112 protein-coding genes, 2 tRNA genes, 1 pseudogene and 1 riboswitch (1 of these 116 running past the window's edge) are annotated in these 111,564 nt (G+C 72.6%); of the genes and pseudogenes, 65 read left to right on the forward strand and 50 right to left on the reverse strand.

Annotated features, from left to right (window positions below):
• Positions 1–63: 63 nt before the first annotated feature.
• Positions 64–137, reverse strand: a tRNA-Pro gene (locus tag Actkin_RS06665).
• Between the two features lie 68 nt (positions 138–205).
• Here Actkin_RS06665 and Actkin_RS06670 point away from each other — a divergent pair.
• Positions 206–279: transfer RNA gene (locus Actkin_RS06670), tRNA-Gly, on the forward strand.
• A 9-nt stretch (positions 280–288) separates the two neighbouring features.
• Here Actkin_RS06670 and Actkin_RS06675 read toward each other — a convergent pair.
• Positions 289–1,131, reverse strand: a complete 843-nt coding sequence (locus Actkin_RS06675) for an SDR family oxidoreductase (protein ID WP_258906390.1) — start codon at positions 1,129–1,131, stop codon at positions 289–291.
• 210 nt (positions 1,132–1,341) lie between these two features.
• Here Actkin_RS06675 and Actkin_RS06680 point away from each other — a divergent pair, with 210 nt between their 5' ends.
• Positions 1,342–1,710, forward strand: a complete 369-nt coding sequence (locus Actkin_RS06680) for an NUDIX hydrolase (protein WP_189212161.1) — start codon at positions 1,342–1,344, stop codon at positions 1,708–1,710.
• Positions 1,711–1,740: 30 nt separating this feature from the next.
• On the opposite strand, the gene Actkin_RS06685 is transcribed toward Actkin_RS06680, so the two are convergent.
• Positions 1,741–2,133, reverse strand: a complete 393-nt coding sequence (locus Actkin_RS06685; RefSeq protein ID WP_258906391.1) for an SCO5389 family protein — start codon at positions 2,131–2,133, stop codon at positions 1,741–1,743.
• 133 nt (positions 2,134–2,266) lie between these two features.
• On the opposite strand from Actkin_RS06685, the gene Actkin_RS06690 reads away from it, so the two are divergent.
• From Actkin_RS06690 to clpX, 5 genes are all read left to right on the forward strand, one after another.
• The gene (locus tag Actkin_RS06690; RefSeq protein ID WP_189212159.1) at positions 2,267–3,277 is read left to right on the forward strand and encodes an LLM class flavin-dependent oxidoreductase; all 1,011 of its coding nucleotides are present in this window, start codon (positions 2,267–2,269) and stop codon (positions 3,275–3,277) included.
• A 72-nt stretch (positions 3,278–3,349) separates the two neighbouring features.
• Positions 3,350–4,693 (forward strand): trigger factor, encoded by a 1,344-nt coding sequence (tig, locus tag Actkin_RS06695; RefSeq protein WP_189212158.1) that lies wholly within the window; start codon positions 3,350–3,352, stop codon positions 4,691–4,693.
• A gap of 142 nt (positions 4,694–4,835) precedes the next feature.
• Positions 4,836–5,438 carry an ATP-dependent Clp protease proteolytic subunit gene (locus tag Actkin_RS06700; protein WP_189212157.1) on the forward strand — a complete coding sequence of 201 codons (603 nt, stop codon included), beginning with the start codon at positions 4,836–4,838 and terminating at the stop codon, positions 5,436–5,438.
• Between the two features lie 22 nt (positions 5,439–5,460).
• Positions 5,461–6,078, forward strand: a complete 618-nt coding sequence (locus Actkin_RS06705; protein ID WP_189212156.1) for an ATP-dependent Clp protease proteolytic subunit — start codon at positions 5,461–5,463, stop codon at positions 6,076–6,078.
• 241 nt (positions 6,079–6,319) lie between these two features.
• A complete protein-coding gene (clpX, locus tag Actkin_RS06710) occupies positions 6,320–7,615 on the forward strand; it encodes an ATP-dependent Clp protease ATP-binding subunit ClpX (protein ID WP_189212155.1) in 1,296 nt (431 codons plus the stop codon).
• Positions 7,616–7,950: 335 nt separating this feature from the next.
• On the opposite strand, the gene Actkin_RS32580 is transcribed toward clpX, so the two are convergent.
• The 5 genes from Actkin_RS32580 to Actkin_RS06735 form a co-directional block, all read right to left on the reverse strand.
• On the reverse strand, positions 7,951–9,654 hold the full coding sequence (locus Actkin_RS32580) for an alpha/beta hydrolase-fold protein (protein ID WP_309569117.1): 1,704 nt from the start codon (positions 9,652–9,654) through the stop codon (positions 7,951–7,953).
• A 269-nt stretch (positions 9,655–9,923) separates the two neighbouring features.
• The gene (locus Actkin_RS06720) at positions 9,924–11,084 is read right to left on the reverse strand and encodes a CaiB/BaiF CoA transferase family protein (RefSeq protein ID WP_258906392.1); all 1,161 of its coding nucleotides are present in this window, start codon (positions 11,082–11,084) and stop codon (positions 9,924–9,926) included.
• Positions 11,081–11,902, reverse strand: a complete 822-nt coding sequence (fdhD, locus tag Actkin_RS06725; protein WP_258906393.1) for a formate dehydrogenase accessory sulfurtransferase FdhD — start codon at positions 11,900–11,902, stop codon at positions 11,081–11,083. Before fdhD ends, Actkin_RS06720 begins: the two co-directional genes overlap by 4 nt.
• Positions 11,903–11,958: 56 nt before the next feature.
• Complete coding sequence (locus Actkin_RS06730; RefSeq protein WP_258906394.1) at positions 11,959–13,284, reverse strand: alpha-lytic protease prodomain-containing protein; 1,326 nt, start codon at positions 13,282–13,284, stop codon at positions 11,959–11,961.
• A 168-nt stretch (positions 13,285–13,452) separates the two neighbouring features.
• Positions 13,453–14,775: an alpha-lytic protease prodomain-containing protein gene (locus Actkin_RS06735; protein WP_258906395.1), complete on the reverse strand. Its 1,323-nt coding sequence runs from the start codon at positions 14,773–14,775 to the stop codon at positions 13,453–13,455.
• A gap of 118 nt (positions 14,776–14,893) precedes the next feature.
• Between Actkin_RS06735 and Actkin_RS06740 the strand changes: the two genes are divergently transcribed.
• From Actkin_RS06740 to Actkin_RS06750, 3 genes are read left to right on the forward strand one after another with little or no spacing between them, the layout of a single operon-like run.
• On the forward strand, positions 14,894–15,670 hold the full coding sequence (locus Actkin_RS06740; RefSeq protein WP_258906396.1) for an SDR family NAD(P)-dependent oxidoreductase: 777 nt from the start codon (positions 14,894–14,896) through the stop codon (positions 15,668–15,670).
• A gap of 16 nt (positions 15,671–15,686) precedes the next feature.
• Positions 15,687–17,204, forward strand: coding sequence for a phytoene desaturase family protein (locus tag Actkin_RS06745; RefSeq protein WP_258906397.1), 1,518 nt, complete (start codon positions 15,687–15,689; stop codon positions 17,202–17,204).
• The gene (locus Actkin_RS06750) at positions 17,201–17,467 is read left to right on the forward strand and encodes an SCO4225 family membrane protein (RefSeq protein ID WP_189212148.1); all 267 of its coding nucleotides are present in this window, start codon (positions 17,201–17,203) and stop codon (positions 17,465–17,467) included. The genes Actkin_RS06745 and Actkin_RS06750 overlap by 4 nt, the downstream gene beginning before the upstream one ends.
• Before the next feature lie 35 nt (positions 17,468–17,502).
• Here Actkin_RS06750 and Actkin_RS06755 read toward each other — a convergent pair whose 3' ends face one another.
• Both Actkin_RS06755 and Actkin_RS06760 read right to left on the reverse strand, forming a co-directional pair.
• Positions 17,503–17,751: a mycoredoxin gene (locus tag Actkin_RS06755; protein WP_189212147.1), complete on the reverse strand. Its 249-nt coding sequence runs from the start codon at positions 17,749–17,751 to the stop codon at positions 17,503–17,505.
• Positions 17,752–17,863: 112 nt separating this feature from the next.
• Complete coding sequence (locus Actkin_RS06760; protein ID WP_258906398.1) at positions 17,864–20,155, reverse strand: FdhF/YdeP family oxidoreductase; 2,292 nt, start codon at positions 20,153–20,155, stop codon at positions 17,864–17,866.
• Positions 20,156–20,201: 46 nt separating this feature from the next.
• On the opposite strand from Actkin_RS06760, the gene Actkin_RS06765 reads away from it, so the two are divergent.
• Together Actkin_RS06765 and Actkin_RS06770 are read left to right on the forward strand one after the other, a co-directional pair.
• Complete coding sequence (locus Actkin_RS06765; protein ID WP_189212145.1) at positions 20,202–20,339, forward strand: hypothetical protein; 138 nt, start codon at positions 20,202–20,204, stop codon at positions 20,337–20,339.
• Complete coding sequence (locus tag Actkin_RS06770) at positions 20,336–21,592, forward strand: cysteine peptidase family C39 domain-containing protein (protein ID WP_258906399.1); 1,257 nt, start codon at positions 20,336–20,338, stop codon at positions 21,590–21,592. The genes Actkin_RS06765 and Actkin_RS06770 overlap by 4 nt, the downstream gene beginning before the upstream one ends.
• Here the strand turns inward: Actkin_RS06770 and Actkin_RS06775 are convergent.
• Complete coding sequence (locus Actkin_RS06775; protein ID WP_189212143.1) at positions 21,541–22,506, reverse strand: hypothetical protein; 966 nt, start codon at positions 22,504–22,506, stop codon at positions 21,541–21,543. The genes Actkin_RS06770 and Actkin_RS06775 overlap by 52 nt on opposite strands.
• Before the next feature lie 222 nt (positions 22,507–22,728).
• Positions 22,729–25,191 (reverse strand): valine--tRNA ligase, encoded by a 2,463-nt coding sequence (gene valS / locus Actkin_RS06780; RefSeq protein WP_258906400.1) that lies wholly within the window; start codon positions 25,189–25,191, stop codon positions 22,729–22,731.
• Between the two features lie 70 nt (positions 25,192–25,261).
• Between valS and Actkin_RS06785 the strand changes: the two genes are divergently transcribed.
• Positions 25,262–27,886: a valine--tRNA ligase gene (locus tag Actkin_RS06785; protein ID WP_258906401.1), complete on the forward strand. Its 2,625-nt coding sequence runs from the start codon at positions 25,262–25,264 to the stop codon at positions 27,884–27,886.
• Positions 27,887–27,989: 103 nt separating this feature from the next.
• Here Actkin_RS06785 and Actkin_RS06790 read toward each other — a convergent pair whose 3' ends face one another.
• Positions 27,990–28,442, reverse strand: coding sequence for a hypothetical protein (locus Actkin_RS06790; protein ID WP_258906402.1), 453 nt, complete (start codon positions 28,440–28,442; stop codon positions 27,990–27,992).
• A gap of 134 nt (positions 28,443–28,576) precedes the next feature.
• Here Actkin_RS06790 and Actkin_RS06795 point away from each other — a divergent pair, with 134 nt between their 5' ends.
• Positions 28,577–29,608 (forward strand): questin oxidase family protein, encoded by a 1,032-nt coding sequence (locus Actkin_RS06795; protein WP_258906403.1) that lies wholly within the window; start codon positions 28,577–28,579, stop codon positions 29,606–29,608.
• Here the strand turns inward: Actkin_RS06795 and Actkin_RS06800 are convergent.
• From Actkin_RS06800 to Actkin_RS06830, 7 genes are read right to left on the reverse strand one after another with little or no spacing between them, the layout of a single operon-like run.
• Positions 29,595–30,785 carry an MDR family MFS transporter gene (locus Actkin_RS06800; protein ID WP_258906404.1) on the reverse strand — a complete coding sequence of 397 codons (1,191 nt, stop codon included), beginning with the start codon at positions 30,783–30,785 and terminating at the stop codon, positions 29,595–29,597. The genes Actkin_RS06795 and Actkin_RS06800 overlap by 14 nt on opposite strands.
• Positions 30,782–32,077: an ATP-grasp domain-containing protein gene (locus Actkin_RS06805; protein WP_189212139.1), complete on the reverse strand. Its 1,296-nt coding sequence runs from the start codon at positions 32,075–32,077 to the stop codon at positions 30,782–30,784. Before Actkin_RS06805 ends, Actkin_RS06800 begins: the two co-directional genes overlap by 4 nt.
• A complete protein-coding gene (locus Actkin_RS06810) occupies positions 32,074–33,933 on the reverse strand; it encodes an FAD/NAD(P)-binding protein (protein WP_258906405.1) in 1,860 nt (619 codons plus the stop codon). Before Actkin_RS06810 ends, Actkin_RS06805 begins: the two co-directional genes overlap by 4 nt.
• Positions 33,934–33,936: 3 nt before the next feature.
• Complete coding sequence (locus Actkin_RS06815; protein ID WP_189212137.1) at positions 33,937–34,902, reverse strand: TauD/TfdA family dioxygenase; 966 nt, start codon at positions 34,900–34,902, stop codon at positions 33,937–33,939.
• Positions 34,899–36,446 carry a class I tRNA ligase family protein gene (locus tag Actkin_RS06820; RefSeq protein ID WP_258906406.1) on the reverse strand — a complete coding sequence of 516 codons (1,548 nt, stop codon included), beginning with the start codon at positions 36,444–36,446 and terminating at the stop codon, positions 34,899–34,901. Before Actkin_RS06820 ends, Actkin_RS06815 begins: the two co-directional genes overlap by 4 nt.
• Positions 36,447–36,450: 4 nt before the next feature.
• A complete protein-coding gene (locus Actkin_RS06825) occupies positions 36,451–36,810 on the reverse strand; it encodes a cupin domain-containing protein (RefSeq protein ID WP_189212135.1) in 360 nt (119 codons plus the stop codon).
• Positions 36,747–38,111: a SidA/IucD/PvdA family monooxygenase gene (locus Actkin_RS06830; protein ID WP_258906407.1), complete on the reverse strand. Its 1,365-nt coding sequence runs from the start codon at positions 38,109–38,111 to the stop codon at positions 36,747–36,749. Before Actkin_RS06830 ends, Actkin_RS06825 begins: the two co-directional genes overlap by 64 nt.
• Positions 38,112–38,282: 171 nt before the next feature.
• On the opposite strand from Actkin_RS06830, the gene Actkin_RS06835 reads away from it, so the two are divergent.
• From Actkin_RS06835 to Actkin_RS06890, 12 genes are all read left to right on the forward strand, one after another.
• A complete protein-coding gene (locus tag Actkin_RS06835; RefSeq protein ID WP_189212133.1) occupies positions 38,283–38,879 on the forward strand; it encodes a mycothiol-dependent nitroreductase Rv2466c family protein in 597 nt (198 codons plus the stop codon).
• Positions 38,876–39,274, forward strand: coding sequence for an acyl-CoA thioesterase (locus Actkin_RS06840; protein WP_189212132.1), 399 nt, complete (start codon positions 38,876–38,878; stop codon positions 39,272–39,274). Before Actkin_RS06835 ends, Actkin_RS06840 begins: the two co-directional genes overlap by 4 nt.
• Before the next feature lie 15 nt (positions 39,275–39,289).
• The gene (locus Actkin_RS06845; RefSeq protein WP_258907872.1) at positions 39,290–40,639 is read left to right on the forward strand and encodes a bifunctional tetrahydrofolate synthase/dihydrofolate synthase; all 1,350 of its coding nucleotides are present in this window, start codon (positions 39,290–39,292) and stop codon (positions 40,637–40,639) included.
• Positions 40,636–40,992, forward strand: a complete 357-nt coding sequence (locus tag Actkin_RS06850; RefSeq protein ID WP_229787095.1) for a DUF4233 domain-containing protein — start codon at positions 40,636–40,638, stop codon at positions 40,990–40,992. Before Actkin_RS06845 ends, Actkin_RS06850 begins: the two co-directional genes overlap by 4 nt.
• Positions 40,993–41,046: 54 nt before the next feature.
• Positions 41,047–41,421 carry a helix-turn-helix transcriptional regulator gene (locus Actkin_RS06855; protein WP_189212482.1) on the forward strand — a complete coding sequence of 125 codons (375 nt, stop codon included), beginning with the start codon at positions 41,047–41,049 and terminating at the stop codon, positions 41,419–41,421.
• A gap of 10 nt (positions 41,422–41,431) precedes the next feature.
• Complete coding sequence (locus Actkin_RS06860) at positions 41,432–41,848, forward strand: VOC family protein (protein ID WP_189212130.1); 417 nt, start codon at positions 41,432–41,434, stop codon at positions 41,846–41,848.
• 10 nt (positions 41,849–41,858) lie between these two features.
• A complete protein-coding gene (locus tag Actkin_RS06865) occupies positions 41,859–42,248 on the forward strand; it encodes a PaaI family thioesterase (RefSeq protein WP_258906410.1) in 390 nt (129 codons plus the stop codon).
• Between the two features lie 37 nt (positions 42,249–42,285).
• On the forward strand, positions 42,286–43,803 hold the full coding sequence (locus Actkin_RS06870) for an alkaline phosphatase D family protein (RefSeq protein ID WP_258906411.1): 1,518 nt from the start codon (positions 42,286–42,288) through the stop codon (positions 43,801–43,803).
• 80 nt (positions 43,804–43,883) lie between these two features.
• Positions 43,884–44,294, forward strand: a complete 411-nt coding sequence (ndk, locus tag Actkin_RS06875) for a nucleoside-diphosphate kinase (RefSeq protein WP_189212127.1) — start codon at positions 43,884–43,886, stop codon at positions 44,292–44,294.
• 79 nt (positions 44,295–44,373) lie between these two features.
• The gene (locus Actkin_RS06880; protein WP_189212126.1) at positions 44,374–45,309 is read left to right on the forward strand and encodes an ABC transporter ATP-binding protein; all 936 of its coding nucleotides are present in this window, start codon (positions 44,374–44,376) and stop codon (positions 45,307–45,309) included.
• Complete coding sequence (locus Actkin_RS06885) at positions 45,309–46,109, forward strand: ABC transporter permease (RefSeq protein ID WP_309569118.1); 801 nt, start codon at positions 45,309–45,311, stop codon at positions 46,107–46,109. Before Actkin_RS06880 ends, Actkin_RS06885 begins: the two co-directional genes overlap by 1 nt.
• Complete coding sequence (locus Actkin_RS06890; RefSeq protein WP_189212124.1) at positions 46,110–46,964, forward strand: ABC transporter permease; 855 nt, start codon at positions 46,110–46,112, stop codon at positions 46,962–46,964.
• Here Actkin_RS06890 and Actkin_RS06895 read toward each other — a convergent pair.
• Together Actkin_RS06895 and Actkin_RS06900 are read right to left on the reverse strand one after the other, a co-directional pair.
• The gene (locus Actkin_RS06895; protein WP_189212123.1) at positions 46,961–47,365 is read right to left on the reverse strand and encodes a type II toxin-antitoxin system VapC family toxin; all 405 of its coding nucleotides are present in this window, start codon (positions 47,363–47,365) and stop codon (positions 46,961–46,963) included. The genes Actkin_RS06890 and Actkin_RS06895 overlap by 4 nt on opposite strands.
• The gene (locus Actkin_RS06900; protein ID WP_189212122.1) at positions 47,355–47,639 is read right to left on the reverse strand and encodes a type II toxin-antitoxin system Phd/YefM family antitoxin; all 285 of its coding nucleotides are present in this window, start codon (positions 47,637–47,639) and stop codon (positions 47,355–47,357) included. Before Actkin_RS06900 ends, Actkin_RS06895 begins: the two co-directional genes overlap by 11 nt.
• A 78-nt stretch (positions 47,640–47,717) precedes the next feature.
• Between Actkin_RS06900 and Actkin_RS06905 the strand changes: the two genes are divergently transcribed.
• Positions 47,718–49,679 (forward strand): TIGR03960 family B12-binding radical SAM protein, encoded by a 1,962-nt coding sequence (locus Actkin_RS06905; RefSeq protein ID WP_258906412.1) that lies wholly within the window; start codon positions 47,718–47,720, stop codon positions 49,677–49,679.
• Here Actkin_RS06905 and Actkin_RS06910 read toward each other — a convergent pair whose 3' ends face one another.
• Entirely contained in the window at positions 49,680–51,044 is a 1,365-nt protein-coding gene (locus tag Actkin_RS06910) for a S8 family peptidase (protein WP_309569119.1), read from the reverse strand.
• 222 nt (positions 51,045–51,266) lie between these two features.
• Between Actkin_RS06910 and Actkin_RS06915 the strand changes: the two genes are divergently transcribed.
• The 6 genes from Actkin_RS06915 to proB all read left to right on the forward strand — a co-directional run bounded on the left by Actkin_RS06915 (position 51,267) and on the right by proB (position 58,186).
• Positions 51,267–52,010 carry a TIGR03936 family radical SAM-associated protein gene (locus Actkin_RS06915; protein ID WP_258906413.1) on the forward strand — a complete coding sequence of 248 codons (744 nt, stop codon included), beginning with the start codon at positions 51,267–51,269 and terminating at the stop codon, positions 52,008–52,010.
• Positions 52,011–52,193: 183 nt separating this feature from the next.
• Positions 52,194–54,812 carry an Rne/Rng family ribonuclease gene (locus tag Actkin_RS06920; RefSeq protein ID WP_258906414.1) on the forward strand — a complete coding sequence of 873 codons (2,619 nt, stop codon included), beginning with the start codon at positions 52,194–52,196 and terminating at the stop codon, positions 54,810–54,812.
• Positions 54,813–54,967: 155 nt separating this feature from the next.
• Positions 54,968–55,279 (forward strand): 50S ribosomal protein L21, encoded by a 312-nt coding sequence (gene rplU, locus Actkin_RS06925; protein ID WP_189212117.1) that lies wholly within the window; start codon positions 54,968–54,970, stop codon positions 55,277–55,279.
• A 14-nt stretch (positions 55,280–55,293) separates the two neighbouring features.
• A complete protein-coding gene (gene rpmA, locus Actkin_RS06930; protein ID WP_189212116.1) occupies positions 55,294–55,551 on the forward strand; it encodes a 50S ribosomal protein L27 in 258 nt (85 codons plus the stop codon).
• Between the two features lie 74 nt (positions 55,552–55,625).
• Positions 55,626–57,068, forward strand: coding sequence for a GTPase ObgE (obgE, locus tag Actkin_RS06935; protein ID WP_189212115.1), 1,443 nt, complete (start codon positions 55,626–55,628; stop codon positions 57,066–57,068).
• Positions 57,065–58,186 carry a glutamate 5-kinase gene (gene proB / locus Actkin_RS06940; RefSeq protein WP_258906416.1) on the forward strand — a complete coding sequence of 374 codons (1,122 nt, stop codon included), beginning with the start codon at positions 57,065–57,067 and terminating at the stop codon, positions 58,184–58,186. Before obgE ends, proB begins: the two co-directional genes overlap by 4 nt.
• Here the strand turns inward: proB and Actkin_RS06945 are convergent.
• Genes Actkin_RS06945 through Actkin_RS06960 form a run of 4 tightly spaced genes read right to left on the reverse strand, consistent with a single transcriptional unit; the run spans position 58,172 to position 62,594 of the window.
• A complete protein-coding gene (locus tag Actkin_RS06945; protein ID WP_258906417.1) occupies positions 58,172–58,882 on the reverse strand; it encodes a methyltransferase domain-containing protein in 711 nt (236 codons plus the stop codon). The two genes, proB and Actkin_RS06945, sit on opposite strands and share 15 nt — an antisense overlap.
• Positions 58,879–59,844 carry a DUF2891 domain-containing protein gene (locus Actkin_RS06950; protein ID WP_258906418.1) on the reverse strand — a complete coding sequence of 322 codons (966 nt, stop codon included), beginning with the start codon at positions 59,842–59,844 and terminating at the stop codon, positions 58,879–58,881. Before Actkin_RS06950 ends, Actkin_RS06945 begins: the two co-directional genes overlap by 4 nt.
• 11 nt (positions 59,845–59,855) lie before the next feature.
• Complete coding sequence (locus Actkin_RS06955) at positions 59,856–61,895, reverse strand: RecQ family ATP-dependent DNA helicase (protein WP_258906420.1); 2,040 nt, start codon at positions 61,893–61,895, stop codon at positions 59,856–59,858.
• A 15-nt stretch (positions 61,896–61,910) separates the two neighbouring features.
• Positions 61,911–62,594, reverse strand: coding sequence for a nitroreductase family protein (locus Actkin_RS06960; RefSeq protein ID WP_189212110.1), 684 nt, complete (start codon positions 62,592–62,594; stop codon positions 61,911–61,913).
• A gap of 97 nt (positions 62,595–62,691) precedes the next feature.
• Between Actkin_RS06960 and nadD the strand changes: the two genes are divergently transcribed.
• From nadD to Actkin_RS06995, 7 genes are all read left to right on the forward strand, one after another.
• The gene (gene nadD / locus Actkin_RS06965; protein ID WP_189212109.1) at positions 62,692–63,285 is read left to right on the forward strand and encodes a nicotinate-nucleotide adenylyltransferase; all 594 of its coding nucleotides are present in this window, start codon (positions 62,692–62,694) and stop codon (positions 63,283–63,285) included.
• A gap of 51 nt (positions 63,286–63,336) precedes the next feature.
• The gene (rsfS, locus tag Actkin_RS06970; RefSeq protein ID WP_189212108.1) at positions 63,337–63,723 is read left to right on the forward strand and encodes a ribosome silencing factor; all 387 of its coding nucleotides are present in this window, start codon (positions 63,337–63,339) and stop codon (positions 63,721–63,723) included.
• Positions 63,720–64,334 carry a histidine phosphatase family protein gene (locus Actkin_RS06975; protein ID WP_189212107.1) on the forward strand — a complete coding sequence of 205 codons (615 nt, stop codon included), beginning with the start codon at positions 63,720–63,722 and terminating at the stop codon, positions 64,332–64,334. Before rsfS ends, Actkin_RS06975 begins: the two co-directional genes overlap by 4 nt.
• Positions 64,331–65,035, forward strand: coding sequence for a diglucosylglycerate octanoyltransferase (gene octT / locus Actkin_RS06980; RefSeq protein WP_258906422.1), 705 nt, complete (start codon positions 64,331–64,333; stop codon positions 65,033–65,035). Before Actkin_RS06975 ends, octT begins: the two co-directional genes overlap by 4 nt.
• 25 nt (positions 65,036–65,060) lie before the next feature.
• A complete protein-coding gene (locus tag Actkin_RS06985) occupies positions 65,061–65,909 on the forward strand; it encodes a DegV family protein (protein WP_258906423.1) in 849 nt (282 codons plus the stop codon).
• Between the two features lie 63 nt (positions 65,910–65,972).
• The gene (locus Actkin_RS06990; RefSeq protein WP_258906424.1) at positions 65,973–67,157 is read left to right on the forward strand and encodes a ComEA family DNA-binding protein; all 1,185 of its coding nucleotides are present in this window, start codon (positions 65,973–65,975) and stop codon (positions 67,155–67,157) included.
• A 1,023-nt stretch (positions 67,158–68,180) separates the two neighbouring features.
• Complete coding sequence (locus Actkin_RS06995) at positions 68,181–70,496, forward strand: ComEC/Rec2 family competence protein (protein WP_258906425.1); 2,316 nt, start codon at positions 68,181–68,183, stop codon at positions 70,494–70,496.
• A gap of 338 nt (positions 70,497–70,834) precedes the next feature.
• On the opposite strand, the gene thrC is transcribed toward Actkin_RS06995, so the two are convergent.
• Positions 70,835–72,088: a threonine synthase gene (gene thrC, locus Actkin_RS07000; protein WP_258906426.1), complete on the reverse strand. Its 1,254-nt coding sequence runs from the start codon at positions 72,086–72,088 to the stop codon at positions 70,835–70,837.
• An 11-nt stretch (positions 72,089–72,099) separates the two neighbouring features.
• A riboswitch (SAM riboswitch) is annotated at positions 72,100–72,229 on the reverse strand.
• 139 nt (positions 72,230–72,368) lie between these two features.
• Between thrC and holA the strand changes: the two genes are divergently transcribed.
• Both holA and Actkin_RS07010 read left to right on the forward strand, forming a co-directional pair.
• Positions 72,369–73,343, forward strand: a complete 975-nt coding sequence (holA, locus tag Actkin_RS07005; RefSeq protein ID WP_189212102.1) for a DNA polymerase III subunit delta — start codon at positions 72,369–72,371, stop codon at positions 73,341–73,343.
• Between the two features lie 136 nt (positions 73,344–73,479).
• Positions 73,480–75,276 (forward strand): fibronectin type III domain-containing protein, encoded by a 1,797-nt coding sequence (locus Actkin_RS07010; protein ID WP_258906427.1) that lies wholly within the window; start codon positions 73,480–73,482, stop codon positions 75,274–75,276.
• Here Actkin_RS07010 and Actkin_RS07015 read toward each other — a convergent pair.
• The 7 genes from Actkin_RS07015 to Actkin_RS07045 all read right to left on the reverse strand — a co-directional run bounded on the left by Actkin_RS07015 (position 75,251) and on the right by Actkin_RS07045 (position 78,806).
• Complete coding sequence (locus Actkin_RS07015) at positions 75,251–75,682, reverse strand: hypothetical protein (RefSeq protein ID WP_258906428.1); 432 nt, start codon at positions 75,680–75,682, stop codon at positions 75,251–75,253. The two genes, Actkin_RS07010 and Actkin_RS07015, sit on opposite strands and share 26 nt — an antisense overlap.
• A gap of 36 nt (positions 75,683–75,718) precedes the next feature.
• Positions 75,719–76,219: an acyl-CoA thioesterase gene (locus tag Actkin_RS07020; protein ID WP_258906429.1), complete on the reverse strand. Its 501-nt coding sequence runs from the start codon at positions 76,217–76,219 to the stop codon at positions 75,719–75,721.
• An 18-nt stretch (positions 76,220–76,237) separates the two neighbouring features.
• Complete coding sequence (locus tag Actkin_RS07025) at positions 76,238–76,720, reverse strand: GNAT family N-acetyltransferase (protein ID WP_258906430.1); 483 nt, start codon at positions 76,718–76,720, stop codon at positions 76,238–76,240.
• A gap of 67 nt (positions 76,721–76,787) precedes the next feature.
• Entirely contained in the window at positions 76,788–77,051 is a 264-nt protein-coding gene (gene rpsT, locus Actkin_RS07030) for a 30S ribosomal protein S20 (protein WP_189212097.1), read from the reverse strand.
• A 117-nt stretch (positions 77,052–77,168) separates the two neighbouring features.
• Entirely contained in the window at positions 77,169–77,375 is a 207-nt protein-coding gene (locus Actkin_RS07035) for a type II toxin-antitoxin system antitoxin (RefSeq protein ID WP_189212096.1), read from the reverse strand.
• A complete protein-coding gene (locus Actkin_RS07040; protein ID WP_258906431.1) occupies positions 77,375–78,316 on the reverse strand; it encodes an SPFH domain-containing protein in 942 nt (313 codons plus the stop codon). The genes Actkin_RS07035 and Actkin_RS07040 overlap by 1 nt, the downstream gene beginning before the upstream one ends.
• A 55-nt stretch (positions 78,317–78,371) precedes the next feature.
• Positions 78,372–78,806, reverse strand: a complete 435-nt coding sequence (locus Actkin_RS07045) for a type II toxin-antitoxin system PemK/MazF family toxin (RefSeq protein WP_189212094.1) — start codon at positions 78,804–78,806, stop codon at positions 78,372–78,374.
• A 45-nt stretch (positions 78,807–78,851) separates the two neighbouring features.
• On the opposite strand from Actkin_RS07045, the gene Actkin_RS07050 reads away from it, so the two are divergent.
• From Actkin_RS07050 to Actkin_RS07085, 8 genes are all read left to right on the forward strand, one after another.
• A complete protein-coding gene (locus Actkin_RS07050) occupies positions 78,852–79,232 on the forward strand; it encodes a VOC family protein (RefSeq protein WP_189212093.1) in 381 nt (126 codons plus the stop codon).
• Positions 79,233–79,287: 55 nt separating this feature from the next.
• On the forward strand, positions 79,288–79,845 hold the full coding sequence (locus tag Actkin_RS07055) for a redoxin domain-containing protein (protein WP_258906432.1): 558 nt from the start codon (positions 79,288–79,290) through the stop codon (positions 79,843–79,845).
• On the forward strand, positions 79,842–80,672 hold the full coding sequence (locus tag Actkin_RS07060; protein WP_258906433.1) for a cytochrome c biogenesis CcdA family protein: 831 nt from the start codon (positions 79,842–79,844) through the stop codon (positions 80,670–80,672). The genes Actkin_RS07055 and Actkin_RS07060 overlap by 4 nt, the downstream gene beginning before the upstream one ends.
• A gap of 54 nt (positions 80,673–80,726) precedes the next feature.
• Positions 80,727–82,571 (forward strand): translation elongation factor 4, encoded by a 1,845-nt coding sequence (lepA, locus tag Actkin_RS07065; RefSeq protein WP_189212090.1) that lies wholly within the window; start codon positions 80,727–80,729, stop codon positions 82,569–82,571.
• A 43-nt stretch (positions 82,572–82,614) separates the two neighbouring features.
• The gene (locus Actkin_RS07070; RefSeq protein ID WP_189212089.1) at positions 82,615–82,995 is read left to right on the forward strand and encodes an MmcQ/YjbR family DNA-binding protein; all 381 of its coding nucleotides are present in this window, start codon (positions 82,615–82,617) and stop codon (positions 82,993–82,995) included.
• Between the two features lie 157 nt (positions 82,996–83,152).
• A complete protein-coding gene (locus tag Actkin_RS07075; protein WP_258906434.1) occupies positions 83,153–83,950 on the forward strand; it encodes a TIGR04222 domain-containing membrane protein in 798 nt (265 codons plus the stop codon).
• Positions 83,951–83,970: 20 nt separating this feature from the next.
• A complete protein-coding gene (locus tag Actkin_RS07080; protein ID WP_258906435.1) occupies positions 83,971–85,005 on the forward strand; it encodes an NAD(P)H-dependent flavin oxidoreductase in 1,035 nt (344 codons plus the stop codon).
• An 87-nt stretch (positions 85,006–85,092) separates the two neighbouring features.
• The gene (locus Actkin_RS07085) at positions 85,093–86,118 is read left to right on the forward strand and encodes a polyhydroxyalkanoate synthase family protein (RefSeq protein WP_258906436.1); all 1,026 of its coding nucleotides are present in this window, start codon (positions 85,093–85,095) and stop codon (positions 86,116–86,118) included.
• Here the strand turns inward: Actkin_RS07085 and Actkin_RS07090 are convergent.
• Entirely contained in the window at positions 86,108–87,073 is a 966-nt protein-coding gene (locus Actkin_RS07090) for a zinc-binding dehydrogenase (protein ID WP_258906437.1), read from the reverse strand. The genes Actkin_RS07085 and Actkin_RS07090 overlap by 11 nt on opposite strands.
• Before the next feature lie 68 nt (positions 87,074–87,141).
• Between Actkin_RS07090 and Actkin_RS07095 the strand changes: the two genes are divergently transcribed.
• From Actkin_RS07095 to Actkin_RS07110, 4 genes are read left to right on the forward strand one after another with little or no spacing between them, the layout of a single operon-like run.
• Entirely contained in the window at positions 87,142–87,336 is a 195-nt protein-coding gene (locus Actkin_RS07095; RefSeq protein ID WP_189212084.1) for a hypothetical protein, read from the forward strand.
• A gap of 3 nt (positions 87,337–87,339) precedes the next feature.
• The gene (locus Actkin_RS07100) at positions 87,340–87,741 is read left to right on the forward strand and encodes a guanyl-specific ribonuclease (protein WP_258906438.1); all 402 of its coding nucleotides are present in this window, start codon (positions 87,340–87,342) and stop codon (positions 87,739–87,741) included.
• The gene (locus Actkin_RS07105; RefSeq protein ID WP_189212082.1) at positions 87,738–88,037 is read left to right on the forward strand and encodes a barstar family protein; all 300 of its coding nucleotides are present in this window, start codon (positions 87,738–87,740) and stop codon (positions 88,035–88,037) included. Before Actkin_RS07100 ends, Actkin_RS07105 begins: the two co-directional genes overlap by 4 nt.
• 45 nt (positions 88,038–88,082) lie before the next feature.
• On the forward strand, positions 88,083–88,856 hold the full coding sequence (locus Actkin_RS07110; RefSeq protein ID WP_189212081.1) for an enoyl-CoA hydratase family protein: 774 nt from the start codon (positions 88,083–88,085) through the stop codon (positions 88,854–88,856).
• On the opposite strand, the gene Actkin_RS07115 is transcribed toward Actkin_RS07110, so the two are convergent.
• Complete coding sequence (locus Actkin_RS07115) at positions 88,807–89,319, reverse strand: MarR family winged helix-turn-helix transcriptional regulator (protein ID WP_229787093.1); 513 nt, start codon at positions 89,317–89,319, stop codon at positions 88,807–88,809. The genes Actkin_RS07110 and Actkin_RS07115 overlap by 50 nt on opposite strands.
• 40 nt (positions 89,320–89,359) lie before the next feature.
• On the opposite strand from Actkin_RS07115, the gene pip (Actkin_RS07120) reads away from it, so the two are divergent.
• Together pip (Actkin_RS07120) and pip (Actkin_RS07125) are read left to right on the forward strand one after the other, a co-directional pair.
• Complete coding sequence (pip, locus tag Actkin_RS07120) at positions 89,360–90,325, forward strand: prolyl aminopeptidase (protein WP_309569120.1); 966 nt, start codon at positions 89,360–89,362, stop codon at positions 90,323–90,325.
• Positions 90,325–91,254 (forward strand): prolyl aminopeptidase, encoded by a 930-nt coding sequence (gene pip / locus Actkin_RS07125; protein ID WP_258907876.1) that lies wholly within the window; start codon positions 90,325–90,327, stop codon positions 91,252–91,254. The genes pip (Actkin_RS07120) and pip (Actkin_RS07125) overlap by 1 nt, the downstream gene beginning before the upstream one ends.
• 204 nt (positions 91,255–91,458) lie before the next feature.
• Here the strand turns inward: pip (Actkin_RS07125) and Actkin_RS07130 are convergent, their stop codons facing one another.
• The 11 genes from Actkin_RS07130 to Actkin_RS32705 all read right to left on the reverse strand — a co-directional run bounded on the left by Actkin_RS07130 (position 91,459) and on the right by Actkin_RS32705 (position 100,776).
• A complete protein-coding gene (locus Actkin_RS07130; protein ID WP_189212079.1) occupies positions 91,459–92,082 on the reverse strand; it encodes a cyclase in 624 nt (207 codons plus the stop codon).
• Positions 92,083–92,371: 289 nt separating this feature from the next.
• On the reverse strand, positions 92,372–93,112 hold the full coding sequence (locus tag Actkin_RS07135; RefSeq protein WP_258906439.1) for a sirohydrochlorin chelatase: 741 nt from the start codon (positions 93,110–93,112) through the stop codon (positions 92,372–92,374).
• Positions 93,109–93,978, reverse strand: a complete 870-nt coding sequence (locus Actkin_RS07140) for an ABC transporter permease (RefSeq protein ID WP_189212078.1) — start codon at positions 93,976–93,978, stop codon at positions 93,109–93,111. Before Actkin_RS07140 ends, Actkin_RS07135 begins: the two co-directional genes overlap by 4 nt.
• On the reverse strand, positions 93,965–94,753 hold the full coding sequence (locus Actkin_RS07145; protein WP_189212077.1) for an ABC transporter ATP-binding protein: 789 nt from the start codon (positions 94,751–94,753) through the stop codon (positions 93,965–93,967). Before Actkin_RS07145 ends, Actkin_RS07140 begins: the two co-directional genes overlap by 14 nt.
• Before the next feature lie 29 nt (positions 94,754–94,782).
• Entirely contained in the window at positions 94,783–95,823 is a 1,041-nt protein-coding gene (locus tag Actkin_RS07150; RefSeq protein ID WP_258907877.1) for an ABC transporter substrate-binding protein, read from the reverse strand.
• Positions 95,823–97,127, reverse strand: a complete 1,305-nt coding sequence (locus Actkin_RS07155; protein ID WP_189212075.1) for a sulfate adenylyltransferase subunit CysN — start codon at positions 97,125–97,127, stop codon at positions 95,823–95,825. Before Actkin_RS07155 ends, Actkin_RS07150 begins: the two co-directional genes overlap by 1 nt.
• Before the next feature lies 1 nt (position 97,128).
• Positions 97,129–98,037, reverse strand: coding sequence for a sulfate adenylyltransferase subunit CysD (gene cysD / locus Actkin_RS07160; protein WP_258906440.1), 909 nt, complete (start codon positions 98,035–98,037; stop codon positions 97,129–97,131).
• 6 nt (positions 98,038–98,043) lie between these two features.
• Positions 98,044–98,727 (reverse strand): phosphoadenylyl-sulfate reductase, encoded by a 684-nt coding sequence (locus tag Actkin_RS07165; protein WP_258906441.1) that lies wholly within the window; start codon positions 98,725–98,727, stop codon positions 98,044–98,046.
• Positions 98,724–98,891 carry an Insertion element protein gene (locus Actkin_RS07170; protein ID WP_189212072.1) on the reverse strand — a complete coding sequence of 56 codons (168 nt, stop codon included), beginning with the start codon at positions 98,889–98,891 and terminating at the stop codon, positions 98,724–98,726. Before Actkin_RS07170 ends, Actkin_RS07165 begins: the two co-directional genes overlap by 4 nt.
• The gene (locus Actkin_RS07175; RefSeq protein ID WP_258906442.1) at positions 98,888–100,570 is read right to left on the reverse strand and encodes a nitrite/sulfite reductase; all 1,683 of its coding nucleotides are present in this window, start codon (positions 100,568–100,570) and stop codon (positions 98,888–98,890) included. The genes Actkin_RS07170 and Actkin_RS07175 overlap by 4 nt, the downstream gene beginning before the upstream one ends.
• 116 nt (positions 100,571–100,686) lie before the next feature.
• Positions 100,687–100,776, reverse strand: coding sequence for a putative leader peptide (locus tag Actkin_RS32705; protein WP_396122944.1), 90 nt, complete (start codon positions 100,774–100,776; stop codon positions 100,687–100,689).
• 181 nt (positions 100,777–100,957) lie between these two features.
• Between Actkin_RS32705 and hemW the strand changes: the two genes are divergently transcribed.
• The gene (gene hemW, locus Actkin_RS07180; RefSeq protein ID WP_258906444.1) at positions 100,958–102,172 is read left to right on the forward strand and encodes a radical SAM family heme chaperone HemW; all 1,215 of its coding nucleotides are present in this window, start codon (positions 100,958–100,960) and stop codon (positions 102,170–102,172) included.
• A gap of 74 nt (positions 102,173–102,246) precedes the next feature.
• On the opposite strand, the gene Actkin_RS07185 is transcribed toward hemW, so the two are convergent.
• Positions 102,247–102,855 (reverse strand): TetR family C-terminal domain-containing protein, encoded by a 609-nt coding sequence (locus Actkin_RS07185; RefSeq protein WP_258906445.1) that lies wholly within the window; start codon positions 102,853–102,855, stop codon positions 102,247–102,249.
• A 55-nt stretch (positions 102,856–102,910) separates the two neighbouring features.
• Here Actkin_RS07185 and Actkin_RS07190 point away from each other — a divergent pair, with 55 nt between their 5' ends.
• The 3 genes from Actkin_RS07190 to Actkin_RS07200 all read left to right on the forward strand — a co-directional run bounded on the left by Actkin_RS07190 (position 102,911) and on the right by Actkin_RS07200 (position 106,367).
• A complete protein-coding gene (locus tag Actkin_RS07190; protein WP_258906446.1) occupies positions 102,911–104,110 on the forward strand; it encodes a cytochrome P450 in 1,200 nt (399 codons plus the stop codon).
• Positions 104,111–104,215: 105 nt separating this feature from the next.
• Complete coding sequence (locus Actkin_RS07195; RefSeq protein WP_258906447.1) at positions 104,216–105,907, forward strand: FG-GAP repeat domain-containing protein; 1,692 nt, start codon at positions 104,216–104,218, stop codon at positions 105,905–105,907.
• A gap of 10 nt (positions 105,908–105,917) precedes the next feature.
• Entirely contained in the window at positions 105,918–106,367 is a 450-nt protein-coding gene (locus Actkin_RS07200) for a HEAT repeat domain-containing protein (RefSeq protein WP_258906448.1), read from the forward strand.
• Here Actkin_RS07200 and Actkin_RS07205 read toward each other — a convergent pair.
• The gene (locus Actkin_RS07205; protein ID WP_258906449.1) at positions 106,322–107,206 is read right to left on the reverse strand and encodes a bile acid:sodium symporter family protein; all 885 of its coding nucleotides are present in this window, start codon (positions 107,204–107,206) and stop codon (positions 106,322–106,324) included. The two genes, Actkin_RS07200 and Actkin_RS07205, sit on opposite strands and share 46 nt — an antisense overlap.
• Positions 107,207–107,375: 169 nt before the next feature.
• On the opposite strand from Actkin_RS07205, the gene hrcA reads away from it, so the two are divergent.
• The 5 genes and pseudogenes from hrcA to Actkin_RS07230 form a co-directional block, all read left to right on the forward strand.
• A complete protein-coding gene (hrcA, locus tag Actkin_RS07210) occupies positions 107,376–108,401 on the forward strand; it encodes a heat-inducible transcriptional repressor HrcA (protein WP_189212064.1) in 1,026 nt (341 codons plus the stop codon).
• A 52-nt stretch (positions 108,402–108,453) separates the two neighbouring features.
• Entirely contained in the window at positions 108,454–109,608 is a 1,155-nt protein-coding gene (gene dnaJ, locus Actkin_RS07215; protein WP_189212063.1) for a molecular chaperone DnaJ, read from the forward strand.
• On the forward strand, positions 109,605–110,336 hold the full coding sequence (locus Actkin_RS07220) for a 16S rRNA (uracil(1498)-N(3))-methyltransferase (protein ID WP_258906450.1): 732 nt from the start codon (positions 109,605–109,607) through the stop codon (positions 110,334–110,336). Before dnaJ ends, Actkin_RS07220 begins: the two co-directional genes overlap by 4 nt.
• A 230-nt stretch (positions 110,337–110,566) precedes the next feature.
• Complete coding sequence (locus Actkin_RS07225) at positions 110,567–110,911, forward strand: histidine triad nucleotide-binding protein (RefSeq protein ID WP_258906452.1); 345 nt, start codon at positions 110,567–110,569, stop codon at positions 110,909–110,911.
• Between the two features lie 98 nt (positions 110,912–111,009).
• Positions 111,010–111,564, forward strand: a pseudogene (locus tag Actkin_RS07230) (PhoH family protein); its annotated part runs 156 nt beyond the window's last position; the annotation flags it as partial.

A 111,564-nucleotide genomic window follows, 5' to 3' on the forward strand; every position in this document is an offset into this window, starting at 1 on the left:
GGTGCCGGGCACGCCACCGAATAAGTGAGCGGGCGGCGTGCTCGCGTCGAGCACGCCGCCCGGTCGGGCTGACAGGATTTGAACCTGCGACCCTTCGCTCCCAAAGCGAATGCGCTACCAAGCTGCGCCACAGCCCGGGGTCTGCCCGATCAGCCTACCGGCACACGCTAAGCTGTTTCCCGTGCCGGTCCGCGGACCGGCGCACGCGGGCGTAGCTCAATGGTAGAGCCCTAGTCTTCCAAACTAGCTACGCGGGTTCGATTCCCGTCGCCCGCTCCACCTGGTGGTTCACCGGAAGTCCCCGGCGTGGTCGACCGCCCACCGCTGGAACGTCCTGGCCGGGGCTCCGGTGATCCGCTCGACGGTCGTGGTGATCGGCTCGGGGTGCTCGACCATCGCCGCGTGGGCGTCGACGATGCCCCGCGCGATCTCCTCGTCGAAGCCGGGGAACAGCTCCCGCACCGCCACCTCCGGCGGCAGCTCCTCGAACCGCAGCTTCCGGCCCAGCGCCGCGCCGATCGCCTCGACCTGCTCCACCTGGGTGAGCCGGGCGGGCCCGGTCAGGTGGTACTTGCCGCCCGCGTGCCCGTCGTCGATCAGCGCCCGCACGGCGACGGCGGCGATGTCGTCCTCGTGGATCAGCGCCCGCGACGCCGCGCCGTGGAAGCCGCGGACGACGTCGCCCGCGCGGATCTGGTCGGCCCACATCAGCGTGTTCGCGGCGAACCCGCCCGCGCGCAGGAACGTCCACTCGGCCCCCGACCGCTCCAGGAGCGCCTCCACGCGCGCGTGCGAGGCGAGGATGCCGTCGGTGGCCTCCTCCACCCCCGCCGCGGAGAGGTAGACGATCCGGCGGCCCTGCTCGGCGAGCTTGGCGATCAGGGCGTCGGCGGCGTGGTCGGCCGCCAGGGTGGGGAAGACCAGCAGCACCGCGCCCACGCCGTCGAGCGCGGCGTCGAGGGAGTCCGGGTCGGCCAGGTCGCCGCCCACGACCTCGGCGGGCAGCCGGGCGGCGCCCGGGTTCCTGGTGAGGGCGCGGACGGCGGCGCCCGTGCCCGACAGCTGGGCCACCGCGGACCCGCCGACGCGGCCGGTCGCGCCGGTCACCAGGATCGTGTTCCGGTCAGCCATGGGGAATCCCTCGCTCTCGCCTTCGGATGACCCGACGGTAGGAGCTCGACATTGGTCGAGGTCAATGGCGCGAGGGGGGTGAGCTGAACCGGCCGTTAGGGTGCTCGTGAGTGTCGCTCACCACAGCCAGGCGGGTGAAACACTTTAAGAGTCGCCGTCTTGACAGTGAACGCCGTGGTGCGCGGCGGTCGGTTTCGGTAGACCGGTGCCATGTCGCGCAACGCAGTGCTGGATGTCATGCAGGCCGTGGTGCTGAGCGCCGTCGTGGTCGACGACGCCGGGCTGGTCCTGATGGTGCGCAGCGGGGACCGGCTGGAGCTGCCCTCCGGCCCGCTGCTCGTCGGCGAGGACGCCGCCGCCGGGGTGGCCAGGGTGGTGGCCGCGGCGACCGGGGTGGCCATCGAGGTCCGCGACCTGATCGGACTGACCGGCGGGCCCGGGTTCGGGGTGTGCTTCACGGCGCGGCCCGCCGCGGGCGACCTCAACGGGCACGCCGAGTGGGTGGAGCCGGAGGAGCTGCCCGTGCTGCCGGTCCGGCCGCAGACGCGGGAGCGGATCGAGCACGCGCTGGCCGGGTAGGCGCCCTCCCGGGGAGGGCGCCACGGCCCGTCAGCAGTCGCGCAGCTCCGGCGACTGGTTCAGCAGCTGGCCCCGGGGGCTGATGAACGCCCGGTAGCGGTCGCTGTCCACGGCCGAGGGCACGAACGCCGCCACCCGGTGGCAGTTCTGGAAGGCCAGCTTCACGCCGAAGTGGCGCTCGAGGCCGCCGCGGATCGCGTCGGAGGCCAGAGCGCGGAGCAGTTGGCCGCGCTCGGCCTCGCTCGGCGGGGGCACCTCGTGGTCGGCGAAGCCGTCCGGCCGGTCAGGGGCCGCGGTGGCAACCCGGGAGACGACCTCCCAGGCGTACGGCAGCGACGCGCGCACGCAGTCGACGAAGTCGGCGTCCTCCACCGGGCCGCGCTCGGCGCGGGCGAGCAGGTCGGCGGGCACATCGAGAGACATCGCAACCTCCAGTAGCTCGGTCGCCTCCCTGCCTACCGGGCGCGTTGAACGGTGATCAACCCTGACCACCGGAATGGTCGAAAACCATCCCGAACAGTTGCGCCGCGACCCCGTCCGCCGGTAGGTCGCCCTTGTGCCCCTCGGAGCCTTCCTGCTCGCCCCCCGCTTCCCCGGACAGACCGACCGCGACGCCCTGGACCGGGCCTGCGCTGCCCTCGACGCCGCCGAGCGGGCGGGGTTGGACGAGGCGTGGATCGCCGAGCACCACTTCATGCCCTACGGCGTGTGCCCGGACGCTGCCGCCTTCGCCGCCTACGCGCTGGGCCGCACCCGCCGCATCGCCGTCGGCACCGCGGTCAGCGTGCTCAGCACCACCCACCCCGTCGCCCTCGCCGAGCGCGCGCTGCTGCTGGACAACGTCTCCGGCGGCCGCTTCCACCTCGGCGTCGGCCGCGGCGGCCCGTGGGTCGACCTGGAGGTCTTCGGCACCGGCCTGGAGCGCTACCGCAGCGGCTTCCCCGACGCCCTCGACCTGCTGCTGCGCGCGCTGACCGGCCCGACCGTCACGGGCAGCGCCCGGTTCCCGTTCCGCGAGGTGCCGGTCGTTCCCGCCCCGGCGAGCCTGCCGCGCCCGCCGGTCGCGGTGGCCGCCACGTCCAAGGACACCGTCGCCCTGGCCGCCGCCCGCGGCCTGCCGCTGCTGCTCGGCATGCACGTCGACGACGACGACAAGCTCGCCATGGTCGCCCACTACCGGGCCGCGGGCGGCCCCGCCGACGCCCCGCACGTCTCCGCCGTCGTCGCGCACGTCGCCGACAGCCGGGCCGAGGCTGTGGCGCAGGTCATGGACACCGCCCCGGGCTGGCTGTGCGCGGGCCTGGCGGCCCACGTCCCGGTCGACGGGGGCCGCGGGCCCTCCCGCGACCCGTACGCCTACGCCCGGCTGCTCTGCGACCTGCATCCCGTGGGCGACCTGGACTACTGCGCCGCCCGACTGTCCCGGTCCGGCATCGGCCGGGTCATCGCCATGGTCGAGGCGACCGGCGACCCCGGGCACACCCAGCGCACCGTCGCCGCCCTCGGCGTGTTGCGCCGCTCCGGCGTCCTGCCACCCGCCGCGTCCGACCTGGGCAAGCTCGCCTAGACTCGGACGTCGATCCCCGGCGGCCCGCTGCGTCGCGGGGCAGTACCCCCAGTCAGTACCAAGGAGACCACGTTGAAGAGCACCGTCGAGCAGCTGAGCCCGACGCGGGTACGCATCAACGTCGAGGTGCCGTTCGACGAGCTCAAGCCGAACTTCGACCGCGCGTACCGCAAGCTCGCGGGCCAGATCCGCATCCCCGGCTTCCGCCCGGGCAAGGCCCCGGCGCGGGTCATCGAGTCGCGGGTCGGCCGCGCGCCGATCCTGGACGAGGTCGTCAACGAGGCCATCCCGGCCAAGTACATGGAGGCGCTGACCGCGGGCCAGATCAAGGCCCTCGGCCAGCCCGACATCGAGCTGACCAAGCTCGAGGACGGCGCCAGCCTGGAGTTCACCGCCGAGGTGGACGTGCGCCCCGAGATCACCGTCCCGGCCTACGACGGCTTCGCGGTGACCGTCGACGACGTCGAGGTCACCGACGCCGAGGTCGACGAGCAGCTCGACGAGCTGCGCGCCCGCTTCGGCACGCTGACCGGCGCTGACCGCCCGGTCGAGACCGGCGACTTCGTCTCCATCGACCTCGCGGCCACCGTCGACGGCGTCGAGGTCGATGACGCCAAGACCTCCGGCCTGAGCTACGAGGTCGGCTCCGGCCAGCTCATCGAGGGCATCGACGACGCGCTCGTCGGCCTGTCGGCAGGCGAGTCGGCGACCTTCACCACGAAGCTGGTCGCGGGCGAGCACGCGGGCAAGGACGCCGAGGTCACCGTGACCGTGCAGACGGTCAAGGTGCGCGAGCTGCCCGAGCCCGACGACGAGTTCGCCCAGCTCGCCAGCGAGTTCGACACCATCGACGAGCTGCGCGCCGACCTGCGCGAGCGGCTCGGCCGGGTCAAGAAGATGCAGCAGGGCGTGCAGGCGCGCGACAAGGTCCTGGAGGCCCTGCTCGAGTCGGTCGACGTGCCGCTGCCGGAGAAGGTCGTGCAGGCCGAGGTGGAGAACCGCCACCACGACGCCGTGCACTCCTTCGACCACGACGACGCCAAGCTGACCGAGTTCCTGGAGTCCCAGGGCCGCAGCCGCGAGGAGTTCGACACCGAGCTGCGCGGCGACGCGGAGAAGTCGGTCAAGACCCAGCTGGTGCTCGACGCGATCGCCGAGTCCGAGCAGGTCCAGGTCAACGACGCGGAGCTGACCGAGCGGATCATCTACCAGGCCCAGCGCTTCGGCGTGAGCCCGGACGAGTACGTCCAGCGCGCGCAGCAGTCCGGCCAGCTCGGCGCCATCTTCGCCGACGTGCGCCGGGGCAAGGCGCTGGCCGCCGTCGTCCGAGAGGCCAAGGTGACCACCGAGGACGGCACGGACGTCGACCTGTCGGAGCTTTTCGGCAAGCAGGCGGATGAGGCAGCGGCCGAGTGACTGGGAGCGTCTTCGACGCACTCGGGTTCTAACGCTGTGAGCGAAAGTGGGCGGTGTCGGGCAGTCGACGCCGCCCGCCTTCGTTAATGTCGAGCGAGAGATCTCTGGATCGACTTCAAGACTTGGGAGAAGGCAGGCAGACGTGACGCAGCACCCCACGCCCCACCTGCGGTCGGCGACCGCGGGGCTCAACCTCAACGACTCGGTCTACGAGCGGCTGCTCCGCGAGCGCATCGTCTTCCTCGGCTCCGAGGTCGATGACGACATCGCCAACCGGATCACCGCGCAGCTGCTGCTGCTGGCCGCCGAGGACCCCGAGAAGGACATCACCTTCTACATCAACTCCCCCGGCGGCTCGGTCACCGCGGGCATGGCCATCTACGACACGATGCAGCTCATCGAGCCGGACGTGGCCACGTGGGGCCTCGGCCTCGCCGCGTCCATGGGGCAGTTCCTGCTGGCCTCCGGCACGCCCGGCAAGCGCTACGCGCTGCCGCACACCCGCGTGATGATGCACCAGCCGTCGGCGGGCATCGGCGGCACGGCCTCGGACATCGCCATCCGCGCCGAGGTCTACGCCAAGTGGAAGCACGAGATGGCCGTCATCACCGCCGAGCAGACCGGGCAGACCGTGGAGAAGGTGACCGCCGACGCCGACCGCGACCGCTGGTTCACCGCCGAGGAGGCCAAGGAGTACGGCTTCATCGACCACGTGGTGTCCCGTGTCGGGCGCCAGGCCAGCTGACCGAGGAACAGGAGCCTCAGCCGTGAGCAACCTTCAGTCCCGCTACGTGCTCCCCTCGTTCGTGGAGCGGACCAGCTACGGGGTCAAGGAGTCGAACCCGTACAACAAGCTGTTCGAGGAGCGCATCATCTTCGTCGGCGTCCAGATCGACGACGCCTCCGCCAACGACGTGATGGCGCAGCTGATCTACCTGGAGTCGGCCGACCCCGACCGCGACATCACGATGTACATCAACTCCCCGGGTGGCTCGTTCACCTCGTTGATGGCCATCTACGACACGATGCAGTACGTCCGGCCCGACATCCAGACGTTCTGCCTCGGCCAGGCGGCCTCCGCCGCCGCGGTGCTGCTCTCCGCTGGCACCCCGGGCAAGCGCATGGCCCTGCCCAACGCGCGCGTGCTGATCCACCAGCCCGCTACCGAGGGCACCTACGGCCAGGTCTCCGACCTGGAGATCCAGGCTGCCGAGATCCAGCGGGTGCGCCGCCAGATGGAGACCATCCTGGCCAGGCACACCGGCCGCGGCGAGGAGCAGATCCGCAACGACATCGAGCGCGACAAGATCCTCACCGCCGCCGAGGCGGTGGAGTACGGCATCATCGACGAGGTGCTGCCGTACCGCAAGCTCTCGGCCCGGTAGACCACCGGCACCCGGCGCGGCCATACCGCACGAAAGCGACCGACACGCCCGGCGTGGAGGGCCTATCGTGTGGGGTCAGGACAATTCGGCCGCGTCGGGGTGCGGGTTCTCCCGCAACTCGGGGGTAGACAGGTACCGTCGAAGGCAACGGACGCGACCGGCCGGGTGCCACCGGGGCGGTGCGGACGGTCGGACAGCCAGGTGCGCTCCGGCGCACCGGAGGGGACAGAGGTCAGCGACCATGGCACGTATCGGTGATGGCGGAGACCTGCTCAAATGCTCTTTCTGCGGGAAGAGTCAGAAGCAGGTGAAGAAGCTCATCGCCGGGCCAGGCGTCTACATCTGCGATGAATGCATCGATCTCTGCAACGAGATCATCGAGGAGGAGCTGGCCGAGGCGGGCGACGTCAAGCTCGACGAGCTGCCCAAGCCGCTGGAGATCCACGAGTTCCTCGACCAGTACGTCATCGGGCAGAACGACGCCAAGCGCTCCCTGGCCGTCGCGGTCTACAACCACTACAAGCGCATCCAGGCCGGTGAGCGGGCCCGGCCCGAGGGCCGCGAGGGCCGTGGCGAGGAGACCGTCGAACTCGCCAAGTCCAACATCCTCATGCTCGGCCCCACGGGCTGCGGCAAGACCTACCTGGCCCAGACGCTGGCCAAGCTGCTCAACGTGCCCTTTGCCATCGCCGACGCCACGGCGCTGACCGAGGCCGGGTACGTCGGCGAGGACGTGGAGAACATCCTCCTCAAGCTGATCCAGGCCGCCGATTACGACGTCAAGCGCGCCGAGACCGGCATCATCTACATCGACGAGGTCGACAAGATCGCCCGCAAGAGCGAGAACCCGTCGATCACCCGCGACGTGTCCGGCGAGGGCGTGCAGCAGGCCCTGCTGAAGATCCTCGAGGGCACGACGGCGTCGGTGCCGCCGCAGGGCGGGCGCAAGCACCCGCACCAGGAGTTCATCCAGATCGACACGACGAACGTGCTGTTCATCGTGGCGGGCGCGTTCGCCGGGCTCGAGAAGATCATCCAGGACCGGGTGGGCAAGCGCGGCCTGGGCTTCGGCGCCGAGATCCGCTCCAAGGTCGAGACCGACGCCGCGGAGATCTTCGCCGAGACCATGCCGGAGGACCTGATCAAGTTCGGGCTCATCCCGGAGTTCATCGGGCGTCTGCCGGTCGTGGCCAGCGTGACGAACCTGGACAAGACCTCCCTGGTCCGCATCCTGACCGAACCGCGCAACGCGCTGGTCAAGCAGTACAAGAAGCTGTTCGAGATGGACGGCGTCGAACTGGAGTTCACCGACACCGCCATGGAGGCCGTCGCCGACCAGGCCATCCTCCGCGGCACCGGCGCGCGCGGCCTGCGCGCCATCATGGAGGAGGTCCTCCAGTCGGTGATGTACGACATCCCCTCCCGCACCGACGTGGCGAAGGTCGTCATCACCGAGCAGACGGTCCGGGAGAACGTGAACCCCACCATCGTCTCCCGCGCCCCCACCCGCCGCGAGCGCCGAGAGAAGTCGGCCTAGCCGACGTCGGGCCCTATCGGCGCACCCCCGCCCTGGTGCGCCGTGGGGCGGTCTCGGGGGTGCGCCGCTAGCCGCCTTCACGGCGAGTTGGCTCCTCGTCCGCGTGTCCCCTGCTGGCGTGTGCTCAACGTCACGGCCGCGCGCCACATGGTGGTGCGTTAGCCCTAACGGCGAACCGCGGGTGTGTCACTGACCGACCTTCACGGAGTGCGCAGCGTGGCCTGGGCGGTCACCGCTGGCCCAACACGGCGCGCTGGCTGAGGTGGGTGGTGGGCCGCTGGCTGGCCTTCGCGGAGTGCGGCTGGCGTGGATCGTGGGTGCGCTGTCCGGCGGTGTTAGCGGTGAGCGGCCAGGAAGGTGACCAGGTCGGGGACGACCCGGTCGTAGAAGCGGCCGTCGTGGCCGCCGGGGCCGAGGTAGCCCACCTCGGGGTCCGCCCGCTCGATGAACTCCCGTGTTCCCCGCGCGAACGAGTCCTGGGCGCCGCACCACACGGCGATCGGGGTGTCCCGGGGCACGTTGTGCCTCGGGTCCAGCGCGAGCCACTCCTCCTCGCTGCGGAAGGCGCCGCGCTTGCGCATCTCGTCCCAGGTGGTGATGAGGGCGGGCGAGATGGCCGCGGCCGCTCGCACCGGGGCCCCCGCCTCAGCCCGCCGCCGCGCGTAGAGCAGCGCCCCGAACCCGCCCATCGAGATGCCCGCGACCGCGAACACCCGCCCCAGCCTGCGCTCCGCCAGCCACCCGGGCACCTCCCTGAGCAGCATCCCCATCGGATCGTCCCCGCCCATCTCGTGCCAGTACCCATCACCCCCATCCACCGCGACGAAGGCGAAGGGCGGTGCCTTGTCATACGCCACCTGCCGAACAAGCCACCGAGCCAACCGCCCCGGAAACGCCGTCGCGGCGGTCCCGCCCCGCCCGTGGAGAAACAGACAAACCGGCAGATCCTGGACCAACAACTCCGTCGGCAACACGGACACCATCCCCACCACCCGCCCCCGCGCCGCCGAGTAGACCCACTCCCGCCGCACGATCGGCTCCGGCACCCGCTGCCCCGCCGCCCCCACGGTCCGCGCCAAGGGCCTCACGCCTGACGCCACCCCGGCAATACCTCCCACAGCCACCGCAACCCCACCGAGCAGAGCAGCCCGACGACTAAGCCCGTGGGATGGCCACCGTTGGGAAGGGCTCACGCCTGATCCCGGCTCGCTGTTCCACTGCGCAGCCCGGCTGCTCGGTGGGGCGGGCCAACCAGCCTGTTGCAGGGACGGACCTCCCGAGACGACGGGCAGCCCGCGCGGCTGGCCAATGGACGCGATCGGCGGATGCGTGCGGTGGGGTTCGGCTGTGGTGGGCGTGGTCGGTGGGTGTGTGTGGTGGGGTTCGGCTGTGGTGGGCGTGGTCGGTGGGTGTGTGTGGTGGGGTTCGGCTGTGGGCGTGGCTGGTGGGTGTGTGTGGTGGGGTTCGGCTGTGGGCGTGGCTGGTGGGTGTGTGTGGTGGGGTTCGGCTGTGGGCGTGGCTGGTGGGTGTGTGTGGTGGGGTTCGGCTGTGGGCGTGGCTGGTGGGTGTGTGTGGTGGGGTTCGGCTGTGGGCGTGGCTGGTGGGTGTGTGTGGTGGGGTTCGGCTGTGGGCGTGGCCGGTGGATGCGGGTAGTGGGGTTCCGTCGTGATGGACGTGGTGGCCGGCTGCGCGTAGTGGCGTTCGGTCGTGGTGGGCGGGGTGCGTGGGTGTGTGTGGCGCGGTTCGGCTGTGGTCGGCGCGGCCGGTGGATGCGGGTAGTGGGGTTCGGTCCTGCTGGGCGTGGTGGGCGGCTGCGCGGGGTGGGGTTGGGTCGTGGTGGGCGTGGTCGGAGGGTGCGTGCGGTGTGGTACGGCTGTGGTGGGCGTGGTCGGAGGGTGTGCGTGGTGAGGCTCGGCCGTGGTGGGCGGGGGTGGGGGTAGGGCTCGCTGGGGGAGCCCCTGGTCATCCACGTCCGCCGCCCTGGGTCGGGGACGGGGCGGTGGGGGTTTGGTGGGGTCGTGGGGTGTGGGGCTGTCCATCAAGCTGCTGGCTCATGGGGCCTCCCCGACATGTGTGTCTGTTTCCGGTGTACCTCAGGCCTGTGTGCTTTGCCTGGGTGTCCATGTCAGACGCATCGGGGTTGCGTGGTGGTTGTTTCAGATGGTCACGGCATTTGGGCAGATCTGGCCAGACCGCAGTGGGATGATGTGGGCATCTGAGCGCAAGTTCAGATGGTCGCATCATTCGGATGGCGTGATCATATGATCCCGCCATCTGAAATGGGGTGCGGGAAGAGGCAGGGGTGGGGCTAGGCGGGGGTTTGGGTGGGGGAGTGGGGGGAGTGGCCTAGCCAGGTGAGGATCGCCTCGGTGTGGGCGCCGGGGGCGGGGACGGGCTGGGGGGTCCAGTCCCAGGCGTCGGCGTCGACCGGAGGGCGGAGCATGGGGACCTCGCCGCCGGGGACCGGGATGGTCGTCCAGCGGGCGCGGGCCTGGAGTTGGGGGTGCTCAGGCAGGTCGGCGACGTCGCGGGTGCGGGCAGCCGGGACATCGGCGGCGTCCAGCGCCTCCAGCAGGGCGTCCGCGGACACCGTGTCGAAGTACGGTTGGAGTTCGGCGTGCAGGGACTCCCGGTGCGCCACCCGGTCGGCGACCGTGCGGTACGTCGGGTGGTCGGCAAGGTCCGAACGGCCTACCACCGCGCACAACCGGCGCCACTGGCCGTCGTTCTGGACCGCCAGATGGATCGACCCGTCGCGGCACGGGAAAGGGCCGTACGGGGCGATGGTGGGATGGTGCGCGCCCGCCCGCACGGGGGACCGCCCCATGCCCAGCGCGTACAGGACTGGCTGGTGCATCCACTCCGCCAAGGCTTCCATCAGGGTCAGCCGCAGCGTGGCGCCCTCGCCGGTGCGGCCGCGTCTGAGCAGGGCAGCCAGGATCGCCGCGTGCAGTTGCACCCCGGCGGCGATGTCGGCCACCGAGATCCCCGCCCGCGCCGTCTCCGGGCCCGTGCCGGTCGCCGCGATGAGGCCCGTCTCCGACTGGATCAGGGCGTCGAACGCCTTGCGGTCGCGGTAGGGACCACCCTCCCCATACGACGACAGCTCCGCCACCACGAGCCCCGGGTGCCGCGCGCGCAACGTCTCCGCGTCCAGCCCGAGCCTGCGGGCCGCGCCCGGGGACAGGTTGCACGTCACCACGTCCGCGCGCGCCACCAGGTCGGCGATCACCGCCTTGCCCGCCGGGTCCTTGAGGTCCAGCGCCAGCGACTCCTTGCCCACGTTCGTCCACGCGAAGTAGCTCGACACCTCGCCGCACGCGGGGTCGTAGTGGCGGGCGAAGTCGCCGCCGTCGGGACGCTCCACTTTGATCACCCGCGCGCCGAGGTCGGCCAGCAGCCGGGTCGCGTACGGCACGGCGACGGCCTGTTCGAGGCTCACCACCAGCACCCCGTCCAGCGGCCTCACGCTACCCGCTCCGGTCGCGTGTAGACGTTCATCGACGAGCCGCGCAGGAAGCCGATGAGCGTGATCCCCTGCTCCTCGGCCAACTCCACCGCCAGCGACGACGGCGCCGACACCGCCGCCAGCACCGGGACGCCCGCCATCGCCGCCTTCTGGACCAGCTCGAAGGACGCGCGCCCGGACATCATCAGCACCGTCCCCGCCAGCGGCACCAGGTCGCGCAGCAGCGCCCAGCCGAGCACTTTGTCGACGGCGTTGTGCCTGCCCACGTCCTCCCGCACGGCCAACGCCTCGCCGGTCGCGGTGAACAGGCCCGCGGCGTGCAGGCCGCCGGTCGCGGCGAACACCTTCTGGCCCGCCCGCAGCGCGTCCGGCAGGCCCGTCAGGACGGACACGGGCACGGCGGCCGGGTCGTCGGCGGGGGAGTGGCGGGTGCGCAGCCGCACCGCGTCGAGCGCGGCCTTCCCGCACACCCCGCAGGACGACGTCGTGTAGAAGTTGCGCTCGACCCCCGGGTCCGGCGGCGCGACGCCCGGAGCCAGGGCGATGTCCAGGACGTTGTAGGTGTTGCGGCCCTCGTCGTCGACGCCGTCGCAGTAGCGGGCCAGCGCGACGTCGCCCCGGTCGGCCACGACGCCCTCGGTGAGCAGGAACCCGTGCGCGAGCTCGACGTCCTGCCCCGGCGTGCGCATCGTGACCGCCAGCGGCCTGCCGCCCACGCGCAGCTCCAGCGGCTCCTCGGCGGCCAGCGCGTCCGGCACGCGGGTGCGCCCGGACGCGTCCACGCGCAGCACCGGCCTGCGCACCGTCACCCGTCCCATGCCGTCCAGCCTACGGACCGCCGCCCCCGGCGGACCGGGGGCGGCGGCGGGGAGCGCTAGATCTGCTCCCAGAGGGCGGGCGTGTTGGGCGGCTCCCAGCCGGGCATCGACGTGTGCGGCTGGATGACCCGGTAGGACGCGCCGCCGTAGGTGACCTGCGCGCCGCTGCCGTAGTAGGTGTACGGCGCCCACGTGCCGCCCGGCGGGACGGTCGTGGTGGTGCTGGTCGGCGGGCTGGTCGGGCGGGTGGTGGTCGTGGTGGGCGGGTTGTTGCCCGTCGTCACCAGGCGCAGGTTGTAGACCTGCAGGATCTCGGTGAGGGGCTGGAAGTAGATCGTGCCGCCGGTCTGGCAGTTGCCGGAGCCGCCGGAGGTGACGCCCTGGGCCTGGTCGCCGGTCAGCCACGAGCCGCCGGAGTCGCCGGGCTCGGCGCAGGCGTTCGTGCGGGTCAGACCGTAGATGGTGCCCTCGGGGTAGGTGACGGAGGCGTTCTTCTGCTGGATGGTGCCGCAGCGCCAGCCCGTGGTGGAGCCGGAGCGGCACACGGACGCGCCGACCGGTGCCTCCTGGGAACCGGCGACCGGGACGGTGCCGGGGTAGCGGTTGACCAGCGCGCGCGGGGTGTTGCCCGCGTCGACGCGCACCCAGGCGTAGTCGTTGCCCGGGAAGCTGGAGCCCTGCACCGACCCGTTCGGGCTGGTGGTGCGGGTGCCCGTCCGGCCGCAGTGGCCCGCGGTGACGAATCCGCCCTCGACGGAGAAGCCGACCGAGCAGCGGCCCTGGCCGAAGTAGTACGCGTTGCCGCCGATGACGTCGATCATCGGCTTCGGGTCCTCGGTGCTGGTCTCGAAGGCCAGGATCGAGCTGCCCAGACCCGCCTTGGCCGCCCACGCCTTGGCCGCGGCCTCACCGCCGGGGTTGGCGAGCACGACGACCCGGTTGGCCTTCACGTCGACGTACCAGCCGGGCACCTTGGCAGGCGCCTTCGCGGCGGCGACGTCGAGCTTGGTCTTCGCCGACTCCAAAGTGGACGCGCTGTGCCGGACGGTGGCGGGGACCGCGCCGTGCGCCCGGACCGCGTCGGCGAGCGCGGCGTCGGTGACCGCGACGGTGAGCGTGTGCCCGGTGCTGTCCAACCAGGATCCGGCGTAGGCCGAGCCCAGGCGCGCCTTGAGGGTGATGTCGGTCTGTCCGGCGACCTTCTCCGCGGCCATCCGGTCCACGGCTTGCTCCTCGGTGATGCCCAGGTCGCGCGCCATGGCGGTCACCATCGCCGGGTCGGTCGCGTCCGCCGCGTTCGCGCTGGAGCCGAGGGCGATCGCGGTGACGAGCCCCGATGCCGTTACCGCCGTTGTCACGGCGGCGATCAATCTGCGGTTCATGTCCGCTCTCCTCGTTGCAGGGTGAGGTGGCAACGACGGTAAGCGGGCATTCGGCCGGATTGGTACATACCAATAGGGCATAGCAAGGCCGCAGCCCCCGACGCCTGCGTCTCGTCGGGGGCTGCGGGGCCCGGGCACCCCTGCGCGGTGTCCGGACCGGATGGGCGGCTAGACGCGCTGCCAGAGCGCCGGGACGTTCGGCGGCTCCCAGCCGGGCAGCGAGGTGTGGGCCTGCAGGGCCCGGTACGAAGCGCCGCCGTAGGTCACCTGCGACCCGATCGAGTAGCTGGTGTACGGCGCCCAGGTCCCGCCGGGCGGGTTGTTGTCGCCGCTGGTCGTCGTCGTGGTGGTCGTCGGCGGGTTGTTGTCACCCGAGGTCAGCAACCGCAGGTTGTAGACGGACAGGATCTCCAGCAGCGGCTGGAAGTAGAACGTGCCGCCGGAGGTGCAGTTGCCCGAACCGCCGGAGGTGACGCCCTGGGCCTGGTCGCCCGCCAGCCACGAACCACCGGAGTCGCCGGGCTGCGCGCACGCGCTGGTGCGGGTCAGGCCGGACACCGAGCCCTGCGGGTAGTTCACCGTGGCGTTCTTCTGCTGGATGGTGCCGCAGCGCCAGCCCGTGGTCGCACCGGAACGGCAGACCGCAGCGCCGACCGGGGCCTCCTGCGAACCGGCCACCGGGACGGTGCCGGGGTAGCGGTTGACCAGCGGCCGCGGGGTGTTGCCCGCGTCGACGCGGACCCAGCCGTAGTCGTTGCCCGGGAAGCTGGAGCCCGCGACCACGCCGCTGGGGTTGGACGTGCGGGTGCCGGTGCCGCCGCAGTGGCCCGCGGTGACGAAGCCGCCCTGGACGGAGAAGCCGACCGAGCAGCGGCTGCCGCCGAAGCTGTAGCTGTTGCCGCCGATGACGTCGATGAACGGACGCGGGTTCTCGGCGCTGGTCCTGACCCGGGCCGCGCTGAGGCCGGCCTTGGCCGCCCACGCCTTGGCGGCGGCCTCGCCGCCCTTGTGGCTGAGCACGACGACCTCGTTGGTGGTGACGTCGACGTACCAGCCGGGAACGGTCTTCGGCGCGCTGGTCGCCTTGGCGTCCAGCTTGGCCTTGGCCGCGTCGAGCTGGGCGGCGCTGCGGGCGACGGTCTTGGGGACAGCGCCGAGGGCGCGCACCTTCTCGGCGTGCTTGCCGTCGGTGACCGCGACGGTCAGGGTCGAGCCGGTCGCGTCCATCCACGAGCCCGCGTAGCCCGAGCCCAGCAGGGTCTTGAGGGTGGCGTCGGTGGTGGCCGCCGCCTCCTCGGTGGCGAGCCTGCGCTTGGCCTGCTCCGGGCTGATCCTCAGGTCGCGGGACATGGCGGCCAGGATCGCGGACTGGGTGTCCTCGACCGTGGGGGCGGTCTGCCCCGCGGTCGCTGTCGGCGTCAGGGCGATGGCTGTGGCCAGCCCCGCCGCCGTGATGGCCGCCGTAGCGGCGGCGATGATCTTACGATTCATTATCCGCTCTCTCCTCGAGGGCGTGCAGGGTGGAATCGGCTCTGACGGTAGGAGGCGGATCCCCCATATTGGTACATACCAATCAGGTCATACCGCCGATCATGGCAAGGTGCTATGCATGGACAACACCCCCGCTCCCGGCGGCGTCGTTCCCCGCCGCCGCGTCCTGGTCACCGGCGCGTCCGGCGGCATCGGCGCGGCCATCGCGCACGCCTTCGCCGGGCTCGGCGACCGGGTCGCCGTGCACTACAACACCGCCCGCGACAAAGCACGAAAGGTCTACGACGAACTGCCCGGCGACGGCCACGCGCTCGTCGGCGCGGACCTGGCCGACCCCGACGTCATCGTCGAGGAGACGGTCGCCGCCCTCGGCGGCGTCGACGTGCTGGTCAACAACGCCGCCTTCCAGGGCGGGCCGCACCCGCCGTCGGTGTCCTTTGCGGACTGGCAGAGCGCGTGGCGGGAGACCTTCGAGGTCAACGTCTTCGGCGCGGCGAACCTGACGCACCGCGTCGCGGCCAGGATGATCGAGCAGGGCGCGGGCGGGCGGATCGTCAACGTCGGCTCGCGCGGCGCGTTCCGCGGCGAGCCCGACCACCCGGCCTACGGCGCGAGCAAGGCGGCGTTGCACGCGATGGGCCAGTCGCTGGCGGTCGCGCTGGCCCCGCACCGGATCGCGGTGACGACGGTCGCGCCCGGTTTCGTGCGCACCGACCGGGTGGAGCACCGGCTGCGCGGCGAGGCCGGGCTGGCCATCGCCGCGCAGAGCCCGTTCGAGCGGGTCGCCCAGCCCAGCGAGGTCGCCGCCGCGGTGGTCTACCTGGCATCGCGCGAGGCTATGTGGGCATCGGGCGCGATCCTGGACCTCAACGGGGCGTCGTACCTGCGGACATAGCACTAGGGTCTGATTTGTGCGCTATGACGTGATCGTGGTCGGCGGCGGCCACAACGGCCTGGTGGCCGCCGCGTACCTCGCCAGGGCCGGGCGGTCGGTGCTGGTGCTCGAACGGCTCCCGCATCCCGGCGGGGCCGCGGTCAGCGCGAGCCCCTTCCCCGGGGTCCGGCTGTCGCGGTACTCCTACCTGGTCAGCCTGCTGCCCGACCGGATCGTCGCCGACCTCGGCCTGCGCCTGGACCTGCGGTCCCGCCCAGTGGCGTCCTACACCCCCTACGAGCGCGACGGCCGTTTCGGCGGGCTGTTGGTCGAGCGCGAGCCCGGTCCCGCCACCGAGGCGTCGTTCCACGAGCTGACCGGCTCCCACGCGGAGTACACCCGGTGGTGTGACTTCTACGCTGAGGTCGACGGGCTGGCGAAAGCGCTTGCCCCCACGCTGCTGGGCCCGCTGCCCTCCCGGGCGCGGCTGCGCGACCGGGTCGGCGACCGGACCTGGACGCGGTTCTTCGAGCAGCCCCTCGGCGACATCGTCACCGAGGCGTTCACCGACGACCTCGTGCGCGGCGTGGTCGCCACCGACGGGCTCATCGGCACATTCACGTCATTGTTCGATGGCGGTCTGGCCGCCAACCGGTGTTTCCTGTACCACGTGATCGGAAACGGCACCGGCGAGTGGCGGGTCCCGGTCGGCGGCATGGGCGCGGTGACCGCCGAGCTGCTGCGCGCCGCGCGCGAGGCGGGCGCGGAGGTGCTGACCGACGCCGAGGTGGTGCGGGTGGACGCGGACGGCGTGCGCGCCGAGGTCGAGTACCGGCACGGGGACGCCGAGCACGTCGTCGGAGCCGGGCACGTGCTGGCCAACGTCGCGCCCGCGGTGCTCGACCGGCTGCGCGGCCGCGAGTCCGCCGCGCCGGTCGGCGCGCAGCTCAAGGTCAACGTCCTGCTCGACCGGCTGCCCCGGCTGCGCTCCGGCGCTGACCCCCGGGTGGCGTTCGCGGGCACGTTCCACCTGGACGAGTCGTTGGAAGAGCTGGAAAGCGCGTTCTGGACGGCGGCCGCGGGCGCGCTGCCCCGGCGGCCGCCGGGGGAGACGTACTGCCACACGTTGACCGATCCATCCATTGTGGACGGCGATCGGCACACGCTGACCCTGTTCGGACTGCACCTGCCGACGGCGCTTTTCACCGAGGACAACCGCGGGGTGTGCGGGGAACTGGTCGACCGCTTCGCCGAGGGCTTCGACCGGCACCTGGCCGAGCCGCTGCTGGACTGCGTGGCCCGCGACGCCGACGGCGCGCCCTGCGTCGAGGCCCGCACGCCGCTGGACATCGAGGCCGACCTGGCCATGCCCGGCGGCAACATCTTCCACGGCGACCTCTCCTGGCCCTACGGCGATGACTGGGGCGACGGCGCGGAATGGGGCGTGGAGACCGACACGGCGAACCTGCTCGTCTGCGGCAGCGGGGCGCGGCGCGGCGGCGGGGTGAGCGGCATCGGCGGCCACAACGCCGCGATGGCGGTGTTGGCCGGATGAGCGTCGCGGCCCGGATCGCCCTCGGCTACTTCGTGGTGGTGTGCGTGGTCGTGGCGGTCGTGGCCATCATCCACGCCACGCACAGCGGGCCCGACGCGTCGCTGGCGGCGGTGTGGGCGATCGCCGCGGCCCTGCCCGGGTCGCTGGTCGTGGGCGCGCTGCCGGACATCGGCGTGGTCGGCGAGTTCCTGCTGCTCGTCGTGGTCGCGCTGGTGCAGGCCGGGCTGCTGTACGCGGTGATCCGCGCGTTCGGCAGGAGATAGCGGCAGGCGCCGGGGCGCGGCGCCTGCCGTCCGGGTCACGCGGCGAGCGCGGCCTTGACGTCGGCCAGGCTCGGGTTGGTGAGCGCCTTGCCGTTGGGGAAGTGCAGCGTGGGAACGGTCTGGTTGCCGCCGTTCACGCTCATCACGAAGTCGGCCGCCGACGGGTCGCGCTCGATGTCGACCTCGACGTACTCGATGCCCTCGCGCTCCAGCAGCGTCTTGAGCCTGCGGCAGTAGCCGCACCAGGTGGTCGAGTACATGGTCAGCGTGGTGGGCGCGGTCATCGAGGGCTCCTCCAGTGGGGACGTGGTATCGCTATCAACGCATACCAGGGCGCGAAGATGCCCGGGCGGCGTGCGCTGCCGGTCACAGCGCACGGGACGAGAGACCCGGCCGCTACGTGCGCGGCTCCAGGCGGACGACCAGCGACTTCGACGTCGGCGTGTTCGAGACCTCGGCGGTCGAATCCAGCGGGACCAGGTTGTTGGCCTCCGGGAAGTACGTGGCGGCGCAGCCGCGGGCGGTCGGGTACGCCACCACCCGGAACCGCTCGGCCCGGCGCTCGCGGTCGGCGTACTCGCTGATTAGGTCGACCAGGGCGCCGTCGTCGATCGACAGGGCGGCGAGGTCGTCGGGGTTGACGAACACGACGCGCCTGCCGTCCTTGACGCCGCGGTAGCGGTCGTCCATGCCGTAGATCGTGGTGTTGTACTGGTCGTGGCTGCGGAGGGTCTGCAGCAGCAGCCTGCCGGGCGGCACCTCCAGCACGGTCAGCTCGTTCGCCGTGAACAGCGCCTTGCCGCTCTCGGTCCCGCGGAACTCGCGGGCGTCGCGGGGCGCGTGCGGCAGGACGAAGCCGTCCGGGGTCCGGACTCGGGTGTTGTAGTCCGCGCAGCCGGGCACGACGTTGGCGATGTGGTCGCGGACGCGGTCGTAGTCCTCGACGAACCGCGCCCACGGCACCGGGTGGTCGGGACCGAACAGGGCCTGCGCGAGCCCGCAGATGATGGCCACCTCCGAGCGCAGGTGGGGGCTCGCGGGGTCGAGTCGGCCGCGGGAGCGGTGGACCACCGACATCGAGTCCTCGACGGTGACGAACTGCTCGCCGCTGGCCTGCTTGTCGCGTTCCGTGCGGCCCAGGGTCGGCAGGATCAGCGCGGTGCGGCCGGGAACGACGTGCGAGCGGTTCAGCTTCGTCGACACCTGCACGGTCAGTTCGCACTGGCGCAGAGCCGCCTCGGTGACCTCGGTGTCGGGGGTGGCCGCGGCGAAGTTGCCGCCGACGGCCATGAACACCTTGGCCTTGCCGTCCCGCATCGCCCGGATGGCCTCGACGGTGTCGTAGCCGTGCTTGCGGGGCACGGGCACGCCGAACTCCGACTCCAGCGCGGACAGGAACGCCTCGGGCATCTTCTCCCAGATGCCCATGGTCCGGTCGCCCTGCACGTTGGAGTGCCCGCGCACCGGGCACAGGCCCGCGCCCGGCTTGCCGATCATGCCGCGGACCAGCACGACGTTGGCGATCTCGCGGATGGTCGCCACGGCGTGCCGGTGCTGGGTCAGGCCCATCGCCCAGCACACGATCATGCGCTTGGAGTCGGCGACCATGCTGGCGAACTTCTCGATCTCACCGTGGGTAAGCCCGGTGGCGGCGAATACCGCGTCCCAGTCGAGCGCGCGCACGTGCTCGGCGTAGCGGTCGAAGTCGACGGTGCTGCGCTCGACGAACGCCCGGTCGACGACCGTGCCGGGGCGCGCGTCCTCCCAGCGCAGCAGCAGGTTGCCGACGGCCTGGAACAGCGCCTGGTCGCCCGCGAGGCGGATCTGCAGGAACTGGTCGGCCAGCGGCGTGCCCCGGCCGACGACGCCGCGGACGTTCTGCGGGTTCTTGAACCGCAGCAGCCCGGCCTCCGGCAGCGGGTTCACCGCCACGATCTTCGCGCCGTTGCCCTTGGCCGCCTCCAGCGCGGAGAGCATGCGCGGGTGGTTGGTGCCCGGGTTCTGCCCGACGACCACGATCAGGTCGGCCTGTTCGAGGTCGGCCAGCGTCACCGAGCCCTTGCCGATGCCGGTGGTCTGGGCGAGCGCGGCCCCGGAGGACTCGTGGCACATGTTGCTGCAGTCGGGCAGGTTGTTCGTGCCGTAGGAGCGCACGAGCAGCTGGTAGAGGAACGCGGCCTCGTTGCTGGTGCGGCCGGAGGTGTAGAAGACGGCCTCGTCCGGAGTGGACAGAGCGCGCAGGTGCTCGGCGATGAGCGCGAACGCCGCGTCCCACCCGATCGGCTCGTAGTGCGTGCCCCTGAGCACCATCGGCTCGGTGAGCCTGCCCTGCTGCCCGAGCCAGTAGTCGGTGCGCTCGGCCAGCTCGGCGACGGAGTGGCTGGCGAAGAACTCGCGCCCGACGCGGCGCAGCGTCGCCTCCTCGGCGACGGCCTTGGCGCCGTTCTCGCAGAACTCGACGGCCTTGCGGTGCTCGCCCCGCCCCTCCGGCCACGCGCACCCCGGGCAGTCGAACCCGTCCCGCTGGTTGATCACCCGCAGCGTCCGCGCCGTGCGCGCGACCCCCATCTGCGCCACGCTGTGCCTGAGCGTGGCCGCCACGCCGGGGATGCCCGCGGCGAAGGTCTTGGGCTCGCCGGTGGCCAGCTCGTCCTCGGTGACATCGGTGTGGGGAGCCTCGCGTGCCATTGCCCCATCCTGCGCCACCGCAGGCCCGGATGCGAGGAGGGACCCCATGTCGGACGCGCTGGAGGAGTGGGCGGCCGCGACCGCCGACGGCAGCGCGCTGGGACCGGCCGCCGAGGCGTATGAGCGAATGCAGCGCCTCTGGGCGGTCGAACTGGCCGCGCGCGCTGAGCTGGAGGAGCGTTGACGCAGGTCACGGCGCTGCGCCGGTTCTGGCGGTTGCGCGGGGTCGTGGGCGAGGTGCGGTCCGCGCCCGCGGGTGATCCTGCGCGCATCCTGGCCATGGCGCAGGCGTACCGGCGGGCCGACGAGCTCGGCGGGGCGGAGTTCCGGCGGGCGGCCGCGGGGCTGGCGGAGTACGCGGCCGTGCTCGCCGCCGCCCAGGCCGAGCACGCGGGGCTGCGGGCGGCGTTCCGCGCCGTTCCCCCGCTGCTCCGGGTCGGCGCGGTCGGTCGGCTGGTCAGGGGGTGCGTCCAGGCCCACACCGCCGCCTCCGGGGCGGCCGATCTGTTCGCGCGGCGGTGCGGGGACCTGGCGGGGCGGGCGCGGATCGCGGTGGGGGTCGAGGCCGGGCTGCCGGTGGCGGAGGCCGCCGAGCTGGCATCGGCGGCCGCCCGCGGGTACGACTCCGGCGTGCTCGGCCTGCGGCACCTGCGCTTGGCAGGGGAGCGCCTGGCCGGGTCCGCCGAGGCCAGGGCGCTGCTCGACCGCGCCGCGTCCGATCTCGAACGCGCGTGGCTGGTCAAGGCCATGGCCGCGGGCGACACGGGGCTGGCGGAGTTCGCCGCAGCCATTCGGGGCCGTCCGGCGGACTGGCTGGCCGAGCGGCTGACCCTGGTCGACCGGCACGCGCCCGGGACGCAGTCGCGGCTGGGCGCCGCGGTCCGCCAGCACGAGCCGACGACGTGCGGGACGACCTGCCTGATCGTCGCCCGCGCCGAGTGGGACCCGCGCTACGCCCTGGCCCTCACCTCGGCCGAGTTCGCCACCGCGTTCCGGGCGGCCCGCGCCGCCGTCCACGCCGAGACGAACCGCTGGTACCCGCGGTTCGCGGGCACCTCACCGCACGGCATGGCCCGCTGGCTGACCCGCCACCTCGGCGTGCGCCACCGCTGGCGCGCCGTGGACGACACCGACGCCCGCGACGTGTCCCGCGCCCTGCGGGACGTGCTCGCCGCCGTCGACGCTGGCGACCCGGTGCCGGTGCTGGTGGGCGCGGTCGTGCCCCGGCACTACGTGCTGGTCGTCGGCCACCACGACGGCTCCGTCCTGGTGTTCGAGCCGTCGGCCGGGCGCACGGTCGTCGTCCCAGACCGGGCCTTCCTCGACGGCGACCTGCGCGGCGCGCTCGGCTTCCCGCACCTGCAGGCCGTGGTGCTGCCCGACGATCAGGCCGGGCAGCCGCTCTCGGCCGGGATGTCGGCCGACGGGTCGAAGTAGGAGCCGCGGTCCTGGCGCGCGCCGGGCAGCCGGGTGACCGACGTGTCGCGGAAGGCGGGGGCGAGGAAGCCCTTCTTGTACCAGTCGCAGGCGATCGAGTAGCCGAACCCGCCGACGTGGCCGTACCAGAGGCCCTTGCTGCCCTCGCTCCACCGCGGGCCCTTGCGCATGATGTAGTCCACCTCGGCCCGCACCAGGACGATCGCGTCCATCGGGTCGGCCGTCGGCTCGTCGGACTCGAAGGCGTAGGCGAACAGGTAGTTCGTGTGGATCACCAGCTCGCCGGTGCCGCCCGCGGAGACGGTCATGGCGCCGGTGACCTTGGGGGCGACGGCGAGCAGCGGGGTGTCCGGGGCGATCAGGCTGACCAGCGCCTGCGCCTGCGGCTCCTGCCCGGTGCCGAACAGCGGGGCGAGCTGCTTGCGGGCGTCCTCGGCCAGCAGGGTGAGGTAACCGCTGGGGTCGTGGCCGACGAGCATGGCGCGGTCAATGCGGCTGGCGATGATGGCGCGGCGGACCAGGGCGGTCGCCTCGGCCACCTCCTCGGCGGAGAACTCGCCCACCTGCATCGCGTCGGGCACGGTGACCCCGTCGGCCCCGTCGGTCCACGCCGCCGCCGGGGTCCCGGCGAACGGGGCCGTCGGGTCGAGGGTCTGCGCGACGGCGCCGCTGGGCCCGGTGGACGGGCGCTCGGCCCCGGGCCGCTCGCTGTCGAACATGCCGACGCCGACCAGCAGCATGAGCACCGCCACGATGGCCACGAGCACGGTCGCGGTGACCAGCCACCGCTCGGCCCTGCGGCGGCGGGTGGCGCGCACCATCGCGCGGACGTCGGCCCGTGCGGCCTCCCGCACGCGGCTGCGCCACTCGGCGTCCTGCAGCGCGGCGTGGTCGCCGTAGTCCCGATGGTCCACGAGCCCCCCAAGGGCGCCGGGCGGTCTTCACCGCCCGCTCGATGTCGTTCCTGCTCTGGTGTCCACGACATCGATGCTGCCGACCTCGGTGTTAACAGATCATCCGGGGGACACCGCCGATCGTGCGACGAGCGGCAGGCTTGCCCGGACCAACGGTCACCCGGGCCCGCTTGTCGAGATCGGCGACGACCGCGCGGCCCCATCCCGCTGGGCCGTTCGGCCTCAGTCGACGGTGGGGCCGCCGCGTCCCCCGTCCGGCGGTAGCGCCACGTCCACCAGGGTGGCGGGCCCTTCCCGCAGCGTGACCTCGGCGGATCCGGCCGCGGCGCGCAGGTCGGCGACCGCGGGCGAGAGCGCGGCGATGAAGTCGGCCGGACCGGTCACGGCGAGCCGGGCCACGGGCGCGCGCATCGACACCTTCGCCCGCGTCTTCGCCCCGCGCACCTCGGCGAGCACCGCGCCCGCGGCCGCCAGCGCCCCGGAGTCGCGCCGCCCGCCGGGGGTCGGCCAGGCCGCGGTGTGCACGGAGCCGGACCGCCACCACGACCACGTCTCCTCCGCGGCGAACGGCAGGAACGGCGCGAACAGCCGCTGCAGCACGTCCAGCGCGGCCCGCAGCGCCGCCCGCGCCGACTCCGCCCCCGGCAGGTCCCCGTACGCGCGGTCCTTCACCAGCTCCAGGTAGTCGTCGCACCAGGTCCAGAAGAACCGCTCGACGCGCTCCAGCGCGTCGGTGTGGCGGTAGTCGGCCAGGGCGGCGGTCGCCTCGGCCACCACCTCATCGAGCGCGCCGAGCATCGCCGTGTCCAGCGGCTCGGTGACCGGCCCGTCCGCGGCGGGGAAGCCGAGCACGAACCGGCTGGCGTTGAGCAGCTTCGTGGCGAGCCTGCGGCCCACGCGCATCCGCCCCTCGTCCACGGCGGTGTCCGTGCCCGGGCGCCCGCCCGCCGCCCAGTAGCGCACCGCGTCGGCGCCGTAGCGGTCCAGCAGCTCGTCGGGGCCGAGCCCGTTGCCGGAGCTCTTGCCCATCTTCTGCCGCTGCGGGTCGAGCACCCAGCCGGAGATGGCCGCCGTGCGCCAGGGCAGCGCGCCGGTCTCCAGCTCGGCCCGCAGGATCGTGCTGAACAGCCAGGTGCGGATGATCTCGTGCGCCTGGGGGCGCAGGTCCATGGGATAGGTCTTGGCGAACAGGTCCGTGCCGTACCCGCACACCAGCAGCGGCGAGAGCGACGAGGTCGCCCAGGTGTCCATCACGTCCGGGTCCGCGGTGAAGCCGCCGGGCACGTCGCGCTGGTCGTCGCGGTAGCCGGGCGGCGTCTCGCTCGCCGGGTCGCACGGGAGCGCCTCGGGGATCAGCGGGTGCTCGTAGTCGGGCTCGCCCGCGTCGTCGAGCGGGTACCACAGCGGGAACGGCACGCCGAAGAAGCGCTGCCTGCTGATCAGCCAGTCGCCCGCCAGGCCCGACACCCAGTTCTCGTAGCGGACCCGCATGGACTCCGGCTGCCAGCGCAGCTCCCGGCCGCGGGCCAGCAGCGTCTCCCGGTGCTCGGTCGACCGGATGAACCACTGCCTGCTGGACACGATCTCCAGCGGGCGGTCGCCCTTCTCGTAGTGCTTCACCGGGCGCGTCACCGGCCGGGGCTCCAGGCCCAGCAGCTCCACGACCCGCTCACGCGCCTTGCCCACGGTCAGCCCGGCCAGCTCGGCGTACGGCCCCGGCGCCACGCCGGGCGGGGGATCGGGGCGCAGCCGCCCGTCGCGGCCGACCACGGTGTGCGCGGGCAGGCCGAGTTCACGCCACCAGGTGACGTCGGTCAGGTCGCCGAAGGTGCAGCACATCACCAGGCCGCTGCCGCGCCCGGGATCGGCGGCCGGGTGGGCGAGCACGGGCACCTCCGCGCCGAACAGCGGGGTGCGGGCGGTGGTCCCGATCAGCGCCCGGTGCCGGTCGTCGTCGGGATGGGCGATCAGGGCCACGCAGGCGGGCAGCAGCTCGGGGCGGGTCGTCTCCACCGCGGCCGGGCCGTCGGCGGTGTCGAAGTGGAGGGTGTGCCACGCGCCGGGCGTGTCCCGGTCGACCAGCTCGGCCTGCGCCACGGCGGTGCCGAAGGTGGTGTCCCACAGCGTCGGGGCCTCGGCCTGGTAGGCATGACCGGCCTTGAGCAGCCGCAGGAACGACGCCTGCGACAGCTCGCGGGCCTTCGCGCCGATCGTGGTGTACGTGCGGGACCAGTCCACCGACAGGCCGAGCCGCCGCCACAGCGCCTCGTAGGCCTTCTCGTCCTCCCCGGTCAGCCGCTCGCACAGCTCCACGAAGTTGCGCCGGGACACCGGGCGGGTCCGCTTCCCCTTCACCGGCTCCAGGCCCGGCTCGTACGGCAGCGACGGGTCGCACCGCACGCCGTAGTGCAGCTGCACGCGCCGCTCGGTCGGCAGGCCGTTGTCGTCCCATCCCATCGGGTAGAACACGTCCATGCCGCGCATCCGCTGGAAGCGGGCGACCACATCGGTGTGCGTGTAGGAGAACACGTGCCCCACGTGCAGCCTGCCGCTCACCGTCGGCGGCGGGGTGTCGATGGAGAAGACCGACTCGCGGGGTCCGTCGCCGCGGAAGCGGTAGACGCCGGACTCGGCCCAGCGTCGCGCCCAGATCCGGTCGAGTCCGTCGAGGGAAGGTCGCTCCATGCACAGACGGTAGTCGTCCGGCCGTGCCCGCCTCCACCGGTTTTCCTGGGCCTTCGTAGACTCATCGACCGTGACCGAGACCCCCGCTCAGCAGACCACCGACCTTCCGCAGGCCTGGGAGCCCGCCGCGGTAGAGGCGGAGCTGTACCAGGGCTGGGTAGACGCCGGGTACTTCACCGCCGACCCGGACAGCGACAAGCCGCCTTTCTGCATCGTGCTGCCGCCGCCGAACGTCACCGGCAGCCTGCACATGGGACACGCCCTCAACCACACGGTGATGGACGCGCTCACCCGGCGTCGCCGGATGCAGGGGCACGAGGCGCTGTGGCTGCCCGGGATGGACCACGCGGGCATCGCCACCCAGAACGTCGTCGAGCGCCAGCTCGCCTCCGAGGGGCTGTCCCGGCACGACCTCGGCCGGGAGAAGTTCATCGCCCGGGTCTGGGAGTGGAAGGCCGAGTACGGCGGCAGGATCCTCGACCAGATGCGGCGCCTCGGCGACGGCATCGACTGGACGCGCGAGCGGTTCACGATGGACGACGGCCTCTCCCGGGCCGTCCAGACGATCTTCAAGAAGCTCTACGACGACGGCCTGATCTACCGGGCCGAGCGGATCATCAACTGGTGCCCGCGCTGCCGCACCGCGCTGTCGGACATCGAGGTCGAGCACTCCGACGACGACGGCGAGCTGGTGTCCATCCGGTACGGATCGGGCGCGGACTCCATCGTCGTGGCCACCACCCGCGCGGAGACGATGCTGGGCGACACCGCGGTGGCGGTGCACCCCGACGACGAGCGCTACCGGCACCTGATCGGCACCGAGGTCGAGCTGCCGCTGACCGGCCGCCGCATCCCGATCGTCGCCGACGCCCACGTCGACCCCGAGTTCGGCACCGGCGCGGTCAAGGTCACCCCGGCGCACGACCCCAACGACTTCGAGATCGGCCGCAGGCACGACCTGCCCGCGATCACGGTCATGGACGAGACCGGCGTGATCACCGCGCACGGCCCGTTCGAGGGCCTGGACCGCTTCGAGGCCCGGCCCGCCGTCGTCGCCGCGCTGCGCGCCGAGGGCCGGATCGTGGCGGAGAAGCGGCCGTACGTGCACGCCGTGGGCCACTGCTCGCGCTGCGACACCGTCGTCGAGCCCCGGCTGTCGCTGCAGTGGTGGGTCAAGGTCGAGCCGCTGGCCCGCGCCGCTGGCGACGCCGTCCGCGACGGCCGCACCAAGGTCCACCCGCCGGAGTTGGCCAAGCGCTACTTCGACTGGGTCGACAACATGCACGACTGGACCATCAGCCGCCAGCTGTGGTGGGGCCACCGCATCCCGGTCTGGTACGGCCCCGACGGCGAGACGGTCTGCGTCGGCCCGGATGAGCAGCCGCCCGCGGGCTGGACGCAGGACCCGGACGTCCTCGACACCTGGTTCTCCTCGGCGCTGTGGCCGTTCTCCACCCTGGGCTGGCCGGAGAAGACCGCCGACCTCGGTCGGTTCTACCCGACCTCGGTGCTGTCCACCGGCTACGACATCCTGTTCTTCTGGGTCGCCCGGATGATGATGTTCGGGCTGTACGCGATGGACGGCGTCCAGCCGTTCGACCACGTGTACCTGCACGGCCTCATCCGGGACGCGCAGGGCAAGAAGATGTCGAAGTCGCGCGGCAACGTCATCGACCCGCTGGACTGGCTGGACCGCTACGGCGCCGACGCCTGCCGCTTCACCCTGGCCCGCGGCGCCAACCCCGGCAGCGACATGGCCCTGGCCGAGGAGTGGGCGGCGGGCTCCCGCAACTTCAACACCAAGCTGTGGAACGCCACCCGCTTCGCGTTGATGAACGGCGCCACCACGGCGACGCCCGTGCCCGACCGCGCCGAGCTGACCGACGCCGACCGCTGGATCCTCGACGGCCTCGACGCCCTCGTGTCCGAAGTGGACGAGCTGTTCGACGGCTTCCAGTTCGCCAAGCTCTGCGACGCGCTGTACCACTACACGTGGGACGAGTTCTGCGACTGGTACCTGGAGCTGGCCAAGGTCCAGATCGCCGCGGGCGGCGCGCGCGCCGACGCCACCCGGGCTGTGCTGGGCCACGTGCTGGATGTGCTGCTGCGCCTGCTGCACCCGGTGATCCCGTTCATCACCGAGGTCCTGTGGAAGGCGGTGACGGGCGGGGAGTCGGTCGTGATCGCCACCTGGCCGTCGGCTTCGGGGTCGTCGGCGGACTCGTCGGCGCGGACGCGGATCGAGGGCGTGCAGAAGCTGGTGACCGAGATCCGCCGGTTCCGCGCCGACCAGGGCGTCAAGCCCGGCCAGCGGGTGACCGCCCGACTGTCCGGAGTGGACGAGGCAGACCTGTCCGACCACGCCGCGGCGATCGCGGCCCTGGCCCGCCTGCAGTCGCCCGCCGCGGAGTTCGCCGCGAGCGCGTCCCTGGAGGTCGCCCTGCCCGGCGGGACGGTCGCGGTCGAACTGGACCTCTCCGGCACCGTGGACGTCGGCGCGGAGCGCAAGCGCCTCACGAAGGACCTGACGGCCGCCGAGAAGGAACTCGCCCAGTGCGAGGCCAAGCTCGGCAACCCCAAGTTCACCGACAAGGCCCCGGACGACGTCGTCGCCAAGGTCCGCACCCGCCGTGACACGGCAGCGGCCGACATCGAGCGCATCAAGGCCCGGTTGGCGGCGCTGCCCGCGGGCTAGCCCCCTCGATCCGGACCGGCGTTGGGTCCGCCGGTCCGGATCGAGGTCAGGCAGGGTGACACCGATCTGGGCGGGTTGGCTGCTTCACCGTTCCGGATCGGGTTCAGGCCGGGCTGATGCGGACAAGCCACCGCTCGGTGCCCGGCGGGACGGCGTCTTCGCCCGACAGCATGGCTATCTCCCGCACCTCGGCCGCCCCCGCGCGAAGCCCCTCGGCCCTGACCCTGCCGCCCTTGGGCAGCGGCACGTGTCCGAAGCCTTCGTGGAACTCGAAGAAGTCCTCGGCCACCGTGAGCAGTCTGTCCTCGGGCCACGGCAACTCCAGCACGTACCGCTCCTCCCAGGATTGGTCGGGTTCGGCCGGTGAATCCGACCAGACCTGCAGGGTGAGCTCCACGACCAGATCACCAGCGGCGGTGTGCGCGAAGACCTCACCGCTCCCCGTGGACTCGAACGGCGGCTGCCCGACCGGGTCATAGAACACCTGGGACACGCCGAAGGCCAGGGTGCCGTGGTGCACCGAAACCGAATGGGTGGCCGTGTGCAGGAGAGCCATGCATCGATTCTGACGAGATTGCCGGGCCGCACATCCGCATTCGGGGCAGGGACCTCTCTATGCCGCTGCCCAACGCCTCCGGCCGACCCACACGGGTGGACGCTGGTGTCGGCGCGTCCGGCTACCGTAGGTGTGTGAGCGAGATCCTGGACGAGGCCTACGCGCGGCTGCACCCCACTGGGCCGGAGTGGGGTGACGAGTTGTCCAACCACGGGCCGATGGCCGTCGAGGTGCTGGTGCGCCGGGGGCATGCCGACCTCGTCCCCCGCTGGGTCGACCGCTACCTCAACCGGCTCGACGAGCTTCCCGCGCCCACCGGGGTCATCACCGACTGGCAGGACGCGCTGGGGGACTTCTCCCGGCTCGGCGACTGGGTCGGGTACTTCCACAACGAGACCCAGGAGCGGCCCTGGCGGGACGTGCTCGCCACCTGGTGGCCGCGGCTGCTCCCCGGCATCGCCGCGGGCGCGACGCACAGCGTCATCCGGGTCAGCCATGCCCTGCGGGTGTTGCTGGCCGGGGATGAGAGTCCGCAGGCCGTCGCCGAGTTGGTGCACGGGCTTGCCTGGTGGGCGGCCCGGTCGACGGTCATCCCCAACACCGCCGAGCCCCGGGGCGGGCTGGCCACCAAGGCGGCCTTCGACGCCGTGCCGCGCATCCCCAGCCAGGACGGGCAGCTCGCCAACCGGTTCGGACAGCTCGCCGAACTGCACAGCTTCCCCAGCGCCCTCGCCGCGCTCAAGCCCGCCGACACGCCCGAGGAGGCCCGGCGGCGGCTCACCGAGCTGGTCGACGCCGCCACCCTCACCTACCTCACCCACGGCCACGGCAGCCCCATCCTGCTCGTGCACACCGCGACAGCGCCCAACGCCGTCCTGCACGCGTTGCCCGCGCTCCCCGAGGAGCAGTGGGCGCCGAGCCTGACCGCCGCGTGGGCGGCCAGCGCGGCGCTCATCGCCACCTACGCCCCGCGCGAGGCCGCACCCCGGGAAGTGCTCCCCGACGCGCCCGAGAGCGCCGCCGCCGTCCTCGACCGGGCGGCCGAGAACGGCGACGAGCACGTCATCAAGTTCACCGACACGGCCGCGGAGGTGCACGCCCGCACCGGCGACCCGGACGCGCTCGCCGCCGCGGCGCGCATCCAGGAGTTCATCAGGCCACGCTGACCAGCGTCCGTTCCCGGATGGCTGGCGCGATCCACAGCTGCGCCACGGTCGCCACCACCGACAGCGCGGCCAGCGTCGACCACAGCACCGCCTGCCCGATGCCGAGCAGCCACGTGCCGAACACCGGCGAGATCAGGTTGCTCAGCGAGAACGCGAACCCGTACACGCCCATGTAGCGCCCGCGCAGGTGCGGCGGGGCGAGGTTCGTCGCGATCGCCGCGCTGACCCCGGTCACCACGATCTCGCCGATCGACCACACCACGACGGTCGCGGTGTAGCCCGCGGTGGACGAGACGAACATGGTCAGCCCGAAGCCGAGGCCCACCACCGCCATGCCGACCGCGGCGACGGTGCTGTGGTCGAACTTGCCCAGCCAGTTGACCACCAGCGGTTGGACCAGCACGATCACCACGCCGTTGGCCGCCAGCGCGATGCCGTACGCCGTGGGGTCGAGGCCGTCGGCCCGCATCGCCAGCGGGAGGGTGATCATCGACTGGTGGTAGACCACCGCGTAGGCCAGGGTGATCGCCACGAAGACCATCATCACCCGGTCGCGCGCCACGTCCCGGAACGAGCCGGGGACGTCCGCGCGCGGCGCCTCCTGGGAGGCGGGCACCAGGAACCACACCAGCAGGCCGAAGACCACGCAGGACACCGCGTCGATCCAGAACAGCCACAGGATCGCCGACTCGGCGAGCAGGCCGCCGGTCAGCACGCCGCCGGTGAAGCCGAGGTTCACCGCCCAGAACAGCAGCGCGAACGCGCGCGTGCGGTCCTTGGTCGGGATGATGTCGCCGACCAGCGCGCTGGACGCGGGCCGGTAGATCTCCATCGCCACGCCCAGCAGGAACATGCACGCCACGATCACCGCGATGTTCTGGCTGTAGGCCAGCACCAGCATGATGACCGCGGTGGCCAGCATGCCGCCGGTCAGCGTGATCCGGCGGCCGTAGCGGTCGGCCAGGTGCCCGGACAGCAGCTGGGAGAAGAACGCGCCCGCGCCGAACACCGTCAGCACCGCGCCCACCTGCGCCAGCGACAGCCCGCGCGACCCGGTGAGGTAGAACGCGAAGAACGGCTGCACCATCGTGCCCAGCCGGTTGATCAGCGTGCCGCCCCACAGCACCCAGTACGAGCGCGGCAGCCCCCCGAACCGCTCGCGCAGCGCGCCCCTCACGACCCGCCGCCCTCGACCGTGATCGTCACCGTGTCGGCGTACTGCTTGGCCAGCGGCTCGACGGCCTCGTCCAGCGGCAGGTCGAAGACCACCGACGCCGAGCGTGCCTCGGAGTCCGTCTGCGGACCCAGCACGTCGCCCGGCACGACCGTCACCAGGACCGCGTGGTCGGCGGGCGCGGCGTCGGCGGCCTGCGGGGTGAACACGGGCCAGATCTCGTCCCGGCTCACCCACGACACCGGGCTGCCGGTGCTGGTCACGTCGCGCAGCGTGCCGTACGGGTGCTCCAGGTAGACCTGCGCGGCGCGGCGGCGCGGCTCGGGATAGGAGGTGGGCTCGCCCAGCGCCAGGTCGATCATCACCGGCTCCAGCGGCTCGCCGGTGGCCAGGTGCCAGAGGAACGTGATGGCGTCGCCGGGCAGCCGGGTGGCGATCTCCATCAGCACCGGGCCGTTCTCCGAGAGCCGGAACTCGGCGTGGCTGATGCCGTCGCGGAACCCGATGCGCTTGAGCGCGGTGGTGTTGGCCGCGATGAGCGCGGCGCGGTCGGCGTCCGGGATCGGGGCGGGCGAGGTGTGGCCCATCTCGGTGAAGAAGATCCCGCCGGACTCGTTGGTCTGCTTGGCCGTCACCCCCGACCACAGCACCTCGCCGTTCTGGGTCAGCGCCTCCACGGAGAACTCCGGGCCGACGACCCGGCTCTCCACCAGCACGGTCTCGTCGTCGGGGTAGGTCGCCAGCACCGAGGGCAGGTCCTCGCGGGCCTTCACCTGGCGCACGCCCAGGCTGGAGAAGCGCGCGACCGGCTTGACCACGACGGGGAACGACAGCCCCTCGCCGACGGGCCCGGTGCGGTCGGCGGGCGTGACCACCTCGAAGGCGGGCGACAGGTCGGCCATCGCGGTGCGCTGCAGCAGCTTGTTGCGGCTGATCCGGCTGGCGGCCATGCCCGCGCCGGGCACGCCGAGCAGGTCGCCGACGACGCCGACCGGCTCGACGAAGAAGTCCCCGACGCACAGCACGGCGCGCACGTCGTAGCGGCGCAGCAGGGGCTGGATGCCCGGGACGACGTAGTCCACCTTGGCGTCGGCGACCTCGACGACGTCGGCGAGCAGCGACAGCGGGTGCTCGGGGTCGGCGCGCAGCTCGGCGAGCCGGGCGGGGTCGGTGTGCGGGGTGACGACGAGCAGCGGCGCGTACCCGCGGCGGTGGGCCTCGGTGATGAGGCGGAGCTGCCGCGCGACGATGACCAGGTCACCCATGAACAGGATGGCGGGCGGGCGGGTGTTCATGAGACGAGATCCTTTGTGTGGGGTGTGCGGGCGAGGATTCCCAGTGCGGTGCGGGCGATGGTGTCGTTCTGCCGGAACGACACGGCGTTGGTGCGCGGGGTGGCGAACGTGGCGAAGTGCCGCACGGTGGTGAACGGGCCGATGGCGAAGCGGCGCGGGTGCGCGCGGCCGTCCCTGTCGATGACCCGGAAGTCCTCTTCGGACACCCGGAGCAGTCCGGAGCTGTGCCGGAAGTCGCCGTCGGCGAGCTCGTCGTCCACGGCCTCCCCGCGCTCGTAGAGGCCGTGCAGCAGCGGGTCGGTGGAGCGGCCCTGGGGCAGCCGGGCCTCCACCAGCGCGGTCGCCTCGATCGAGCCCGGCGCGCTGGTCCCGCCCGCGCGGAACACGCCGCGCTCGGGGTCCGGCTCGACCCAGACGCCCGCGCCGAGGAACCGCACGACGCCGGCCTCGGCGAGCGCCAGCAGCTGGCGGTTGCGCTGGGCGGGCGGGCCGCTGGTGTAGTACTCCAGGAACCCCTGCCACCAGCCGTGCACGTCGCGCACGAGCGAGCGGGCCGAGAGCTTCCCGGTGACCGAGGACGCGCGCAGCTCGCGGTTGACCGACAGGATCGCGCGCGTCGCGCCGAGGTCCGGGCTGTGGATGAACTCGCCGCGCCGCCGCAGGTCCGCGGCGATGTGCGCGCGCAGGTGCGGCTGCAGCTCGGCGAGGCTGGGGAAGGTCAGGCCGCGCAGCGGCTGGTCGATGGCGACGAGGTCGAGCCGGTCGGCCGCCTCGGGCACCGTCTCCGCCACCAGGTCGGGTATCCGCTCCCACGGCAGCCGCGCGTACTCGGCGGCGAACCGGTCCCACCCGCACATCACGCGCGTGGGGTGGGCGGTGAACAGCTCGTGGTAGTAGCCCCAGCCGATCTCCTTGGCCATCAGCGGCCACAGGTCGGCGTGGAAGTCGATCCGGTCCGCCCCGGCGAAGCGGCGGTCCAGGTCGGCGGCCGCGAAGAACCTCGGCAGCGGCGCGGGCCGCCCGACCAGCCGGTAGGCGATCTTGGCCCGGTACGGCACGCCGCGGCGCGAGCCGACGTGCAGCACCGGCTCCCGCCCGCACGGCAGGTACCGCAGCCTGCCCGCCTCCGTGGTGTACGCGCCGCCACGGCCCTCGGTGAGCAGCGCCATGACGTCGATGAAGGCCGCGCCGAACCCGCGCAGCACCACCTTCTCGCCCGGGCGGAACCCGGACAGGTCGGCGTCGGCGGTGTAGGCGCTGGGCAGGTGGCGCAGGCCGTGCCGGGCGGCGAACGCGCTCATCCGCACGTCCTCCGCCGTCGGCTCGGCCTCCTGGTGGCCCATCGCCAGCACCACCAGGTCGGCGGCCAGCGGCTCGGCCCGGTCGGCCAGCCACACCAGCTGGCGGCCGCCGGGCTCCTCGGTCAGCCCCGTCGCCGACGTGGCGTGCACGACCACGTCCACGCCCTCGGGCCGCTGCGCGACCAGGTGGTCGAACACCCAGCTCAGGTACCGGCTCTGCACCTGCCTGCTGGCGAAGCTCATGCCGAGCACGTCCCAGTGGGTGCCGTCGGCGGCGGCCCACTCGCTCAGCGACGGGCCGGGGCGGATCGGCCCGTCGCAGGTGACGCTCTCGTCGGTGAACATCGTGATGTTGCCCGCGAGGGCGTTCATCCACATCAGCGACGACTGCTCCAGCCGCCACACCCGGCCGCCCCCGGGCGGGAACGGGTCGACGAGCTCGACCCGCAGCGGCGTGCCGGGCAGCAGGTCGCCGACGTTGGCCAGCAGCCGCTCCAGGATGCCGGTGCCGCGCGGCCCGGCGCCCACGATGACCACCACCAGCGGCTCAGCCACGGCTCACCCTTCGAGGACGTGGCCGTCGTGCGGCCGGTGGTCGCGGGAGCGGCGGAAGTCCGCGGTGACGAACGTCCGCTGCAGCCAGCGGTCCTCGCCGTCGTAGCGCGGGGTGAAGTCGGTGCGCCCGTGCACCGTCACCCGGTTGTCCACGATGGCCAGGTCGCCCGGGGTGAGCCGGACCGTGCGGGTGGCCTGCTCGAAGGCCCGCCCCAGCTCGCCGAGCGCGACCTCGGCGCGCGGGGTCAGCGGGGTGGTCGCGGCCAGGTCCACCCGCAGGTCCGGGTCGTCGGCCGCGCCGTGCAGCACCGCGTGCGGGACCGACGCGCCGTCGCCGCCGAACGACGGGGGCGGCGCGGTCAGGAACTCCGGGCTGGCCAGCGCGGCGCGGGTGTCGGGCGTCAGCAGCGGCAGCACCTCGCGCACGCACACCGTGCGCAGGCCCGCGATCCGGTCGTGATCGGGGCGCAGGCACAGCAGGAGCACGTAGTCCGGGCGGTGCCGGTGGAAGGCGTTCTCGTTGTGGAAGGTCAGCAGCACCGACCCGGCGTTGCCCTGGAACGTCTCCTTGCCCGGCACCGGAACCACGTCCTGCACCAGCGCCCCGGTCTTCTCCGCGCGGAAGGCCGTCGGCTCGCCGAGCTCGCAGGCGATCATCATCAGCACGGCGGCGGGCACGGTGACCATCCGCTGCACCGAGCCGTCCACGGTCGGCGTCGGCGGCAGGGACTCCGCGTCGATCGGCAGCCCGCGCAGCAGCAGGGTGCCTGCGTCGCCCGGGTCGCGGCGGAACGCCCGCAGCGGCCTGCGCAGCGCGGCGGGCAGCTCCGCGCCCGCCTCCCGCGCCGCGGTCACCCAGCCCGGGTCGTCCACCTGCTCGTCGCCCCAGAAGCACAGGTCCAGCGCGAGGCGCAGCACCTCGCTCGCGTCCAGCGCGGCGGTCTGCACCGCGCCCGTCGTGGTCGTCATCGCTGACCCGCCTTCGCCAGCAGGGGCAGCGCGAACGGCAGGACGGCCGTCTCCTCGCCCGCCTCGAACGGGCCTGCGGACTCCCCGAGGTCGACCAGGATCGGGGCCGCGCCGCGCAGCAGCGCGCGCACCTCGAAGAACAGCCCGCCCAGGTCCGCGCCGGACTCCGCGGCGCGCACCAGCCGGGGCAGCTGGTCGGCGATGTAGGCCGCCGCCCGGTTGAGGCTGTAGCCGTCGAGTTCGTAGCAGGCGCGGAAGCGGTCCAGCATGGCCGAGGCGCGCTGCCGCGCGGCGTCGGGGACCGGCTGCTCGATGCCGTCCGCGCCCGCCTCGGCGACCGCCTTGCCCAGCAGGCCCGCCAGCCGGTTCCACGGCTCGACCAGCCGCGAGCCGGTGACCTTCTCCAGCGCTTCCCGGCCGAAGTTGGTCTGCTGGTGCTCGGGCGCGCTCAGCGCCAGGTAGAACCGGATCAGGTCGCGCGGCACCTCCTCCAGCAGGTCGCGCGGGTAGACGACGTTGCCGAGGCTGGTGGAGAACTTCGAGTTCTCCAGCTCGTAGAACTCGTTGGAGATGATCGCGTCCGGGAGCACGTACTTGCCCTCGTGCGCCATGAGCAGCGCGACGTGGGTGAAGCCCCAGAAGTAGATGTTGTCGAAGCCGATGAAGTAGACGACCTCGGCGTCGCGCTCGGCCCGCCAGTGCTCGTCGTCGGCGGCCACCTGCTGGCCGATCTGCTCGGCGGCGTAGGCGGTGCAGTACATGACAGCGGGGATGCCCTCGGCCCACGCGTTGATCGTCTGGCCGGGCGTCTCCGGGAACGGCGCCGGGATGCCCCAGCCGACCGGGTAGGTCACCGGGAAGTCCGGCAGCGGCCGGGCGAGCAGCTCGCGGACGAGCTGCACGGTGTGCGGGCGCATCCTGTGCTCACGCGCGCGGTAGAACTCGGTCAGCTGCTCGCGGTACTCCTCCATGGGCAGCACCAGGATCTCCGCGTCGCGGACGGTCACCGGGTCGTCGGTGTCCATCGTGGAGCGCGGGTCGAACAGCTCGTCGAAGTTGTTCGGGTGGCCGCACGCCTCGCACAGGCCACCCCGGCTGAACACCAGGCACAGCGGGCAGTCCCCGCTCACCAGGCCCTCGACCAGGAACTCGCCGGTGCGCTCGTTGTAGGGCAGCGGGACCGTGCGGGTGCGGAACTTGCCCGCCGCGTGCAGCGGGGTGAGGAAGTCCAGTACAGCGGCGCGATAGCGGTCGTCGAACGGCGCGAATCCGTCCAGCGAGACGCCCATCGCCGCGAGCGTCGCGCGGATCTCGTGCCAGGACCGCTGGCCTAACTCCTGCGGTGTCAGCCCTTTGCGCCGAGCGCTGGCCAGCACATAGGTCTGGCTCTCGTCGGTTCCGGTGGAGAACACCACGGGGCGGCCGGTGGCGCGCAGGTAGCGGGCGTGCACGTCGGCGGCCATGAACGGGCCCGCGATGTGGCCGACGTGCAGGTCGCCGTTGGGGGTCGGCGGGGTGTCGATGATCAGGGCGGGGCGGTTCATGGGTTCAGCCCTCCCGGTGGCGGGCGGCGAACGACTCGGTCATCGCCTCGTCCCACCACACCGTGTACATCTCGAAGTCGGTGTCGGTCTCGTTGATCACTTGGTGCTCGGTGAACGGCGGGAAGTGGACGATGTCGCCCGCGCTGAAGCTGCGCCGCTCGCCGTTGGACTCCAGGACCGCGGTGCCGTTGACCGCGATGAAGATCTCGTACTCGTGGTGGGCGTGCCGCTCCGACGAGGCGCCGGGCTTGATCACGCACCACGCGCCCTCGAACGGCGCGTTGACCGCGTTCCAGGGCATCAACCGCTGCGAGTGGTTGTTGTCGGGGCCCAGTCGATCCCGGTCCAGTCTGCGGATCTCCACGACGTCTCCTTCTCGGTGGTCCGCCGGTTTCCGTGGCCGGCGCGGTCTGCGGTGATGTCGGCGAGGATGTCCGCGGCGCGCACGGACATGACGCTCAGCAGGGAATCGCTGATGCCGTGCGTGGCCTCGTTGACGCCCTGCAGGTAGCAGGCGGCGGGGCCGACGCGCAGCCGGTAGTCGCGGGTGACCTCCACCCTGGGCAGGCCGAGCGCGCCCGCCAGCCCGCGGACGAGCGCGGGCATCCCGCGCACGAACCCGGTCCCGAGCAGCACCAGGTCGCAGCGCAACTCCTCGGTCCGGCCGGTGCGCCGGTCGGTCAGCTCCAGCACCACGTCGCCGCCGTCCTCGTAGGCCGCGGTGACGTCGGTCATGGTGGCCACGCGCATGCGGTCCGCGCCGCCGAGCCGGTCGAGGTAGCGCTGCCGGTAGAGCCGGTCCATCAGGTCGGGGGCGAGGCCGGAGTAGTTGGTGGTGTGCATCTCCCGCAGGATCTGCTCGCGGGCCTCGGGGCGGGCGGTGAAGAACTCGTCGACCGCCGAGGGGTAGAAGTACTCGTTGCTGAACTTGCCGTTCTCGTAGGTCTTCGGCGCGATCGAGCGCATGACCAGCGTCCGCGTGGTCACCGGGAGGTCGGTGGCGACGGCGTCGAACATCTCCGCCGCGCTCTGCGCCCCGCCGATGACCGCGACCCGGTACGCCCGGTCCCTGGGCAGTTCGGCGATCCGCTGCACGTACTCGGTGCTGTGGACGACCCGCTCGCGGGGGAGCGTGGCGTACTCGGCGGGCACGTACGGGTCGCGTCCCGCGCCGACGACGAGGTAGCGGCTGCGGATCGCCGAGCCGTCGGCCAGCCGGGTCACCCAGGCGACCGGTCCGCCGTCGGGGCCGCGCTCGGCGTCGATGCCGACACAGCGCCTGCGGTATTCGACGGACACATTCGCCATCGAGTCGGCGGCCCACTGGAAGTAGTCGGAAACCTCCGTGCGATAGGGCTGGAAAGTCCCGAGGTTCACGAACTCGTTCAGCCGCCCGACGGAGTGCAGGTAGTTGAGAAAGGAAAACCGGCTGCGCGGGTCGCGCAGCGTGGCGAGGTCCTTGAGGAACGAGACCTGGCTCTGCGCGCCGGGCAGCAGCATGCCGCGCTGCCACACGACCCGGTCGGCCTGCTCGATGACGAGGGAGTTGGCGGCGAGGTCGGCAGGCCCGGCCTCGTCGACGGCGGCGGCGAGGGCGAGGTTCGCAGGCCCCGCGCCGATGGCCAGCAGTTCGACGTCCCGGTCGGGGGCGCGTGATTCGGCCATCCTTCTTCTCCTCAGCAGGGGGTGGTCTGCGGAATTGCTCTTTTCCGCATCTTGTTCCCCGCTTTCGCCGGGTCGCATCTTCGGGAATGCCACACCGGATGAGCACGTTCGGAGACGGGCCCGGGCGGGTACGGCGGTATGGTCCGGCACATTCGCGGAAGGGAGCGTTTCGTGAGCGTCACCATCTGGTTCGACCCGAGTTGCCCGTACACCTGGCGGACTTCGCGGTGGCTGCGCGCGGCTGCGGGCCGCCGCGACGAGAAGGTGGTCTGGCGGTTCCTGAGCCTGGCCGTGCTCAACGAGGGCAACGACGACGTCCCCGAGCGCTACCGGCTGTCCCACCAGCGCGCGCTGGCCGCGCTGCGCGTGCTCGCCGCGGTCGACGGGCGGCACGGGCAGGACGCGGTCGACCGGCTCTACTCCGCGATCGGCGAGCGCGTGCACGGCCCGGCCGACCGCTACCTCGACCGGGACGTCCTCGTCGAGTCGCTGGCCGAGGCCGGGCTGCCCGCCGAGCTGATCGACGCCGCCGACGACGCCTCGCTCGACGCCGTCGTGCGGGAGAGCCACGACGCGGGCCAGCAGCGCGTCGGCACGCCCAGCGGCAGCCCCGTGGTCGCCTTCGACGACCACCCGGCGTTCTTCGGCCCGGTGCTGTCCTCGGTGCCCGCCGACGCCGACGCCGACCAGGCCTTCGAGGGATTGCGCCTGCTCAGCGGCGTGCGCGAGTTCAGCGAGGTGAAGCGGGCCCGGGACCCGCTGTCGTGACCGGCTACTTCGAGTACCTGCACACGATCGAGTTCGACGAGGTGCAGGTCACCAACGTCCACTTCAGCACCTATCTGCGCTGGCAGAGCACCTGTCGCGACCGGCTTTTGCGCAAGGTGTCGCCGCCGGAGATGCGGCTGCGCATCGATAAGGCCGAGTGCGAGTTCTTCACCCTGGCGACGGTGGACGACGAGCTGTCGGTGCGGATGCGCCTGGAGGAGCTGACGCCGACGCAGCTGCAGTTCACCTTCGATTACGTGCGCACCTCAGACGCCTGCCTGGTCGCGCGCGGGCGTCAGCGGGTCGCGTGCGTGGTCGGGACCGAGGAGGTCCTGGTGCCGCCCGGGGTGCGCGCGGCGGCCCTGCCCTACGCCGAGACGCCCGTGGCGGGCTGACCCTCGTAGACTCGTCTGGTGCTCGAGGAACTGCGGCAGGTCGAATCCGAACTGGACACCCGCTGGCCGGAAACCAAGATCGAACCGTCGCTGGTCCGGATCAGCGCGCTGGCCCACCTGCTGGGCGACCCCCAGCGCACGTACCCGGTGGTGCAGATCGCGGGCACCAACGGCAAGTCGTCGACCACCCGGATGATCGACGCGCTGTTCACCCGCCTCGGCCTGCGCACCGGCCGCTACACCAGCCCGCACCTGCAGCTGGTCACCGAGCGCATCGGCCTGGACGGCGCGCCCATCGACCCGGTCCGCTACGTCGAGGTCTACCGCGACGTCGAGCCGCTGCTGGCGATGGTCGACGGCAAGTCCGAGGTGCCGCTGACCAAGTTCGAGGTGCTGACCGCGATGGCGTACTCCGCCTTCGCCGACGCCCCGGTGGACGTCGCCGTGGTGGAGACCGGGCTGGGCGGCTCGTGGGACGCCACGTCCATCGTCGAGCCCCGGGTGGCCGTCGTCGGGCCGGTCGGCATCGACCACGTCGAGTACCTCGGCCCCGACCTGCTCGGCATCGCCAGGGAGAAGGCGGGGATCATCAAGCCCGGGTCCATCGCCGTGCTCGCCGAGCAGGACCCCGGCGTCGCCCGGGTGCTGCTGGAGCGCTGCGCCGAGATGGACGCCACCGTGGCCCGGCAGGGCATGGAGTTCGGCGTGCACCACCGCGACGTCGCCGTCGGCGGGCAGATGGTCGCCATCCAGGGCCTCGGCGGGGTCTACGACGAGATCTTCCTGCCCCTGCACGGCGCCCACCAGGCCGACAACGCCGCCCGCGCGCTCGCCGCGGTGGAGGCGTTCTTCGGCGCGGGCGCCGACCGCAGGCTGGACATCGATGCCGTGCGCGAGGCGTTCGCGACCGTGGTGGTCCCCGGCCGGATGGAGCGGATGCGGACCGCGCCGAGCGTGTTCATCGACGCCGCGCACAACCCGCACGGCGCCGCCGCGCTCGCCGCTGCCCTCGACGCCGAGTTCGAGTTCCGCAGGCTGGTCGGCGTGGTCGGGGTGATGGCGGACAAGGACGTCGCGGGCATCCTGACCGCGCTGGAGCCGGTGTTCTCCGACCTGGTCGTCACCACGAACAGCTCGCCGAGGGCGATGGACCCCGACCTGCTCGCGGGCCTGGCCGTCGACGTCTTCGGCGACGAGCGGGTCACCGTGGCCCCCCGGCTGGACGACGCGGTGGAGACCGCCGTCGGCATCGCCGAGGAGACCGACGACCCGAACGAGCCGGTCTCCGGCGGCGGTGTCGTCATCACCGGCTCCGTGGTGACCGCGGGCGAGGCCCGCACCCTGTTCGGCAAGGAGCCCGCGTGAAGGATCCGATGAAGGGCTTCCGCGGCGTCATGTCCGCGATGCTCCTGCTGGAGGCCATCGTCCTGCTGCTGGCCGTGCTGCTGCTGGCCAAGCGCGACGACATCGGCCAGGGCGAGGTCTGGGCGGTCGGCGTCCTCGGCCTGGCGATGGTGGCGCTGTGCGCGTTCGTGCGGCAGCCGTGGGCGCTGGGCGCCGCGCTCGGCATGCAGGGCCTGCTGGTGCTCGGCTTCCTCATCACCCCGGCGATCGGCATCATCGGCGTGCTGTTCTCCCTTGCGTGGGGCTGGGTGACGTGGATGCGCCAGGATGTCCTCAAGCGCATGGCGGAAGGCAGACTGCCTGGTCAGCAGTAGTCTGGCCGGGTGGAACTCGACGACCTGGTCCGGCTGCGCAAAGCACGGGACACCATGGACCGCGACTACGCGCAGCCCCTCGACGTGCCCGCGCTCGCCAAGGCCGCGCTCATGTCGCCGGGCCACTTCTCGCGCAGCTTCCGCGCCGCGTACGGGGAGACGCCGTACTCCTACCTGATGACCCGCCGCATCGAGCGGGCCAAGGCGCTGTTGCGGCGCGGAGACCTGTCGGTCACCGACGTGTGCATGGCGGTCGGGTGTTCCTCGTTGGGCTCGTTCAGCACCCGGTTCACCGAACTGGTGGGGGAGACGCCCAGCGCCTACCGCGCCCGCGCCCACGACGAGGGCGCGGACATCCCGCCGTGCGTCGCCAAGATCCTCACGCGACCGGTCAGGAATGGAGAAGCGAAGTCCATCCGGCGCACCTAGCGTGTGCGCCATGGACATCAAGCTCGCACACACCTTCATCATCGTCGACGACCACGAGAAGGCGCTGGGGTTCTACCGGGACGCCCTGGGCTGGGAAGTGCGCACCGACGTCAGTTTCGAGGGCATGCGCTGGCTGACGCTGAGCCCACCGTCCCAGCCGGACCTGGAGATCGTGCTGGAGTCGCCCGCCGCCGACCCCAGCACATCGGAGGCCGACCGGCAGACCATCAGGGAACTGCTGGCCAAGGGCCTGCTGCGCGGCGTCACCCTCACCACAGACGACGTCGACGCCGCGTTCGAGCAGATCCAGGCGACCGGGGCCGAGGTGCTGCAGGAGCCCATGGACCAGCCCTACGGCGTCCGCGACTGCGCCTTCCGCGACCCGGCGGGCAACATGATCCGGCTCAACCAGCCGAAGGCGCAGTAGCCTTCCGATCATGTTCACCCCGGAGCAGCTGACGGAGTCCATGCCCTTCGCGCGCACCGCAGGTGTCGCGATCACCGCAGCGTCCCCCGAGGAGGTGCGCGCGAGCATGGCCTGGCAGGAGGACCGCTGCACCGTGGGCGGCACGCTGCACGGGGGCGCGCTCGTCACCCTCGCCGACTCCGCGGGGGCGGTGTGCGCGTTCCTCAACCTCCCCGAGGGCGCCAAGGGCACCTCCACGATCGAGACCAAGACCAACCTGTTCCGCGCCGCCCGCTCCGACGTGGAGGCTGTCGCCCGACCCCTGCACATCGGCTCCACCACGATCGTCGTCCAGACCGACCTCTACGCCGACGGCAAGCGCGTGGCGCAGACCACGCAGACCCAGATGGTCTTGCGCTAGACACTCCTCGGCCAACTCGGCGGGTTAGAACCACGCCATGACTGACGTGACCCGCCGCACCCTGCTCACCGCCGGTATGGCCACCGCTGGCTTAGCCCTGCCCGGAGTGGCCTTCGCATCGAGCAGGCCCACCCTCACCCACGGCGTCCAGACCGGGGACGTCACCCAGCACGGCGCCGTGCTGTGGACCCGCAGCGACCGGCCCGCGCGCATGCTGGTCGAGATCGCCCGCGACCCGTCCTTCCGGCACGCCCGCCGCCTGCGCGGCCCCGTGCTGACCCCGGACACCGACGGCACCGGCAAGCTGCGCCTCGACCACCTGCCGCCCGGCTGCGAGGTGCACTACCGGGTCGTCGCCGAGGACCTCGACGGCCGCGTCCGCAGCGCGGCGCTGACCGGCTCGTTCCGCACCGCGCCGGTCGGCCGCGCGGACGTGCGGTTCACCTGGTCCGGCGACGTGGCGGGCCAGGGCTGGGGCATCAACCCGGACACCGGCGGCATGACCGCCTACCGGGCGATGCTCGACCGCGACCCGCACTTCTTCATCAACAGCGGCGACACGGTCTACGCCGACAACCCGCTGCAGGAGACCGTGACCCTCCCCGACGGGCGCGTGTGGCGGAACCTGGTCACGCCCGCCAAGGCCAAGGTCGCCGAGACCCTCGACGAGTACCGCGGCCAGTTCGCCTACAACCTGCTGGACGACAACGTCCGCGCCTTCGCCGCCCGGGTCCCGACCATCGCCCAGTGGGACGACCACGAGGTGGTCAACAACTGGTACCCGGGCGAGATCCTGACCCTGCCGCAGTACACCGAGAAGCGCGTGGACGTCCTGGCCGCCCGCGCCTTCCAGGCCTTCCACGAGTGGCAGCCGATCGACGCCCGGCGCGCTGTCGACGGCCGGGTCTACCGCAGCTTCACCTACGGCCGCCACGTCGAGGTGTTCGTCGTGGACATGCGCTCCTACAAGGACGCCAACACCGCCCCGCGCGACGGCCGCGGCGTGGTGCTCGGCGAGCGGCAGGCCCGCTGGCTGGTCGACGGGCTCACCCGCAGCCGCGCCACCTGGAAGATCGTCGCCGCCGACCTCCCCATCGGCCTGACCGTCCCGGACGGCGCCGACATCGAGGGCATCGCCAACGGCAGGCCCGGCGCGCCCGGCGGCCGCGAGCACGAACTCGCGGGCGTCCTGCGCACCCTCTCCCGCCGCGGCGTCCGCGACGTCGTCTGGCTGACCGCCGACGTCCACTACACCGCCGCCCACCACTACTCCCCGGACCGCGCCGCCTTCACCGACTTCGACCCGTTCTGGGAGTTCGTCTCCGGCCCCCTGCACGCGGGCGCGTTCGGCCCGAACACCCTGGACCCCACGTTCGGCCCGGAGGCGGTGTTCGTCCACGCCCCGCCGCGGGCCAACCTGTCGCCGCTGGAGGGCTTCCAGCACTTCGGCGAGATCGACGTCGACGGCGCCACCGGCGAGCTCACGGTCCACCTGCGCGACGGTCAGGGAACGGCGCTGTGGTCGAAGACCCTGCGCCCGTCCGCGCGAGGTTGAGCCAGCACCTCGGCGAAGCGGGGAACCGCGTCCGGTTACCCTGCTCACACAACAGCTGTCCAGAAGGAGTACCGAAAGCCGTGAGTGAGCGCACCCTGGTCCTGGTCAAGCCCGACGGCGTCAGCCGGGGGCTGGTCGGGGAGGTCATCTCCCGCATCGAGCGCAAGGGCCTGAAGCTCGTCGCGCTGGAGCTGCGGAACGTCGAGCGGTCGGTGGCCGAGCAGCACTACGCCGAGCACGCCGAGCGGAGCTTCTTCGGCGACCTGCTCGACTTCATCACCTCGGGGCCGGTGCTGGCCGCCGTGGTCGAGGGCCCGCGCGCGGTGACCGCGTTCCGGCAGCTCGCAGGCGGGACCGACCCGGTGGAGAAGGCGACGCCGGGCACCATCCGCGGGGACTTCGGCCTGGAGGTCCAGTACAACCTGGTGCACGGCTCGGACTCCACCGAGTCCGCCGAGCGCGAGATCAAGATCTGGTTCCCCGAGCTCTGATCCGGTGCGGCGGGCCGCGGCCGGGCGGCCCGCCGAAATCCGGTGGGGATTGTCGGTGGCCCCGTCTAGGGTGCCCGACGTGGCGCACAACGGGGACGCGCTGGTCCACGCCGACGGGCTGACCAAGCGCTTTGGGGATTTCGCGGCGGTCAACGGCATCGACCTGAGAGTCGAGCGCGGGGAGGCGTTCGGCTTCCTCGGGCCCAACGGCGCGGGCAAGTCCTCCACGATGCGGATGATCGCGTGCGTCTCGCCGCGCACCGGGGGCGAGCTCTCCGTGCTGGGCATGGACCCCAACCGCGACGGCCCGCAGATCCGGGCGCGCATCGGCGTCTGCCCGCAGCTGGACAACCTCGACAACGAGCTGACCGTCCGGCAGAACCTGCACATCTACGGCCGCTACTTCGGCCTCTCCCGCGCGCAGGTCCGCGCGAAGGCCGTCGAGCTGCTCGACTTCGCCCAGCTCGCCGAGCGCGCCGACGACGAGGTGGAGCCGCTCTCCGGCGGCATGAAGCGGCGGCTGACCATCGCCCGGTCGCTGATCAACGACCCCGAGCTCCTGCTGCTCGACGAGCCCACCACCGGCCTGGACCCGCAGGCCCGCCACCTGCTCTGGGACCGCCTCTTCCGGCTCAAGCAGGAGGGCGTCACCCTCATCATCACCACGCACTACATGGACGAGGCCGAGCAGCTCTGCGACCGCCTGGTGGTGATGGACGGCGGCAAGATCGTCGCCGAGGGCAGCCCGGCTGGCCTGATCGCCCAGTACTCCACCCGCGAGGTCCTCGAACTGCGCTTCGCCCCCGGCACCCAGGCCGACGCCGTGCCCGACGTCGCCGACCTCGCCGACCGGGTCGAGGTGCTGCCCGACCGGCTGCTGCTCTACGCCGACGACGGCGAGGCCGCGCTCAAGGCGGCCCACAACCGCGGCGTGCACCCGCTGTCCAGCCTGGTGCGCCGCAGCTCGCTGGAGGACGTCTTCCTCCGCCTGACCGGCCGGACGCTGGTGGACTGATGCGCACATCGACCGGCACCGCCATCGGCCCCGCGCGCTCGGCGCTGATGGTCATCGAGGCGTTCTGGACCTGGTACAAGCGCAACTGGCGCTCGTCGGCGGTCTCCAGCATCCTGTCGCCGCTGCTGTTCCTGATCGCCCTCGGCTTCGGCTTCGGCTCCCAGGTCAGGGCGGGCGACGCCACGCTCGGCCTGCCGTACGTGCAGTACCTCGCGCCCGCGCTGGTGTGCGCCGCGGCGATGCAGACCGCGGCGTTCGAGTCGACGTTCCCGGTGCTGTCGTCGTTCAAGTGGCAGCGCAACTACATCGCCGTCACCGCCACCCCGATCGGCCCGAAGGCGCTGGTCGGCGGCGTGCTGGCGTGGATCGCGGTGCGGCTTGCGGTGTCCGGGGCGGTCTTCATGGTCGTCGCCGCCCTGCTCGGCGCGCTGACCGGCCCCGCTGCCCTGCTGGCGCTGCCCGTGTCGATCGTGACCGGGATGGCGATGGCGGCCCCGATCGTGGCGTACTCGTCGACCATCGAGACCGAGGGCCAGCAGTTCAACGCCATCTTCCGGTTCATCGTGATGCCGATGATGATGTTCTCCGGCACGTTCTTCCCGGTCGAGCAGCTGCCCGGATGGGCGCAGCCGGTCGTCTGGGCGACCCCGCTGTGGCACGGCACGGAGCTGGCCCGCGGGCTGTCCTTCGGCGGCGTCGACCCGCTCGCCGCCCTCGGCCACACGGCGTACCTGCTCGCCCTGTTCGCCGCGGGCGCCTACCTCTGCACGCGCACGTTCACCCGGAGGCTGGCGGTCTAGATGTCCACCGACACCACGGTCCGCTCCGCCGAGCCGCCGCCGATCCCGCCGCGCACCGGCTTCCTGCTGCGCCTGCTGCCCGCGGGCACGTACGCGGGCCGCGCCCGCGTGCTCATCGAGCGCTCGGTGATGACCCAGCGCAAGGCCTGGCTGGCCATCGCGTCGGGCTTCTTCGAGCCGCTGTTCTACCTGTTCGGCCTCGGCTACGGCTTCGGCCGGCTGGTCGGCGAGGTCACCGGCCCCACCGGCGAGCCGATGTCCTACGTCGCCTTCGTCGCCCCCGCCCTGCTGGCCGCCTCGGCCATGAACGGCGCGGTCTACGACGCCACGTTCAACATCTTCTTCAAGTTCAAGTACGCCAAGCTCTACGACGCGATGCTGGCCACGCCGCTGGGCCCGCTCGACGTCGCCATCGGCGAGATCACCTGGGCGCTGATCCGGGGCGCGCTGTACGCGGGCGGCTTCCTGGCGGTCATGCTCGGCATGGGCCTGCTGACCTCGCCGTGGGCGCTGCTCGCGCTGCCCGCCGCCATCTTCATCGCGTTCGCCTTCGCCGCGGTCGGCATGGCCTGCACGACCTACATGCGCTCCTGGCAGGACTTCGACCTCGTGCAGCTGGCGCTGCTGCCGATGTTCCTGTTCTCCACCACGTTCTTCCCGATCACCGTCTACCCGGGCTTCCTGCAGTTCATCGTGAAGTGCTTCCCGCTGTACCACGCGATCGAGGTCATGCGGGCCCTGTGCGGTGGCTTTGTCGACATGTCGATCCTGGGCCACCTGTCGTACTTCGCGGTGATGATCGGCATCGGCACGGTCGTGGCCTCGCGGCGGCTGGGCAAGCTGTTGCTGTCCTAGACGGCGATCACGGTGACCGCGGGTTCGAGGCCGACGAAGTCCTTCGGGTTGCGGGTCAGCAGGGGGAGCTGTCGCGCGGCCGCGGTCGATGCGATCAGGAGGTCGGCTATCCGCCCCCTCGGCTGTCGACCCTGCGCGTAGACCAAGGAGCACAGGTAGCCGTAGTACCGGGCGGCTGATGCGTCCACCGGCAGCACGTCGAGGGTGTTTTCCACCCACTGGACGTACTGCTGGCGCTTGGCGCGCACGACGGGGTCCTTCGTGGCGGACGGCCCGGCGGTGAGTTCGGCGAGCGTGACCGCGCTGATCGCGGCACTCCCGATGATGTCCTGCAGGCGCAGGGACGGCAGGTCGACCAGTACCGAGGTGTCGAGCAGGCCCCGCTCGTGCTCAGGCGTCATCGCGGGCCGCCTGCCGCTCCCACGGGTCGTCGCCGAGGTAGGGGTCGACGTACTCGTCGAGATCGGCGCGGAACTGGTCGAAGTCGATCCTGGGCAGCTGGGCGGCCAGCCGCTGCAGCTCTTCCACCGGGACGAAGGCGCGCCGCTGGATGGGGGTCACCTCGGCGATGGGCGTACCGTTGCGGGTGAGGATGAAGTGCTCCCCGTTCTCCACCGCGCGGAAGATGGCGGCGCTGTCGTTGCGCATCTCCCGCTGGGTGATGTACCTGGTCATAGCCCCAGGATACGACCAATGCGCTACGAGTTGCTACGGTAATCACCCGGTCGAAGCACGGGCTACCCTGGACGCACTATGAGCGTCGAGTCGGTCTTCCCCCAGTTGGAGCCCCTGCTGCCGAGGGTGTCCAAGCCGGTCCAGTACGTCGGCGGCGAGCTGAACGCCACCGTGAAGCCCTGGGAGCAGGCGAACGTCCGCTGGGCGCTGATGTACCCCGACGCCTACGAGGTGGGGCTGCCCAACCAGGGCGTCATGATCCTCTACGAGATCCTCAACGAGCTGCCCGACGTGCTCGCCGAGCGGACCTACGCGGTCTGGTCGGACCTGGAGAAGCTGATGCGCGAGCACGGCGTCCCCCAGTTCACCGTCGACGGGCACCGGCCGGTCAAGGCGTTCGACGTGCTGGGCGTCAGCTTCGCCACCGAGCTGGGCTACACCAACCTGCTCAACGCGCTCGACCTGGCGGGCATCCCCCTGCACGCCGCCGACCGCACCACCGACGACCCGGTCGTCCTGGCGGGCGGGCACGCCGCGTTCAACCCCGAGCCCATCGCCGACTTCATCGACGCCGCCGTGCTCGGCGACGGCGAGGAGGCGGTCGGCCAGATCACCGACATCATCCGCGCGTGGAAGGCCGACGGCCGCCCGGGCGGCCGCGACGAGCTGCTGACCCGCCTCGCCGAGACCGGCACCGTCTACATCCCGCGCTTCTACGACGTCGCCTATGCCGAGGACGGGCGCATCGCCAGCGTCACGCCCAACCGCGAGCGCGTCCCCGAGGTCGTCGCCAAGCGCACGACCATGGACCTCGACGCGTGGCCCTACCCGAAGCAGCCGCTGGTCCCGCTCGCCGAGTCCGTGCACGAGCGGATGAGCGTGGAGATCTTCCGCGGCTGCACCCGGGGCTGCCGCTTCTGCCAGGCAGGCATGATCACCCGCCCGGTGCGCGAGCGCAGCATCGACGGCATCGGCGCGATGGTGCAGCAGGGCCTGGCGGCCAGCGGCTTCGAGGAGGTCGGCCTGCTGTCGCTGTCCAGCGCCGACCACTCCGAGATCGGCGAGATCACCAAGCAGCTCGCCGACCGCTACACCGGCACCAACACCGGCCTGTCGCTGCCGAGCACCCGGGTCGACGCGTTCAACATCGACCTGGCCAACGAGCTGTCCCGCAACGGCCGCCGCTCCGGGCTCACCTTCGCCCCCGAGGGCGGCAGCGAGCGCATCCGCCGCGTCATCAACAAGATGGTGTCCGAAGAGGACCTCATCAAGACCGTCAGCACGGCCTACGCCAACGGCTGGCGGCAGGTGAAGCTGTACTTCATGTGCGGGCTGCCGACCGAGACCGACGACGACGTCCTGCAGATCGCCGAGATGGCGCGCAACGTCATCCGCGCGGGCCGGGAGGCCAGCGGCCAGAAGGACATCCGCTGCACGATCTCCATCGGCGGGTTCGTGCCCAAGCCGCACACCCCGTTCCAGTGGGCCGCGCAGACCGACCCGGACACTGTGGACGCCCGGCTGCGCAAGCTGCGCGAGGCGGTCAACTCCGACCGCCGCATCGGCCGCAGCATCGGCATGCGCTACCACGACGGCAAGCCCAGCCACATCGAGGGCCTGCTGTCCCGGGGCGACCGCAGGGTCGGCCGGGTCATCGAGCGGGTCTGGCGCGACGGCGGCCGCTTCGACGGCTGGAGCGAGCACTTCTCCTACGAGCGCTGGGTGGCCGCCTGCGAGTCCGAGCTGACCCCGCTGGGCGTCTCGCTGGCCTGGTACACCACCCGCGAGCGCACCGAGGACGAGGTGCTGCCCTGGGACCACCTCGACTCCGGCCTGGACAAGCAGTGGCTGTGGGACGACTGGCAGGACGCCATCGACGAGCGCGAGCAGGACGACTGCCGCTGGACGCCGTGCTTCGACTGCGGCGTCTGCCCGGCGATGGGCACCGACATCGAGATCGGCCCCACCGGCCGCAAGCTGCTGCCGATCAGCCCGGTCGGCCAGGGCACGCCGGTGCGCAATCCGGCGCTGACCCAGTAGCTAGGGGACCCGCACCAGCCCGTGCCCGTAGAAGCTGTTGTAGCGGGCGTAGCCGGTGCAGTAGGCGTCCTGTCCCGCCACGCCGTCGAGGTCGTAGTCGGCGGGGCAGGGCAGTGACCGCGCCTGCCCGGTGAGCGCCCGCGCCAGCCGCTGCGGCGTCGCGTAGGGCTGCTGTCCGGCCAGCAGGGCCGCGACACCGGTCACGTGCGGCGCGGCCATCGAGGTCCCGCAGGCCGTCCCGTAGCCGCCCGGCACCGTGGAGAGCACGCAGTCGCCCTCCTCGCCGCCGGGCGCTGTGACGTCCACCACGCCGAGGCCGTAGGCGCTGTAGCCGGACTTCACCTGATCGGGGCCGACCGCCGACACCGCGACCACGCCGCGCAGGCCGCCCGGCAGGAGCTTGCAGCTGCCGTCCAGCGTCCGCCTGCCCCGGCTGTCGGCCGTCTCGCCGCTGGGCGCTGCCAGGTCGGTGTTCTCGTTGGACGCCGCCGCGACCGTCAGCACACCGCGGATCGAGGCGTAGTCGACCGCGCGCCGGACCGCCTCGAAGACGACGTGCTCGGCCTCGCGGTCGCAGGTCAGCAGCCACGGGTCGACGAAGTAGGAGTTGTTCGTCACGGTCATGCGCTTGGCCGCGGCCCACATCAGCCCGCAGATCACGGCCTCCGGGTAGACGTACCCGGCGTCGTCGACGACCTTCACCGAGGCCAGCCGCACGCCGGGGGCCACCCCGGTGATGCCCTTGCCGTCGTCGGCCGCCGCGATCAGGCCCGCGACGTGCGTGCCGTGCGGCGAGGTCGTCGGCGCCCACGCGGCGGGCCTCGGGTCGGCCACGCCGGTCAGGCAGCCCGCCGACACCGTCGGGTCGACGGCGGCGACGAGGTCGGGGTGGGTGGCGTCGATGCCGGAGTCCAGCACGCCGACCAGCACGTCCGCGCTGACCGCGCGCTCGCGGTCAGCGCCGATCATGGTCATGTTCCACTGCTCGCCCGTGCGGTCGGCGGGGGCGACCGGGCCGCCCGAGCTCAGCGGCGGGTTGCCCCGCTCACCCGCGGTGACCGACCGGGCGCTGAAGGCCCGGTCGCGGCCCATCCGGTCGGCGAAGGCGGGGTCGGCCGAGACGGCGATGCCCACGGCGATCTGCGCGTAGTAGCCCGTCAGCGACCCGCAGGCGACGGTGGTGTCCAGCTTGGCGTCCTCAGCGGCCGTGCCCGCGTCGAAGAGGACCACGTAACGCAGGGTCGGCCCGCTGGTCGAACAGCCCGAGCGCGGCTCGGCCGCGGCGTCGACGGCGAGGGTGACCTGGGTCGTCGCGACGAGCGCGACGCTGACCGCTGCCGCCAAGGTCCGGCGCAGCAGAGGCACGGGCGACCTCCAGTGCTGGGTCCGCCGGTTGCTACGGCGTCTGCTGTCCACTGCATCGCGGACGGTAGCCACGACGCCTTCGGGAAACAAGCGCGTCGGCGTATTTGGCGCTGAGGGTACGGTGCCAGGCACGCGCATTGCTCACCAGGGGAGCAGTGCCAGTGCCACCAGAAGGAGCAACCCCTGAGCCGGAAGGACCAGCCCAACCCCTCGGCGCCGCCGGTGCAGAAGCTGCGCGTGCGGTACGCCAAGCGGGGCAGGCTCCGCTTCACCTCCCACCGCGACGTCGCGCGCGCCTTCGAGCGGGCGCTGCGCCGCGCGGGCGTGCCGATGGCCTACTCGCAGGGCTTCAGCCCGCACCCGAAGATCTCCTGGATCGGCGCTGCGCCCACCGGCGTGGCGAGCGAGGCCGAGTACGTCGAGGTCCAGCTCGTGGCCGCGGTCGACCCCTCGGCCCTCGCGCGCGCCCTCGACGAGGCCCTGCCGCCCGGGCTCGACGTGCTCGACGTGGTGGCGGCCGGGCCGGGCTCGCTGGCCGACCGGGTCGACGCCGCCGAGTGGCTGGTCGAGATGCCGGGCGTGTCGTCGGACACACTGCGCGCCGCCGTCGACCGGCTGCTCGCCGAGGAGCACGTCATGGTCTCCCGCCGCACCAAGGACGGCACGCGCGAGATCGACGTGCGACCAGCGGTGATCCTCGCGGAGGTGGCCGATCCCGCCGACGGGCGACCCGCTGTGGGCATCGACATGCCCGCCGGGGACGGTCCGTGTGGGATACTGCGTATGGTCGTCCGGCAGACAACACCGGCCGTTCGGCCCGACGACGTACTGAGCGCGCTCCGTGTCGTCGCCGCCCTCGACCAGCCGGTGCCCGCGAAGGCGACCCGATTGGCGCAGGGGCGGCTGGACGATGTCGGTGCGCTGTCCGACCCGCTGGCCCCGGACAGGGCCGCGTCGGCCGGATAGCGCGGTCGCCGAGCCCGGATCGCGCCACGCTGTCGTCGCGTGACCTGACGTCGCGCCCGCCCGCCGTGCCATGCGGAGCGGTCCGGCGGAGGCGAGGATTCCCGCCGCTCCCACGCGGCGGATTGGACAACTAGGGCCCCTGAGCGGCCGCGCACCCAGCGCGCCCGGGGGCGGAGGAGCTACATGTCGGATATGTCGAACCCTGCCGGAGAGACCGGCGGGGCCGCCACCACACCCGCGCTGGCCGACCTGCCCGCCAAGGTGCGCGTGCACGCGTTGGCCAAGCTGCTCGGCGTGAGCAGCCGCGAGGTGCTCGGCGCGCTGGAGGAGCTGGGCGAACCCGCCCGCGGCGCGCAGTCGAGCGTGGCCAAGGACCTGGCGCTGCGGGTCGCCGCCGCGCTGGCGGGGGAGCAGGCCGAGAGCCCGGAGAGCCCCGACAGCCCGGACAGCGCCGACAGCGTTGACGAGGCCGTCGACGAGGCGGTCGAGGAAGTCGAGGAAGTCGAGGAGCCCAGGGCGGCGGCCGCCCGGGTGCCCGCGCTGCCGGTGTTCGCCTCGGCGTCGCCGCTGTTCCAGGCTCCGGACCCGGCCGCTGCGGCCCCGTCGCGCCGCAAGGCCCGGCCCGAGCCCGAGCCGGAGCCCGAGCCCGACGAGCAGGTCGACGAGGCCGCCGACGCGGCCGACGCCGACGCCGATGGCGACGAGGGCGCGGGCAGGCGCCGCCGCCGAGGCCGCCGAGGCCGCGGCCGGGGTCGCGGGGCCGACGACGCCACCGACGCCGACGAGACCGAGTCCGCCGAGGCCGAGCAGCCCGAGGCAGCCGAGCAGCCCGAGGCCGACGAGGACGGGGGCAGCAAGCGCCGCCGCCGCCGTCGCCGCCGCAAGGGCGGCGAGGACGCCGACGCCGCTGAGGCCGACGACCCGCCGAACACCGTCACCCACGTCCGCGAGTCGCGGGACGTCCGCGACGACCGCGCCGAGCGCGATGCCGCCCGCGACGAGGTGCGCAGCGTGCGCGGCTCGACCCGGCTCGAGGCCAAGCGCCAGCGCCGCCGCGACGGCCGCGAGGCCGGGCGCAGGCGCGCGCCGATCCTCTCCGAGGCCGAGTTCCTGGCCCGCCGCGAGGCCGTCGACCGCACGATGGTCGTCCGCGAGTACAGCGACCGCACGCAGATCGGCGTGCTGGAGGACGGGGTGCTCGTCGAGCACTTCGTGACCTCGTCCGGCAGCGGCTCGCTGGTCGGCAACGTGTACCTGGGCCGCGTGCAGAACGTGCTGCCCAGCATGGAGGCCGCCTTCGTCGACATCGGCCGCGGCCGCAACGCCGTGCTCTACGCGGGCGAGGTCGACTGGGACGCCGCCGGGCTGGAGGGCAAGGCCCGCAAGATCGAGCAGGCGCTGTCCACCGGCGACAGCGTGCTGGTGCAGGTCACCAAGGACCCGGTCGGCCACAAGGGCGCCCGGCTGACCACCCAGATCTCGCTGCCCGGCCGGTTCCTGGTCTACGTGCCCGGCGGCGGGGCCACCGGCATCTCCCGCAAGCTGCCGGAGAACGAGCGCCGCAGGCTCAAGGACGTGCTCAAGCGCGTGGTCCCCGAGGACGCGGGCGTGATCATCCGCACCGCGTCGGAGGGCATCAGCGAGGAGGAGCTGGGCCGCGACGTGCGCCGTCTGCAGGCGCAGTGGCAGGTCATCAAGGAGAAGGCGGACGCGGGCACCGGCCGCAAGGGCTCGGGCAAGGGCGGCTCGGCCAAGAGCTCGGCCCCCACGCTGCTCTACGAGGAGCCCGACCTGCTGGTGAAGGTCGTCCGCGACCTGTTCACCGAGGACTTCAGCGCGCTGATCGTCCAGGGCGACACCGCCTGGGAGACCATCGACGCCTACGTCCGCCACGTCGCCCCCGAGCTGGCCGACCGCGTGCGCAGGCACAGCGGGCCCAAGGACGCCTTCACCACCCACCGCATCGAGGAGCAGCTGCTCAAGGCGCTCGACCGCAAGGTGTGGCTGCCCTCCGGCGGCTACCTGGTGATCGACCGCACCGAGGCGATGACCGTCATCGACGTCAACACCGGCAAGTTCACCGGGTCGGGTGGAAACCTGGAGGAGACGGTCACCCGCAACAACCTGGAGGCCGCCGAGGAGATCGTCCGCCAGCTGCGGCTGCGCGACGTGGGCGGCATCATCGTCATCGACTTCATCGACATGGTGCTGGAGTCCAACCGCGACCTCGTGCTGCGGCGGCTCACCGAGTGCCTCGGCCGCGACCGCACCCGCCACCAGGTGGCGGAGGTCACCTCGCTCGGCCTGGTCCAGATGACCCGCAAGCGGGTCGGCACCGGCCTGCTCGAGGCGTTCAGCACCACGTGCGAGCACTGCAAGGGCCGCGGCGTGAACGTCTCGACCGAGCCGATCGTGAAGTCGGCCAACGGCCAGCAGAACGGTCAGAGCGGCCAGGGCGGCCAGAGCGGCGGCGGGCAGAAGGAGTCCAAGCGCTCCCGCAACCGCGGCGAGGACCGGGCGGCGGCCAAGGAGAAGGAGGCCGTCGAGGCGCCCAAGGAGGAGCCGGTCGCCCCGGAGCCGGAGCGGGAGGCCGCCAAGGCGGCCGTCGCCCAGATCGCGCGGTCCACGGTCCGCGCGGGCGACGACGACCCGGACGCCGCGGGCCCCGAGGTGCCCGAGCAGGCCCGCAACGGCAACGGCAGGGTGCCGGAGGCCGCGCTGGCCCCCGCTGCCCCGCGCAGGCGCCGCAGGGCCGCGTCCCGCCCGGCCGGACCGCCGGTCGGGGTGGACGCCGAGGGCTGACCCGGGACCCGGTTTGACCCTGGTTTCCGGCGGCACGTACGCTGTAGCACGGCCCGCCTCACTGGTGGGCCGTGTCGTGCACCAAGCCTGGTCCGCCTCAGCGTGACCCTGGAGAGCATGACCCCCACTGTCTAGCAGCAGGAGACTTCCGTCCGATGTACGCGATCGTCAAGACCGGCGGCAAGCAGTACAAGGTGGCTGTCGGCGACGTCGTCGAGGTCGAGAAGCTCGAGGGCGTGCCGGGCACCGAACTCAGCCTTGCCGCGGTGCTGGTCGTCGACGGCACCGACGTCACCACGGACGCGGACGCCCTGGCGAAGGTTGCGGTGACCGGCAAGGTCGTCGAGCACACCAAGGGCCCGAAGATCCGGATCCACAAGTTCAAGAACAAGACCGGCTACCACAAGCGCCAGGGTCACCGGCAGAAGCTGACCCGCGTCGAGGTCACCGGCATCACGGTGAAGTGAGGACCTGAGCAGCCATGGCACACAAAAAGGGTGCTTCCAGCTCCCGCAACGGGCGCGACTCGAACCCCCAGTACCTGGGCGTGAAGCGGTTCGGCGGCCAGGTCGTCAAGTCCGGTGAGATCCTGATCCGCCAGCGCGGCACCAAGTTCCACCCGGGCGTCAACGTCGGCCGAGGCAAGGACGACACGCTGTTCGCGCTGGCCGCGGGCGCCGTCCAGTTCGGCACGCGGCGCGGTCGCAAGACCGTCAACATCGTCCCGGTCGAGGCCTGAGGCCCGACCGCGAGACCCCTATGACGAGGGCGGGCCTGCCTTGGCCCGCCCTTTGTCGTGTCTGAGAGGAAGTCATGTCCCGATTCGTCGACCGGGTGGTCATCCACGTCTCCGGCGGCAACGGCGGCAACGGGTGCGCGTCGGTCCACCGGGAGAAGTTCAAGCCGCTGGGCGGCCCCGACGGCGGCAACGGCGGCAACGGCGGCGACGTCGTGCTCGTCGTCGACGCCAACGTGCACACGCTGCTCGACTTCCACTTCCGCCCGCACGCGGTCGCCACGCACGGCAAGCAGGGGCAGGGCTCCAACCGCGACGGCGCGAACGGGCAGGACCTGGAGCTCAAGGTGCCCGAGGGCACGGTCGTGATGTCCCAGGACGGGGAGATCCTGGCCGACCTCGTCGGCCACGGCACCCGCTTCGTCGCGGCCCAGGGCGGGCGCGGCGGGCTCGGCAACGCGGCGCTGGCGTCCAAGGCCCGCAGAGCGCCCGGGTTCGCGCTGCTCGGCGAGCCCGGCGACACCCGGGACCTGGTGCTCGAGCTGCGCTCGATGGCCGACGCCGGGCTGGTCGGGTTCCCGTCGGCGGGCAAGTCGTCGCTGATCGCGGTGCTGTCGGCGGCCAAGCCGAAGATCGCGGACTACCCGTTCACCACGCTGGTGCCGAACCTGGGCGTGATCACCGCGGGGGAGACGGTGTTCACCATGGCCGACGTGCCCGGGCTGATCCCGGGGGCGTCCGAGGGCAAGGGCCTGGGCCTGGACTTCCTGCGCCACATCGAGCGCTGCTCGGTGCTGGTGCACGTCGTCGACTGCGCGACCGACGAGCCCGGCCGCGACCCGCTGTCGGACATCGACGCGCTGGAGGCCGAGCTGGCCCGCTACACCCCGGCGCTGGGCGGCACGCTGGCCGACCGGCCGAGGATGGTCGTGCTGAACAAGATGGACGTGCCCGAGGCGCGGGAGCTGGCCGAGCTGGTGCGCCCGGACATCGAGGCCCGCGGCCTGCCCGTGTTCGAGGTCTCGACCGCCACCCGCGAGGGGCTGCGCGAGCTGACGTTCGCCCTGGCCAGGATCGTGGAGGAGGACCGGGCGGCGCGGCCGATCGTCGAGCCGACCCGGATCGTCCTGCGGCCGAGGGCCGTCGACGACAGCGGCTTCACCATCGAGGCCAACCCGGCCGAGGAGGGCGCGTTCATCGTCCGCGGCGAGCGCCCGGAGCGCTGGGTGCGGCAGACGAACTTCGACAACGCCGAGGCCATCGGCTACCTGGCCGACCGGCTGGCGCGGCTGGGCGTCGAGGAGGCGCTGGCCAAGGCGGGCGCGCGGCCCGGCTGCCCGGTCACCATCGGTGACATGACCTTCGACTGGGAGCCGTCGACGCCCGCGGGTATCGCGATGACCATGTTCTCCCGGGGCAGCGACCCCCGCCTGGAGCAGGACGACCGCATCAGCGCCGCCGAGCGCAAGCACGCCCGCAGGGTCCGCCGCGGCTTGGAGAAGCCGGACGAGGCGGAATGACCGGTCTGCGCTCGGCGACCCGCGCCGCGGTCGCCGCCGCCCGCCTGGTGGTGGTCAAGGTCGGCTCGTCGTCGCTGACCACCGCCGCGGGCGGCCTCGACCCGGACCGCCTGCACGCCCTGGTCGACGCCCTGGCGGCGCGGCGGGCGATGTCGTCGGTCGTGCTGGTGTCCTCCGGCGCCATCGCCGCGGGCCTCGCGCCGCTCGGCCTGGCGCGCCGACCGCGCGACCTGGCCACCCAGCAGGCGGCGGCGAGCGTGGGCCAGCTGGCGCTCGGCCACGCCTATGTCGAGTCCTTCGCCCGCCACGGCCTGCGCGTCGGCCAGGTGCTGCTGACCGCGGACGACGTCGTGCGCCGCGCGCACTACCGCAACGCCCAGCGGACCCTGTCCCGCCTGCTGGCGCTGGGCGTGGTCCCGGTGGTCAACGAGAACGACACCGTCGCCACCGACGAGATCCGCTTCGGCGACAACGACCGCCTGGCCGCCCTGGTCGCCCACCTCATCGGCGCCGAGGCCCTGGTCCTGCTGTCCGATGTGGACGCACTCTACGACGGCGACCCCCGGCTCGGCGCGGCGCGGCCCATCGAGGAGGTCACCGACGCCGCCGACGTCGCCGACGTCGACGCGGGCGCGTCCGGCTCCGGCCTGGGCACCGGCGGCATGGCATCGAAACTCGCCGCCGCCCGCCTGGCCTCCGTCGCGGGCGTCCCGGTCCTGTTGGCCTCCGCCGCAGCGGCGGACCGCGCCCTGACCTCCGCCGACGTCGGCACCGCCTTCACCGCCTCCGGCCGCAGGCTCACCGCCCGCCGCTTCTGGCTCGCCTACGCCGCCGACTCCACCGGCATCCTGACCCTCGACGAGGGCGCCGTCGCCGCCGTGGTCGCCCGCCGCCGCTCCCTGCTGGCCGCGGGAATCACCGCCGTCTCCGGCGACTTCCAGGCAGGCGACGTCGTGGACCTGACCGACCCCAGCGGCCGCGTCGTGGCCCGCGGCCTGGTGGCCTACGACTCCACCGAGCTGCCCGACCTCATCGGCCAATCCACCCGCGACCTCCCGGCCGAGCACCGCCGCGAGGTCGTCCACGCCGACGACCTGGTCGCGCTAGCGCACGGCTGAAACGTAGAACATCGGCCAGACGCTCAGGAAGCGGTCGTGTGCGCCGCGGGCGGCCTGGTCCGCCAGCCACGCGTCGGCCTCCGCGCGTGTCACTCGACCTGAGTCCACCGCGCCGTTCGCCAGGACCATCAGGGACGGGGTCATCATCGCGTGGTCGGTGTTGACCGTCGTGTGCACCTCGACCGTGACGTCATGGAAGCCCGCGTCCAGCAGCAGGGCGCGGAAGCGGCGGCCCGCGTGCTTCCTGTTCAGCACCGTCCGCGCCGCCTGGATGATGTTCTCAGGCCCGTCCACCACGACCATCCCGTAGTCCTGCCCCACCAGCACCGCGCGCCCGCCCGGCGTCAGCACGCGGTGCGCTTCCGCCAGGGCCAGTGCCGCGTCCGGGACCTTGTGCAGGACCCGCGAGGCGCGGTAGCCCTGGACAGACCCGTCCGCCAGCGGCAGCGCGGCCGCGTCGCCGACGTGAAACTCGATGGCCGGATGCCGCGAGCGGGCGAGGGCGATCGCGTCCTCGGCGAGGTCGACGCCGATCACCCGGTGCCCCGCCGCGGCCAGTTCCGCGGCGGCGTGGCCCGCGCCGCAGCCGACGTCGACCACCGTGGAGCGCGGCGGCAGCGCCAGCATGGCCATGACCCGCGCGCGGGCCTCGGCCATCCCGGGCATCGACTCGATCCGGTCGAGGTAGGCGGTCATCGGACGTCCAACAGCAGCAGCGCGTACACGGCCAGCCAGTGCTCGACGGCGAAGTCCGAGCCGCTGACCTCGGACAGCGCGGCTTCCGCGTGCCGCTTCGCCGACTCCAGCAGCGGTTCGACGCGCGCGTCGTCCGGCGGCAGCGCGCTCGCGATCCGCCGCAGCCCCCACGCGCGGCTCAGGTTCAGCCCGTGGAGATGCGCGATCAGGCCGTCGGTGGAGTCGGACACGTGCGCCGGGGTGAACGCCGCCTCCGGCAGGAACTCCGCCAGCCACGCCGGGAAATCCGGCAGGACCGACGCCATCAGCTCGGCCTCGCAGAGCGCGGGGGAGAGGAAGTCGAACCCGCTGGGCTCGTAGTCGGCCGGGTAGGCCTTGTCCGAGGCGAACATCCGCAGCGCCGTGTCGACGACCAGTTGGCGCAGCGCCGGGTCGTTGGCCTCCGCGTACGGCAGGATCCGGGACAGCGCGAACGCCGTGTTGCCGTGCATGCCCTGTCGCACCGGGTAGGTCAGCTTGGGCAGCCACGCGGTGAAGTTCGCGGCGGCCGTCCGCGCCAGCGGGGCGAGCGCGTCCGCCCACCGCGAGCCCGCCGCGTCGTGCGCGAGCCACAGCGCCCACGCCTGCCCGTACGGCCTGCTGTGGTGGGGATTCTCCGCGCAGTACGCCGCCTCGACCGCGACCGCCTCGGGCGCGAGACGCTCGTCCAGCAGCGCCTCGATGTCACCCCTGGGAACGTCCAGATCGGACTGGTGCAGGCGGACCAGCACCCAGTGCATCTCCAGGCAGGAGTGCCAGTCGAAGCTGCCGTGGAAGCTCGGGTGCACGTCCCTCGGATGCGCGGGATGGTCGCCGGGCCCCTGCATCATGTGCCGCAGGTGATACGGGAACTCGCGGCGGATGGAGTCGATCGCGGTGCGCGCCAGTTCATCGGCGCGCTCGGTCAGCAGGTCTGCCCACATGTGGTCCCCAGTCAGGTCGTCGTCGCCAGGGCGAACGGCAGCACCGCCTCCGCGCCCGCGTCCAGCAGCGCCGTGCCCGCCACGGTCATCGTCCACCCCGTGTCCACCCGGTCGTCCACCAGCAGGACCGGACCGGCGACGGTCCCGTCGAACCGCAGCCCGGCCCACAGCCCCGCCAGCCGCTGCGCGCTGTTGGCCCGCGCCCCGTGGCCCACGGACACCTCGCCCAGCAGCGGCAGCCGCCCGATGCCCGCGATCCGCTCGCCCAGGTCCCGCGCCAGCCGCGACCCGGACGCCACCGTCACCACGCCCACCGGCCGGGCCGCCCAGTCCCACGCGGCGAGCACCTTCACGCACCCGTCCACGACGTCGTCCGGCACCGGGCCGTCGGGTCCGGCGAACAGTTCACGCAGGCGGTTGCCCCACCCGATGTCCGTCAGCCGACCCAGCGCCCGTCCCGGCTCCAGCGGCCGCTTGATCTTCCCCGACAGCGGCACGCCCAGCGCGGACATGCCCGTGGGCCACAGCTTCTTCGGCGGGATCTCCACGCCCGGCCTGCGCAGCCGCTCGCGCGCGGCGTCCACGCCCGAGGCGGACACCTCCGCGCTCCAGCGGCGGCCGGTGCAGTTGTCGCAGCGTCCGCACGGCGCGGCGTGCGGGTCGTCCAGCGTGCGCAGCAGGAACTCCATGCGGCAGCCGTCGGTCGACTGGTACTCCAGGATCGCCCGCTGCTCGGCGTCGCGGGCCTCGGCGATGCGGCCGTACCGCGCGGCGTCGTACTCCCACGGCTGGCCCGTCGCCGTCCAGCCGCCCCGGACCCGCCGCACGGCCCCGTCCACGTCGAGGACCTTGAGCACCATCTCCAGCCGGTTGCGCGACAGCTCGACCAGCGGCTCCAGCGCGGGCGTCGAGATCGGCTTGTCCGTCAACGCGTCCAGCACCTGCCGCACCACCTGCTCGGGCGGGAACGCCAGCGAGGCGAAGTACGACCAGATGTCCTTGTCCTCGACGCCGGGCAGCAGCACCACGTCCGCCCGCTCGACGCCACGGCCCGCGCGCCCGATCTGCTGGTAGTACGCGATCGGCGACTGCGGGGCGCCCACGTGCACCACGAAGCCCAGGTCGGGCTTGTCGAAGCCCATGCCCAGCGCCGAGGTCGCCACCAGCGCCTTGACCCGGTTGGCCAGCAGGTCCTCCTCGGCCCGCAGCCGCTCCTCGGGGTCGGTGCGCCCGGTGTAGGCGGCGACGGGGAAACCGCGGTCGCGCAGGAAGCCCGCCAACTCCTCGGCGGCGGCCACCGTGAGCGTGTAGATGATCCCCGATCCGGTGAACCGCGGCAGGTTCTCCGCCAGCCACGCCAGGCGCGCCTGCGCCGTCGGCAGCCGCAGCACCGCCAGGTGCAGGCTCTCCCGGTCCAACGGCCCCCGCAGCACCGACGACGACCCCAGCTGCGCGGAGACGTCGCGCACCACCCGGTCGTTGGCGGTCGCCGTCGTGGCCAGCACGGGCACGCCCGCGGGAAGGTCGGCCAGCAGGGTGCGCAGCCGCCGGTAGTCCGGCCGGAAGTCGTGCCCCCAGTCGGAGATGCAGTGCGCCTCGTCGACCACCAGCATCCCGGCCGACGCGGTCAGCGACGGCAGCACCGTGTCCCGGAAATCGGGATTGTTCAGCCGTTCCGGTGAGACGAGCAGCACATCGACCTCGCCCGCGGTCACCTGCTCCTGCACCGCGGTCCACTCGCCCGGGTTCGCCGAGTTGATCGTCGCCGCGTGCACGCCCGCCTTCGCCGCGGCGGCCACCTGGTTGCGCATCAGCGCCAGCAGCGGCGAGACGATCACCGTCGGGCCCTCGCCCAGCTCCCGCAGCAGGGCCGTGGCCACGAAGTACACCGCCGACTTGCCCCACCCGGTGCGCTGCACGACCAGCGCCCGGCCGCGCTCGGCGACCAGCGTCCGGATCGCGGTCCACTGGTCCTCGCGCAGCCGGGCGCCCTCACCGGCCAGGGCGCGCAGCCGGCGTTCCGCCGATGCGCGCAGTGCCTGCTCGTCCACGCCTCCCTTGATACCTCAGACGCGGACGAGCACCTGCTCCAGGTCCTTGCGCACGAGGTCGGGCACGGTGGCGTCCGGCGCGGGGTAGCCCACCGGGATCACCGCGAACGCCTTCTCGTTGCGCGGGCGGTTGAGCACCTCGGACAGGAACTTCATCGGGCTGGGCGTGTGCGTCAGCGCCGCGAGGCCCGCCAGGTGCAGCGCGGTGATCAGCATGCCGACGGCGATCCCGACCGACTCGTCGACGTAGTAGTGCTTGTGCTGCTCGTCGCCGTCCAGGTAGTACCGCTGCTCGAAGACGACGATCAGGTAGGGCGCGTCGGTCAGGTGCGGCTTGTTCTGGTCCGTGCCCAGCGGGCGCAGCGCGGAGAGCCACTCCTCGCCGAGGCGGCCTGCGTAGGAGATCTGCTCCTCCCGCTCGGCGGCCTCGCGGATCTTCGCGCGCACCTCGGGGTCCTGCACGAGCACGAACGTCCACGGCTGCTGATGGGCCCCCGACGGCGCGGTGGAGGCGACGGCGATCGCGTCGAGCACCGCCTGTTCCGGCACCGGGTCGGTGGAGAAGGCGCGCACTGTGCGGCGCTGGTCCATCTTGGCGCGCAGTTCCGCGGACGCGCGCAGCGAGTCCTCCACGCTCATCCGCACCGGGTTGTACGGAACGGGCGTGTAGGGCTGATCGTGGATCGGTTCCCAAGCCATGGCAGGAGTGTTACAAGCAAACCGCGGCCGTACCTCATACCAGGTAGTCATAGGTCTACGCGACATGATCCGAACGGGCGCGGGTACCGTTACCGCCATGGCGGAACGCCGTATCGGGATCATGGGCGGCACCTTCGACCCGATCCACCACGGGCACCTCGTCGCGGCCAGCGAGGTGCAGGCGCGCTTCGACCTCGACGAGGTCGTGTTCGTGCCCACCGGCCACCCGTGGCAGAAGGGCGACCGCCGGGTCAGCGCCGCCGAGGACCGCTACCTGATGACGGTCGTGGCCACCGCGTCCAACCCGCGCTTCTCCGTCAGCCGGGTCGACATCGACCGCGAGGGCGCCACCTACACCGTCGACACCCTGCGCGACCTGCGCGGGCTCAACCCGGACGCGCAGCTGTTCTTCATCACCGGCGCCGACGCGCTGGCCCAGATCCTGTCCTGGCGCGACGCGGCCGAGCTGTTCACCCTCGCCCACTTCGTCGGCGTCACCCGTCCGGGCTACGACCTGGCGGACACGCACCTGCCCACCGGGTCGGTGAGCCTGGTCGAGGTGCCCGCCATGGCGATCTCGTCCACAGCCTGCCGGGAGCGGGTCGCCAAGGGGGAGCCGGTCTGGTACCTCGTGCCCGACGGCGTCGTGCAGTACATCTCCAAACGGCGGCTCTACGTCGGCGAACGCTGAGGCGGCGGGTACCCTCGACGGGTTGTGTCAGCGAATACCCCAAGGAGTGCCGTGGCAGCCACGGAGCAAGCCCGCGAGTTGGCCCTCGTCGCCGCGGCGGCGGCCGCCGACAAGAAGGCGACCGAGGTGGTCGTGCTCGACGTCTCCGACCAGCTCGTCATCACGGACTGCTTCGTCATCGCGTCGGCGGCCAACGAGCGGCAGGTCGGGGCCATCGTCGACAACGTCGAGGAGAAGATGCGCGCCGCGGGGACCAAGCCGGTCCGCCGCGAGGGCGCCCGCGAGGGCCGCTGGGTCCTGCTGGACTTCGTCGACGTCGTCGTGCACATCCAGCACGCCGAGGAGCGCTCGTTCTACAGCCTGGAGCGGCTGTGGAAGGACTGCCCGCGCGTCCCGTTCGAGGCCGGTCCGCCCGCGGAGGAGGACGACGCCACGTGACGCTGCGCAGGGTCGTGATGTGGCGGCACGGGGAGACGGACTACAACGCCACGGGCCGCATGCAGGGCCACATCGATTCCAACCTGACCGAGATCGGGTGGAACCAGGCCCGCTTCGCCGTGCCCGCGCTGGTGCGGTTCGCCCCGGACGTCGTCGTCACCTCCGACCTGCGCCGCGCCACCGACACCGCGACCGTGTTCAGCTCCGCGAGCGGCGTCCCCCTGCGCATTGACAAGCGTTTGCGCGAGACCCACCTGGGGCTGTGGCAGGGCAAGACCCTGACCGAGGTGGACGCGGAGTACCCGGGCGCCCGCAAGATCTGGCAGACCGACCCGACCTGGGCCCCGCCCGGCGGCGAGCCGCGCGTCGAGGTGGCCGCCCGGGCCGCCGAGGTGGTCGCCGACCTCGACGACGGCGACGCCGAGACCGCCCTGCTGTGCGCGCACGGCGGCCTGATCACCGCGCTGACCGCGCACCTGCTGAACCTGCCGCTGGAGAGCTGGCCCCTGCTCGCGGGCATCGGCAACTGCCACTGGACCGTGCTCGCCCGCCGCGAGACCAGCGGCATGGCCTGGCGGCTGATCGCCTACAACGCGGGCATCACCGGGTGACCACCCTGCTCGTGTTCGGCGACTCGCTGGCCTTCCACGGGCCGGACGGGCCGCATCCCGCCGACGATCCCCGGCTCTGGCCGAACCTGGCCGCGGCCGCGCTCGGCGGCTCGGCGGAGCTGTTCGCGGGCTTCGGCTGGACCGCCCGCGACGCGTACTGGTCGCTGGTCGGCGACCCGCGCGTATGGCCCGTGCTGCCGAAGGCGTCGGTGCTGGTCCTGGGCGTGGGCGGCATGGACACGCTGCCGTCGCCCGTGCCGACGTACCTGCGGGAGGGCATCCGCTACCTGCACTCCGACCGCGTCCGGCGGTGTGTGCGCTCGGCGTACCTGCGGTCGGTGCCGTACCTGTCCCGCGTGTCCCGGCGCGTGGCGCTGCCGCCCGCGCTGTCGGTGCGGTACCTGGACCGGACGCTGGGCGCGATCCGGGCTTTGCGCCCGTCGCTGCCCGCTGTCGCCGTGTTGCCGTCCGTGCACCGGTCGGAGGGGTACGCGGGGGTCCACCATGGTCGGGCGCCTGCTGTGCGCACGATCACATCGTGGGCGGCGTCGAACGGGGTGCCGCTGCTGGACCTGGCCGACATCGTGGGCGACCACGTGCTGAGCGGGCAGGGCAATCCCGACGGCATCCACTGGGGTTGGCAGGCGCACGAGCAGGTCGGCAAGGCGTTCGCCGAGCTGATCGGCCCGCTGCTCGACTGACGGCCGCCGGTTAGGCTCACGCACCGTGCCGTTCGCCGTAGTCACCGACTCGACCGCGTACCTCCCCGAGGGGTTCGCCGACCGGCACGCCGTCCACGTGGTCCCCCTGACCGTCCACATCGACGACGAGTCCGGCCGGGACGGCGTCGACATCGGCCCGGACGAACTGGCCCGAGCCCTCCGCGACCACCGCACGGTCACGACGTCCCGCCCGAACCCGGAGGCCTTCGCCGTCCGCTACCGCGCCCTCCTGGCGTCGGGGTACGAGGGTGTGGTCTCGGTGCACCTCTCGCGGGACCTGTCCGGCACGTGGGAGTCAGCCCGCCTGGCGGCCGACGAGGTCGACCCGACGCGCATCCACGTGGTCGACTCCCGGACCATCGCGATGGGCCTGGGCTTCGCGGCCCTCCGCGCGGCCTCGGTGGCCGCGGCGGGAGGCACCGGCGCGGAGGTCGAGGCCGCCGCGGTGGCCGCGGCGGCCCGCACCCGCTGCCTGTTCGTCGTGGAGACCTTGGAGTACCTCCGCCGAGGCGGCCGGATAGGCGCGGCGGCCGCCCTCTTCGGCACGGCCCTGTCGGTCAAGCCGGTCCTCCACGTGGCAGACGGCCGCATCCAGCCCCTTGAGAAGGTCCGCACGACAACCCGAGCCCTGTCCCGCCTGGTCGACCTGGCCTCGGCGGCCGTCGCCGAACTCCCCTCGGGCGAGGTCCGCATGGCCGTGCACCACCTGGGGGCACCAGAACGAGCGGCCGACCTGGCGGCCCGAGTGGACGAACGCCTCCCGGCATCAGCGGGCTGTTTCGTCAGCGAGGTAGGCGCGGTCATCGGCGCCCACACCGGTCCAGGAGTCCTGGGCATCGCGATCTGCACCTGAGTTATCCACAGGCGGCGGGGCGGGGGTGGCCGCGGGGTGAGCGCGGCTCCTACCGTCGATGGCATGAAGACGAAAGCCTCTGTGGACGAAGCCCTCGCCCGCCTCAGCCGCGCCATCGACCGCCCCTGGGACAACGGCTCCCTACCGTCCTATGCGGACCAACAGCACCCCATGACCCGCTTCTTCAACCGCTGGACCAAACCCTCAGGCGCCTTCACCGGCACCCTCCCCGCCTACCCAACCGAAGACCCCGACCACCCACCCCACACCCACCAACCCCTCCGCACCACCCTGAACTCACTCCGACGCACCCCCGCCAACCTGTCGACTGACGAATCGTCGACACTTCGCGCGGCTTCGGGTTCCTTCCGCCGTGCCTCCGACAACCTGTCGGCTGACGCGCCTTCGGCACTTCGCGCGGCTCAGGGTCCCTCCCGCCATGCCTCCGACAGCCTGTCGTCTGACCAACCCTCGGCACGGAGTGAGGTCTTGGCCGTGTCGGCCAGCCTGTCTTCCCACGCAGGTAAGCCAGACCTCCCCGAGTCCACCCCATCCCCAAGCCGCCGGACTCCCGCGCGCCAGGCACCCACCAGGACCGACCGCTACCAGCCGATCGACCCCGCCCCCACCGACCCGGACCTCGATCCCGACGACCTCGACCCTGATTCCGTCCTCGACCCCGAACCACCCCAGCGTCGTCGCCGTCGCCTGTCCCGTGCCGCCGCCGTCATCGCCGTGGCGGTAGGGGCCCTCCTCGCGGGCCTGATCGCACTGCCCAGCACCCCGGAAGCACCAGCGGCGGCACCCCCGACCGCCGCCCTGTCCGTAGACCAACCCAAACCGGCCGTCACCGTCGACATCCAAGGCAAGGTCAAGTCGCCCGGCGTCCGGGAACTCCCCACCGGCTCCCGGGTCATCGACGCCATCACGGCCAGCGGCGGCCCCCTCCCCGGAACCGACACCAGCGCCCTCAACCTCGCCCGCCGCCTCATCGACGGCGAGCAGATCCACGTCGGCGTCACCCCGCCCGCCGTCGCCGACCCGGCCAAACCACCGCTCACCAACCTCAACACAGCCCAGGTCTACCAACTGGACGCCCTGCCCGGCGTAGGAATCGTCACTGCCCAACGCATAGTCGAGTACCGCAACGCCCACGGCGGCTTCACCGAGATCAGCCAACTCCGCCAGATCGAAGGAATCGGCCCAGCCCGCTACGACAAACTCAAAGACCTAGTCACGGTCAGCTGACCCAACACCCCGGCCACACAGGCCGCCTCGCCGACGATCCATCGCTTCGAGCGGCCCGCTGTCTGCTGCGCACCCAGCCCCGTGAGCGGTGCGTGGCCATCCATCGGCCCGCCACAACTCCTGAGTTGCCCGGTCCCAGCCCCGCATCATTCACCCTCGTCGTCCACGTCCAGATTGGTCACTCATGTCCCGAGCAGCCCTCCGTCCGGACCCATGCGTTCACCAGGCAACCACGCGAGACCGTCCCGCCTCGCCTGGTCACCGCTCGCACGGGCGCGCCTCCGCACTCTCAACCCACCGGCACTCTGGCCCCTGCAGTGCAGCGCAAGCGTGCATCCCTTGCGCGCTCACCACTCCAACCTGCACCCATCCCTGCTGCGCGCTCCACGCGGCCCCGCTGTTCCTGCCCGCTGCGCCGCAACCGCCTGCCGATGCCAGCCCCAACCCGGCTGGGGTCCCCAACCCACCAGAAGTCCCTGACCTCGCAGCCGACCCGTCGGCCGCCAGCCCGCCGGGCACCCTCCTATCCGTAGCCGACCCGGCGGCCGCCAACGTGCTAGGCACTCCCGATCCGGCAGTCGACCCAGCGGCCGCCAACCTGCTAGGAGCCCTTGATTCCGCAGCCGACCCGGCGGCCGCCAACCTGTCAGGAGTCTTTGATTCCGCAACCGAACCAGCGGTCGCCAACCCGCTAGGCACCCCCGATCCCGCAGCCGACCCAGCGGCCGCTGATCCCGCCGCCGACTCGGCGGCCGCTAACCCGGTAGCTGGTCATGGCACGACACCCCGCACCGCCCGGTCGAAGCTTCGGTTGGTTCCGCCGCTTCCAGCGGACCGACGCCCGGCCGCGTCCATCTCCTCCCCGCCGAGCTCCTCCCCATCGATCTCCTGGTGTCCGCTTCTCTCCCCGCCCTGCACCGGCGTTCCCTGTCGGTTCGTCAGTCCGTTTGCCCCGCCTGGGGTTTGTTGTCGCTCGGCTCTCGGGCAGCGCCAGGGTGCTGCCCGGCTCAAGGAGGAATTGCCATGGTCCCGGCCAGCCACGACTGGCGGCTCGTCCCTGCCGCCGGGGTCGTTTGGGGGGCGGCGTTTCTCGGGCTCCTCGTCCACTGGGCGGCCGCGGCGGCGGTCGGGGTGGTGGCTGTGGGGGTGGCGGCGACGGTCATCGCGCGGGGGCGGGGCGGCGGGGTCCATGCGGCGTGGCCGTTGTTGGCGGCCGGGGTGCTTGCCGTCGTTCCCGTCGCCGAGCGCGTCCGGGGCGCGGGCGGGGATCCGCTTCGAGCCATGGCGGCCGCCGAGGTCGACGTCGTCATCCGCATCGAGGTGGCCGAGCGGCCTCGGCCTATCCGGTCCGCTGGATACGCCGGTACGCCAGCGGGGGTCCGCAGCGTGGTCATCGCCGCGCGTGCCGTCCCCACTCCCGCCGTACCCAGTGGCGGGGTGGTCGTCGTCTTCGCCCCGGCTGAGCGGTGGGGGCGGCTCCTCCCGGGGCAGCAGGCGACCGCGCAGGCGCGGTTGGCTCCGGCTCCGTCCGGCGATCTGACGGTGGCCACGGTGAACGTGCGCGGCCCTCCCTCCGATGTGGACGAACCCGGCGCCGCGCAGCGCATCGCGGGTGGGCTTCGGGCCGGGTTGCGGGAGACGGCGGCGGCGGTGCTAGGGCCGGAGGCGGCGGGGTTGCTGCCCGCCCTGGTCGTCGGCGACACCGACGGGCTCCCGCCGGGCGTCCGCGCGGACTTCGACACCGCGGGCATGACGCATCTGCTTGCCGTCAGCGGGGCGAATCTCGCGATCGTCGGCTTCTTCGCCCTGTTCCTGCTCCGCCTCCTGCGGGCGGGTCCGTGGACGGCGTCGGGTGGCGCCGCGGCGGCGATGGTCGGGTTCGTCGTGTTGGCCGGGCCGGAGCCGAGCGTGCTGCGGGCCGCCGTCATGGGGGTCATCGGGCTGCTGGCGCTGGCGCTCGGCCGGGAGAAGTCGACGCTGCCCGCGCTCGCGGTGGCGGTGGTGGGCCTCGTCGCGGTCGACCCCGCGATGGCGGTGTCCTTCGGGTTCGTCCTGTCCGTGCTCGCCACCACCGGCTTGGTGCTGATCGCGCCGCGGTGGGCGGTGGCGTTGCAGCGGAGGCGGGTGCCGCCGGGCATCGCCGAGGCGCTGGCCGTCCCGGCGGCCGCGCACTTGGTTACCGCGCCCGTGGTGGCGGGGATGAGCGGTCAGGTGAGCCTGGTCGCGGTGGTGGCCAACCTGGTGGCCGCGCCGGTCGTCGCGCCCGCGACGGTGTTGGGCGTGGTCGCTGCGCTCGTGGCGCCGGTGTGGTCGGGCGCGGCCGAGGTCCTGGTCGCGGTCGCCGGGCCGGAGACGGAGTGGCTGATTGCCGTCGCCGACCACGCCGCGGCGGTGCCGGGTGCGGCCGTGCCGTGGCCGGACGGCTGGTGGGGCGGGTTGGCAGCGGCTGCGGCCGCCTGCGTGCTCGTCTTGGCGGTCCGCCTGCCCAGGACGCGGGCGTTGGTGGCGTTGGGGCTCGTCGGCGCGCTGCTGGTGGTCATCCCGGTGCGGGTGGTGTTGCCGGGATGGCCGCCGGATGGGTGGGCCGCTGTGTTCTGCGACGTCGGGCAGGGCGACGGCGCGGTGCTCGCCACGGCCGAGCCGGGGACGGTCGTGGTGGTCGACACCGGGCCCGAGCCCGGACCGCTCGTCGAGTGCCTCGACCGGCTCGACGTCACGCGGGTGGCCGCGGTCGTGCTCAGCCACCTGCACGCCGACCACATCGGCGGCCTGCCCGCCGTGCTGGACCGGTGGCCGCCCGGCGCGGTCGTGGTCGGGCCAGGCAGACAGCCCGACTGGGCGTGGGACCGCGTGCGCGACACCGCCGAGGGCACGCCCGTGGTGGAGCTGACCGCCGGGCGCAGGCTCGCCTGGCCCGGACTGACCATCGACGTACTACACCCGAAAGGAGGGGATGCCGAAACGGAGGACGCCGACGGCAGCGCGATCAACAACGCCTCGCTCGTCCTGCTCGCCCGCACGGGCGCTGGCCGGGTCCTGCTGACCGGCGACATCGAGCTCACCGCCCAGGCCGACCTGGTGGCGTCCGGGGCCGACCTGGCCGCCGAGGTGGTGAAGGTGCCGCACCACGGCAGCCGGTTCAGCGACCCGGCGTTCATGGCCGCCGTCCGGCCGAGGCTGGCGGTGGTCAGCGTCGGGGCGCGCAACCGCTACGGCCACCCGAACCCGGGCACGCTCGCCGCGCTCGCCCGGATCGGCGCGCGCACCGCGCGCACCGACGCCGGGGGAGACGTCGCCGTGCTGCCCGGGCCCGTCCTGGTGTCCAGGGGACCGCCCTGAGGCTGGCGCCCAGGGTGTCGCCGTGGGCTGGTGCCCGGGGGCGGCCCTGAGGCTGGTGCCCAGGGTGCTGGCCGGTGGGCTGGTGCCAGGAGCCGCCCTGAGAGGCGGTGCCCGGGGTGCTGGCCGGTGGGCTGGTGCCAGGAGCCGCCCTGGGAGGCGGTGTTCAGGGGGCCGCCCCGAGGGCGGTGTCCAGAGGGCTGGTGCTCAGAGGCCGCTCTGAGAGGTGGTGTCCAGGGCCGCCCTCAGAGCGGTGCCCAGAGGGCAGCCCTGAGAAGCGGTGTCCGGAGAGCCGCCCTGAGCCGGGGCCCAGGGGGTCGTCTTGGGAGTCCGGTGTGGACTCAGCTGTCCAGGGCGGCGCGGACGGCTGCGGTGTTCGGGGGGACGACGGCCTTGGGGCCGATGTGGTTCTCGACCGCGTCGAGGGTCTTGAGGCCGTCCCCGGTGATGAGCAGCACCGTGTCCGCGTCCGGGTCGAGCTGGCCGGTCTCGATGAGCTTCTTCGCCGTGGCGACGGTGACGCCGCCCGCGGTCTCGGCGAAGATGCCCTCGGTCCTGGCCAGCAGGCGGATGCCCTCGACGACCTCCTCGTCCGTGACGTCCTCCACCGCGCCACCTGTGCGGCGGACGGTGTCGAGGACGTAGGGGCCGTCGGCGGGGGCGCCGATGGCCAGCGAGCGGGCGATGGTGTTGGGCTTCACCGGGACGACGACGTCCTGGTCGGCCTTGTACGCCGCCGACACCGGCGAGCAGCCGGTGGCCTGCGCGCCGAAGACGCGGTACGGGGTGTCCTCGACCAGGCCGAGGGTGGCCAGCTCGCGGAAGGCCTTGTCCACCTTGGTGAGCTGGGAGCCGGAGGCGACCGGGATGACCACCTGGCCGGGCAGGCGCCAGCCGAGCTGCTCGGCGACCTCGTAGCCGAGGGTCTTCGAGCCCTCCGCGTAGTACGGGCGCACGTTGACGTTGACGAACGCCCAGTCCTCGTTCTCCGCGGCGAGCTCGGTGGCCAGGCGGTTGACGTCGTCGTAGTTGCCGTCGACGGCGATCAGCGAGCCGTCGTACACCGCGGAGGTGAGGATCTTGGCGCGTTCGAGAGAGGAGGGGATCAGCACAACCGAATCCCAGCCCGCGCGGGCGGCCGCGGCGGCCACGGCGTTGGCCAGGTTGCCCGTGGACGGGCAGGCGAGCACCTTGAAGCCGAGCTTGCGGGCCGCGGCGAGGGCGACGGCGACGACCCGGTCCTTGAACGAGTGGGTCGGGTTGCCGGTGTCGTCCTTGACCCACAGCGACTTGACGCCCAGGGCGGCGGCGAGGCGGTCGGCCTTCACCAGCCGGGTGAAGCCGGGGTCGGTGTTGGGGTGGGACTCCACGTCCGGCGGGACGGGCAGCAGGCGGCGGTAGCGCCAGATCGACTTGGGGCCCGCCTCGATGTCGGCCCGGGTGACCGAGCCGAAGTCGTAGGCCACCTCGAGGGGGCCGAAACACTCAGCACAGGCGAATTCCGGGGCGAGGGGGATCTGGTGACCGCACTCGCGGCACGAGAGGGCGCGCGCGGGACCGAGGTCGAGGGCGGGCGTGATGTCCACAGCAGTCATCGCGAGGTATCTCCTCATCTCTCCCGCGTCCGCGGGTCGGAATTGGCACCGTGGTCGTGGCCGCCCTCGCACATGGAGGTGACACTCACGCCGGTTGCCGGGGCTTCTTCGGGCCGTTCCCTCTGCCCCTCTGGATGAGCGGTATTCAGTTGTACGGGCCCGGTTCGGGCCTCGCCCGACACGCTACGACAACCAGGGGCCGGGTGACCAACAGGATGTCCATCATGCGAGAGCCCTTGCGCTACCCGCCGGTGTCGGCGTGGCATGGCAGGATGCCGGTGTGAAGTCCCCCGCGGCCGCCCCCGCCCCCTTGCAGCTCGTGCTGGGCGAGGAGGAACTGCTGGTCGAGCGCGCCGTCCGCGCCGCGCTCGACGCCGCCCGGCTGGCCGACCCGGCCGCCGACCTGACCCGGGTGCGGGTGGCCGACCTCACACCCCCCGAGCTGGCCGAACTCGTCTCGCCGTCGCTGTTCGCCGAGGGGCGCGTCGTGGTGCTCGACGCCGCGCAGGAGATCACCCAGGACATCGCCGCCGCCGTCGCGAGCTACGCCAAGGCGCCCGCGGAGGGCATCGTCCTCGTCGTCGCCCACAACGGCGGCGGCCGCAAGGCGGGCAAGGACCTCGTCGCCGCATTGCGCAAGCTCGGAGCGGTCGTCACCGAGTGCGCGAAGATCACCAAGCCAGCCGAGCGCGAGGCCTTCGTCCGCGAGGAGGTCCGCGGGGCGGGCGGGCGCGTCGACGGCGCGGCCGTCGCCGCCCTGATCGACTCGGTCGGCTCGGACCTGCGCGAGCTGGCCGCCGCGGCGGCCCAGCTGGTCGCCGACACCGGCGGGACGGTCACCGAGGAGGCCGTGCGCCGCTACCACCGCGGCCGCGCCGACGTCACCGGCTTCGCCGTCGCGGAGAAGGCCGTCACCGGCGACGTCGGGGGCGCGCTGGAGGCGCTGCGCTGGGCCCTGCAGCTGGGCGTCGCCCACGTCCTGGTCGCCGACGCGCTGGCCGACGCCGTCCGCACGATCGCCCGGGTCGCAGGCGCCGGGCGCGCCGACCCGTTCCGGCTGGCCCAGCAGCTCGGCATGCCGCCGTGGAAGGTCAAGAAGGCCGTCGCCCAGTCGCGCGGCTGGCGCGCCGAGGGCCTGGTGACGGCCATGCAGATCGCTGCGGAGGTCAACGCCGACGTCAAGGGCGCGGCCGTGGACGCCGACTACGCGCTGGAGCGCGCCGTCCTCCGGCTGGCCCGCGCCCGCGGCCTGTGAGGCTTGTGCGGTCGTTCGCATCGGCGGCGGCCGCGGGATGAAGACGGTGACAAGTTCGCCCGGATGCCTTGTGCCGCAGTCGGGAAGTGGGCTCGGATAGGCGTGATCACGTCGTCTCCGATGGGGGATCGCGCCGATGAATCGCCGTGGAACAGCCGCGCTTCTCGCCTTGCTCATGGTGTTCGCCGCCATCGGTCCAGCGGCCGCGGAACCCGTCTCGCTCACCCAGAACCACCGCTGCGCCTTCCCGCTGATCGGCGAGCGGACCGTGCCGGTGATCGTCAGCGGCGACATCCCGGCGTACGCGGCGATCGGCGACACCGTGGAGACCTATGTGGGCATCGGCGTCCGGTTCACCGAGGCGGACCTGGGATTCCACCGCCCCGACACGATCGGCGGCACCGCCCGGCTCGAGGTGACGATCGACAAGCCGGACGGGGACCACGTGGTCACCCTCCCGGTCGACCTCGCCGACCGGGACGTGCCCCAGAGCGGCGGGTTCACGATCCACGACTCCGTGCGCCTGCCCGCCGTCACCGTCACCGCGCCCGGCGAGATCCGGTTCCACGTGCGCTCGGCCGACCTCGTCCTGCGGGTCCGCAAGGGCGGCGAGGGGTACGACTCCGCCTGCTCGGCCGAGCCCGCCGACACGCTGCTCGGCACGGTCCGCGCGCCGACGCCCGCTGTCCCGGTCACGCGGACGCTCGACCACGAATGCGCGCTGCCGCTGATCGGCAACCAGCGGCTCGCGATCACCGTGGTGGCCGAGATCCCCGGCACCGCCCCGCGCGGCGAGCCGGTCGGCCCGCTGCCGTTCACCGTGCGGGTCGAGTTCACCGAGCAGGCGACCCAGGCGTTCCGGCTGGTCGGCGCGGGCTGGTTCCGCGGCACGGCGGACATGGCCGTGGACATCCAGACCCCGGCAGGAGTGCGGCGGACGACCGCCGCCATCCGGTTCGTGGAGACGGCCATCCCGGAGAGCGGTCGGTTCACCGTCGAGGGCACGGGCTGGCACCCGCCGGTGACCTTCACCGACGCGGGCGTCAACCGGCTCGTCCTCGCCGACTCGACCATCCACATGCGACTGCGCAGCGTGAACCCGAGCCCGGACCCGCCGGAGACCGTGCCCGTCACGTGCCGGATCGTCCCCGGTCAGGACCCGCTCCTGGCCGAGGTGGTCACCCCGGGCGAGGTCGGGCCGCCCGTCGACCTGACCGTCGTGGCCACGACCCACGACAGTGTGCACCTCGCGTGGAAGCCGCCAGCCGGTTCGGAAGTCGCGGGCTATCGCGTGTCCACGGGCGATCAGGTGTCCGATGTGGAGGATGCCGAGGCCGTCGTCCGCGGCCTGGCGCCGGACACCGACCACACCATCCGGGTCGTCTCCCTCGACGCCGAGGGCAACGCGTCCGAGCCCGCCCAGATCACCGCCCGGACAAGGAAAGCCGAGATCGCCTACACCCTCAGCGGCGAGACGACCATCAAGGCGTCGCGCGCCACCGTCCCCCTGACCGGACGCGTCGACGCCACCCTGGGCGCCGCCGACACCTACACCGCGGACGTCACCCTCGACCCGACCACCGCGAGGCTCACCGTCCTGGGCGTCCTCCCGGTCGAGGCGGACGTCGTCTTCATGCCCGCCACCAGCGCAGGCGGTCTCGCCGACGGAACGCTCACAACCCGGACGTCGGTCGGGGTGACCGTGCCCGGGCTGACCGTCCTCGGCTTCCCGATCGCCCTGCACCCGGCCTGCGGCACGATCGTCGACCTGGCGGTGAGCGCCCCGTTCGACCCGGCCGCGGGCAGTGTCCTGACCGGCGGCTACACCCTGCCGCCGCTCACCGGCTGCGGCAGGCTCACCGACCTCGTCAACCACTTCGCGGCCGGTCCCGGCAACACCGTGAGCGTCACGCTCTCGCCCGCGGCGTCGTGATCAGCGCGGCCAGGGCGTACCCCAGGCTCACCGGCACCACCGCGGAGGCCAGGGAACCCCAGTCGCCCAGCACCTCGCCGCCCAGCCAGAGCAGCAGGAACGCGAAGACCGGCCCGAGCGCGGCCACCGGCGCCGCGGGCAGCACGCCGACCAGCCGCAGCCCCCACGCCGCCAGCCCGATCCCGCTGACCAGCACGATCGTTACGCCCAGCAGGAAGCCGACGAAAGCCGCCCCGATCGCGCAGCCCCACCCCGGCGCGTCCGGGCAGCTGACGTCGTCCGCGCCAACAAGCGTGAACACCGCTGACGGCCAGGCCGACAGCACGGCCCACCAGGCCAGGACCACCGCGCCGCCCACCCCGGCCGCCGCGAGCGCCCGACCGGCCGGTCCCCCGAGCATCCCCATGGGACCGGATCCTCGCAGGCGCGGCGGCGGGCCGGGTCAGCGCGGTTCCTCCCGGCTGGCCATGATCTCGTCGCGGCGGGTCAGCCGGTGCTTGCGCCGGATCTCGGCCTCCCGCAGCCGCCGGTGGTCCTCCTCGGTCTCCGGCAGCAGCGGTGGCACCGCCCGGGGCTGGCCGTCGGCGTCGACGGCGACGAACACCAGGTAGGCCGTCGCCACCCGGACCTGCGGCACGCCCGCCCGGTCCCACGGCTCGGCCAGCACCCGCACGCCCACCTCCATCGACGAGCGGCCCGCCCAGTTGACCTGCGCGTGGGCGTGCACGAGATCGCCGACCCGGACGGGGTGCAGGAACGTCATGCCGTCCATCGCCGCGGTCACGGCGGGACCGCCGGAGTGGCGCTGCGCCACCGCGCCCGCGACGTCATCGACCAGCTTCATGACCACGCCACCGTGGACGGTGCCGAGCAGGTTGGTGTCCACCGCGGTCATGATGTGCGACAGCGATGTTCGCGCCGCCGACGGGGGTTTGGGCTCCATGCCCGCGAGTCTGCCCCATCAGCGCCGGGCCAACCCGATCCAGTAGCGCCGCATCTCGTCGGGCGAGCCCTCCAGGACGCCGCCGTGGTGCTCGATGGTCCGCGCGGAGGCGAGGTTGTCGACCTCGCAGACGAGCAGCACCCGATCGAGTCCCAGAGCCCGCGCCCGGTCGAGCATCCGGCCCAGCGCCCAGGTGGCCAGCCCCCGGCCGCGCGCGGACGGTCGGACGCCGTAGCCGATGTGGCCCGCGCGCCGGACGAACTCGTCGAACTCGTGCCGCAGCGCGATGCCGCCGAGCACCTGATCGCCGTCGACGATCCAGCGATAGGTGCACCTGGGCTGGGCGAGCCGCGCCACCCAGGCGGCGAAGCCCGAGGGGGAGTGGGGATCGTCGGAGGGGAGCAGCCCGAAGCCGTCCTCGTGGACGCCCGGACCCCACTCGGCGTGCGCCTCGAGCCAGGCGGCGCGCAGCCGCGCGGTGGGGGCGATGAGGTCGGGCACGGGATCCCCCAGGGGATACACGACGGCGCCGCACCCGGGATGCGGGTGCGGCGCCGAGGAGAGAGTGTCAGCCCAGCTTGTTGAAGCGCAGCGCCATCGCCGACTTCTTGTTCGCGGCCTGGTTGGCGTGGATGACGCCCTTGCTGGCGGCCTTGTCCAGGGCCCGGCCAGCCTCGCGCAGCAGGGTCTCGGCCTGGGCCTTCTCGCCCGCCTCCGCGGCCTCGCGGAACTTGCGCACCGCGGTCTTGACCGAGGACTTCACGGCCTTGTTGCGCTGACGGCGCTTCTCGTTGGTCTTGATGCGCTTCATCTGGGACTTGATGTTGGCCATGGCTCAGCCCTTCCTACGCGGTGTGGTGTGTCGCGACGCACTTCGGTCGGCTCCGGGCGGACCCGGTTCTCCTCCACAGCGGAGTGCCGTACGGCGCGACGAGCCAGGTTAACAGGCTCACCCCTCGTCGGAGGACTTGGGTGGCCTGCCCCGCCGGGCGGGCCCGCCCGCGTCCGAGGGCAGCCGCCCGGCCTCGGCCAGCGCCCGGCGCAGCAGGAACTCGATCTGGGCGTTGACGCTGCGCAGCTCGTCCCCGGCCCACCTGGCCACCGCGTCGTGGATGGCGGGGTCCAGGCGGAGGAGGATCTTCTTGCGCTCGGCCATCAGGTGTAGAGCGACCCCGTGTTCACCACCGGCTGGGCGTCGTGGTCGCTGCACAGCACCACCAGCAGGTTGGACACCATCGCCGCCTTGCGCTCCTCGTCCAGCTCGACGACGTCGTGCGCGGCCAGCTCGTCCAGGGCCAGCTGCACCATCCCGACCGCGCCTTCCACGATCCGCGCCCTCGCCGCGACCACCGCGCCCGCCTGCTGGCGGCGCAGCATCGCCATGGCGATCTCCGGGGCGTAGGCCAGGTGCGTGATCCGCGACTCGATGATGCGCACGCCCGCTGCCTCGACCCGGGCGGCGACCTCGGCCGACAGCTTCTGGGTGATCTCGTCGGCGTTCTCCCGCAGGGAGAGCCGGTTGATGTCGCTGTGCTCGTCGTACGGGTACGAGGTGGCGATGTGGCGCACCGCGGTCTCGGTCTGGATGCCGACGAACTCGATGAAGTCGTCCACCTCGAACACCGCCCGCGCGGTGTCCTCGACCTGCCACACCACGACCGCGGCGATCTCGATCGGGTTGCCCTCGGCGTCGTTGACCTTCATGACCGCGGTCTCGTGGTTGCGGATGCGCGTGGAGACCCGCTTGCGCGTGGTGAACGGGTTCACCCAGCGCAGACCGTCGAGCCGCAGCGTGCCGGTGTAGCGGCCAAGGAACTGCAGCACGCGGGCCTCGTTCGGGTTGACCATGGTCAGCCCGCCGAACGCCACCGCGGCCGCGATGACGGCCAGCGCGCCGAGCACGACCGTCGCGGTCGCCATCCCGGTGCCCATCCCGATGCCGCCCGCGAACCCGGCGATGCCCGTGCCGACGAGCGCGAGCCCGCCCAGGCAGAGCACGACGCCGACGCCCGCCATGGGCAGACCGGCCGTGGTCATCGCGACCTTCTCGCGCACGTGCGGCGGCGGCAGGACCGGAACCGACTCGGTGATGGCCATGAGAGACCCCCTCTGCTAGCTGATGTCTAGCAAAGTGATATCACATTTTCTGGAGTCAGCGCCAGCCGTACCGCTCCCGCAGTGCGGCGGCGACCAGGTCGAAGCGGTCCCTGGCCAGCACGGCGCCCTCCCGCCTGATGTCGTCCTCGCCCAGCTCGAAGAGGCGGTCCAGCCGGACCCACGACACCCGCCCGTCCCGGTCCCACGCGCCCGAGCCCAGCTCCAGCCAGTCGTCGAGGTCGAAGCGGCGCGGGGCCTTGCTCGTGAGCTGCAGGGCGCGCAGGGTCCGCCCGGCCCGGCCGACGACCAGCAGCGGCCGGTCCTTGCCGCGCGCGGGGTCGTCCTCGTAGGGCACCCACGCCCAGACGACCTCGCCCGGGTCGGCGTCGCCGTCCAGCGCCGGGGCGTACTCCAGGGACTCGGGACGGTCGGCGGTCGGCACCTGCCAGACCGCGCCGCGCGCCGGGCGCGGGTCGTCGGAAGTCAGCATGGCGTCGGACAGTACTGCCGCGCGGACTCCGGTAGGACGATAGACATGGAGTTCCTGAGCAGCAGACTGATCATCCGCCCGGTCGACCGGCAGCGGTCGCTCGCCTTCTACCGGGACACCCTCGGCCTGGCCGTGTTCCGGGAGTTCCCCGGCGGCACGGTGTTCTTCACCGGCAACGGCCACCTGGAGGTCTCCGGCCGGGGCCACGGCCCGCCGAGCCCCGACCTGGCGATCTGGCTGCAGGTGCGCGACCTCGCCGCCGCGGTGGCCGAATTGCGCGAGAAGGGCGTGCCCATCGTCAGGGAGCCGAGGCTGGAGCCGTGGGGCCTGCGCGAGTCGTGGCTGGCCGACCCGGACGGCATCCGGATCGTGCTGGTCGAGGTGCCGCCCGAGCACCCGATGCGCCTGGACAGCCGCAAGCCCTGAACCGTCAGCGGTCCGTAATGACCGGACGGGCCGGAGCGGGACCATGATTGTCCGCATGTGGATGAAGCGCGCCCTGGGGGCCGCCGCGATCGTGCTCGTGACCACCGCCTGCGGGCAGTCGCCGGACAACGCGGCCCAGCCCGGCCCGACCACCGGCACCACGACCACCGCCACGGCCGCGCCGAGCGGGACCACCGCCGCGAGCGACCCGGTCGTGCCCGAGAAGCTGCGGTTCAGCGCCAAGACCGTCGGCGGCGGCACATTCGAGGGAGCGAGCCTGGCTGGCAAGCCCGCCGTCCTGTGGTTCTGGGCGCCCTGGTGCCCCAAGTGCCAGCGGGAGGCGTCGGGCATCGCGGCCGCGGCGGAGCGGTCCGAGGTGGCCTTCGTCGGCGTCGCGGCCAACGACACCGAGGGCGAGATGCGCCGGTTCATCGACGAGCGCGGCGTCGGCGGCTTCCCGCACCTGGCCGACGAGCAGGCCGAGGTCTGGGCGCACTTCGGCGTCGCGGCCCAGCCCGCCTACGCCTTCATCAGCTCGGCAGGCGAGGTCGAGGTCGTCACCGCCCAGCTCACCGAGCAGGAGCTGATGGCGAAGGTCGCCGGGCTCACATGACTGAACTCGGCGTGGCCCTGCTCGCGGGCATGCTCGCCACGGTCAACCCGTGCGGGTTCGCCATGCTGCCGGGCTACCTCGCGCTGGTCGTCTCCGGACAGGACCGCAGTGTCCGGCTGGGCAGGGCGCTGGCCGCCGCTGGCACGATGACCGCCGGGTTCGTGCTGGTCTTCGGCGTGTTCGGGCTGCTCAGCGTGCCGCTGCTGTCGCTGTTGCAGCAGTGGCTGCCCGTGCTGACCGTGGTCATCGGCGCCGCCCTGGTCGTGCTCGGGGCGGTGCTGCTGACCGGCCGCGAGCCCACGCTGCTGCTGCCGAAGCTCAAGCGCGGCGCGCCCACGGCCCGGGTCGGCTCCATGCTCGGCTACGGCGTGGCCTACGCGGTCGCGTCGCTGTCCTGCACGATCGGACCGTTCCTGGCGGTCGCGGGCGTGTCCCTGCGCCAGGGCGACGTGCTCGACGGGCTGGTCTCGTTCGTCACCTACGCGCTCGGGATGGGCCTGGTCGTGGCCGTGCTGGCCGTCGCGGCGGCGTTCTCGGTGAACACCGGGGTGCGGCGCGTGCTCCCGCACGTCAACCGGGTCGTGGGCGGTCTGCTGGTGCTCGCCGGCCTGTACGTGGCCTATTACGGCGTGCACGAACTGCGCGTGGCCCACGCCGACGCCGACCCGGACGACCCGATCATCGCCGCGGCCGGGAACGTGCAGGCCACGCTGGCCGAGTGGGTCGACGCGGCGGGGCCGTGGCCGTTCGCCGTCGCGCTCACCCTGGGTGTCGGTCTGATCGCCCTGTGGCGCGCCAACCGGCGGTCGGTGCCGGATAAGGGCTGACCGCACCGCGCATGGGACGATAGGGACGACCCATTGACCATGCGAGGGACCTGAGTGGCTACGTTCGCGGACACGACCTTCACGGCGCCGGAGCAGATCCGCAACTTCTGCATCATCGCCCACATCGACCACGGGAAGTCGACCCTGGCCGACCGCATGTTGCAGATCACCGGCGTGGTCGAGGAACGCGCCATGCGGGCCCAGTACCTCGACCGCATGGACATCGAGCGCGAGCGCGGCATCACCATCAAGGCGCAGAACGTGCGGCTGCCCTGGGTCGTCGACGGCGGCGAGCACGTGCTGCACATGATCGACACCCCCGGGCACGTCGACTTCACCTACGAGGTCTCCCGCGCGCTGGACGCCTGCGAGGGCGCGATCCTGCTGGTCGACGCCGCCCAGGGCATCGAGGCGCAGACGCTGGCCAACCTGTACCTGGCGATGGACCGCGACCTGCACATCATCCCGGTGCTGAACAAGATCGACCTGCCCGCCGCCGACCCGGAGAAGTACGCCGCCGAGCTGGCGAACATCATCGGCTGCGAGCCGACGGACGTGCTGCGCGTGTCGGCCAAGACCGGGGTGGGCGTCAAGGAGCTCCTGGACGAGGTCGTCCGCCAGGTCCCGGCCCCGGTCGGCCAGGCGGACGCGCCCGCCCGCGCGATGATCTTCGACTCGGTCTACGACACCTACCGCGGCGTGGTCACCTACATCCGCGTGGTCGACGGCAAGATCACCCCGCGCGAGCGGATCAGGATGATGTCGACCGGCGCGACGCACGAGCTGCTGGAGGTCGGGATCATCTCTCCCGAGCCCAAGCCGTGCAAGGGCCTGGGCGTCGGCGAGGTGGGCTACCTGATCACCGGCGTGAAGGACGTCCGCCAGTCCCGGGTCGGCGACACCGTGACCTCCGAGCGCAAGGGCGCGACCGAGGCGCTGGCGGGCTACCGCGAGCCGCGCCCGATGGTCTACTCGGGCCTGTACCCGGTCGACGGGTCGGACTACCCGGACCTGCGCGAGGCGCTGGACAAGCTGCAGCTCAACGACGCGGCGCTGACCTTCGAGCCGGAGACCTCCGCCGCGCTGGGCTTCGGCTTCCGCTGCGGCTTCCTCGGCCTGCTGCACCTGGAGATCACCCGCGACCGGCTGGAGCGCGAGTTCGGCCTCGACCTGATCTCCACCGCGCCGAACGTCGTCTACCGGGTGATCACCGACGACGGCAAGGAGCTGACGGTCACCAACCCCTCGGACTGGCCGGTGGGCAAGATCGCCAGCGTGTTCGAGCCGGTCACCCGGTGCACGATCATCTCCCCCGGGGAGTACATCGGCGCGATCATGGAGCTGTGCCAGGGCAAGCGCGGCCAGCTGCTGGGCATGGACTACCTGTCCGAGGACCGCGTCGAGCTGCGCTACACCATGCCCCTCGGCGAGATCATCTTCGACTTCTTCGACGCGCTGAAGTCCCGCACCCGCGGCTACGCCTCGCTGGACTACGAGGAGTCGGGCGAGCAGGAGTCGGAGCTGGTCAAGGTCGACATCCTGCTGCAGGGCGAGCCGGTGGACGCCTTCAGCGCGATCGTGCACCGCGAGGCCGCCTACGGCTACGGCACCCGCATGGCCACCAAGCTGCGCGAGCTGATCCCGCGCCAGCAGTTCGAGGTGCCCATCCAGGCCGCCATCGGCTCCCGGGTGATCGCCCGCGAGACGATCCGCGCCATCCGCAAGGACGTCCTCGCCAAGTGCTACGGCGGTGACATCACCCGGAAGCGCAAGCTGCTGGAGAAGCAGAAGGAAGGCAAGAAGCGGATGAAGATGGTGGGCCGCGTCGAGGTCCCCCAGGAGGCCTTCGTCGCCGCGCTCTCCACCGACGAGCCGACCGCGGACAAGAAGAAGAAGTAATCCTGTCGGTCCCCTGCGGTAGGAAGTGCGCGGGGAGGTCGTCATGGAGGATCCGTTGCCGCGGTTGCGCGCGCTGTGCCTGGCGATGCCGGAGGCGACCGAGAAGGTCAGCCACGGCTCGCCGACGTGGTTCGTGCGGAAGGTGTTCGTCACCTACGTCGGCGAGCGCCAGGATTCGCGGCCGGGGTTCTGGTGCGCCGCGCCGCCGGGGGTGCAGGAGGAGATGGTGGCCGAGGACCCCGCGCGGTTCTACCGGCCGCCGTACGTCGGGCACCGCGGGTGGCTCGGGGTGCACCTCGACGTGGCCGTCGACTGGGACGAGGTCGCCGAGATCGTCGAGGAGGCCTACCGCACGGTCGCGCCGAAACGGCTCCTCGCCGAGTTGGACGCGCGGGGGAACCGCGGGCGATCACCGCGCGTCTGAGCAGGTGCCCGTCCGGACGGGCGCCCGACCTCGCGCTCCGCACTGGCCACCCACAGGGCCACGGCCGAACTGGAGCCGGAGCGGATCACCGCCGGGGTCGGAACGGACAGCCGGTGTGCATCGGTGGCGCAGTATCGGAATCCGCGAGGAGGCCGCCATGTGGGAGATGACCGGTCCGGAGTACTTGGCAGCGCACTGGACCGCCGTCGGCGTGGCGATGCTCGTGGGCGTCGCGGCCCACCGCTGGGTGCGGGCACACCGCACCGCGGGGGACCCGGGTCTCGACGCCTACGGCATCGCCATGCTCTCCGGCGGCCCCACCCGCGTCGCGCACACCGCGGTGGCGGGTCTGGTCTCGCGCGGCGAGGTGCGCGTGAGCCGTTCCGGCGGCGTCACCCCGGTCGACGGCGCCGAGCCCGCTGACGAGCACGAGGCCGCCGCCCTGCGCGACCTGCGGAGGATCCCGAACGTCCGCGGCCTGTCCGAGAGCGCGGTCGCGCGCGACCTGCGCCGCCGGATGGTCGAGGCCGGATACCTGCTGCCGCCGGAGCGCGTCAGGCGCGCCCGCAAGGTCGAGTGGCTGTTCGCCCTGATCATCGTCATCGGCCTGGTCCGACTCGCCGACGGCATCAGCGAGGACAAGCCGGTCATCCTGCTGGTCCTCTCGCTCATCGCCACCGGCTTCATCACCGCGGCCGTGCGCCGGAGTTGGCGCGACGGGCCGACCGCGCGCGGTCGCGCGGCGCTCGCGCGCGCCCGGTCGGACGCGCTCGCCGGGGGCGGGGCCGTCCTGCTGACGGTCGCCCTCCTCGGCCTGACCGCCTACCCGGACCACGAGGTGAGCGGCGCGTTCCAGGAGTCCGCGTCGTCGTCCGGTGGCGGTGACGGCGGTTCCGGCGGGGACGGCGGATCGTGTGGCGGCGGCGGCTGCGGCGGCTGCGGGGGCTGCGGCTGATCAGCCGTAGGCTGAGGTCCGTGTTCAGCGAGCTGGCGGTTCCCATCGTCGTCGCGCCCATGGCGGGCGGGGTCAGCACTCCCGAACTGGTCGTCGCCGCGGTCGACGCGGGCGCGACCGCGTTCCTGCCGGGCGGGTACCTCGCCCCGGCCGCGTTGGCTGGGCGGATCGAGAGCGTGCGGGCGGGCACCGACGGGCCGTTCGGGGTGAACCTGTTCGTGCCCGGTCCTCGGACCGAGGCGCTGGTGGGCGCGCACGCCGCCGCGGTGGCGACCGAGTCGGCGCGGCTGGGGGTCGAGCCGGGCAAGGCGAGCTGGGACGACGACCGGTTCGCCGACAAGGTGGACCTGCTGGTCCGGACCCCGGTGCCCGCGGTCTCCTTCACCTTCGGGCTGCCCGACGCCGACGTCCTGGCCCGCCTCCGCGATGTCGGCAGCTACCTCATCGCCACCGTGACCACGCCGGAAGAGGGCGAACGGGCCGCCGACGCGGGTGTCGACGCGCTGTGCGTGCAGGGCGCGGCGGCGGGCGGGCACCGGGGGACCTTCACCGACGACCCGACCGAGCCCGGCGGCGCCCCGCTCTACGACCTGCTGCCCGCGCTGCGCCTGCTGTCCGGTCTCGGCCTGCCGCTCGTCGCCGCTGGCGGGCTCATGCACGGCGCCGATGTGGCCGCCGTCCTGGCGGCGGGCGCTGTCGCGGCGCAGCTGGGCACGGCGTTCCTGCGCTGCCCGGAGGCCGGGACCGCGCGGGCCTACCGCGACGCGCTGGCCGCAGGCGGCCGGGAGACGGCCCTGACCAGGGCGTTCAGCGGCCGTCCCGCGCGCGGGCTGGTCAACCGGTTCCTGCGCGAGAACCCGAGCGCGCCCTCGGCGTACCCGCAGGTCAACAACCTCACCCGGCCGATGCGCGCGGCGGGCGACGCCGAGGTCATGTCGCTCTGGGCCGGGCAGGCGTACCCGCTGGGCCGCGACGAGCCGGTGGCCGAGGTCATCGCCCGGCTGCTGGGCGAGGCCCGCGCCGCGGCGGACTCCCTCACCCAGCGTCTAAAGTAGACATCGCGGGCAGTTGTGCGGTTCGGCACAGAACCGCACCCGGGAGTCGTGCGCGGCGGTTAACCTACTAACAAGTAGGGAGGCTCGATGGCAGTGCTGGACGGCGTGCTCGCCGCCGCGGGGAACATGGCGCACCGGGTGCTCGGCGGCGGGTTCGCCGACTTCACCCCGATGCCGCGCACCCTGGTCGACCAGGGCAGGGCGCGGTTCGTCTACCACTACGACTCCGCGGACTCCGGCGACCCGGTCCTGCTGGTGCCGCCGCTGGCCGTCCCGGACACCCCGTTCGACCTGCGCCGGGGCTGCAGCCTGGTCGAGCACCTGGCGCCGAGGCGGCCGACCTACCTGCTGGACTACGGCCCCATCGGCTTCCGGGACCGCGACCTCGGCCTCGAACACTGGGTCGACGAGGTCCTGCCCGCCGCCATCGGGACCGTCCGCGAGCGCACCGGACGCGCGCCGCACCTCATCGGCTGGTGCTTCGGCGGCATCCTGTCCGTGCTGGCCGCCGCCCGCCTCGGCATCGACGCGATCGCCTCGCTGACCGTGGTGGCCAGCCCGTTCGACTTCACCAAGATGCCGCTGCTGATGCCGTTCCGGCCGATCGTCGCGGCGACCGGCGGGCACGCGTTCACCCCCGTCTACCGGGCGATGGGCACGATCCCGGCGCCGCTGGTCCGCGCCGCGTTCCAGGTGTCCGCGCTGGACCGCCACCTGACCAAGCCGATCGCCGTCGCCACGCACCTGCACGACCGCGACTACCTCGCCCAGATCGAGGCCGTCGAGCGGTTCACGGCGAACATGGTCGCCTACCCCGGCCGCACCGTCGGGCAGATCTACCACCAGTTCTACCGCGCCAACGCCCTGGCGCGCGGGGCCGTCGAGGTCGGCGGCACCCGCATCGACCTGGCCGCGGCCAAGCAGCGGACCCTGCTCATCGCGGGCCGCGCCGACACCATCGCGCCCCGGCGCGCGGTCGGGCACCTGGTGAAGGTCCTGCCCGACGCCGAGGTCGAGTTCGTGACGGCCAAGGGCGGACACCTCGGCGTGCTGACCGGTCGGGCGGCCAGGCACGAGACCTGGCCGCTCATCGACCGGCACCTCAACGGGTGAAGACGATCTTCCCGGCGGTCTCGCCCGCCTGCATCGCCTCGAACCCGGCGCGCGCGTCCGCCATCGGCAGCTCGGAGCCGATGCGCGGCCGGATGCCCGCGGTGGCGCAGAAGGACATCAGGTCGGCCAGTTCGTCGCGGGTGCCCATCGTCGAGCCGATGACGCTGAGCTGAAGGAAGAACAGGCGCTGCAGGTCGGCGCTCGGGTCGGGGCCGCTCGTCGAGCCGGACACCACGATGACGCCGCCGGGCCGCAACGCGCGCATGGAGTGCGACCAAGTGGCCTTGCCGACGGTCTCGAACACGCCGTCGACCTTCTCCGGCAGGCGGGCGCCGGACTCGAACACCGCGTGCGCGCCGAGCTCGGTGGCCAGGGCGCGCTTCTCCTCGGTGCGGCCGGTGACCCACACCCGCAGGCCCGCGGCCCGGCCCAGCTCGATCAGCGCCGTGGAGACGCCGCCGGAGGCGCCCTGCACCAGCATCGTCTGGCCGGGGCGCAGGCCGGACTTCACGAACAGCATCCGGTAGGCGGTCAGCCACGCCGTCCCCATGCACGCCGCCTCGCTGAACGACAGGTCGGCGGGCTTGGGCAGCACGTTGCGCGCGGGCACCACGACCTTGTCGGCGAACGTGCCCTGGTGCAGCTCGGTCAGCAGGGTCCGCTTCGGGTCCAGCGTCTCCTCGCCGGTCCACCCCGGGTCGCCGATGACGGAGTGGATGACGACCTCGGTGCCGTCGGCGAGGGTGCCCGCGCCGTCGCAGCCCAGGATCATCGGGAACCGCTCGGCCTTGATGCCGACGCCCTTGAGCGTCCACAGGTCGTGCATGTTGAGGCTGGCGGCCCGCACGTCCACCTCGACCCACCCGTCGGGGGCGACCGGGTCGGGGCGCTCGCCCACGGTCAGCGCGGCCAGCGGGTCGTCCGGGTTGGGCTCTGCGGCATACACGGCGAACATGACGAGCAACATAGCCAGGCCGGAGTCCGGCCGCCCCATGGAAGTGGCCGAGGTCTACTCTCGGGTATGTGCAGGGGTTGACCGACTGGTGGGACGACGTCGAGCTGTGGCTGGCGACGATCCCGTTCGCCCTGCAGTTCACCCTGGTCATGGCCGTGCTGCTGCCGCTGTGCCTGGGCCTGGCGTGGCTGATCGACCGCGCGGTCGACTACACCTCGGCCCGGTTCGGCTCCCGGCACGAGCCGCCGATCGACGCGGAGTAGGTAGTGGGTTCCCGCAGGCGTATCACCCTTGCCCTGGTCGCGCTCGTCGCGCTGGTCGTCGGCGGCTGGCTGGTGCGCGATCTCAGCACCGGCGCAGACACCCCGGCGCCGGAGTCCGGGCTGCCCGTCGTGGCGCTGTCCGCGCTGCCCGCCGAGGCGGCCGAGACCTGGGAGCTGATCCGGCGCGGTGGCCCGTTCCCGTACCCGGACCGCGACGGCTCGACGTTCGGCAACCGCGAGGGCCTGCTGCCCGAGCGGGAACGCGGCTACTACAAGGAGTACACCGTGCCCACCCCCGGAAGCCCCGACCGCGGCGCCCGCCGACTGGTGACCGGATCGGCCGAGGAGCTGTACTACACCGACGACCACTACGAGTCCTTCGTCTCCGTGGACACCGCGCGATGACCGACCACGTCCTGGACGGCGCGGACGTCCGCACCAAACTGGACTTCTACGATGCGGTGGCCGAGGTCCTGCGGTTCCCCGACTGGTTCGGCCACAACCTCGACGCCCTCTACGACTGCCTGACCGACCTGTCCTGGCTGCCCGAGGGCGACCACGTGCTGGTCTGGACGCACCCCGAGGTCCTCGCCGAGGCCGACCCCGCGGGCTACCGCGCCATCCAGGCGGTCCTGGCCGACGCGGTCGCCGACTTCACCGACGTCGCGCGCGCCTTCTCCGTGGTGCTCGTCGAGCCCTAGGCGCGCGGTCGCCTCGTCGAACGCGCGGTGGTTAGGGTGCGGACCATGGCTGATGAGTTGGTGCACTACGAGATCGCCCGCGGCGTGGCCCGGATCACGCTGGACTCCCCGCACAACCGCAACGCGCTCTCCGCGCAGCTGCGCCGGGAGCTGCGGGCGCACCTGGGCGCCGCGGTCGAGGACGAGTCGGTGCGGGTGATCGTGCTCGACCACACCGGCCCGGTGTTCTGCGCGGGCATGGACCTCAAGGAGGCGGGCGGCGCGTCCGCTGCCGACCAGGGCGTCAACGAGTTCCCGGCGATCCTGGAGCAGATCTGGACCAGCCCGAAGCCGGTCGTGGCCAAGCTGGCCGGACCGGCCCGCGCGGGCGGGGTGGGCATCGTCGCCGCCGCCGACATCGCCGTGGCCGCCGCCGACGCGACCTTCGCCTTCACCGAGGTCCGCATCGGCGTGGTGCCCGCGATCATCTCGGTGACCGTCCTGCCGCGCCTGCTGCCGCGCGCGGCGCACGAGCTGTTCCTGACCGGGGAGAAGTTCGACGCCGAGCGGGCCGTGCAGATCGGCCTGATCAACTCGGCCGTGCCCGCCGAGCGGCTGGACGCCGAGGTGGACCGCTACACCGGGATGCTCGCCCTCGGCGGGCCGAACGCGCTGTCGGCCACCAAGGCGATCCTGCGGCGCGAGCGCCCGTCGGACATGTCCTCCGACTTCGCCGAGATGCTCGCGCTGTCGGCGCGGTACTTCGCCAGCGAGGAGGGCCAGGAGGGCATCAGCGCGTTCGCCCAGAAGCGTCCCGCGCGCTGGGTCCCCACCGACTGATCAGCTCCGGGTCGGCCGCGCCGATCCGCTCCCGCATCGATCTGCGGTCCAGTGCCGCGATCATCTCTTCGACCACCGCGCTCAGCGGCGCTGACAACTCGCCCTCCACCTCGCGCGCCGCCCGGGCGGTCGCCGCCCACTCCGCGTGCAGGACGGGCAGCAGCCGCTCGGCGGCCGGGGTGAGCCGCACGATCCGCTGCCGGGCGTCGCGCCCCGGTTCCAGCGTGGCCAGCTCGTCCTTCACCAGCTGCGCCACCGTCTGGCTGGCCGCCGAGTGCGTCACGCCGACGGCCTCGGCCAGTTCCTTGATCGAGCGCGGGTTCGCGCTCAGCTCCCTGATGTAGGCCGTGAAGCGCGGTCGGAACCAGCTGAGGCCGAGGTCGTCGTAGACCTCGGCGACCGCGCCCTCCAGGCGCTCCAGCAGATGGCGCAGCCGGGTGCCCAGGAACTCCGGAGATGTCACAGTGCTAATATAACAGCCCTTACAGATCTGGGAGGACACCATGCTGCTGGAGTTGCACCCGCCCATCGAGCCCCACGACAGCGGGATGCTCGACGTCGGGGGCGGGAACCACATCTACTGGGAGGCCGTCGGCAACCCCGACGGCAAGCCGCTGGTGTACCTGCACGGCGGGCCCGGCTCGGGCTGCTCGATCAACCAGCGCCGCTGGTTCGACCCGCAGAAGTACCGGGCGATCCTGTTCGACCAGCGCAACTGCGGCCGCAGCACGCCCAACGCGGTGGACCCGGCCGTCGACCTGTCGACCAACACGACGCAGAACCTGATCGCCGACATCGAGAAGCTGCGCGAGCACCTGGGCGTCGACCGCTGGCTCGTCAGCGGCGCGTCCTGGGGGTCGACCCTGGCGCTGGCCTACGCCCAGGCGCACCCCCAGCGGGTCACCGAGATGGTGATCATCGCGGTGACGGTCACCCGGCGCTCGGACACCGACTGGCTCTACCGGGGCGTGCGGCGGTTCTTCCCGGGGGAGTGGCGGCGGTTCCACTCGGTGGTGTCGCACGTGCCCGAGGACGCGCCCATCGAGGACATCCTGAACGCCTACGGCGCGCTGACCGCCGACCCGGACCAGGCCGTCCGCGAGCACGCGGCCGCGGAGTGGCTGCGCTGGGAGGACACGGTCATCTCCCTGGAGCCCCACGGGACCCCGGGCGCCTACAGCAACCGGTTCGACCAGCGCCAGGTCTGCTTCGTGCGGATCTGCGCGCACTACTTCGGCAACGGCGCGTTCCTCGACGAGGGCGTCCTGCTGCGGGAGGCGGGCAGGCTCGCGGGCATCCCGGCCGTGCTCATCCACGGCAGGCACGACCTGGGCGGCCCGCTGGAGGTGGCGTGGGACCTCGCCCAGGCGTGGCCGGACGCGCGGCTGGAGGTCATCGAGGACGCGGGCCACACCGGCAGCCCGGCCGCCCGCGACGCGTTCCTGCGCGCGTACCGGGACTTCGCGTGATGTTCCCGCCCATCGAGCCGCACGACAGCGGCATGCTCGACGTCGGCGACGGCGACCGGGTCTACTGGGAGGTGGTGGGCGATCCGGCGGGCAAGCCCGCGGTCTTCGCCCACGGCGGCCCCGGCGGTGGCTGCACGGAGAAGCACCGCCGGTGGTTCGACCCGGCCAAGTACCGGGCCGTGTTGTTCGACCAGCGCAACTGCGGCCGCAGCACCCCGCACGCGGCCGACCCGGGCGTGGACCTGTCCGCGAACACCACCCAGAACCTCGTCGCCGACATCGAGAAGCTGCGCGAGCACCTGGGCATCGACCGCTGGCTGGTCAGCGGCGGCTCGTGGGGCTCGACCCTGGCCCTGGCCTACGCCCAGGCGCACCCGTCCCGCGTCACCGAACTGGTGATCATCGACGTGACGACGACGCGCCGCCGGGAGATCGAGTGGCTCTACCACGGGGTCGGCCGCTACTTCCCCGAGGCGCGCCAACGGTTCTGCGCGGTGGCGCCGGGCGCGCCGATCGGGGAGGTGCTGTCCACATACGACCGCCTGCTCGCCGACCCGGCGACCCAGCGCTCGGCCGCGGCGGAGTGGTTGCGGTGGGAGGACACGGTCATCTCCCTGGAGCCGCACGCGGATCTGGTCGAGCACCCGCTGGACGCCGCGGAGCTGTGCTTCGCCCGCCTGTGCGCCCACTACTTCTCCCGGGGCGCGTTCCTGGAGGAGGGGATCCTGCTGCGGGAGGCGGGGAAGCTGGCAGGCATCCCCGGCGTGCTGATCCACGGCAGGCACGACCTGAGCAGCCCGCTCGACACGGCGTGGGACCTCGCCCAGGCCTGGCCGGACGCGACCCTGGAGGTCATCGCGGACTCGGGCCACTCGGCCAGCCCGACCATGCGCAACCGGTTGCTGCGGGCGTTCGCCGAGTTCGCCTAGATTCGAGCGCGACCGTGCGGAGGTCGTCGAACCGGTGTCCCCTCGGGAAGATCCCCGCCATCGTGACCCCGGCGGGCGACCTGGTCACCAGCAGCTGTCGGGCGGTGGGGGTGTCGGGCACTGGATCGTCAGGCACTGCGGGGATCTGACGCGGGTGGTCCCGCGCGGGCACCGGGCTGCCCGCGCGGGACCAGTCTCCTTCGGTCAGGCGATGGTGGTCGTGGTGATCACCGGGTTGGGGTTGGGGTAGCACCTGGTCGGGACGTTGACGTTGCCGAGGAACGTCGCGACGACCGCGGTGAAGGTCAGGCCCGGGTTGCTGTAGCTGGTGCCGTACAGCTTCGTCTCGATCGTCCCGGAGCTCCCGGCCGTGAGCCGGGCGGTCACCGTCGGCAGCTCGAACGTCGCCCCACCGTTGATCGGGCCGCTCGCGGTGATGGTGGCGATCCCGTTGCTGACGCTGATGTTGGTAGTGCCCACATTGGACCCGCCGGACAGCGTGGCGGAGACGTAGGTCGAGTTGGCCGGGATCGGCACCTTCAGCGCGAGGTTCTGCACCCGGCGCACGGTGTAGCCGTTGACCGACGACGGGATGGTGTTGGGGGCGGGGTCGATGACGATGGTGAACCCGGCGCCGGGGGAGACGGTGGCGGGCGCGGTGACCTCGGCGTCCTGCGCGAAGTCGAAGTGCTGGGCGCCCATCGGGCTGTCGCCCTCGCAGGCGAAGTTGGCCGTGTGCGGCACGGCGACGGCGGTCGGGGCGAAGGCGACCAGCGCCGCCGCCGCCATGGCGAGGGCGGACAGGGTGCGACGGGGGACAGGTTTCATCAGGGTTACCTCGGATCGCTTGGGGGACAAGGGTTGGAGCGCCGCGGCAGACCGATAGTTACTTGCGAGTAGACGTCAGGTCAAGAATTGGCCATCCGTGACAAGATCGCGGCGCCCGCCCGCCGCGGACCGTCCGCTTCTTTGATCATGCCCCGTTTGGGCCACGTCGGTGATCGGCCACCGAATGGACCGACATGCCCGTCCCCCGACAGGCCCAGTCCGATCGACCCAGGGCGTCGGCCGCGGCTCCGGGTGGGTGGTTATGTGTTACCCCCGTTTACCCCAACGCTCACGCGGTCCTGGCGAACTCCCACGCCGCCGTGTAGCGCTCCACGACCAGGTCGGCCACCTCGACGGCGTTGCCCATCGGCGGCGCGATCCGCGCGCTCGGGTCGACAGCGAGCGCCTGCGCGGCCACCTTGTCCGGCAGCAGCCCCGGCGCCAGGAACCACGACGCCACCGCGATCCGGCGCGCCCCCCTGGCCCGCAGCCGGGCGATCGCCGTCGGCACGTCCGGCGCGGTCGCCGACGCGAACGCGGGCGCCACCCCGGCCCAGCCGTGCGTCCGCGCCCAGCGCCGGGCGACCTCCGCCACCCGCGCGTTGGCGGGCGCGTGCGACGACCCGATGGCGGCCAGCACGACGCCCAGCCCCGGGTCGCCGGGCTCGACGCCCGCGTCGGCCAGCCGCCGCAGCGCCGCCGCCTCCAGCAGGGCGGACGGCCCGAGCACGTCGGCGACCGACACCGCAAGGCCCGGGTGCGCCTCGGCGGCCTCGGCCAGCAGCGCGGGCAGGTCGACCCGGGCGTGGAACGCCCGGCCGAGCAGCAGCGGCGCCACCACGAGCCGGTGGTGGCCCTCGTCGGCCAGCGCGCCCAGGACGTCGATCAGCCGGGGGGCCGACAGGTCGAGGAACGCGCCCCGCACGTCCAGCCCCGGCGCGCGCTCGCGCACGACGTCCAGCAGGTCGGCCACGGTCGCTGCCGAGCGGGGATCACGGCTGCCGTGCGCGACGGCCACGAGCGGGATCACAGCGCCCCCAGCCCGCGCGAGCGCAGCACGGCCCGCTCCAGCGGCCGGAACACCAGCAGTTCGATCCCCACCCCGACGAAGAAGATCAGCAGGATGCCCGCGATGACCATCGACATGTCCGACAGCGCCATCGCGTTGTGCAGGTACTGGCCCAGCCCGAAGCCCAGCGCAGGCGAGGTCGCGATCAGCTCGGCGGCCATCAGCGAGCGCCACGAGAACGCCCACCCCTGCTTGAGCCCGGCCAGGTACCCCGGCAGCGCAGCGGGCAGCAGGATGTGCCGGGCGGTGTCGAACCGGCCTGCCCCCAGCACCTTCCCGACCCTCGGCAGGATCGGCGGGATCTGGTCGATGCCCGCCACCAGCCCGTTGGCGATGGACGGCACCGCGCCCAGCAGCACGACGGTGTAGATCGCCGCGTCGTTCAGCCCGAACCACAGCACCGCCGCGGGCACCCAGGCCACCGACGGCAGCGACTGCAGGCCCGAGATCAGCGGCCCGATGGCGGCCCTGACCAGCGGGACCTTCGCCAGCAGCAGGCCGAGCGGGGTGGCGACGGCCAGCGAGATCAGGAACCCGATCACCGCCCGGTGCACCGACACCCAGAGGAACTCCCACACCTCGCCGGTGCCGACGATCCGGGTGATCTGCCGCCAGACGTCCAGCGGAGCGGGCAGCTGGTACTCCGGCCAGTACGCCCGCGACCACAGGAACTGCCAGACCGCCACGACCAGCGTCAGGGCGATCACCGGGGCGACCACGGCGCGCAGCAGCCTGCGCTGGCGGCCTGCGGCGACGGGGGTGTCCAGGGCGTCGAGGCCCGCGCCGACGGAATCGGCAGGGGCGGCGACGGTGTCAGGCCGCGGCATGGCTGCTGATCACCTCGCGCAGGCGGCCGTTGATCTCCTCGGTGAGCTCGGCCTCCGGCGCGTCGGCGACGGACCACTGCTGCACGACCCGCCCGGGCTTCGACGACAGCAGCACCACGCGCTGGCCCAGGCGGACGGCCTCGCGCACGTCGTGGGTCACGAACACGACCGCGGTCCCGGTCGCCTCCCACACGCGCAGCAGCTCGCCCTGCAGGACGTCGCGGGTGATGGCGTCCAGCGCGGAGAACGGCTCGTCCATGAGCAGCAGCGACGACGCCTCGCCGTTGTTGCCCTGCAACGCCGACGCCAGCGCGCGCGCCAGCGCCACGCGCTGCCGCATGCCGCCGGAGAGCTCGTGCGGGCGCTTGTCGCCAGCGCCGCCCAGCCGCACCAGGTCCAGCAGCTCCAGCGTCCGCGCCCGCCGCTCGGTCCGCTTCACGCCCGCCAGCCGCAGCGGCAGCTCCACGTTGCGCGCGGCGGTCAGCCACGGCATGAGCGCGGCCTCCTGGAACATGACGGCGGGACGGGTCGTGGTCAGCTCGATGTCGCCGCTGCTGGGCCGGTCGAGGCCCGCGATCATGTTCAGCACGGTCGTCTTGCCGCAGCCGGAGGCGCCGAGCAGGCAGACGAACTCCCCGGGCGCCACCGCCAGGTCGATCCCGTCCAGCGCGGTGACCGCGCGCGGACCGTGCCCGAAGACCTTGCGGACCCCGCTCATGCGGACAACGGCGTCGGTCTCGGTGGCCGCGGAGGTGGCCGCGAGCGTGGCGGTCATCGGTGCTCCAGGTTCCTAGTTCCGGCTGGCTAGTTCAGTGCGTCGCGCACGGCCGGGCGGCCGAGTGCGGCGAGTTCGGTGTTCAGTGCGGTCAGGTCGGCGAACCCGGCCAGGTCCACCGGCCGCAGGGCGATGCCCGCGGTCACGGCGTCCCTGGCCAGTTCGGGGAAGGCGGTGACGATCGGGTCGTGGCTGAGCTGGATCCCGGCGAAGGCCCGCTCGATCACCGGCCCGCTCAGCGGCTTGCCGGTCAGCTCGGCGAGCTGGTCGTTCACCGCGGTCCGCGCCTCGGCCGGGTGCTCGGCGGCCCAGGACTCGGCGGCGAGCAGGCCGCGCAGCAGCGCGCGCACGGTCTGCGGGTGCTCGGCGAGGAACTGCGCGCGGACCAGCAGCACGGTCGTGGGGAACCGCCCGCCCGGCCACAGCGCGGCCTCGTCGAGCAGCACCCGCGCGCCCGCGTCCAGCACCAGCCGCGACGCCCAGGGTTCGGGCAGCCACGCGGCCTGCACCTCGCCCTTGGTGAAGGCGGCGAACGTCTGCGCCGGGTCGCGGTTGGTCACCTCGACCCGGCCGTCGAGCCCGGTCTCGACCAGCCACGTCTTCAGCGCGATGTCCTGCGTGTTGCCCAGCGCCGGGGTGACGACGACGCGCCCGGCGAGGTCGTCGGGGGAGTCGATGTCGGGGGTGGTCACCAGCTGCGCGCCGCCCGATGTCGCCCCCGCCACCAGCCGCACGGCCCGGCCGTCGGACTTGGCGAAGGCGTTCAGCGCCGGGCCGGAGCCGATGAAGCCCGCGTCCAGCGACCCGCCGAGGAACGCCGAGACCTCGGTCGCGCCGTCGGTGAACTTCGTCGGCACCAGCGTCGTCGCGCCCAGCTCGTCGGCGAAGAAGCCCTTCTCCAGGCCGATCAGCGCCGAGGCGTGGGTGACGTTGGGGAAGAAGCCCAGCCGCAGCTCGGCGGCCGGACCCCGGTCGGGCACCGGCCCGCGCTCCCACGCCTCGGTGCGCTGGACCCGGGTGCATCCGGAGACCAGCAGCACCAGGGCGAGGAAGGCGGCCAGCGTCCGCATCACGGCCCCGACGAGACCAGGCTCGCGCCGACCAGGCCCGCGGCCAGCGTCGTGCCGTCGGCGGCGTCGATGACCAGGAACGCGCCCGTGCGGCGGACGGCGGTGTAGTCGTCGAGCGGCAGCGGCTCCGCCGTGCGCACCCGCACCCGGCCGATCTCGTTCAGCTCCAGCGACTCCGGACCGTCCACCGTGGCCAGCGTCTGCTCGTCGAAGCGGGCGGCCAGCTCGCCGATGAGCGCCTGCACGGTCCGCGTGCCGTGCTTGACCAGCACCCGCGCGCCGGGGCGCAGCGGCTTGTCGCCGAGCCAGGCCAGCGTCGCGTCGAACTCGTCGGACACCGCGGGGGCCGCCGCGACGGGCGCGATGAGGTCGCCGCGGGTGATGTCGATGTCGTCGGCCAGCAGCAGCGTGACCGACTGGCCCGCCACCGCCTCGGACAGCTCGCCGTCGGGGGTGTCGATCCGGCTGACCGTGCTCGTGCGGCCCGACGGCAGCACGACGACCTCGTCGCCGGGGCGGATGGTGCCCGCCGCGACCTGGCCAGCGTAGCCGCGGTAGTCGGGGTGCTCGGCGGTGTTCGTGCGGACGACGTACTGCACGGGGAACCGGAACGCCGCGTCGTGCGGGTCGGGCTCGACCGGCACGGTCTCCAGGTGCTCCAGCAGCGTCGGGCCGGAGTACCAGGGCGTGTTCGCCGAGCGGTCCACGACGTTGTCGCCCACGAGCGCGGAGACGGGGATCGTGCGGACCGCGTCCGGGGAGTAGCCCAGGGCCTGGGCGTGCGCCTCGAACTCCTTGGCGATGACGGCGAAGGCCGCCTCGTCGTAGTCCACCAGGTCGATCTTGTTGACCGCCAGCACCAGCCGGGGCACGCCCAGCAGGGCCAGCACGGCGGCGTGGCGGCGGGTCTGCTCGACGACGCCCTTGCGCGCGTCGACCAGCAGGATCGCCAGCTGCGCCGTGGACGCGCCGGTCACCGTGTTGCGGGTGTACTGCACGTGGCCGGGGGTGTCGGCGAGCACGAACGTCCGCGCGGGCGTGGCGAAGTAGCGGTAGGCGACGTCGATGGTGATGCCCTGCTCGCGCTCGGAGCGCAGCCCGTCGACCAGCAGCGATAGGTCCGGGGTGGACAGTCCCTTGTCGACGCTGGCCCGGTGCACGGCGTCGAGCTGGTCGGCCAGGACCGACTTGGTGTCGTAGAGAAGCCGCCCGACCAGCGTCGACTTGCCGTCGTCGACGCTGCCCGCCGTGGCGAGCCTCAGCAGGTCGCGCTGGGTGGTTGAGTCACTCGCAAGCCCGCTCATCTTAGAAGTAGCCCTCCCGCTTGCGGTCTTCCATGGCGGCCTCGGACAGCCGGTCGTCGGCGCGGGTCGCGCCGCGCTCGGTGAGCCTGCTGGCCGACACCTCGGCGATCACGGCGGCGATGTCGGCCGCGTCGGACTCCACCGCGCCGGTGCACGAGCCGTCGCCGACCGTGCGGTACCGGACGGTCTTGGTCACCAGCTCCTCGCCGTCGGCCGGGCCGAACCAGGGGCCGGGGGTGAGCCACATGCCGTCACGCTTGAACACCTGCCGCTGGTGGGCGTAGTAGATCTGCGGCAGGTCGATGCGCTCGCGCTCGATGTAGCGCCAGACGTTCAGCTCGGTCCAGTTCGACAGCGGGAACACCCGCACGTGCTCGCCGGGCTTGTGGCGGCCGTTGTAGAGGTTCCACAGCTCCGGGCGCTGGCGGCGCGGCTCCCACTGGCCGAAGGCGTTGCGCAGGCTGAAGATCCGCTCCTTGGCCCGCGCGCGCTCCTCGTCGCGCCGACCGCCGCCGAAGACGGCGTCGAACCTGTTGTTCGTGATCGCGTCCAGCAGCGGCACGGTCTGCAGCGGGTTGCGGGTGCCGTCGGCGCGCTCGGCGAGGCGGCCGTCGTCGATGTAGTCCTGCACGCTGGCCACGTGCAGCCGCAGCCCGTAGCGCTCGACGGTGCGGTCGCGGAACTCGATGACCTCGTCCAGGTTGTGGCCGGTGTCGACGTGCAGCAGCGGGAACGGCACGGGCGCAGGCCAGAACGCCTTGACCGCCAGGTGCAGCAGGACGGTGGAGTCCTTGCCGCCGGAGAACAGGATCACCGGGCGGTCGAACTCGCCCGCGACCTCGCGGAAGATGTGCACCGCCTCGGATTCCAGCCGGTCAAGGGCGTCCAAGCGGATGTCGGTGAGTGTCATGTCTCCCTACCCGTGCAGTCCGCACTCGGTCTTGGCCTGGCCCGCCCAGCGGCCGCTGCGCGCGTCCTGCCCCGGCAGCGGCTTGCTGGTGCACGGCGCGCAGCCGATGGACAGGTAACCCTCGCCGACCAGCGGGTTCTCCAGGATCCCGTGCTCGGCGATGTAGGCGCTGAACTCCTCGTCGGTCCACGGCGCGATCGGGTTGACCTTCACCAGCCCGTTGCGCTCGTCCCACTGCACGATCGGGGTGTTCGCCCGCGTCGGCGCGTCGACCCGGCGCACGCCGGTGACCCAGGCGTCGTAGTTCTTCAGCGTCCGCTGCAGCGGCACGACCTTGCGCAGGAAGCAGCACTTGGTCGGGTCGGTCTTGTTGAGCAGCCCGAACTCGGCCTCCTGCTCGGCGACCGACTGCTCGGCCTCCGCGGTGACGATCCGCGCCTCCGGGTAGACCAGGTCCACCGCGTCGCGCACGCCGATCGTCTCGGCGAAGTGGTAGCCGGTCTCCAGGAACAGGATGTCGATGTCCTTCTTGACCCGGTAGGCCAGGTCGATCAGCACCGCGTCCTGCATGTTGGAGGCGACGATGAAGCTGTCGCCGAAGGTCTCCGCCGTCCAGGCCAGCGCCTCGGCCGCCGTGGCGTCCGCCAGTTCCCGCTCGGCCTTCTCGGCCAGCACCCGCGGATCGGTCATGCGTTCACCCCCGCAGTCGTGTCGCCGATCAGCAGACCGGCGAACTTCACCGTGAACACCCGCCTGCACCCCATGCAGGCCCAGGAGGCGTGCGGCTCGTCGTGCGGCCGCAGGTCCTCCTCCCCGCAGAACGGGCAGTGGTAGGGAACAGCCCGCTCGCTCATCGCAGATTCGCCTCGTCGGTGCGCGCCACCCACTGGGCGAAGCGCTCGTCCGCGGTGCGCTCGGCGACGAAGTTGCGCACCACCCGCTCGACGTAGGCCGACAGCTCGCTGGCGACCACCTTGTGCCCGCGCAGCTTCTTGCCGAAGCCCGCGTCCAGGCCGAGGCCGCCGCCCAGGTGCACCTGGAAGCCCTCGACCTGGCTGCCCGCGTCGTCGGTGACGATCTGGCCCTTGAGCCCGATGTCGGCGGTCTGGATGCGGGCGCAGGAGTTCGGGCAGCCGTTGATGTGCACCGAGATCGGCGCGGTGATGCCGTCGGTGATGTCCTTGAGCCGGTGCTCCAGGTCGGCCACCAGGTCGTGCGCGCGGGCCTTGGTCTCGACGATGGCCAGCTTGCAGAACTCGATGCCGGTGCAGGCCATCACGCCCCGCCGCCACGGCGAGGGGTCCACCTGCAGGCCCAGGGCGGCCAGGTCGGCGCGCAGGCCGTCTACCTCGGCCTCGGGCACGTCCAGCACGACCAGCTTCTGCTGCGGGGTGAACCGCACCCGCCGCGACCCGGCGCGCTCGGCGGCCTCGGCGACCTCGACCAGGATGGAGCCGGACACCCGGCCCGCGATGGGGGCGGCGCCGACGTAGTAGCGGCCGTCCTTCTGCCGGTGCACGCCGACGTGGTCGACCGGGATCGCGGGGATCTCCGGCGCCGGGCCGTCGACCAGCTTGCGGCCCAGGTACTTCTCCTCCATGACCTCGCGGAACCGCGCCGCGCCCCAGTCCTTGACCAGGAACTTGATGCGGGCGCGGTTGCGCAGGCGGCGGTAGCCGTAGTCGCGGAAGACGCTGATCACCGCGCCGAAGACGTCCGGCACCTCGTCCAGCGGCACCCACGCGCCGAGGCGCTGGCCGAGCATCGGGTTGGTCGACAGGCCGCCCCCGACCCACACGTCGAAGCCCGGGCCGTGCTCGGGGTGCACCACGCCGACGAAGGCCACGTCGTGGATCTCGTGGGCGACGTCGGGCAGGCCGGAGATCGCGGTCTTGAACTTGCGCGGCAGGTTGGCGAAGTCCGGGTTGCCGATGAACCGTTCGCGGATCGCGTCGATGGCCGGGGTGCCGTCGACGATCTCGTCCTGGGCGATCCCGGCGACCGGCGAGCCGAGGATGACGCGCGGGGAGTCCCCGCAGGCCTCCATCGTGGTCATGCCAGCGCCCTCCAGGCGCTGCCAGATCGCGGGCATGTCCTCGATGCGGATCCAGTGGTACTGGATGTTCTGCCGGTCGGTGATGTCGGCGGTGTCGCGGGCGTAGGTCTTGGACAGCTCGCCGATGACCCGCAGCTGCTCGGTGGTCACCGCGCCGCCGTCGAGGCGCACGCGCAGCATGAAGAACTCGTCGTCGAGCTCCTCGGGCTCCAGGGTCGCGGTGCGGCCGCCGTCGATGCCGGGCCTGCGCTGGGTGTAGAGGCCGTACCAGCGGAACCGGCCGCGCAGGTCGCCGGGGTCGATGCTGTCGAAGCCGCCGTGGGCGTAGATGTTCTCGATGCGCGCGCGGACGTTGAGCGGGTTGTCGTCCTTCTTGGACCGCTCGTTCGGATTCAGCGGCTCGCGGTAGCCGAGCGCCCATTGGCCCTCGCCACGGCGCGCGCGCTTTGCGGGCGAGGGGGTGGTGGTGGGAGACACCGGTTAGTCCTCCGGGTCGGGGCGCTCACGCGGCAGGGACCTGCGGACATCCGGTGGGGATTGTCACAGTTAACCAGCGCGCCCACGCCTGCTGAATGCGAGACAGGGGAAATAGGTCAGTGACGGCACATCGCGCTGGCGACACGACGGAAATCCACGTGGCGGCGGGCCACGAGGCGGACTTCGGTCGCTGCTGACATGGTCATCAGACTGCCACGCGTCCAGGGTGTGGTCCACCGTCATCCGCATGCTGGGACGCCCCTGGTCCGGCTTGCGTTTCCGCAGGCCGACTGGCAGATCATGGTTTCCGGCGTATTGACCGTACATTTCTCTCCGGTCAGGGTGGGTGGGAATGTACGGTCTTTTGCCGGATGAGACCATAAATGGGTGCCCTCAGTCCTTCCCGACGGTGATCCGGCGCCCGCAGACGGGGCGCTGCCTGTTAGCGCGCTCACATCGGCGGTGACGCGGTCATTCGGGATTTATGTCCATGTCCCGTTCTGCGCCACCCGCTGCGGGTACTGCGATTTCAACACCTACACGCCGGGGGAGTTGGGCGGCTCGGCGTCGCCGTCGTCCTGGCTGGCGGCCGTGGGGCGGGAGCTGGAGCTGGCCGCCCGGGTCCTCCCGGACGCCCCGCGCGCGTCCACGGTGTTCGTCGGCGGGGGCACGCCGTCGCTGCTCGGCGCGGCCGGTCTGGCGTCCGTTCTGGACCTCGTGCGCTCGACGGTCGGCCTGGCCGACGGCGCGGAGGTGACGACAGAGGCCAACCCGGAGTCGACGTCGCCGGGGTTCTTCGCCGACCTGCGCGCCGCGGGCTACACCCGCGTCTCGCTGGGCATGCAGTCGGCGGCCCCGCACGTGCTGAAGGTGCTCGACCGCAACCACACCCCCGGCCGCGCGGTCACCGCGGCCCGTGAGGCGCGGGCGGCGGGCTTCGAGCACGTCAACCTGGACCTGATCTACGGCACGCCGGGGGAATCGGCCGCCGACCTCGCGCTCTCCCTCGACGCCGTGCTGGCCGCGGGCGTGGACCACGTGTCGGCCTACGCGCTGATCGTCGAGGACGGCACCGCCCTGGCCCGCCGCGTCCGCCGAGGCGAACTGCCCATGCCCGACGACGACGTGCTGGCCGACCGCTACGAGCAGGTCGACGCGGCGCTGACCGCGGCGGGGCTGACGTGGTACGAGGTCTCCAACTGGGCGTCGTCGCCGGAGGCCCGGTGCCACCACAACCTCCTGTACTGGCGCGGCGACAACTGGTGGGGCGTCGGCCCGGGCGCGCACAGCCACGTGGGCGGCGTGCGCTGGTGGAACGTCAAGCACCCCGCCCGCTACGCTGCCGCCCTGGCCGACGGCGTCTCCCCGGCCGCGGCCCGCGAGACCCTCTCGCCCGACGACCAGCGGATCGAGCGGATCCTGCTGGAACTCCGCCTCGCCGACGGCCTCCCCGCCGACGTCCTGGACCGCTCGGGCCGAGCCGAGGCCGATCAGGCCGCGCTCGACGGCCTCCTCGACGCCGCCGCTCTGGCCGAGGGCCGCTGCGTCCTGACCGACGCGGGCCGTCTCCTCGCCGACGCCGTAGTCCGGCGGCTGACCTAGGACCGGCCACGCTCGGCGCGCCCTTCGCGGCGAAGTCCCCGTCACGGATGCGCCGGTCCGGCCTTGGCGGCCTGCTAGCCGGTGGCGCGCAGGCCCGCGAGCATCCGGCGGAACACGTCGCCGTACTCCGCGCGGAGGCGGGGCTGGTCCGCCGGGTCGGCCTGGGCCAGGGCCATGCCCGCCGAGCCCAGCATCGTGAAGCAGACGTGCGTGGCGGTCTCCTCGGGCAGCGGGCTCAGCAGGCCCGCCCCGACCAGCTCGGCGAGGATCTCGGCGATGTGGGCGTAGGCGTACTTCTTCTCCGACTCCTGCCACGCCTGCCAGCCCAACGCGATCGGGCCCTCCTGCCAGACGATGCGGCTGTAGACCGGGTCGAGGCACTGGTCGAGGAAGGCCTCCATCGCCGCCATCGCGCCCTGCCACGGGTCCGACGCGGCCGCCCGCGCGCGCTCGATCCGGCGGAAGCCGATGACCTCCTGCTCCTCCAGCACGGCCTCGAACAGCGCCTTCTTGCTGGCGAAGTGGTGGTAGACCGCCCCCCGCGTGGCCTGGATGTCGGCGGCGACGTCCTCGAGGCCGGTGGCGGCGAACCCCGAGGTGGCGAACCGCCGGGTGGCCGCGTCCAGGATCGCGGCCCGGGTCGCCTCGGAGTACTGCTCGCGGCGGCTCCTGATGGCGGGCATGCGGTGTACGGTAGCCACATACACAGCGTATGTAACCGACGTGGGGTAGGTGGATATGACTGAGATGCTGCTCTTCAACCCGTTCATGCCCGGGTTCACCGACGATCCCTACCCGCACTACCGGGAGCTGCGCGACGCCGACCCGGTCCAGGAGCACCCCATGGGCTTCTGGTTCGTCTCCCGCCACGACGAGGTCGCCGACCTGCTGCGGGCCAACCTCTCCGTCGAGCAGCGCCACCTCGCCCCGCACCCGGTCCGCGACTCGATCCGCGGCGAGGGCGAGGCGAGCCTGCGCGGCGGCGGGCTGTCCATGCTCGACCGCGACCCGCCCGACCACACCCGGCTGCGCAGGCTGGTGTCCAAAGTGTTCACCCCGAGGGCGATCGAGGGCCTGCGCCCGCGCATCACCGAGCTCGTCGACGAGGCCGTCGACCGGCTCTCCTGCGGCGGAGACGTCGTCGCCGAGCTCGCCTTCCCGCTGCCGTTCGCGGTGATCAACGAGATGCTGGGCATGCCGCTGGCCGACGCCGAGCGGGTCCGCGACCTCACCGGCACCCTCGTGCGCTCCCTGGAGCCCATCGCCGACCCCGACCTCGTCAGCCGCATCCGCGACGCCGACGCCGAGCTGTCCGCGCTGTGCCGCGAGGCCATCGCCGCCAAGCGCGCGGAGCCCGCCGACGACCTGCTCACCGCCCTCGTCCGCGCCGAGGAGGACGGCGACGTCCTCGACGACGACGAACTCGTCGCCCAGGTCGTCCTGCTCTACGTCGCGGGCCACGAGACCACGGTCAACCTGATCTCCAACGGCGTCGTCGCGCTGCTGCGCCACCCCGATCAGCTGCGCGCGCTGCGCGAGACGCCGGAGCTGATCGGCAACGCCGTCGAGGAGTTCCTGCGCTACGACAGCCCGGTGCAGTCCGGCAGGCGCGTCACCACCCGGCCGGTGACCGTCGCGGACCGGGAGATCCCCGCTGGCAGCTTCGTCCTGCTCGGCCAGGCGTCGGCCAACCGCGACGAGCGCTTCTGGGGACCCGACGCCGACACGCTGCGCCTCGACCGCCGCGACGCCCGCCTGCACGTCTCCTTCGGCGCGGGCCCGCACCACTGCCTCGGCGCGGCGCTGGCCCGCATGGAGGCCCAGGTCGCCATCGGGCGGCTGGTCGCCCGCTGCCCGAACCTGGCCCAGGCGGGCGAGATCGAGTGGAACGGCCGCATCAACCTGCGCGGCGCCGCGCGCGTCCCCGTCTCCGTCTAGGCACGAAGGGCGGGTAGGGACCAAAGGCCCCTATCCGCCCTTCGCCGTATCCGCCGCCGCCGCGCCCGCCTCTTGGTTGTCATCCCAGCGAGAGGCGGTACCCGCATGAACGGCGACTTCACCGGGGACGGCAGAGCCGAGATCCCCATCACCAGCCCCTGGGGTCTCGGCGTGCTCGAACTGACCGGCGGCACGCTCACCTCCCCCGTCATGGCCGCGAACGGCACCAGGTTCGGCGGCTGGCTGCTCAACACCGCCGACAACCGCTTCGAGGTCCAGGCCGACCTCGACGGCGACGGCAGGCAGGAGATCCTGGTCTCCAGCCCGTGGGGCATCGGCGTGCTCAAGCGCGACGGCGCCGCCTTCACCTCGATCCTCATGGCCCCCAACGGAACCCGCTTCGGCGGGTGGCTGCTGAACACGGCCGACAACCGGTTCGGCCCGGTCGGCGACTTCGACGGCGACGGCCGGGCGGAGGTGCTGATCACCAGCCCGTGGGGGATCGGCATCCTCAAACTCACCGGCGGCACGTTCTCCGTCCTCATGATGGCTCCCAACGGGACCCGCTTCGGCGGCTGGCTGCTCAACACCGCCGACAACCGCTTCGGCCCGGTCGGCGACTTCGGCGGCGGGGGCAGGGACGAACTCCTCGTCACCAGCCCCTGGGGCCTGGGCGTGCTCGAACTGAGCGGCGGCACGCTGACCGCGCCCGTCATGGCGCCGAACGGGACCCGCTTCGGCGGCTGGCTGCTCAACACCGCGGACAACCACTTCGCCAACGTCGGCGACTTCGACGGCGACGGGCGGCCCGAGGTCATGGTCACCAGCCCGTGGGGCATCGGCATCCTGGCCCGCGCGGGCAGCACCCTCGCCCCGAAGATGATGGCCCCCAACGGGACCCGCTTCGGCGGGTGGCTGCTGAACACCGCCGACAACCGGTTCGGCCCGGTCGCCGATTTCGACGGCGACGGCAGGCCCGAGATCCTCGTGGCCAGCCCGTGGGGCGTCGGCATGCTCGAACTGAGCGGCGGCACGCTGACCGCGCCCGTCATGGCGCCGAACGGGACCCGCTTCGGCGGCTGGCTGCTCAACACCGAGGACAACCGCTTCGACATGGTCGGCGACCTCGACCGCGACGGGAAGGCCGAGATCGTCGTCACCAGCCCGTGGGGCATCGGCGTGCTCAAGCAGACGGGCGCCACCTGCACCGCGCTGACGCTCGCCGCCAACGGCACCCGGCTTGGCGACTGGCTGCTCCACACCGGGGCGAACCACGTCGGCATCGGCACCGAGGTGATCCGCGTGCACGTCAAGGTGCTCACCGACCCCACCGTGCCCATCGACCGGATGCTGACGGCGATGCAGCAGGTCTACGAGGCCGTCGGCATCCGCGTGCACCGGGTCAGCACCGAACGGCTCACCGCGCCCGCGCTCGACGACCTCGACATCGGCCGCTGCGTGCGCGGGGAGACCACCGCCGAGCAGAACGCGCTGTTCGGCAACCGCGTCGGCGTCGCGCCCGGCGACGTGGTCGTCTACTTCGTGCGCTCCACCGTCCCGCCGACCAACGGCTGCGCGGCCCACCCGCCGGGCAGGCCCAGCGCCGTCGTCGCCCAGGGCGCCACCCAGTGGACGCTGGCCCACGAGGTCGGCCACGTGCTCGGCCTCGGCCACGTCGCCGACAGCAACCGCCTCATGACCGGCGGCGGCACGGCCAACATCACCAACCCGCCGCCCGACCTCATCCCGATGGAAGTCATCGAGATGAAGGACAGCACCCTCACCCACGCCGAATAAGGAGCACGACATGGTCACCATGCGGGATGTTCGGCGCCGCCTCGACGCCGAGGAGGTCGACTACGCCGAGGCTGCCGCACTCGGCCCGGACGCACTGCCCCACCTGGCCGAACTCGCCGCGGGCGCGGACACCATGCTCGCGTCCAAGGCCGTCTACCTGGCCAGCGTCATCGGCGGGGACGGCTCGGCCGCGATCGTCTCCGCCGCCGCCGGGCGCGGCGACCCGGTCCTGCGCGTCGCCGCGGCGGCCGCGCTGCGCAACCTCGCCGTCGACGACTTCGAGCGCGTCGGCGAGACCCTCCTCGACGACGAGGACCCCGGCGTGCGCAAGGTCGCCATCGGCTCGGTCGCCGCCGCCGACTCGCCCGCGCTCACCGCCAGGGTGCGGCGGGCGGCCGAGGAGGACCCGGAGGACTACGTGCGCGACACCGCCGCGCGCCTCCTGCCGCCCACCCAGTAGGCCACGATCGCGGCCGGGATGAACATGACCACCCCGTAGACCGCGGCGGGCACGGCCATCGTGGCGTTGTCCAGCAGCGCCGGGGACAGCGCGATGGTGATGGCCAACGTCGAGTTGTGGATGCCCACCTCGAACGACGACGCGATCGCCTGCCTCGGCTCGACCCGCGCGAGCCGGGGCACGGCGTACCCCAGGCCCAGGCTGCACACCACCAGCAGCAGCGACACCAGGCCGACCGACCGCAGGTAGTCGAGGAGGTTCTCCCGCTCGGCGACCATCGCGCCGACGATGACCGCGGCCAGCACCACGACCGAGGCGATCTTCACCGGCCTGGTCATCCGCTCGGCGAACTCCGGCCACCGCCTGCGGACGACCATGCCGATCGCCACCGGCACCAGCACGATCGCGAACACCTGCAGCATCTTGGCAGGCTGCAGCCCGATGGCGGTGTCGGCGTCGAGGAACCCGGCGATGGAGAGGTTCACCACGACCGGCAGCGTCACCACCGCGAGCACGGAGTTGATCGCCGTCAGCGTGATGTTCAGCGCGACGTCCCCGCCCGCGAGGTGGCTGAAGATGTTCGCCGTCGTCCCGCCCGGCGACGCGGCCAGCAGCATCATGCCCACCGCCAGCACCGGGTCGAGCTCGAAGGCCAGCACCAGGCCCAGGCACACCGCAGGCAGCACCAGGATCTGGGTGCCCAGCGCGAGCAGCGCCGCCTTGGGCACCTTCGCCACCCGCGTGAAGTCCGCCACGGTCAGGTGCAGTCCGAGGCCGAACATGACGATCGCCAGCGCGATCGGCAGGAAGACCGTGGTCAGCGTGGACGAGGCTTCCATGGCGGCTCCTTCACCGAGGGGGTCTGAAGATTCGGACAAGGGCGACGAGCCGCGCAAGAGGCCGTCAGGGGCCATTTCCCAACCGTGATCCGGCACCGAGCAACCACCAACCGCCCGACGCTCCGTAAACTTGAGTCGAGACCAGCAGGTTTGAGCCGAGGAGGTGGCCGTGAGCAGCGCGGACGAGCGCCGGTTCGAGGTGTTGCGCGCCATCGTCGCCGACTATGTGCGGGACAACGAGCCGGTCGCCTCCAAGGCCATCGTCGAGCGGCACAACCTGGGCGTCTCCAGCGCCACGGTCCGCAACGACATGGCCGCGCTGGAGGAGGAGGGCTACATCACCCAGCCCCACACCAGCGCGGGCCGCATCCCCACCGACAAGGGCTACCGGCTCTTCGTCGACCGGCTCAGCGAGGTCAAGCCGCTCTCCGTCGCCGAGCGCCGGGCGATCCGCAGCTTCCTCGCGGGCGCCATCGACCTCGACGACGTGATGCGCCGCAGCGTGCGGCTGCTCGCCCAGCTCACCCGCCAGGTCGCCGTCATCCAGTACCCGACGCTGACGACGTCCACCGTCCGCCACGTCGAGGTCGTCGGCATCACCCCGGCCCGGCTGATGCTCGTGCTGATCACCGACACCGGCCGCGTCGACCAGCGCATGGTCGACCTCGGCGACGTCGTCACCGAGGAGTCCGTCGCCCGGCTGCGGACCATGCTCAACACCGCGCTGACCGGCAGGCGCCTCGCCGACGCCGCCGCCAAGGTCGCCGAGCTGCCCGAGTCCGCGCCCACCGAGCTGCGCGACCACGTGATCAAGATCAGCACCGTGCTGGTCGAGTCGCTGGTCGAGCACCCGGAGGAGCGGCTGGTCCTCGGCGGCACCGCCAACCTCACCCGCAACGCCACCGACTTCCCCAACTCGCTGCGCCAGGTGCTCGAGGCGCTGGAGGAGCAGGTCGTGGTGCTCAAGCTGCTGGCGGCGGCGGGCGACTCGCGCACCATCACGGTGCGCATCGGCGAGGAGAACGAGGCCGAGGAGATGCGCAGCACGTCCGTGGTGTCCATCGGCTACGGCAGGCTCGGCGGCGGCCACCTGGGCGGTCTGGGCGTGGTGGGACCCACGCGCATGGACTACCCGACGAACATCGCCGCCGTGCGCGCGGTGGCCAATTACGTGGGAGAGATCCTCAGCCAGTAGGCGGGGGGAAGGCATCGAGGGAGCTCTGGGCCGACCAGAGCAGGAGGAACACGTGGCTAGGGACTACTACGGCACCCTGGGTGTTCGGCCGGACGCGAGCGCCGACGAGATCAAGCGCGCCTACCGCAAGCTCGCGCGCGAGCTGCACCCGGACGTCAACCCCGACGAGGCCGCCCAGCAGCGGTTCCGCGAGGTGACCGCGTGCTACGAGGTCCTGTCCGACCCGCAGAAGCGCAAGATCGTCGACATGGGCGGCGACCCGCTGTCCAACGGCGGCGGTGGCGGCGGGCGCGACCCGTTCGGCGGCTTCGGCCTCGGCGACATCATGGACGCCTTCTTCGGCGCGGCCGCGGGCGGCGGGGGCGGGCGCGGCCCGCGCAGCCGCGTGCAGCCCGGCTCGGACGCCCTGCTGCGCATCGAGCTGACGCTGGAGGAGTGCAACACCGGCGTCAGCCGCGACATCACCGTCGACACGGCCATCCTCTGCGAGACCTGCCGGGGCACCGGCTGCGCCGCGGGCACCAGCCCGACCACCTGCGACACCTGCCACGGGCGCGGCGAGGTCCAGTCGGTGCAGCGCTCGTTCCTCGGCCAGGTCGTCACCGCCCGCGCCTGCCCGGTCTGCCGCGGCTTCGGCGAGGTCATCCCCGAGCCGTGCGCGCAGTGCGTCGGCGAGGGCCGGGTCCGCTCCCGGCGCACCATCACCGCCAAGATCCCGCCGGGCGTGGCCGACGGCATGCGGGTGCGGCTGTCCGGCCAGGGCGAGGTCGGGCCGGGCGGCGGCCCGGCAGGCGACCTCTACGTCGAGGTCCAGGAGCTGCCCCACCACACCTTCGAGCGCGCGGGCGCCGACCTGCACTGCACCCTGCGCGTCCCGATGACCACCGCCGCCCTCGGCGCCACGCTGAAGCTGGAGACCCTCGACGGCCAGGTCGAGCTGGAGGTCTCCCCGGGCACCCAGGCCGGGACCGAGCGGGTCATCGCGGGCCGCGGCCTGCCCCGGCTGCGCTCCACCGGCCGGGTCGACGGCCGCGGCGACCTGCACGTGCACATCGAGGTCGAGGTGCCGACCAAGCTCGACGCCCGCCAGGTCGAGCTGCTGCGCGAGCTCGCGGGCCTGCGCGGCGAGGAGGAGGGCACGCTGGCGGGCACCAACGGCCGAGGCGGCGGGCTGTTCTCCCGGCTGCGCTCCCGGCACCCGCGGTGACCCTGGCGCTGTTCCTGGTCGAGACGGTCCCGTCCGGGGACTTCACCCTCGACGGCCCGGAGGGCCGCCACGCCGCGGCCGTCCGGCGGCTGCGCGCGGGCGAGGAACTGCTCGTCTCCGACGGCCGGGGCACGCTCGCCCGGTGCGCGGTCACGGCCGCGGGCAAGGACACGCTCGACCTCGCCGTGCTGGACCGGTGGACCGAGCCCGCGCCCGCGCCCCGCGTCGTCGTCGCCCAGGCCCTGGCGAAGGGCGACCGCGGCGAACTCGCCGTCGAACTGGCCACCGAGGCGGGCGCCGACGTGATCATCCCGTGGCGCGCCCGGCGCAGCGTCGCCAAGTGGGACGACGGTCCCCGGGGCGACAAGGCCCTCGCGAGGTGGCGCGCCACCGCGCGCGAGGCGGCCAAGCAGTCCCGCCGCGCGTGGCTGCCCGAGGTGACCGCCCCGATGGACCTGCGGGCGTTGTCCCATCGGGTGGGAGAGAGCGCCCGCGCGCTCGTCCTGGAGGCGGGGGAGGCCACCCGGCTCAGCGCCGTCCCGCTGCCTGCCGAGGGCGACATCCTCCTGGTCGTCGGGCCGGAGGGCGGCATCGATCCGACCGAACTCGACGCCCTGACCAGCGCGGGCGCCACCCCCGTCCGCCTGGGCCCGACCGTCCTGCGGACCTCCACCGCGGCCGCCGTCGCGCTCGGCGCGCTGGGCGTGCTGACGCCGCGCTGGCACTGACGACAAACCCCTCATCTCGCGGTGGCGGAACCCCCGTCGGTCGGGCTACGCTTCTCCCACGGCTTCGGCCAAAGGAACCAGTCGAGCCGTTCCACGACGGCCGCCGGACACCTCCCCCCTCGGTCCGGCGGTACCGCGCAGGGCGGAGGGGCGACCCCCAGGTCTCTCCGCCCGCGCGGGTCTTCCTCTCCCCGTCACGCGGACGCGGCCGTCGTCGCTATCGTTCGCCCATGAGCGCCGACTGCCTGTTCTGCCGCATCATCGCTGGCGAGATCCCGTCGACCAAGGTCCACGAGACGGAGACGGTGTACGCCTTCCGCGACATCAGCCCGCAGGCCAAGGTGCACGTCCTGGTCGTGCCCAAGGCCCACCACGAGGACGCCGCCGCGCTCGCCGGGCGCCCCGAGCTGCTCGCCGACGTCGTCGCCGCGGGCGCCGAGGTCGCAGGCATCGAGGGCGTCGCCGAGTCCGGCTACCGGTTCGTCTTCAACACCGGCGACGACGCCTGCCGCACCGTCTTCCACGCCCACATGCACGTCCTCGGCGGCGAGCAGCTGGCCGGGTTCGGCAGGTAGGCCGGTTTCTCCGGTGCGCGCGGTCGGTCACCCCGGCTAGCATCGAGGAGGCCAGACCGAAAGCAGCGCGCGGGCGCAGAAGGCAGGACCGAGAGCACGTGACGACCGGTAGCGCACAGGGCGCCTCCCCCCAGGACGACGCCCGCGACGCCCAGTCCCGGTTCGCGATCCCCGAAGGGGCCGTCCTGGCCCTGCTCGGTTCCCGCGACGAGAACCTGCGGCTCGCCGAAGACCTGCTCGACGCCGATGTGCACGTTCGGGGCAACGAGGTGACCCTCTCCGGCGCCCCGGCGGACGTCGCCTTCGCCGAGCGGGTGTTCACCGAACTCGCCACGCTGGCCGCCCGCGGCCAGCAGGTCGACCTGAACACCGTCCGCCGCACGATCGCCATGCTGTCCTCGGACGCTGCCGAGTCCCCGGCCGAGGTGCTGAGCCTGGACATCCTGTCCCGCCGCGGCCGCACCATCCGCCCGAAGACGCTGAACCAGAAGCGCTACGTCGACGCCATCGACGCCAACACCGTCGTGTTCGGCATCGGCCCGGCCGGTACCGGCAAGACGTACCTGGCGATGGCCAAGGCCGTGCAGGCGCTGCAGGCCAAGCAGGTCAACCGCATCATCCTGACCCGCCCGGCCGTCGAGGCGGGCGAGCGC

It is taken from the genome of Actinokineospora sp. UTMC 2448 (assembly GCF_024760565.1).
In the GTDB taxonomy this organism is placed as follows: Bacteria; Actinomycetota; Actinomycetes; order Mycobacteriales; family Pseudonocardiaceae; genus Actinokineospora; species Actinokineospora fastidiosa.

What these genes read in the sequence shown, in the direction of transcription:
- Actkin_RS06675 (WP_258906390.1), bottom strand. Translation starts at nt 1,131, where the DNA reads ATGGCTGACCGGAACACGATCCTGGTGACCGGCGCGACCGGCCGCGTC.
- Actkin_RS06680 (WP_189212161.1), top strand. Translation starts at nt 1,342, where the DNA reads ATGTCGCGCAACGCAGTGCTGGATGTCATGCAGGCCGTGGTGCTGAGC.
- Actkin_RS06685 (WP_258906391.1), bottom strand. Translation starts at nt 2,133, where the DNA reads ATGTCTCTCGATGTGCCCGCCGACCTGCTCGCCCGCGCCGAGCGCGGC.
- clpX (WP_189212155.1), top strand. Translation starts at nt 6,320, where the DNA reads ATGGCACGTATCGGTGATGGCGGAGACCTGCTCAAATGCTCTTTCTGC.
- Actkin_RS32580 (WP_309569117.1), bottom strand. Translation starts at nt 9,654, where the DNA reads ATGGACAGCCCCACACCCCACGACCCCACCAAACCCCCACCGCCCCGT.
- fdhD (WP_258906393.1), bottom strand. Translation starts at nt 11,902, where the DNA reads ATGGGACGGGTGACGGTGCGCAGGCCGGTGCTGCGCGTGGACGCGTCC.
- Actkin_RS06730 (WP_258906394.1), bottom strand. Translation starts at nt 13,284, where the DNA reads ATGAACCGCAGATTGATCGCCGCCGTGACAACGGCGGTAACGGCATCG.
- Actkin_RS06735 (WP_258906395.1), bottom strand. Translation starts at nt 14,775, where the DNA reads ATGAATCGTAAGATCATCGCCGCCGCTACGGCGGCCATCACGGCGGCG.
- Actkin_RS06740 (WP_258906396.1), top strand. Translation starts at nt 14,894, where the DNA reads ATGGACAACACCCCCGCTCCCGGCGGCGTCGTTCCCCGCCGCCGCGTC.
- Actkin_RS06750 (WP_189212148.1), top strand. Translation starts at nt 17,201, where the DNA reads ATGAGCGTCGCGGCCCGGATCGCCCTCGGCTACTTCGTGGTGGTGTGC.
- Actkin_RS06755 (WP_189212147.1), bottom strand. Translation starts at nt 17,751, where the DNA reads ATGACCGCGCCCACCACGCTGACCATGTACTCGACCACCTGGTGCGGC.
- Actkin_RS06760 (WP_258906398.1), bottom strand. Translation starts at nt 20,155, where the DNA reads ATGGCACGCGAGGCTCCCCACACCGATGTCACCGAGGACGAGCTGGCC.
- Actkin_RS06765 (WP_189212145.1), top strand. Translation starts at nt 20,202, where the DNA reads ATGTCGGACGCGCTGGAGGAGTGGGCGGCCGCGACCGCCGACGGCAGC.
- valS (WP_258906400.1), bottom strand. Translation starts at nt 25,191, where the DNA reads ATGGAGCGACCTTCCCTCGACGGACTCGACCGGATCTGGGCGCGACGC.
- Actkin_RS06790 (WP_258906402.1), bottom strand. Translation starts at nt 28,442, where the DNA reads ATGGCTCTCCTGCACACGGCCACCCATTCGGTTTCGGTGCACCACGGC.
- Actkin_RS06805 (WP_189212139.1), bottom strand. Translation starts at nt 32,077, where the DNA reads ATGAACACCCGCCCGCCCGCCATCCTGTTCATGGGTGACCTGGTCATC.
- Actkin_RS06815 (WP_189212137.1), bottom strand. Translation starts at nt 34,902, where the DNA reads ATGACGACCACGACGGGCGCGGTGCAGACCGCCGCGCTGGACGCGAGC.
- Actkin_RS06820 (WP_258906406.1), bottom strand. Translation starts at nt 36,446, where the DNA reads ATGAACCGCCCCGCCCTGATCATCGACACCCCGCCGACCCCCAACGGC.
- Actkin_RS06830 (WP_258906407.1), bottom strand. Translation starts at nt 38,111, where the DNA reads ATGGCCGAATCACGCGCCCCCGACCGGGACGTCGAACTGCTGGCCATC.
- Actkin_RS06855 (WP_189212482.1), top strand. Translation starts at nt 41,047, where the DNA reads ATGGACCGCGACTACGCGCAGCCCCTCGACGTGCCCGCGCTCGCCAAG.
- Actkin_RS06860 (WP_189212130.1), top strand. Translation starts at nt 41,432, where the DNA reads ATGGACATCAAGCTCGCACACACCTTCATCATCGTCGACGACCACGAG.
- Actkin_RS06865 (WP_258906410.1), top strand. Translation starts at nt 41,859, where the DNA reads ATGTTCACCCCGGAGCAGCTGACGGAGTCCATGCCCTTCGCGCGCACC.
- Actkin_RS06870 (WP_258906411.1), top strand. Translation starts at nt 42,286, where the DNA reads ATGACTGACGTGACCCGCCGCACCCTGCTCACCGCCGGTATGGCCACC.
- Actkin_RS06885 (WP_309569118.1), top strand. Translation starts at nt 45,309, where the DNA reads ATGCGCACATCGACCGGCACCGCCATCGGCCCCGCGCGCTCGGCGCTG.
- Actkin_RS06890 (WP_189212124.1), top strand. Translation starts at nt 46,110, where the DNA reads ATGTCCACCGACACCACGGTCCGCTCCGCCGAGCCGCCGCCGATCCCG.
- Actkin_RS06895 (WP_189212123.1), bottom strand. Translation starts at nt 47,365, where the DNA reads ATGACGCCTGAGCACGAGCGGGGCCTGCTCGACACCTCGGTACTGGTC.
- Actkin_RS06900 (WP_189212122.1), bottom strand. Translation starts at nt 47,639, where the DNA reads ATGACCAGGTACATCACCCAGCGGGAGATGCGCAACGACAGCGCCGCC.
- Actkin_RS06905 (WP_258906412.1), top strand. Translation starts at nt 47,718, where the DNA reads ATGAGCGTCGAGTCGGTCTTCCCCCAGTTGGAGCCCCTGCTGCCGAGG.
- Actkin_RS06920 (WP_258906414.1), top strand. Translation starts at nt 52,194, where the DNA reads ATGTCGGATATGTCGAACCCTGCCGGAGAGACCGGCGGGGCCGCCACC.
- rplU (WP_189212117.1), top strand. Translation starts at nt 54,968, where the DNA reads ATGTACGCGATCGTCAAGACCGGCGGCAAGCAGTACAAGGTGGCTGTC.
- rpmA (WP_189212116.1), top strand. Translation starts at nt 55,294, where the DNA reads ATGGCACACAAAAAGGGTGCTTCCAGCTCCCGCAACGGGCGCGACTCG.
- obgE (WP_189212115.1), top strand. Translation starts at nt 55,626, where the DNA reads ATGTCCCGATTCGTCGACCGGGTGGTCATCCACGTCTCCGGCGGCAAC.
- proB (WP_258906416.1), top strand. Translation starts at nt 57,065, where the DNA reads ATGACCGGTCTGCGCTCGGCGACCCGCGCCGCGGTCGCCGCCGCCCGC.
- Actkin_RS06945 (WP_258906417.1), bottom strand. Translation starts at nt 58,882, where the DNA reads ATGACCGCCTACCTCGACCGGATCGAGTCGATGCCCGGGATGGCCGAG.
- Actkin_RS06950 (WP_258906418.1), bottom strand. Translation starts at nt 59,844, where the DNA reads ATGTGGGCAGACCTGCTGACCGAGCGCGCCGATGAACTGGCGCGCACC.
- Actkin_RS06960 (WP_189212110.1), bottom strand. Translation starts at nt 62,594, where the DNA reads ATGGCTTGGGAACCGATCCACGATCAGCCCTACACGCCCGTTCCGTAC.
- nadD (WP_189212109.1), top strand. Translation starts at nt 62,692, where the DNA reads ATGGCGGAACGCCGTATCGGGATCATGGGCGGCACCTTCGACCCGATC.
- Actkin_RS06990 (WP_258906424.1), top strand. Translation starts at nt 65,973, where the DNA reads ATGAAGACGAAAGCCTCTGTGGACGAAGCCCTCGCCCGCCTCAGCCGC.
- Actkin_RS06995 (WP_258906425.1), top strand. Translation starts at nt 68,181, where the DNA reads ATGGTCCCGGCCAGCCACGACTGGCGGCTCGTCCCTGCCGCCGGGGTC.
- thrC (WP_258906426.1), bottom strand. Translation starts at nt 72,088, where the DNA reads ATGACTGCTGTGGACATCACGCCCGCCCTCGACCTCGGTCCCGCGCGC.
- Actkin_RS07010 (WP_258906427.1), top strand. Translation starts at nt 73,480, where the DNA reads ATGAATCGCCGTGGAACAGCCGCGCTTCTCGCCTTGCTCATGGTGTTC.
- Actkin_RS07015 (WP_258906428.1), bottom strand. Translation starts at nt 75,682, where the DNA reads ATGGGGATGCTCGGGGGACCGGCCGGTCGGGCGCTCGCGGCGGCCGGG.
- Actkin_RS07020 (WP_258906429.1), bottom strand. Translation starts at nt 76,219, where the DNA reads ATGGAGCCCAAACCCCCGTCGGCGGCGCGAACATCGCTGTCGCACATC.
- rpsT (WP_189212097.1), bottom strand. Translation starts at nt 77,051, where the DNA reads ATGGCCAACATCAAGTCCCAGATGAAGCGCATCAAGACCAACGAGAAG.
- Actkin_RS07035 (WP_189212096.1), bottom strand. Translation starts at nt 77,375, where the DNA reads ATGGCCGAGCGCAAGAAGATCCTCCTCCGCCTGGACCCCGCCATCCAC.
- Actkin_RS07040 (WP_258906431.1), bottom strand. Translation starts at nt 78,316, where the DNA reads ATGGCCATCACCGAGTCGGTTCCGGTCCTGCCGCCGCCGCACGTGCGC.
- Actkin_RS07045 (WP_189212094.1), bottom strand. Translation starts at nt 78,806, where the DNA reads ATGCTGACTTCCGACGACCCGCGCCCGGCGCGCGGCGCGGTCTGGCAG.
- Actkin_RS07050 (WP_189212093.1), top strand. Translation starts at nt 78,852, where the DNA reads ATGGAGTTCCTGAGCAGCAGACTGATCATCCGCCCGGTCGACCGGCAG.
- Actkin_RS07055 (WP_258906432.1), top strand. Translation starts at nt 79,288, where the DNA reads ATGTGGATGAAGCGCGCCCTGGGGGCCGCCGCGATCGTGCTCGTGACC.
- Actkin_RS07060 (WP_258906433.1), top strand. Translation starts at nt 79,842, where the DNA reads ATGACTGAACTCGGCGTGGCCCTGCTCGCGGGCATGCTCGCCACGGTC.
- Actkin_RS07070 (WP_189212089.1), top strand. Translation starts at nt 82,615, where the DNA reads ATGGAGGATCCGTTGCCGCGGTTGCGCGCGCTGTGCCTGGCGATGCCG.
- Actkin_RS07075 (WP_258906434.1), top strand. Translation starts at nt 83,153, where the DNA reads ATGTGGGAGATGACCGGTCCGGAGTACTTGGCAGCGCACTGGACCGCC.
- Actkin_RS07085 (WP_258906436.1), top strand. Translation starts at nt 85,093, where the DNA reads ATGGCAGTGCTGGACGGCGTGCTCGCCGCCGCGGGGAACATGGCGCAC.
- Actkin_RS07090 (WP_258906437.1), bottom strand. Translation starts at nt 87,073, where the DNA reads ATGTTCGCCGTGTATGCCGCAGAGCCCAACCCGGACGACCCGCTGGCC.
- Actkin_RS07105 (WP_189212082.1), top strand. Translation starts at nt 87,738, where the DNA reads ATGACCGACCACGTCCTGGACGGCGCGGACGTCCGCACCAAACTGGAC.
- Actkin_RS07110 (WP_189212081.1), top strand. Translation starts at nt 88,083, where the DNA reads ATGGCTGATGAGTTGGTGCACTACGAGATCGCCCGCGGCGTGGCCCGG.
- pip (WP_309569120.1), top strand. Translation starts at nt 89,360, where the DNA reads ATGCTGCTGGAGTTGCACCCGCCCATCGAGCCCCACGACAGCGGGATG.
- pip (WP_258907876.1), top strand. Translation starts at nt 90,325, where the DNA reads ATGTTCCCGCCCATCGAGCCGCACGACAGCGGCATGCTCGACGTCGGC.
- Actkin_RS07130 (WP_189212079.1), bottom strand. Translation starts at nt 92,082, where the DNA reads ATGAAACCTGTCCCCCGTCGCACCCTGTCCGCCCTCGCCATGGCGGCG.
- Actkin_RS07140 (WP_189212078.1), bottom strand. Translation starts at nt 93,978, where the DNA reads ATGCCGCGGCCTGACACCGTCGCCGCCCCTGCCGATTCCGTCGGCGCG.
- Actkin_RS07145 (WP_189212077.1), bottom strand. Translation starts at nt 94,753, where the DNA reads ATGACCGCCACGCTCGCGGCCACCTCCGCGGCCACCGAGACCGACGCC.
- Actkin_RS07150 (WP_258907877.1), bottom strand. Translation starts at nt 95,823, where the DNA reads ATGCGGACGCTGGCCGCCTTCCTCGCCCTGGTGCTGCTGGTCTCCGGA.
- Actkin_RS07155 (WP_189212075.1), bottom strand. Translation starts at nt 97,127, where the DNA reads ATGAGCGGGCTTGCGAGTGACTCAACCACCCAGCGCGACCTGCTGAGG.
- cysD (WP_258906440.1), bottom strand. Translation starts at nt 98,037, where the DNA reads ATGACACTCACCGACATCCGCTTGGACGCCCTTGACCGGCTGGAATCC.
- Actkin_RS07165 (WP_258906441.1), bottom strand. Translation starts at nt 98,727, where the DNA reads ATGACCGATCCGCGGGTGCTGGCCGAGAAGGCCGAGCGGGAACTGGCG.
- Actkin_RS07170 (WP_189212072.1), bottom strand. Translation starts at nt 98,891, where the DNA reads ATGAGCGAGCGGGCTGTTCCCTACCACTGCCCGTTCTGCGGGGAGGAG.
- Actkin_RS32705 (WP_396122944.1), bottom strand. Translation starts at nt 100,776, where the DNA reads ATGACCATGTCAGCAGCGACCGAAGTCCGCCTCGTGGCCCGCCGCCAC.
- Actkin_RS07185 (WP_258906445.1), bottom strand. Translation starts at nt 102,855, where the DNA reads ATGCCCGCCATCAGGAGCCGCCGCGAGCAGTACTCCGAGGCGACCCGG.
- Actkin_RS07190 (WP_258906446.1), top strand. Translation starts at nt 102,911, where the DNA reads ATGACTGAGATGCTGCTCTTCAACCCGTTCATGCCCGGGTTCACCGAC.
- Actkin_RS07195 (WP_258906447.1), top strand. Translation starts at nt 104,216, where the DNA reads ATGAACGGCGACTTCACCGGGGACGGCAGAGCCGAGATCCCCATCACC.
- Actkin_RS07200 (WP_258906448.1), top strand. Translation starts at nt 105,918, where the DNA reads ATGGTCACCATGCGGGATGTTCGGCGCCGCCTCGACGCCGAGGAGGTC.
- Actkin_RS07205 (WP_258906449.1), bottom strand. Translation starts at nt 107,206, where the DNA reads ATGGAAGCCTCGTCCACGCTGACCACGGTCTTCCTGCCGATCGCGCTG.
- Actkin_RS07225 (WP_258906452.1), top strand. Translation starts at nt 110,567, where the DNA reads ATGAGCGCCGACTGCCTGTTCTGCCGCATCATCGCTGGCGAGATCCCG.